Source organism: Hanamia caeni, assembly GCF_003721595.1.
Taxonomy (GTDB): Bacteria; Bacteroidota; Bacteroidia; order Chitinophagales; family Chitinophagaceae; genus Ginsengibacter; species Ginsengibacter caeni.
The window spans coordinates 1-115,343 of the sequence record NZ_RJJR01000007.1; the positions used below are offsets into that span (position 1 = coordinate 1).

Genomic DNA, 115,343 nt, shown 5'->3' on the forward strand with positions numbered 1-115,343 from the left:
GTAGCAAGTGCAGCTGTTGGAACAGGTCTTGGCAACTATAACATAGCATACGCAAATGGTACTTTGACCGTTGGTGTCAAATCAATTACTGTAACGGCCTCTGACAGAACAAAAACGTATGGCGATGCAGTTGTTTTCGCAGGAACTGAATTTAGCATACCTGCCGGGGCGATTGTCAATGGAGATGCAATCAATAGTGTAACTCTGGCTAGTACCGGAGCGGCGGCTACTGCAACTGTAACCACTCCTGGCCCAACATATCCGATTGTAGCAAGTGCAGCTGTTGGAACAGGTCTTGGCAACTATAACATAGCATACGCAAATGGTACTTTGACCGTTGGTGTCAAATCAATTACTGTAACTGCCTCTGACAGAACAAAAACGTATGGCGATGCAGTTGTTTTCGCAGGAACTGAATTTAGCATACCTGCCGGGGCGATTGTCAATGGAGATGCAATCAATAGTGTAACTCTGGCTAGTACCGGAGCGGCGGCTACTGCAACTGTAACCACTCCTGGCCCAACATATCCGATTGTAGCAAGTGCAGCTGTTGGAACAGGTCTTGGCAACTATAACATAGCATACGCAAATGGTACTTTGACCGTTGGTGTCAAATCAGCTTCAGTAACTCCTGACAATGCCAGCAAATATTGTGGTCAATCTGACCCATCCTTTACTGGAACACTTACAGGATTTTTGGAGTCAGATAATGTAACAGCGGCTTATAATAGAACACCTACAATTGAATCAGTTGGCAATTCATATACTATCAATGCTACTTTGAGCCCGGCAGGCGTATTGAGTAATTACAATATCACCTACAATACTGCCAACTTTACTATTAATTCTGTTTCAATCGATGCCAGCAATACCAGCACTGCCATTCAATTGGGAACAGCAAGTAAAACATTGACAGCAACTGTCACAAGTGGTGCCACTCTTGTACCTAATGCTACCGTTACCTTTACCATTACCAATAATTTAAATATTACTCCAATTATAGTGACTGCAATGACTAACGCAAGTGGTGTTGCTAATTATAGTCTTCCAACAGGTTCATTAGCTGTTGGCTTATACCAGGTGATAGCAGTGGCAGGAAGTGGCTGCTCTACCTCTATCGCTTACTTCTCGGTTTATGATCCTAACGCTGGATTTGTAACCGGCGGTGGCTGGATCAATTCACCTAAAGGTGCATATAGCGCTGATCCTACATTGACCGGAAAAGCAAACTTTGGATTTAATGCACAATACAAGAAAGGTAATAATACGCCGGATGGAAATACAGAATTCCAATTCCAGGCTGGTAACCTTAACTTCAAGAGCACAAATTACGGAACAGGCTCATTAGTTATTGCAGGAGCAAAAGCCATCTTCCAGGGAACAGGCACTATAAACGGAACTGGTAATTATAACTTCATGATTTCAGCGATCGATGGAAGTATAAACGGTGGCGGTGGAGTTGACAAATTCCGCATAAAAATCTGGACAAATGCAGATGGCAGCGGAGTGGTTTATGACAATAACAAGGATTCTGCTACTAATGCTGTTCCTGCAACAGTATTGGGTGGCGGATCAATCGTGATCCATAGCACCGGCAACAATAAATCCAGGTTGATGGATACCGTGATATCGAGCTCAAACGTATCAATGATTAACAATCACGGTAATCTCTCAAATAATCTGGAAGGAACCGGCAAGCTATCTATTAAAGTAATGCCAAACCCAACCTCCTACCATTTCACGTTAATATTGAATAGCCTAAGTAAAGAAAATGTAAAATTGACTGTGACTGATATTACAGGAAGAGTAGTGGAACAAAGAACCTCTGTTCCTGCTAATAGTACCTTGCAGATTGGAAGCCAGTATCATCCTGGAACTTACATAGCAGAATTTGTGCAGGGGCATGATAGAGTAACCCTTCGGTTGATTAAAGAAGGAAAATAGATTTCCAAAATTATAAAAAGAGGCTGTCTCCAAAGTTAGGGACAGCCTCTTTTTTATCCGTAGGCAGAATCAGATCTCAATTAGGCATTCTCACAGCGGTTGTTTGAAGAACTATGACATAAATTTTTAATTTAATTTATTTATTATTATAAGCGCAAAAAAACATCATGCAGGAAAATTTATACGATTATGAATTGCAACCAGAGAAAAGGCCCTCTTTCCTCACGTGGCTTTGTATATTAACCTTTATTGGTAGTGGCTGGACAATAATCAGCAGCATCTATACTTACACGTCAGCTTATAAATATGCTGATATGGTAAATGGGCAGCCAAAATTGAGAAGAGACAGCGTTCAATTGAATTCGCCCAAAGTAAAAAGCCAAAATGAAGGAATGCCCGAAAAAATTAAAACTTCATTTTCGAAAATCCTTCAAAAAGACAATCTACGAAAATTAGCGCTTGGGAATCTAGTTGCTTCACTATTTACGTTGTGTGGTGCTATTTTTATGTGGAATCTGCGGAAGACCGGTTTTTATCTTTACATTTTTGGCGTTATCATTTCACTCCTGGTTCCTTTTTATATTTTTGGAAATGATTTGATTGCAGTGGGAGCTACCTCTTTTAATAATTTTTTTGGTTTAATCTTTATAGCGCTTTATGCATTAAATCTGAAATCAATGAGAAATGCGGAGGATAAATTTCCTGGATTTTAATAGAAAATTTTCAAAAAAAATTAGATTTTACATTTATTAAAAATCAGAATATAATAGTACATTTGCACCCACTTATAAAAATATTTCTAGAAAATGTCTTATTTAACTTCAGAAACCAAGGTAAAATACTTTAAAGAATTTGGTGGTGACGAAAAAAATACAGGTTCAATAAAAGCACAAGTGGCTATTTTGACTGAAAAAATTAATCATATTTCCCAGCATTTATCCGGCAATAAAAAAGATTACAGCACCCAGCGGGGCCTGATGCAGATGGTAGGGAAGAGAAAAAGCTTATTGGCTTATTTAAACAAACATGATTTAAACGGTTATCGCGCGTTAATTGAAAAGTTAGGACTCCGTAAATAATTTGTTAAGCATTAATAATATTGTTAGCATTCCCAACTGAAGTAATACGGTTGGGAATGCTTTTTTTTAAAATAATATAAAATGAATACTCCAAATCCCAAAAGTGTAACCTTTGATATCGGAGAGGGCCGGATGGTTACTATTGAAACAGGCAAGTTGGCACGACAGGCCGATGGCGCAGTAACTGTTCAATTAGGTAATTGTATTATACTGGCGACTGTGGTGGCAAACCACGAACCTAAAGAAGGCCAATCGTTTTTTCCATTAACTGTAGATTACCAGGAAAAATTTGCCTCCGCCGGGAGAATCCCCGGTTCATTTTTCAAACGTGAAGCGAGATTAAACGATTATGAAATATTGACTTCAAGGCTTATTGACAGGGCGCTCAGACCTCTATTTCCTGACGATTATTTTTGTGATGTGCAGGTGCTGGTTTCATTGGTTTCAAGTGATCCTGAAATTTTACCGGATGCTATGGCTTGCCTTGCGGCCTCCGCGGCGCTGGCAGTTTCTGATATTCCTATCCAGGAAATTATTTCGGAAGTGAGGGTTGCTAAAATCGAAAACAATTTCGTTGTAAATCCAACCCGCAGCCAGTTGGAAAATGCTGAACTGGAATTCCTGGTGGCAGCCACCGAAAAAAATATTATGATGGTGGAGGGTGAAGGAAAAGAGTGCCAGGAAGAAGATTTAATTAAGGCTATCGAAGTGGCCCACGATGCCATCAAACTCCAGGTAAAGGCCCAACATGAATTGAGAGAAAAAGTGGGCGCTAAGGAAAAGAGAGAATATACAAAACCATACAGAAATGAAGAGCTGAATCAAAAGATAATTGATTTTGCTAAAAATAAAATGCACGATATTTCTTCGTCTGCTACATCAAAGGGGGAAAGACAAGATGCTTTTGATGCATTATTGCAGGAAGTAACCGAGCATCTTGGTGAAGAGTTGCCAGACGAAGATAAACCGTTAATCAAATATTACTTTGGCGAATTGCAATACCATGTCGTTCGTGATATGATTTTATCAAGCGGCAAACGTCTGGATGGACGGGGATTGGAAGATATCCGCCCGCTGACAATGGAAGTAAATATTCTTCCTTCCCCGCATGGATCTGCTCTGTTTACCCGTGGCGAAACACAGTCTTTAACTACGGTTACTCTTGGTACGCCACTGGATGAATTGCTGGTGGAAAGCGCTGCTACCAGTAATTATTCAAAATTTATTTTACATTATAATTTCCCTCCTTTCTCAACCGGTGAAGTTAAAATGATGCGTGGAGTGGGCCGGAGAGAAGTTGGCCACGGAAATCTTGCCATGCGGTCGCTTAAGCAAATAATGCCTGGGAATGATTATCCCTACACAGTGCGGGTAGTAAGCGATATATTAGAAAGTAATGGCTCTTCGTCAATGGCTACAGTTTGTGCGGGTTCCCTCGCCTTGATGGATGCGGGAGTTCCGTTTAAAAAACATGTTGGTGGCATTGCAATGGGATTAATTTCCAAAGAAGATAAATTCGCTGTTCTGTCTGATATTTTGGGTGATGAAGATCATTTGGGAGATATGGATTTTAAAGTAACGGGCACCAGGGATGGAATTTGTGGAGTTCAAATGGATATAAAAGTAGATGGCCTTAGTATGAATGTAATGAGGCAGGCTCTTGAACAGGCTAAAAAGGGAAGAATGCATATCCTAGATGCGATGTATCAATGCATTGCTGAGCATAACCCTGATGTTAAACCACATGCTCCGCGGATGGAAAAACTGATAATTGATTCTGAATTTATAGGTGCTGTTATCGGGCCGGGCGGCAAGATAATCCAGGAAATTCAAAAATCTACCGGTGCTACCATTAATATCACTGAAGTAGGCAAGACCGGCGAGGTTAGCATCTTTTCTGCTAATAAAGAAAGCCTTGACCAGGCTGTAGCATGGGTAAAAAGCATAGTGGCTGTTCCGGAAGTGGGAGATGTTTATGAAGGAACTGTAAAAGGTATCAAAGAGTTTGGCGCCTTTGTTGAATTTTTACCCGGTAAGCAGGGATTATTGCACATCTCGGAAATAATGTGGAAGCGACTGGAAAATATGGACAATGTGTTCCAGGAAGGAGACAAGGTAAAGATCAAACTGATTGGAGTAGACCCCAAAACAGGGAAATTTAAGTTAAGCCGTAAAGCTTTGATGCCTAAACCAGAAAGCAATTCTGCCGGCCAGCAGCGCAGCCATTAAGGTCATTAATTTTCGAACATATTTTATTTTGAAGCTTGTATTTTTACAGGCTTTTTTTATGAAAAGATATATTAAAATTGAAATCGAAATTCTGACAGAGCAAGAAACAGAAATCCTGGTAGCCCTGCTTTCAGAAATAAAATTTTATGCTTTTGAGGAGGGAAACAATTTATTAAATGCCTATATACACGAGGAAGATTTTGATGAGAATCTTATGATGATGGCTTTGCCTGAAAATAGATTTTTTAAAAAATATGTTATTGATGAAGAAAACTGGAATCATCAATGGGAAGAGACAATAACGCCGGTAATCATAAATGATTTTGTGGCCCTTCGCCCGTCGTTTGCCGCGCCTAACAGAAAAGTAAAATATGATATCGTAATTACTCCAAAGATGAGTTTCGGAACCGGGCACCATGCTACAACAAGATTGATGATTGAATTGATGGAAAAAATAGATTTTTATCAAAAATCAGTAATCGATTTTGGGACGGGCACAGGCGTGCTGTCAATTTTAGCGGAAAAATGTGGTGCAGCTAAAATTACGGCAATTGATGTAGATGAGTGGAGCATTATGAATGCAACCGAAAATATTCTCGCCAATAATTGCAAAAATATTTCGTTAAAACTACAGGAAAATCTTACAGCAATTGAACCTGCAGATATATTACTGGCCAATATTAATTTAAATGTATTGACAGAGCATGCAGAGTCGATAATGTTATCTGTGAGGAGAGGCGGTTTTTTCCTTGCTTCGGGATTCTTGCTGAATGATGAAGCTGAAATTGTAAGAGTCTTTACAGATAATGACTTTGTAGTTTTCGACAGGCTTGGTTTGAACGGTTGGCTGGCAATTTTATTTAAAAGGAATAAGGTGTAAGTTTCTGAAATTTAAGAGTTCTGCTGATCAATTTATGTTATATTTGCTATCCCGTGATTTCAATTATATAATCCATTATGAAAGAATTCATTTTAATAATCCTCGCTTACCTAATTGGTTCCACGCCAACTGCTTTGATCGTAAGTAAAAGCTTTTTCAATATTGATATCAGGGATTACGGAAGTGGAAACATGGGAGCGACCAATACTTTCAGGGTATTGGGTCCAAAGTTCGGAACGGTGGTGATGATAGGGGATATGCTGAAAGGAATATTGGCAGTAGCTCTTTATAATTTACTGCCTTACTATCTTACAAATGAATTAGACCGTACTAATCTTATGCTTGGCCTTGGCCTGGCAGCAGTCATTGGCCATATTTATCCCATTTGGGCAGATTTCAGAGGAGGTAAAGGTGTTGCCACTTTGTTTGGAATGGTCTTGGCCATTCAGCCAATTATAGCTATTAACTGTGTCGGCGTATTTCTTATAGTGCTGTATTTAACGAGGTATGTTTCGCTGAGCTCCATATTAGCTGGTGTTGCTTTGCCTATTTGCGTTCTTTGGATATATAATGAGCAGGAAGTTTTTTACCGCGTGTTTGCGGTAGCGGTTGCGGCATTAATTGTGCTCACCCACCAAAAAAACATAAGCCGCCTGATAAAGGGAAATGAAGGACGTGTCCCTATATTAAAACATCGCGATCGCAGAAAATCCCATCGAAAAGAGATTTAAGTTTTCTTTGATTTTACTTTTTTATTTTGCTGAGTCCAAACTCTGGATTTCGTGAAATTCCATTTTTTGGTACATCAATTGTTTAGCTATTACTTAAATTTAATATTTATGAAAAGACTATTAATACTACTAACAAGTTCAGCAATTTTTTTTTCAGCCTGCACTAAGAATTTAATAACCGGAAGAAATCAGCTCTCCTTAATTCCGGAATCTACATTGCAACAGGAAGCCGTATCACAATATCAAACCTTTTTATCGCAAAATCAAGTGGTAAGTAGCTCCAACAACAGGGATGCGGAAATGGTGAAGCGCGTAGGAAAGCGTATAGCCGATGCAATTGGAAAATATTATGCTTCCAAAGGGATGCCCAATGCTTTGGATGGTTATAAATGGGAGTTTAACTTGGTGCAAAGCAAAGAAGTGAATGCATGGTGTATGCCCGGTGGTAAAGTGGTGGTGTATACTGGTCTTTTGCCTATTACACAAAATGAAGCGGGCCTCGCAATCGTTCTCGGTCACGAAATTACTCATGCAGTAGCCCATCACGGCCAGGAAAGAATGAGTGAGGCGCTGGTAGCCCAGGGTGTTCAACTGGGAGGAGATATATTCACACAAAACAACCCAAAAGTTAATAACATATTTAATTCAATTTTTGCTCCGACCGCTCAGATAGGGGTTCTTTTACCCAACTCGCGTCAACAGGAATATGAGGCAGACCATTACGGGTTAATTTTTGCAGCTATGGCCGGTTATAATCCAAGAGAAGCAATTCCTCTGTGGGAAAGAATGGCAAAATTAAACGCGGGTAATACTACTCCCGAAATTTTGAGCGACCACCCGTTGGATAAGAACAGGATTACAAAATTGAAAAAATATATGAACGAAGCATTAAAATATTACCATCCTGTACAGTGATGATTCCATATTAATAAAAAACATAAAGCAAGCAAGCAATAGATTAAAGACAGCTTTTTTGCGACAAACAATTTTTTTTCCGTAAATTTGCACCTGTCTTTATTTGCAAATCTTTAATTTTCCGATATTTCAACCCTTTCGGAAAAAATGCAAGTAATTAAAGACTATTTTTTTAATCTTTAAAATACTGCCTTCATTATGTCCCAAACCATGTTTGAAAAATTGCAATTAGAGGATGAGAAAAATTTATTAATTCAGGGCCTTCCTTCCACTATTGAGAAACAATTTTCAAAACTCTCTTTTTCAAAAAATGTTACCCAGCTTTTGAAAATTCGCAAAATTGATTTTGCGCTTGTATTCGCCTTGAATTCTACGCAACTCGAAAAAATTTTTGCAGAACTATGCCCTGCATTACACAATGATACCAAACTTTGGATTGCGTTTCCTAAACAGGCTTCCAAAATTGTAAGCGATTTGAACAGGGAAGGTTCCTGGGATTTATTAGTTGAAAGTGGCTACGAAACGGGTGAAAAGGTAGTGCTCGATTATGTATGGAGCGCTCAGAGATTTTACAAGTCAGATATTTGTGATAAAGAAAAAACTAAATCTTCTCCTTCAAAGGTGGTGAGAATGAAATCAGATTCAAGGAAGTTCGCGGAAGCAGAAGGTTTTTAGATAAACACGTTAAAAAATAATATACGCCTCATATTGCCAACTATGGGGCGTTTTTTTGTCTCTAACGATTATGGCAGCAGACAAATAAATACTATAAATTTTTGTTTACAACTTTATCGCTTTATTTCATAATAACCAATCCTATCTCGTTTGTCAATTGCATTTCCATGTTTTTGAGCTGAGAATGAGTCTGTATCAATAGCATTTGCCTTTCAGCATTCGATTCTCTTTCAAGCTCGCTGGCATTTATTAAAATTAATTTCTTTATTTTTTTTAATTCGAGGTACCGAAGTGTAGACATAATATCTGTTCTGTAATTTTCTTCCCTTGTGGGAACTGCCATTTCATATTTACTCTCCCAACCATCGCTTACCTCATACGGAAATTCAATAAGGTGCACGACTGCATTGCTCATTGCCAAATCATCTGTATACAGAAAGCTTTTAGAAGTAGGCTCAAGCTTTTCTTCATACCAGATTTTGTAGGTGCTTACAATTTTTTTTAGCATCGGTTCTTCCAAAGTATCTTCTTCAATGATTTCATACAATAAGTAATCGGCAACCCGTTTTTCGGTTTCCCAATCCAAAAGTCCATATTCCAACAGGCATCTTACTAACGACCTTTCGTGATAAATTTCATCATTTAGCAGCTCAAGCGATGGCACATCAGCCTGTGCTAATTCATCAATTTCACCTGCGGGCCTTTGAAAATTTTTATCCTGCTGAAATAGTTTTTTTTCTTCTTTGGATAAATTTTCCCGGATAAATTTATTTACCAGGTTATGCAATCCCGCCTCATCAATTTTCAGAATTTCAGAGGTTTTCCGGATATAATCCTGTTGTTTGGTAAAATCCTCTGTTTTATTGATTTTGGAAATCGATTCTGCAATGCGGTTTACGATTTGAGCTTTTTTGTTGGTATCGTCTCCTGCTTCAGCCAGTGCAAGGTCTAATTGGAATAGAATGAAATCTTTTTTATTTTTTTCGATGAAAGCCGTAAAATTTTCAGCCCCATAGTGGTTGACATAGCTGTCAGGATCTTCATCGTTGGGCAGTAAAGCCAGTTTTACATTCAATCCTTCTTCCAGGGCCAGGTCAAGCCCGCGCAGCGCTGCTTTCACGCCTGCCGCATCGCCGTCATACAAAATGGTAAGATTGGAGGTGTATTTTTTGATAAGCCTCAACTGCTCCGGCGTAAGCGAGGTACCACCGCTTGCTACCACGTTTTCAATTCCGGCCTGGTGCAATGATATTACGTCCGTATAACCTTCAACTAATAAACATTCATCGTTTTTGTCAATCGCCTGCCGTGCAAACCACAGTCCATACAGTATTTTACTTTTTACATAAATATCATTTTCGGGCGTGTTGATATATTTCGGGGCCTTATCATTTTTACGGATAAGCCTTGCGCCAAAGCCACTTATCTTGCCCGTCTGGCTATGGATAGGAAAAATGATGCGGCCGCGGTAATTATCCTGTAAACCGTTATCCCGGCTAACTACTAACCCGGATTTTTGTAAAAGCTCTTTGTTAAACTGCTTTTCTATGGCTGCTTTTGCAAATAAATCGCGCGCATCGGGATTATAGCCCAATTGAAATTTCTTAATAATCCCTTCCCTGAAGCCCCTTTCTTTTAAATAGCCTAATCCTATGTCAATTCCATCTTCAGAATTGAAAAGCCTGTCAGAAAAAAACTGTTGGGCAAAATTGTTGATAATATAAAGACTGTCGGCAGTTTGTTGCTGCGCCTTATATTCAGGGCTTGTTTCCTTCTCCTCTATCTCTACATTGTATTTTGCTGCCAGCCATTTCAGCGCTTCTACATAACTGAGCTTTTCATGCTCCATCAAAAAGGTGATGGTATTGCCGCTCCGGCCACAACCGAAACATTTATAGATTTCTTTTGAAGGTGATACAGTAAACGAGGGTGTTTTTTCGTTGTGAAAAGGGCAGAGGCCAAGATAATTGGTACCCCGTTTCCTGAGCTTCACAAAGGAATTGATAATTTCAATTATATCGATCCTGCTTACAATCTGCTGTATCGTTTCCTGCGGAATCATTAATTAGTTTTTGGGCCTGGCTTCGTGCTGGCCGGCATAAGATAGTTGCATGCAATATTAAAGCGTCCAGATGAGGCAAATCCAGGCAAGAATTAAAGTTAAAATTGTGGTAACAACCATGGTAGCTACAAAATTTTTCATTGAGATAATGTTACTCATAACTTTTAATTTTTTAAAATTTATACGAAGTAAATGAATTTTGGGCTCATTTACTATAGGCATAAATATCCGAATTTATTTTGGATAAAGAAAGCATCTGTTTGTATGTTCATTCTTAAAACGCCAGGGCTAATTAAGTATCTTTGTTAACAATCTAAAAATTGCAATCATGAACAATAAAGAAGTCTATATTCTTTCTGCAGTTCGCACGCCCATAGGCAGTTTCGGAGGAAGCCTTAAAGATATTTCTTCCACAAAATTAGGCGCTGCAGCAATAAAAGGCGCTGTAGAAAGAGCAGGAATAAAGGCACAAGATGTGCAGGAAGTGTATATGGGATGTGTATTGCAGGCCAATCTTGGGCAAGCGCCGGCACGCCAGGCAGCTATTTATGCTGGTCTTTCCGAAAATGTTTGTTGCACCACCGTGAATAAAGTTTGTGCCAGTGGCATGAAGGCAATTATGAATGGCGCCCAAAGCATTTTGTTGGGAGATGCGGATATTGTAGTGGCAGGTGGTATGGAAAATATGAGCAGCGCGCCTTTTTATGCTCCGTCTGTGCGCTGGGGCAACAAATATGGGAACACCTCACTGATTGATGGAATGGCCAAAGATGGATTGACGGATGTCTATAAAGATTATGCGATGGGCAATGCAGCCGAATTGTGTGCGAGGGATTGCCACATTTCGCGTGAAGAGCAGGATGAATTTGCGATTGAAAGTTATAAGCGCAGCCAGGCCGCAGTTAACGGCGGAAAGTTTACTGATGAAATTGTGGGTGTAGAAATTCCACAGCGAAAAGGAGATCCTATAGTTATGTTGAAAGATGAAGAACCCTTCAATGTAAAGTTTGAAAAGATCCCGGAATTGAAATCGCCGTTTGAAAAAGGTGGAAGTGTAACGGCTGCTAATGCAAGCACTATCAACGATGGCGCCGCGGCGGTGGTTTTGATGAGCAGTGACAAAGCGAACAGCCTGGGATTAAAGCCTGTTGCAAAAATTCTCAGCTATGCCGATGCAGAACAGGCGCCGGAATGGTTTACGACCAGCCCCTCATTAGCGCTTTCCAAAGCGATAAAAAAGGCAGGCCTGAAAGTAGAGGATGTTGATTTTTTTGAATTGAACGAAGCCTTTAGCGTGGTGGGTATTGTTAATATCCAAAATATGAAATTAGATGCTGCAAAAGTCAATGTGAATGGTGGAGCTGTAGCTCTTGGCCATCCGTTGGGCGCGAGCGGAGCCAGGATTATTGTAACACTTATCAATGTATTAAAACAGAATGGCGGCAAAATAGGCGCTGCGGGAATATGCAATGGAGGCGGAGGCGCCAGCGCTATGATAATTGGACTGTGCTGAAATCTAATTAAACTTTGAACAGCCTGAAATAAAAAAGATACTTATTTATGGCTTTACTATAGATTATAAATGGATTATAATCCGGCTTTATTTATTTTTCCTTTATTTATTTTTCCATTACTTCAGCCATAGTTTTGCCTATGTCAGCAGGACTGGCTACCACATGCACACCACATTCTGAAAGAATTTTCATTTTAGCTGCGGCTGTATCTTCTGCGCCGCCCACAATCGCACCCGCGTGCCCCATTCTTCTTCCTGCGGGAGCCGTTTGGCCGGCAATAAAACCAACTACGGGTTTGCGGTTGTTTTCTTTTATCCATCGCGCTGCGTCGGCTTCCATGCTTCCGCCGATTTCACCAATCATTACGATTCCTTCAGTTTCATCATCGTTCATAAAAAGCTCAACCGCTTCTTTTGTAGTTGTTCCGATGATAGGATCGCCGCCAATTCCTATTGCTGTTGAAATTCCAAGTCCTGCTTTCGCTACCTGGTCTGCCGCTTCATAAGTAAGTGTTCCGGATTTGGAAACGATTCCAATCTTTCCTTTTTTAAAAATAAATCCGGGCATAATGCCCACCTTGCACTCATCAGCAGTGATTACCCCGGGGCAATTCGGGCCTATTAATCTTGAATCAGAACCTGATAAATAATTTTTTACTTTCACCATATCCTGAACCGGAATGCCTTCTGTGATACACACTATCAATCCGATGCCCGCCTCTGAAGCTTCCATTATTGCATCTGCTGCAAATGCGGGAGGAACAAAAATAATGCTTACATCAGCACCGGTTTTTTTTACCGCCTCTTCCACTGTATTAAATACAGGACGCTCCAGGTGAGTGGTTCCGCCCTTGTTAGGTGTAACTCCGCCCACTACATTTGTTCCATATTCAATCATCTGGCTGGCATGAAATGTTCCCTCTGTTCCGGTAAATCCCTGTACTAAAACTTTTGAATTCCTGTTAACTAAAACTGACATGCAATAAAGATTTTAAAGTTGTGCAAATATATGAAAGTATGATTGAGGTTTAAGATTTGCAAGTGTATCAGCAATATGTTCTTATATAGCGCTGTTTGAGTTTTTATCTTGACTATAATCTTCTACAATAGATTCAATTGCTTAAAAATCCTGTATTGGAATATGGCTTCGCCATACGCTCAAGCCTTCTTTGGTTTTTATCAGGCCGAAGTCCTACTTGTGCTTTTTGCCATAAATACTTTCCAGCTTTTGATGCAGTAAGAATGCGCTATTTTTCAAAGGACTTTTGCATAGCAGTTTAAATTTTCGTGTGTTATTTTCACCTCGTTTTCGGACTGGTTTTCATAAAAGCGTGAAAGTTAACTTTAATGCTTGTTGATATAAGCTTTCAAAAATCCTTTGTTTTGGCTAAGAATATAAATATCATCTCCCTTATTATTTTTGAGACTTACTATTGATCTTCCATCCCCAGGAAGGTACATGCCACTTTGCTTAATAGTTAAGGGTTTAAAATTACCTTTACCATCTCCTTCTAAAACTAATCCATCGAAAGCATCCAGCCTTCCATTAGTCACTTCAGCCCCGTAATCATTGCCGGATAAGATAATATCTGTTTTCCCATCATTATTGAAATCATCCGCAATTATTCCAAAAACGGGAGCTAACTGAGCTGCAGGGAGTAATGGTTTTATTTCAAATTTACCATTCCCAAGATTATGAATATAGCTGGAAGCAAAATAATTCGCACGGGATTTTATGGCGTTCATAAATTGGTTTTTATCAAAAAACTCGTTGATAGTAGCCTCAGCAAAACTTTTATAAGTAGGAAATTTCTTTTTGAATATTGGTAACCGGGCTACTATGTCATACCAGTTTTCGACCGGGTATTCCTTATATACTCCATTTTTATCTTTTAAGAATTTTGTCGTAATACTTTCAAATGTTCCATCATTATCAAAATCATTATAATAATTATGAATCGGGAATTTTTTATTGCCACTAAAAAAGGAATTTTCTCCAAGGTTTCCTGCTAAAAAATCTATTTTGCCATCCTTATCTATATCTATTGCCTTAAGACTGTTCCACCAGCCGAAATTATCCCCGATACCAGACTTGCTAGTTTCATTAACAAAAGTCCCATGCATATTTTTTAAAAACGCTATAGGCATCCATTCACCGGCAATTACCAAATCAGGCCAACCGTCATTGTCATAATCTACACAACTCGCATCTGATATAAGTCCGATATCCTTTACAAAAGGAGCAACCTTTGACGTCACATCAGTAAACTTAACAACACCATTTTTAGTATCATTCCGCAATAGAATACCAGACACCGGTTTCGGATAATTCCAGGGGACTACTCTTTCGCCAATAAACAAATCAGGATCTCCATCTTTATCAAAATCAATGGCACGCACACAGGATTTACTATTATAATTTTTAGGTAATGCTAAACTATCCAAAGAAAAATTTCCCTTTCCATCATTGATGTAAAGCCTGTCCTGGTAAGAAGCGGAGCCAGGTTCTTGCTCGTTACCTCCGCTGGTTATATATAAATCAAAGTCATGATCACCGTCAGCATCAAATAGAAGTATGCCCGCATCGTCCACAAGCTTTAAGGAGGCTTCAACACTATCAAGCAGGCTTCTTTTTTCAAATTTCCCGTTTCGTTTTTGCAGGAAAATTACAGCACTATTGCCTGAGGAGCCCCCAACTATAAAGTCTTCAAGTCCATCGTTGTTGATATCACCCACCGCCATTGCCGGGCCATATTGTGATAATTTGTGGGGTAGCAAAATTTGGCGGCTAAAATCGTTAAAATCTTTTTGCGAATCATGGTAATTTAGTTGAAGTGAATCAGTTATTTCTTTAAACCATGCAGCCGTGTTTAGTGGAAATTTTTTCCAGGAATAGTGTTCTTTTGCTTCAGATTGTTTAATATTTATTTGTTGATCCGCTTTGATGTTAAGGAGCTTTTGCATTTTATTATCAGGCCATATCACTATTAAAGAATCAATCTTAGTTGTATTTCCTAATCCAAAGTAAGTGATGTTTGGGACTGAAGACAGATATCCTCTTACCGGGTTGGTTTCGTAAACCTGTTGTTTATCGTTGTAATAAATTTTTACCCAGGAACCGAAGGCATCTTTATTGGGAGAATCACCCTGTAATGCAACCTTTAAATAATGATGAGAGATATCTTTTTTCTCATTCAGTTTATTTTCATATATCCCTGCTATATCGTCCATGTTATTTATTACAATATCAAGATCTCCATCATTATCAAGATCAACTGCTACTGCTCCATTTGAAAATGAAGGTTGATCAAGGCCCCAATCTTTTGTAACATTTGTAAACGTAATACCTCCATTATTCCGAAAAGCATAATTAGCAATTTTCACAACCGGACACTTTGATAATAATTTCTCTTTTGAATCCGTTCCGTAAAATGAGTTTAAATACACGGTGAAATCATGATCTCTAATATCCTTAGGGAAGCCATTTGTTACAATAATATCTCTGAACCCATCATTATCAAAGTCCGCTACTAATGGTGCCCAACTCCAATCTGTTTCACCAATACCAGCATAGAACCCAACATCAGAAAAAACGGGATGTTCCAGCGAATCTTTTTTCCCTAAACTATTGCCCATGTTCAGTTGCAACATATTTCTTATATACTGATATTGATAATTATATTCCTCATTTAATAAATTAGTTTGATAACTGCCGGCAGTCATGGTTGTTTTTTTTCTGTAATTATCTTCTGAATTCATATCCAGTTCTACCACATCGCTCAATCCATCATTGTTTATATCAACTACATCACACCCCATGGAATTAGTGGCGGTATGTTTAAAATAATCTTTGCATTCGTTGGTAAATGTGCCATTCCCATTATTAATGTATAATATATTTTGTGACAAATAATCATTGGTCACAAATATATCTTTCCATCCATCGAGGTTTATATCACAAACTGTTATACCATGTGCGTATCCTTCTTGTAGAATACCAGCCTCTCTTGAAACATTCGTAAAATAAGGATGTCCTTTTGCAGAATCCCAATCATTTCTATACAACCGGTCTGTATTCGGGTGCTGCCCATTTGTAAAAACATTTCTGAATACATTGGGAATATCGCCCTTAGAAAAAGCATTTATTGCCAGGTAAACATCAAGATCCCCATCATTGTCATAATCAAAAAAAGCAGCTTGAGTTGTATATGAATTATCATTTAATCCGTATTCTTTAGCCATGTCCTTAAAAACAGGTATTCCATTTTTACCCAATCCCTCGTTTATGTATAAAATATTTTCCCTTTTAGTCTGATCGGTTGAAAAAGACTCAGAAATATAAATATCGGGCCAGCCATCGTTATTAATATCTACTACGGAAATCGCTTTTGCCCATTTTCCTTCACCCCTAACTCCCGCAGCATTAGTAATATCTGTGAATCGCATCCCTCCCTTGTTTAAATACAACCTGTTAGAAACCATATTCCCCGCAAAGTAAATGTCAGGCAAACCATCCCTGTTAAAATCACCAATGCCAACTCCACCTCCATTGTAAATATCTTGCCTGTCAATAATATTCATTGAATCGTTCTCAGTTATTTTGTTATTGAAATTAATTCCTGTTTGGGAAGAACTTAGTTGCTGAAACATTCCTGCTGTGTGTTTTTCACAAGAGATAAAAGTAATTGTGGTGAATATGCATGAAAACCATAGTAGTAATCTCTTACAATTCATATATGCTGTTATAAATAAATACATTTCATTTCCGCAAGTTTCCACATTTCACCCACTTGTTCATTTGCAGAATACAATCCTTTTGTATTTGCAAAAGTCTATTAACTTTCTGATCGTTTTATTATTTGCGTATCACTATAATAAGAGTTGTCTAAATAAACGTATTCTTAAATTACCATATAATTCAAAATGATTAAGAAGTAGATTCAGTTGCCTGGTATTTTTCTAAAGTGAAGATATTAAAATATCTTAAACAACTTTTTATTTTGTCCACCTCAACAAAGCTGTCGACAAATTCCAATCCGGCAAGATTTGCGAATTTCTTAACTTGCGCAAATGCAGCAATACCATCAGCTATTAAAAAAAATTATTGATACCGGCAATGACAAAAGCGACCGTACGGGCACGGGTACACGAAGTTTGTTTGGCTATCAAATGAGGTTTGATTTACAAAAAGGATTTCCTCTTATTACCACCAAAAAGCTTCATCTTAAAAGTATCATCTACGAACTTTTATGGTTTTTAAAAGGTGATACGAATGTAAAATACCTTCAGGAAAATGGAGTCCGTATTTGGGATGAATGGGCGGATGAAAATGGAAATCTCGGGCCCGTATATGGCAAACAATGGCGCAGTTGGGAAGGGGCGAACGGGAAAACTGTAGACCAGGTGTCTGATTTAATAAAAGAACTGAAAACAAATCCTGATAGCCGCAGATTAATTATCAGCGCATGGAATGTTGCTGATTTACCGGAAATGAAATTGATGCCCTGCCATTGTTTATTTCAGTTTTACACTTCACTTTCCGATTCTGGAAATAGAAAATTGAGCTGTCAGTTATACCAGAGAAGCGCAGATGTTTTTCTGGGAGTGCCTTTTAATATTGCTTCGTATGCGCTTCTAACCATGATGATTGCACAGGTTTGTGATATGCAGCCCGGAGAATTTGTACATTCTTTTGGCGATGTTCATTTATACAAAAATCATTTTGAACAAGCGCAACTGCAATTGACCCGAAATCCTTTTCCGCTTCCGCAAATGAAACTGAATCCTGCAGTAAAAAATATTTTCGATTTTAAATTTGAAGATTTTGAGTTGGTGAATTATCAATCTCATCCATCTATCAAAGCTCCGGTAGCGGTGTAATTGGTTAATTAGTTAATTGGTTAATTAGTTAATTAGGGAGTTCTGATAAGTATATAATTATTTGTCGTTACGGAGTATTTTACTGGCTTGGATTGAGATCTTTAGTGCTACATTAGAAGGTAGAAAGAATTGCACATAAATTACATGGTTATGGAATTTACTTTAGAAAAGCTCGAAGTTTATAATATCGCTGAAAAATTCTCAGATGATATTTGGGATATTGTTGTTAAGTGGGATTATTTTAAGAAAGATACAATTGGGAAGCAATTAGTAAGAGCTGCAGATTCAATCTCAGCTAATATTGCAGAAGGTTATGGACGCTATTTTTATAAGGAGAGTAAACAATTTTATTTTTATTCGCGCGGCTCCATTCAGGAAACAAAATCCTGGCTCTCAAAATGTATGAGAAGAAAACTTATAGCTACGGAAATCTGTGAACCGTTAATTGAACTTTGTAAAAAATTGCTGTTGATGTTGAATGCCTTTATAAAATTTGTGAGGAATTCTCAAAAAAAAGAGTCGAAAATAATCCCTGCAAAGACTGATAAACCAATTAACCAATAAACCAATTACCTTCTCTTATGCTCTCACACATCGTTGCCGCTTCAGAAAATAATATCATTGGGGTAAAGAATGGTTTGCCCTGGAAATTGTCAGCCGACTTCAAATATTTCAAAAATAAAACATGGGCAATGCCGGTGATCATGGGAAGAAATACTTTCCAGTCCATGGAAAAAGATTTGCCCGGAAGAATCAATATTGTAGTTACCTCGAAGGAAGATTGGAATGCTGAAAATGCATTCGTTGTGCATTCTATTGAGGAAGGCATTTTAAAAGCGAAAGAAAGTGAAGCAAAAGAAATTTTTATTATAGGCGGCGGAAAAATTTTCCGTGAGACCATGAATATCGTTGATAGAATATACCTGACCCGTGTCCATGCTACTATTGAAGGAGATACTTCTTATCCTGAAATTGACAAATCTGTTTGGAAACTCGTTAGCGCTGAAGATCATCCGGCAGATGATAAAAATAATTATCCTTATACTTTTGAGGTTTGGGAAAGAACCGGGAAAACCTAAATCAATAAAATGTATTCTGCTTTTCAGTTAGCCAAAAAATATCTCCACTATTATCTTACCGCGAAAAATGGCAAAGGCCACGGTGTTCATTCGCCTTTCGTTTTCGATTTTATCATTCATGTGTTGAATGATAAACAAAAATATGATTGCTATGAGAATGTCGAATCGCTTCGCAATAATCTTCTTTCAAATAATATAAAGATTGAAGTCGAAGATTTTGGCGCAGGCTCGGCAAGGCTTCCATTTAAAAACCGGGTGGTGAAAGATATTGCCTCTTCTTCCTTAAAAAGCAAAAAATATGCACAACTGCTTTTCCGGATTTCAAAATACTATGGCGCAAAAACGATTTTGGAATTGGGAACGTCCCTCGGAATTACGACCTGCTACCTTGCCTCTGCGAATAGTGATTCTAAAGTTTTCACTTTTGAAGGATCAAAGAACATCGCTAAAATTGCTGAAAACAATTTTGAAAAATTGGGTCTAAAAAATATTGAAATTGTGGTAGGCGATTTCCGGCAAACGATTCCTGAAAATACTGCAAGGCTGCCGGTTATTGATTTGCTTTTTGTTGATGGTAATCATAGGAAAGAAGCCACGCTGGAATATTTTAATTTCTTTCTCAGTAAAGCAACCCCGCCTGACCAAATCAGTAGGGCAGGAAATAATTCGATTTTTATTTTTGACGACATCCACTGGAGCCAGGAAATGGAAGAGGCCTGGAAGGAAATTCAATCCCATGAAGCCGTTACTTTGACGATTGATCTTTTTTTTATTGGCCTCGTTTTTTTTAGTAGTGATTTTAAAGTAAAGCAGCATTTCACCATACGTTTTTAAATTTAAATATTTGGCAATTCAAAAGATTGGCAACCTTTATAGAAAAACCTACTTTTGAATTATGATAATTGGCGTTTTGAAAGAACCACAACACGAAACAAGAGTTTCTCTTTTGCCGGAACATATTGCCCTTTTAAAAAAATTGAATTCCACTGTCCTTGTTGAAAAAAATGCCGGAGAAAATGCATTTGCTTCAGACGAAAAATATACGGAAGCCGGCGCCAGTGTGCTTTCACGCGAAGACGTGCTAACGAGATCGGAAATTATTTTATCTATTCATCTTCCTTCGGAAATTGAAATTCCATCGCTTCAATCAAAAATAATTCTTGGTATTTATCAGCCATTGTACGACCAGGAAATGGTTGAGAAATTTATTACAAAAGAGGTTAAGGTATTTAGTATTGACATGTTGCCGCGAACCACCCGTGCGCAAAGCATGGACGTCTTGAGCAGCCAGGCAAATATTGCCGGGTACAAAGCCGTGCTGGTTGCCGCAAATAAGTATAGCCGCTATTTTCCCATGTTTATGACTGCGGCAGGAAGCATTCATCCAGCAAAGATTTTAATTCTTGGCGCTGGCGTTGCAGGCTTGCAGGCAATTGCAACAGCGCGCAGGCTGGGAGCGGTGGTGGAAGTTTTTGATACACGTCCGGCGGTGAAGGAGGAAGTGATGAGCCTTGGGGCAAAATTTGTTGAGGTAGAGGGCGCGGCAGATGCCAGCAAGGCTGGTGGGTATGCGGTGGATCAAACAGAAGAATTTAAAGAACGGCAAAAGCAAAAGATAGCAGAACACGTATCCAGAGCGGATATAGTGATTACAACGGCTCAAATCTTTGGAAAAAAAGCGCCAATCTTAATAACTAAGGAAATGATTGAGGCCATGAAAAATGGTTCCGTAATTATTGACATTGCTGCCGCTACCGGGGGAAATACTGAAGTTACCGAAAATGATAAAGAGATAAATTATAAGGGTGTTACAATTATTGGTAATTCAAATCTTTCCGCCACCATGCCGTCAGACGCCAGCAAATTGTATGGAAAAAATATTTGTAATTTTTTAGAATTGATTATTGATAAGGAAGGTAAACTGAATTTGAATCTGGAAGATGAATTGGTAAAGGGATGTTTAATTAGCTGAGTAGCCAATGTGCTAATTTGCTAAAGTAAAATATGAAAATGAGAAAATGTGAAAATGGAAAAATGCAACAATGAAAAAAAAGTATTTCCTTTTTTCGGAATCCTGATTTTCTTGTGACCAGAGTCAAAATGAAAATCTTCAATAAATGTTTGTTTATTGTATTTATATAACGGGTTAAAATACGAACTAAGAACTATGAAAGAAATTATTCATTTGCTGCAGCAAAATATCGATATGGTTTACATTGTCGTGCTTATGATATTCCTGGGAATCGAAGTTATTGGCAGGGTGCCCAGCGTATTGCACACGCCTTTAATGAGCGGCGCCAATGCCATACACGGGGTGGTAATTATTGGTGCAATCATCGTAATGGGGAAAGCCGAAAGCGGAAATTATTTAGCGCTCATTTTAGGCTTTCTTGCAGTGGTTTTAGGAACGTTAAACGTGGTGGGAGGATTTGTGGTGACAGATCGGATGTTGGAAATGTTCAGAAAGAAGAAAGTGAAAAGTGAAAAGTGAAAAGTAAAAATAAAAAGTTGAGGACACTAATTTAATAATGCAATAATCGATAAATGGCCTTATCCATACTACCTGTTCTTTATCTCATCGCCTCCATCACCTATATCATAGGCCTTAAAATGTTGTCAAAGCCTTCAACGGCGCGAGCCGGAAATCTTATTGCGGCGGCCGGAATGATCGTTGCCATATTTGCCACTATTTTTTTATACAAATTCAATGGACAAAGTCTCGGAAATTATCCCTGGATTTTTTCGGCAATGATCATCGGATGTATCATTGGCTGGCTGGTGGCAAAAAAAGTGAAGATGACTGCCATGCCGGAGCTTGTAAGTTTTTTTAACGGAATGGGTGGCGCTTGTGCAGCATTGATATCCATCGTGGAATTTGATTATTTGTGGCGGGAAAGCCGGATGGACCATGCTTTATTTTCTGAGGTGGCGCACGGGGGGCATTACCTCGCCATTATTGCGGGCACCATTATCGGAAGTGTTTCCTTTATCGGCAGCATGATCGCCTGGGGAAAGCTTGCAGGCAAATTCAAAGATTTTTCTTTTAAAGGGCAGCACCTTTTTAATTCTATCGTCTTGCTCTTAGTGTTGGCATCGGCCATTTACACCTGGGTTTCTCCGGCAAACCACGCCAATATTTATTTCTTCATTACGGTTGGCCTTGCGATATTATATGGGTTGTTTTTTGTGCTGCCAATCGGCGGTGCTGATATGCCGGTCGTTATTTCGTTATTAAATTCCTTCACGGGCGTTGCTGCCGCATGCGGCGGATTTTTGTATGACAACAAAGCAATGCTCACCGGCGGAATTTTGGTGGGTGCCGCTGGTACGCTGCTTACGATATTGATGTGCCGGGCCATGAACCGCAGTTTATTAAATGTATTGATTGGTTCTTTTGGCGGAAGCGCTAAAGCCGGTCCTATAGCTAACCAGGCTCAGGGAAACATAAAAGAAATTTCTGTGAGCGATGCCGCCATGCTGATGGCCTATGCAAAAAAAGTTATAATAGTTCCGGGATATGGATTGGCAGTAGCGCAGGCGCAGCATACCTGCCATGAACTGGAAAAAGCGTTGGAAGAAAAAGGCGTTGAAGTGAAATATGCAATTCATCCGGTAGCCGGCCGCATGCCTGGCCACATGAATGTATTGCTTGCCGAAGCAGATGTAAATTATGATAAGCTATTGGAAATGGAACTTGCCAATGAAGAATTAAAATCCACAGATGTTGCCTTGATTTTGGGGGCAAATGATGTGGTAAACCCCGCCGCTAAAAATGACCCTTCTTCGCCTATTTATGGAATGCCGATTATCGAAGTAGAACTGGCGAGGCAGGTGATAGTGAATAAGCGCAGCATGAAACCCGGTTATGCAGGTATCGAGAATGAGCTTTTTTATCATCAAAAAACATCCATGCTATTCGGCGATGCAAAAAAGATTTTGCAGGAATTGCTGGCAGAACTGAAAAATATTTAAGTTCTTTTTTGGTAAGAGATACTTTTCCACTTCTAAAAAAAATTAACTGCTAAAATATAAATTCATTCTATTTCTTCGTTTACTGTTAGTAGAAAAATAAAATTTTTATCAAATAAAAAAACTTGTGGCTTTAATGCTTCCCCAATCCCAAATTAATTGATAATGTTTATTGTCTTACAATATTTATCTTAATAAATCGTACGATATTTGCAATAAAATTATTGCTGTTTAATTAAATCAGTTTCTCCTGAAAGAAATTTCTCAAGAGAATATTTTCAAAATCCTGTCTCATCATGAAAGATTTCTCGTATATCACCAGTTCACATCCCGCTTATATCGAAAATTTGTACTCCGATTTTAAAAACAATCCGGATAGCGTAGATGCTGATCTTCGTAAATTTTTTGAAGGATTTGATTTTGCGGTTTCGTCTCATAATGGCAACGGAAAAGCTGCTGCTGTGGCAGAGGTGAGTCCTGTTTCAGTTACAAATCTTCAAAAGGAATTTGGTGTATATCAACTTATACTTTCATATAGGGAAAAAGGCCATCTTATTTCAAAAACCAATCCTATCAGGGAAAGGAAAGATAGAAATGCCAATCTTGGACTTTCATGGTTTGGTTTGGATAATAGCGATTTGCAAACAAAATTTGAGGCCGGCAAATTTGCAGGATTAGGAACTGCTACTTTGCAGGAAATACTTGATCATTTAAAAAAATGTTACACCGGCTCTGTAGGCGTTGAGTTCAGCTCGCTGAATAATCCGAAAAAGATTGAATGGATTATTAATGCTGTTGAAAATACTTTACAACAACCTGTGCCCTTACAGCAAAAAAGAAGAATTCTTGAAAAATTAAACGAAGGGGTAATGTTTGAAAAATTTTTGCAAACTAAATATATAGGGCAAAAAAGATTTTCTCTTGAAGGGGGCGAAAATACAATTTCAGCATTGGATGCCATCATCAATACCGCCGCAGAAAACGAGGTAGAAGAAGTAGTGATAGGAATGGCACATCGCGGCCGCCTGAATGTGCTGGCGAATATTTTAGGCAAAACCTACGAACAGATTTTTACTGAATTTGAAGGCAGCGCACCTACTGATTCTACCATGGGAAGCGGCGATGTAAAATACCATAAAGGATTTAGCAGCGATGTTACTACTCCTGAAGGAAAGTTGGTGCATCTCAAATTAAGCCCTAATCCTTCACATCTTGAAGCAGTGGATCCTGTAGTGCTGGGGTTTGCCAGAAGCAAAGCAGATGTCATTTACAACAGCGATTACGATAAAATCCTGCCTATCCTAATTCACGGCGATTCGTCTTTGCCGGGCCAGGGCATAAATTACGAGGTGTTGCAGATGAGCGGTTTAAAAGGATTTTGCACCGGTGGAACGTTACACTTTGTAATTAATAACCAGGTTGGTTTTACCACCGATTTTGACGATGCACGCAGCTCAGATTATGCCACCTCTATAGCCTCAATTGTAAAAGCGCCGGTGTTCCATGTAAATGGCGATGATGCCGAAATGGTAGTGAAGGTGGCGCAGATAGCCATGATGTACCGGCAGGAATTTAATACAGACATTTTTGTAGATATGGTTTGTTACCGCCGTCATGGGCATAATGAAGGCGATGATCCTAAATTTACCCAGCCGGTTTTATATGCGCTCATCGACAATCATCCTAATCCCAGGGAAACTTACATCAACTGGCTATTAAAAAACGGAGATGAAGCTACAGCAGGTTTGGCAAAAGAAATGGAAGAAAAGTACTGGAAAGATTTGCAGGAAAGGCTTGATGAATTAAAGCAGCATCCGCTGCCTTACAGTTATCAAAAACCGGAAATGTGGTGGCAGAGCCTGCGAAAAGCTACTATTGCTGATTTTGATTCTTCTCCAGTTACAGGGATTTCTAAAGAAAAGCTGGAAAAATTATTTCACGCTATAATGGCTGTACCTGAAGATTTTACTCCTTTAAAAAAAATAAATAAGATACTTCACGAAAAAATCAAGCTATTTGAGGATGAGAAGAAATTTGATTGGGCTACAGGAGAGTTACTTGCTTTCGCCAGCATAGTGGCAGAAGGAAAAGATGTAAGGATGAGCGGACAGGATGTGCGCAGGGGCACTTTCAGCCACCGGCACGCGGTGATAAGGGACGAAAAAACGGATGAGTTTTATAATCGCCTCAGCCGCATTTCCGACAAGCAGGGATTATTAAGAATCTGGAATTCCCTTTTGAGTGAATACGCTGTATTAGGATTCGAATATGGATATGCAATGGCCAATCCGAATAATCTGGTTTTGTGGGAAGCTCAATTTGGTGATTTTGCAAACGGCGCCCAGGTTATTATCGATCAATTTGTGGCAGGCGCTGAACAAAAATGGCATCGGATGAATGGACTGGTAATGCTTTTGCCTCATGGCTACGAGGGTCAGGGCCCCGAACATAGCAGCGGCCGAATTGAACGCTTTCTTCAGATGTGCGCGGAACTTAATATGGTAGTCACCAATATTACCACTGCTTCCAATTATTTCCATGCATTAAGAAGGCAGTTGGCATGGCCATTCAGAAAGCCTTTAATCAATTTTGCCCCAAAAGCTAACCTTCGCCATCCCGGCAGCTATAGCAAGATAGAAGAGTTTACGCAGGCAGGATTTAAGGAAGTTATTGATGATGCCACTGTCAGTGATGTATCATCAATAGGCAAGGTTTTGTTGTGCTCAGGTAAAATATACTTCGATCTTGAAGAAAAAAGAGAAGCAGAAAAGCGGAAAGATTTTGCAATTATAAGAATGGAACAACTTTATCCATTACCGCTAAAACAATTGGAAGCCCTTTATCAAAAATATCATAAAGCCATCTGGTATTGGGTGCAGGAAGAACCATTAAATATGGGCGCCGCATCTTTCCTTAGGATGAATCTGACTTCCATTAATTTCGGAATCATCAGCAGGCAGCCCAGCGCAGCTATTTCTTCAGGCTTTTCAAAAGTTCATAAGGAAGAGCAGAATGAAATATTAAATACTGCCTTTTCAATTTAAAAAATGAAATAAATGCGCTCTTGCCTCACAATGGCGCTCTTTTATTGCAAGTGTTTTATGCTTTCATCTTCATTTTACAGAAAGATAGATAGCGCATTGATTTATAAAAGATGGTTATTTGTTTGTCTGCTGCGCTAATTTTCTTCCAAAGCTTTTTTGTAAACTTCAAGTGCACGTTTTCTGGCAAATTCATGTTTAACGATCTCAGGCAGGTATCCGGGCCTGAAATTTTTAATCCATCGTTTGATGTAGGTGAGTTGTGGATCAAATTTTTTTATTTGTTGGCCAGGATTAAAAATTCTGAAGTAAGGAGCAGCATCGCAGCCGGTGCCGGCGGCCCATTGCCAGTTTCCATTGTTTGAGGAAAGTTCATAATCAAGAAGCAGTTCAGCAAAATAAGCTTCGCCCCATCGCCAGTCAATCAGCAAATGTTTACAAAGAAAACCTGCAACAACCATGCGTACACGATTATGCATCCAGCCTGTTTCATTTAATTGCCGCATTCCCGCATCCACAATCGGGTAACCTGTTTCTCCTTTGCACCACAATAGAAATTCCTTTTCGTCATTCCTCCATTTTAAATCATCATACTTTTTTTTGAAATTTTCATTCACGACATAAGGAAAATGAAATAGAATCATCATAAAGAATTCACGCCAGATTAATTCGTTGAGCCATTTTTCATTCAGCTCACTGGCCAGCTTCGCGAGCCGGCGTACGCTTATTGTTCCAAACCGCAAATACATGCCGGCAAAAGATGTTCCTTCCAATGAAGGAATGTTTCTTGTTTCGTCATAATGCCGGATCAGTTTATCTGCCAGATTAAGCTTTGGAAATTCAATAGTCATTTTTTCAAAGCCAATTTCATGCAAAGAGGGAAAGTGAAACGGTTTCGTTTTAAATAAATTAGAAAGATTTTTTTCTGACGCAAACTGCTGGATATTTTCATGCTTAAATTTATCTTTCCACAATGTTGAGTATGGTGTAAAAATAGTGTAGGGCTCACCGTTAGCTTTCATAACTTCAGATTTTTCATAAATTACCTGGTCTTTGTAACTTTGAAAGGCAATGTTTTTTTGCTCTAAAAAATTTTTCACTTTCAAATCTCGGTCAATCGCATACGGCTCGTAATCGTGATTTGTGAAGATTTGCCTCACCTCAAACTCGTTGCAAATTTGCTCAAAAGCCTGTAGGGGAGTTGAATGGCCAATCCAAAATGATGATTGATGTTTTTTTAATTCGCTGTTTAGTTTTTCCAGTGTTTCATAAATAAACTGTACACGCTTATCTTTTTTATTTTCAAGTTGATGCAGGATGTGCGTATCAAAAATAAATACGGCCAATACCGGTAAATCACTTTGTAACGCATGGTACAATGCGGCATTGTCTTCTAGTCTTAAATCCCTCCGAAACCAACAGATATTTATTTGAGGCTTTCCCATAACTGATCTTTTCTTAGGTTATAATTGGCTCTTTTTGCAAATGCATCAAGTTATTTCTTCTTTTTGATGAAGTTTTCGGTGAAATAATCAGTATGAAACCTGTTCAGTTTTAGCAACAGGTGGATTAAAGTTTCCTGTTCTTTCAGCGAAAGATCGCCTGCCACATTAGGCTTGATTTGTGCAAGGGTTTTATAAATTGTGCCCAACTGGCTTTTGCCTTCTTCTGTAATTTTTAATAAGCTGGCTCTCTGGTCATTAGGATTTTTTACCTGGATTACTAATCCTTTATCCATCAGCCTTTTCAAAATGTCTACTACGGTAGAAAACTCCATTAAAGACTCATTGCTCAGTTCTGATTTGTTGATGTTTTCTACTCTGTCAATCATTTGCAGCAGCCTGAATTCTTCCAGGCTCTTGAATCCAATTTCAGAAAAGGGCTGTTTAGCATAATGTTTTACAAACAGGTTCATTCTTGCAAGCAAATGCCCGATAACGCCCCTGTTGGCTAAATCAGGAATGGTGTCCTTTTCTTCCATTTTATCTACTTGTTCTATGATAAAATCTTCCTGGTCCGAATCGTAAAACGCCGGCTGATTTTCATTAACTAACCAGTTGGCAAAGCTTGGGATGTCGCCATCCTTTTCCAGAGCTCTAAAAGCTTTCCATTTTTGAATCAATAAAATTATACCGTCATAGCAATCATCCATAGCTGCGAAAATTTTTGGGATTTAAAATGCCAAGTTAAGATTTATGGCAAAAACTGTTGTTATCAAAAAGCCGTACCGAAAATCCGATACGGCTTGCTACCATTATTCCCCAAATCATTATAATGGCAGTGTTTAAAAATAGCTCTATGCTATGGCATCAATACCTGGTCTATCACATGAATTACACCATTGGTAGCAACGATATTTGTGGCAACTATATTTGATGGAGTGGGATTGCTTTTCCCTTTAACTGTTGCTCCTGAACTCAGACCTATGGTTACTTTTTCACCATTTAATGTAGTGGCCTGTTGTCCATCTATCAAATCTGATGAAAAAACCCGCGCACCAATCACATGGTAAGTAAGGATACTGCTTAATGTAGCTGCATCCACTGCCTTTACATCATCCACGGTGGCAAAGCCCGCTGCCCTGAAAGCATTATTCGTTGGTGCAAACACAGTAAAAGGCCCATCGCCTGAGAGCGCTCCCTGCAAGTTGGCTTTAACTACGGCAGCCACTAAAAAAGAAAAGCTTGTATCAGCCTGCGCCATTTCAACAATATTTCCAGATGGAGGCATTAATACCTTGCCCAGCACATGTATGACACCGTTTTTTGCCTGGACATCTGCCTGGGTCACCTGGATTCCGTTTACGAAAACACCGTTTGAATTCCTGGTCACATACAAAATATCTCCATTAGCTGCTGTCACAGCCGCATTTGGACCCTCGGGCACCTCAGAAGACAGAATTTTTGAAGGCAATGTGTGGTATAGCAAAATATTCTTCACCTGGTCGGCTGAGATGCTATTTAACACATCGGAAGTAATTCCTGAAGCGGTGAATGCCAAGTTTGTTGGAGCGAAAACAGTGAACGGGCCGGGACCGCTCAATGTTGCACCCAATCCTGATTTTTTTATAGCCGCGTTTAACGTGGAAAAATCAGGGGTAGACATTACAATTCCGTTAATTGTATTGTCTGTTTTAACTTTTGTATCTTTTTTGCATGCGCTAAATAAAAATAATACAGCCAACGCACCAGGCAAGAATGGTTTGCCAAAGAAATTTAGTTTTTGTTTCATAATCTTTTTTTGATTGATTAAATAATTTGAATGCCGATTACGAAACAAAAATAACGATGCCGTTGTAAATTACAAAATTTTTATCACGAAAATGTTATATTATTTTAGAAATTCCTACTTATATCGATTTCCATGGAGAAGATGCCCTGTTTTTATATGCGTGAATGCTGGTGCTAATAAATAAAATTGCTGCGACCGCTATGGCGACAGATTTAATATAGTTTTCGGAATCCCAATTTGCTACGGCGATGGCTACCAGTGCCCAGGCGCCTACCAGTCCGAATTCTCTCATATTCCGTTTCCAGGTGATAATCAGGTTAATAATTCCCGCGGTAATGATCATAATTAATGCCCACACTGTTCCCGAAATACCGAATCCGTTCCAATTCAGTTTAGTAAGCCAGGCGGAAAAATCTGCGATTAATGCCACACTTATCCAGCCGGAGTATATGCAAAATGGCCACCACACGAATGCTATTTTTTTTAAAGGCAAATCATCCAACTCCATTCGCGTAGCATAAATTATCCTGATAAGAGAGACAAGTAATACTATCATAAGCATCACCGAAACTCCTATAAAATCGTAAAGCCATGCGAAAACCCATAATGAATTTGCAACGCATGAGATGATAAACCACCAGCCGATTTGTTTTACCGGCCAATCATCTTCAACTTTTTTAAAAAGGCTTCTTGCCTGATAAATTACAAACGCTAATAAACCCAGGTAAATTAATCCCCAAATAGAAAATGCGTAGCCTGCCGGTGTAAAATAGTTGTGATATCTGTCAGAAACCGTGGCCATAGTGTTACCATTGAAAATTCCGGTGTTGGATAAATAATTAATGATAATTGTAACGATGAAAGCTACAACATTGAGAACCTGCAGAGATTTTTTCATTGTATTTATTTTACGAATTAATGCTTCGCGATGCTAAACAATCATCATTTTTGCAAATAGTAAACCAATAAATAACCGGCATTTTTATTTTAGGCCTGCTAGGCGATAAAAAGTTTCAGAATCTAATTCTTTCACATTACCGGGGGCAATTCCATCAATGGTTAAATTTTCAATACTCAAACGGATTAGCCTGAGACAACGGTGCCTTAGGGCGAGCATCATTTTTCGCACCTGGCGATATTTTCCCTCAGTAAGTGTGATAAGAAGCCACGTATGTGGAAAGGACTCACGAAAATCAACTGCCCATGGATATAAACTAACGGGGTCGGCTACACGAAATAAAGAATCGGGCTTTGCAAGATAGTCCTGCCCGTTTTTAATCTTGATAACTACGCCGCTTTTCAAAAGCTGAAAGGTTTCTTCGTCTACATAATTGCGCACCATTACAAGGTACGTTCTGGTATGTTTTTTTTCTTTTGAAAAAATGAGACGTGTAATCTTTTTATCTGTAGTTAATAATAAAAGCCCTTCCGAATCCTTATCCAGTCTGCCAATGGCATGAGTGCCTTCGGGAAATGAAAAATCAATTTGTGAAAGCAGATTAACTTTGTCGCTGCTGATAAATTGAGAAACCATGTTAGCTGGTTTATTCAAAATGAAGTACCGATGAGGCATTTGTTGATTAAGATGTAAACTAACGTTTCGCGGAAGCCCTTTTTGTTTTATTTGGTGCTACAGGAATCGAAAAACAAAATACTGAGCCTTTGCCTTCCGCACTTTTTACGTTAATTGTTCCCGAATGTCGTTTAATAATTTCTTTTGAAATATAAAGCCCAAGCCCAAGTCCCGGATACGTATTTTCGCCTATCCTCGTAAAGCGATTAAATAATTTTCCCTGTTCAGACAGCGGTATTCCTATTCCAAAATCCTGTACACATAATTTCACTCTGTGATCAATGATTGAGGAACGGATAATCACCCGGTCTGTCGCAGGCGAATATTTAATTGCATTGGACACCAGGTTGATAATTACCTGGCCCAGCCGGTTTTTATCTGCTTCTACCTTCACAGAGCTTGTTAAATTCACCTCCAACTTGTACTTTGTTGTCAATTGAATTACGCTGATAGTTTCACGGACAAGTTCATTAAAATCAATTATTTCAAAATCATAAATGAGCTCGCCTGCATTCGCTCTTGATACGTCCAGTAAGTCGCCTATCAGCCGCGTCAATTTGTTGAGTTGTTTTTCCATTTTTTTAAGCATCCCCAACTCTTCTTTATTTCCTTTCTGTGTCGCATCCATCACCATTATTTCAGTGTAAGCCTTCAGGCTGGTGACAGGCGTTTTAAGCTCGTGGCTTGCCATACTTATAAATTCATCCTTTTTTTGAAGGTTCTTTTTTTGCTCTTCAATATCGGTGGATACGCCAAACCATGCCACCACGTCGCCTTCACTATTTTTAAAGGGCAATGCATTCACCAGGTGCCATCGATAAGCACCATCAGCGGCTCGCAAGCGAATATCAGTTTTAAATGGGACGCCATCTCTTATTGAATCGCCCCATTTAGCTATTGTTTTGGGCAAATCATCAGCATGTATAGCGGGTTTCCAATATTGCTGTCCCGACTCTTCAGGTGAAAAACCTGTGTAATTGTACCACTGCCGGTTAAAATAATCGTATTCTCCCTTAGCGCTTGCTGTCCATACAATTACGGGAATTGTGTCGGCGAGGAATTTAAAATGTTCGCGGCTGGTAAGTAATTCCTGCGTACGTTCTGCTACACGGGCTTCCAGTTCGTTATTTAGCTTTTCTGCATAAGATTTGGCTGCTTCCAGCAGTTTGTTATTTTCTCTTAATTGCTTTTCAATATTTTTTTGGTCAGAAAGGTCAGTAATGATTATACTCAAAGCCACGCCTTCGTCAAGTTCAAGACTTGTGAGTGATAGCAAAACCGGAATACTGGCATTTTCTTTCGATGAAATATTGATTTCTCCTTTGCATTCTTTATTCCATCCATTTTTAAAAAGATTATCGAAAATGGCCATTTCAACTTCTTCTACATAGTCCTTGAAATATGAGCCAATAATCTTCGTCAGCGGCAAATTAACTATTGAGGCGAAGCGTGAATTGCTGTATAAAACAACACCCTTGCGGTTTAGCGTAACCGCACCTTCTCTCATTTTTTCGATAAAAACCCGGTAAGTTTGATCGGCTGTTTTAAGCGTGTAAAGTTGATGCCCTGTAGGACGCTTAACTACCAACGCATCTATTTGCCCTGTTCTGATGGCTTCGATCGTTTCGTTGGATTCATCCAACTGTTGGCAAAGTTCGGCTACCTGCTGTTCAAGTTCTTTGTTTGTTTTTGATACCATCGGTTCATGAATTTATTCCAAGGCCCTTTAGAACTTTTTTCGTATCGGAGAGATCACCAATAAACCTTTTTATGGGGGGTGGCAAGAATTTTAAGAGCATGGGGAGTGCAATTATTTGTTCTTCCGATGCTTTAATCGGCTGCTGGTATACATCAATTATTTCCAATTCATATTGGTTTTCAAAATATTTTTCGCAAATATCTTTTAAATTAGAAATTGCTTTTGCAGAGTTGGGCGATGCTCCGGTAACAAAGAGCTTTAGTGATAATTTATCATCGCCGCTCTTCAATATAATTTTATTCGTTGCTGGCATCCGGGGTGGATTAAAAGTTATTTTTTTACCGGAACAATATTTAAGCCAACAAGTACTTTTTCCTCATTGGACAAATCGCCAATAATTTTTCTGATTGGTACAGGCACCTTCCTGACCAATGTCGGTACGGCAAATATCTGGTCGCCTTCAGCCAACTGCGGTTTTTTTAAGAGGTCTATTACTTCAATCGAATACCGCCCTTCTAAATGCTCACGGCAGTATTTTTTTAAATTATACAAAGCGGTTTCAGATTTTAATGTTTTTCCCGCAATATAGAGCTTCAATTCCCATTTTTGTTCCATCTGCAATCCATCGTTTTTTTTTCAATATAGTAATTTGATTCCGGAGCTCAACTTATTTTTGTTTTTTCCGGAGAGCCTTTTTCGTTAATCCTTCTTCTTTTGTTGGTTAGTAATAGCTGCCTTTTCAATTTCAAATTCTGATGTCAATTCCTGTATTTTGTTTTTAAGAATGGACTTTTTCTGTTCAATTTTTTTACGCTCCCTGTTGATTTGCTGCTTTTTTAAGATGATATCTTTTTTATTTTGCAGTTCCAGGGCTTTTTGTGCGGAACCGACTACCATACCGTCTGGGCCAACAACCAATTGAGCAATTTTAACCCCATTGTCAGTTATTTTAAATTCACGCAGCTCGTTAGAGGATTTCATGCCCCTTGACTTTAAGATATAGAGGCAACGGTTTCGTTCGCCGTTTATTTCTACTTCCTGGATAGAAAGCCATGTGTCTATTAATGAAGATACGTTCTCATCGGTATTCATATTTCCACTTGGACTGGTAGAAAGTGCGGTAAACATTATCGTAATTTGCTCCTGTTGTAAAAAATCCAGCAGGCGAATCAAAATCGACTTTACTTCATTTTGATCACCCACCGTAACAAGATTTGTGATAGGATCAATAATGACAACAGACGGTTTGAATTTTTGTATTTCCTTGTAAAATACTACGAGATGCATTTCCAAACCATAAGTTGTGGGCCGGGAGGCATAGAATTTTAACAATCCCTTTTTCTCCCACGGTGCCAGGTCTAAGTTTATTGACCTCATGTTCCTGATTATCTGTTGTGGGGATTCTTCAAAAGCAAAGTAAAGGCATCGTTCCTTCCTTTGGCAGGCAGCTTTTGCAAAAAGTGCGGCAATACTGGTCTTGCCGGCGCCGGCCGTTCCGGATACCAAAATGCTGCTTCCTTTATAGTAGCCTTCACCGCTGAGCATTTCATCAAGTGTGGGTATTCCTGTGGGCACTTTTTCTTTTGAAACCGGATAGTTTAATCTTAGTGAGGTAACCGGCAAAACAGAAATTCCATCTTCATCAATAAGAAATGGATATTCGTTTGTGCCGTGTACGGATCCGCGGTATTTCAGCACTCTTAATCTCCTGGTCGAAATCTGGTTTTGGATGCGGTGGTCCAATACGATTACACAATCAGATACATATTCTTCAAGACCTTGCCGCGTCAGTTTTCCTTCTCCTTTCTCCCCGGTTATGATCGCCGTTACTCCTTTATCTTTAAGCCACCTGAATAGCCGGCGCAATTCGGCCCTTAATATGCCTTCATTTTCCAGCCCTGTGAAAAGATTTTCAATCGTATCCAGCACAATCCTTTTAGCACCAATACTGTCAATTGCATACGCTAAGCGGATAAAAAGGCCTTCCAAATCATATTCTCCCGTTTCTTCTATTTCGCTGCGGTTTATTTCAATGGTATCTATCCTCAATTTTTTTCCCTTAATCAGGCTATTGAGATCAAAGCCAAGAGAAGCAACATTGGTCGCCAGTTCTGCACTCTTTTCTTCAAAAGCAATGAATACGCCGGGCTCGTTGTACTTAGTAATTCCATTTACAATAAATTCAATTGACATCAGGGTTTTTCCGGTTCCGGCATCTCCACATATTAAAGTTGGCCGTCCAGTGGGCAAACCACCATTTGTAATCTCATCCAACCCCGTAATACCGGTTGGCGATTTTGTTAATACATCCCTGTCAAACTTTGGATTTCTCGCATTTTTCATAAAAATTAAAAACTAATTTAATTAATATTTGATTGGTTGCTTAATAATTTTATGTCAGCTCGCTGAAACTTACTTTTCATTGGCAAACAATTTCTTTACTTCCAGCCAGTTATTTACCCGTTCATATTTTGTATCGTTCAGGTTATGGCATGAAGAAAACATAATAGGCCTGCCCTGAAAAACTGAAAGATTAAAATCATGATCATCAATTAAAACATCGCCCCGTAAAACACTTTTATCTCCACAAAATATTCTTCTTTTCCAGGGGATAAAAGGAAAATGCTTGTCAAGCCACGCATTTTTATGATCCAGCGAATAAGGAAACTCCATAGCCGCCGAAGCTATAAAAATTTCAAACCTGTCGTTCAGTTCTTTGATTACTTCCACACTGTTTTCAATAACCGGCAGCTCTTTAAAAAAATCCTGGTGAAAAGGATATTGCTTTACCATTTGCCTGTTAAGCTCAGGCACAATATTATAAAGTCTGGTGCCGGCGAGTTCTTCTCTTGTATAAAGTTTTCCAAAATCGCGATCATACCATTCTAAAAATCTTCCGACGGCATCTGCAATCACGTCGTCCATATCGATAAAAATTCGCATGCTGATTATTTAATTTTATGTGCTGGCTGAAAATTGGTAAAGATATTTTTTAAATTGAATCGAAACAGAATCATCATCAAAAAATCTTCATTTTTGACACTTATACACATAAGTTGAATAACTTTTATTCTTCAGCGCCTTGGATGGTTTGCTATTTGAGTAATTTACCAAAAAGAAAAATATGGAAACCGTTGATTTTATGACCTTGGTTGAAATGCCCGACCAAACCAGGCTTGAAGTAGTTTACTATTGTAAGGATAATAATTTAAAAGAAGGTGAAAAGAATAAATTCACCCAATTGTATATTCAGCTTCACGATTGTATCTGCACTATGAAAATAGAAAAAGCAATTGTCAAAAATGCGAAAGAAGTGGAAAGACTCGTGCAAAATAAAGTAATTGCTGAAAGAGGACACTTGTGTTAAACTTCCGGCACCGTCAACTTAAAAATGAAAAATAGTAATATTTCTTCTTTTACTATACTAATGTTAAAGTAAAATAAGGGTCTGCATTCCTTTTAATGCCGTTCAAAAATTAGTAAAGTTGTTCTTTTTTCTAAAAAATATTCTATCTTTGCAGCCCAAAAAAATTATTAATGGCAAATCATTCAGCAACAAAGAAAAGTGTAAGAAAAACGACAAAACGAAACGAGCGTAACCGCTACCAGGGCAAAACTACCCGCAATGCAATACGCGACTTTAAGGCTTTGGACAATAAGGCGGCTGCATTGGAAGGTTTGCCTAACCTGGCTTCCAAAATTGACAAGTTAGCTAAAAGAGGCATCATTCATAAAAATAAAGCAGCCAATTTAAAAAGTAAATTGACTAAAAATGTGCTTTCACTGGAAAAATAAAACGGAATTTTGTAATTATATTAAGGAACCTGCCATTGAATTTGGCGGGTTCTTTTTTTATGAAAAACCTGGGAATTCATTTATCTCCTCAAGGGTTGATTTTCTTTTTTCGAATCCCAAACAATATTTTCCGTTGGTGATGATTAAATATTTTGCAGGTATTGAAATATGATACCTGAGAATTTGATCCAAAACTTTTTCTGAAAGCGCCACATTCATTTCTTTACATTCTATAATCATCCAGGGAATCATCTGGCGATTGAATATAACAATATCATAGCGCTTTTTAAGCTCGCCAAGTCTTAATTCCTTTTCAATTGATATTAATGGCGAAGGCACATTTTTGCCTGTTATCAGAAATCCGATGATATTTTGCCGCACCCATTCTTCAGGGGTTAACACCAGCCATTTTTTTCGTATTTGGTCAAAAATTTCGTTGGTGCCATTACGATTCCGCAGCGCAGGTTGTTCTTCAGGAAAGTTTATTTTTATCATGCATACCGTCATTTGCAAATGGTGCGCGTGCCAAAGGGCACAATGTAAATTGTAAAATCGTATTTTTATGCAAAGCAAGGAAAATTATTAAAGATTAAAGAAGTATGAAGACGAAAAAAGAAATAGTTAATAACTGGCTGCCGAGATACACAGGCGAAAAATTAGAAAATTTCGGATCCTATATCCTGCTTACCAATTTTAGCAACTATGTAAAAATGTTTGCGGAAATTCATAAAGTAAAAGTGGTGGAAAAGGCGATGGAGTGCGCTACTGCAGGAGATATCACTATTATTAATTTTGGTATGGGAAGCCCTGGCGCCGCCACCATAATGGATTTATTAAGCGCGATTGAACCAAAAGCAGTATTATTTCTTGGCAAATGCGGAGGGCTTAAGAAAAGAAATAAAATCGGGGATTTAATTTTGCCGATTGCAGCCATCAGGGGAGAGGGTACTTCAAATGATTATTTCCCGCCGGAAGTGCCGGCACTGCCTGCATTTGCTTTGCAAAAAGCCATCTCAACTACCATTCGTGACCATTCTGTAGATTACTGGACAGGCACTGTTTATACTACCAATCGCCGCGTTTGGGAACATGATGAAGTATTGAAATCTTACCTCAGAAAAATCCGTGCGTATGCGGTGGACATGGAAACCGCCACTATTTTTATTGTCGGGTTTTATAATAAAATTCCGACTGGCGCCTTGTTACTCGTGAGCGATTCGCCAATGATTCCGGAAGGTGTAAAAACTATTGAAAGCGATGCCAGTGTTACGGCTCAATTTGTAGAAATGCATTTGACAATTGGTATTGAATCTTTAAAACAACTGATTAATAACGGTCTTACCGTAAGGCATTTAAAATTTTAGCTTTTTTTGCCATTAGCTTTTAAACTGAATTAAAAATTGCCTCTTCTTCAAATAAAAGATTTCAGTGTTGATTTTGTAACCGATTCCGGAGTAACTTCTGCTGTACAAAATATTTCATTCGAAATAAACCGCGGTGAAACCGTAGCTATTGTAGGCGAATCCGGTTCCGGCAAAACCGTCACCTCATTATCCATCCTGAAACTGCTGCCTTCGCCGCCGGCAAGATATAGCAGCGGACAAATACTGTTTTCTCAAGAGGGAAAAAATGAAACCGATATTGTGAAGCTTGATGAAAAAAGCATTCAGAAAATACGGGGTAATCAAATTTCTATGGTCTTCCAGGAGCCAATGACTTCACTAAACCCGGTGAAAACCTGTGGAAAGCAGGTAATGGAAGCAATCCGAACGCATTATAATATTTCTAAAAAAGAAGCACGGAAAAGAACAATCTCTTTATTTGAAAAAGTAAAATTGCCAGACCCCCAATCCATCGTTGATCGTTATCCCCACGAGATAAGTGGCGGACAAAAACAGCGCGTTATGATTGCAATGGCAATTAGTTGCAATCCGTCTCTGCTGATTGCAGATGAGCCCACTACCGCGCTGGATGTAACTGTTCAAAAAACTATTTTGCAATTGATTAAAGACCTGCAAAAGGAACAGAACATGAGTGTGATTTATATCACCCATGATCTTGGCCTGGTATCGGAAATTGCAGATAGAGTTATCGTAATGTATAAAGGAAAAGTTGTGGAGTCAGGGCCGATAAAAGAAATTTTTCTTGATCCTCAAAATCCCTACACAAAAGCATTGCTCGCATGCAGGCCCGATTCATCCGCTAAGGGTAAGCGTTTGCCCGTTGTCGGTGATTTTTTAGAAGATGCCGGTGGTGATGCAAAACCGGAAACAATTTTTTCAAAGGCCCCCCGAAACGATCATTTTGACGCTGCACAAACTATTTTAAGCGTAGAAAACCTGAAAGTTTATTTTCCGGTAAAGAGAAATTTTTTTGGTAAAATCCTCAAAGTATTTAAAGCAGTAGATGATGTCAGTTTTGAAGTAAAAAAAGGTGAAACGGTTGGGCTGGTAGGGGAAAGCGGTTGCGGAAAAACAACATTGGGCAGATCTATTCTTCGGCTTATTGAGCCAACCTCGGGCGCCATTTATTTGAATGATAAAAATATAGGAAATATTCCCGAAGGCCAGTTTAGAAAAATGCGAAAAGATATCCAGATCATTTTCCAGGATCCGTATGGCTCGTTAAATCCACGGCTTACAATCGGCGAAGCCATTAACGAACCCATGAAAATTCACGGAATTTTACCAAATCAAAAACAGAGAAAGGAAAAAATTATTGATCTGCTGGAAAAGGTAGATTTGAAGTCTGAATATTTTAATCGTTATCCTCATGAATTTAGCGGGGGCCAACGTCAAAGAATTTGCATAGCCCGCGCGCTGGGATTGAATCCTGAATTCATTATTTGCGATGAAAGTGTTTCGGCACTGGATGTTAGCGTACAGGCGCAGGTGCTTAATTTGCTAAGCGAGCTGAAAGAAGAATTGGGGTTTTCCAGCGTCTTTATTTCGCACGATCTTGGCGTGGTTCATTATATCAGCGACAGAATAATTGTGATGAATAAAGGAAAAATAGAAGAAGAAGGTGCTGCAGATGCTATTTATTTTAATCCTCAAAAAGAATATACACAAAGATTAATTGCTGCCATTCCAAAAGTCAGACTTTGACTTTAACCGCCCATCTTTCCGAAATAAAATTGAAGATATTTATTGCCTTACTATTATAAAGCAAAAAGGGCAGCGTGTGCTGCCCAAATTCTTAGGTTCTTCAATAATAACTTAAATCTGTAGTTTTTCAAAAACATGAATTCTAATAAATCACAAGTATTGGAGGCATCGTAGGGTATTGTACTAAAAGAGCTTCTTAAAACCGCATTATATACTCCAAAAATGCTGCCAAAAATTTAATTTTTATTAATATATTGGAATGCAACAGGATATATAATCAATAAATTTAAATCCGGTTCCAATAGTTCTCAAGTAAAAACCGGAATTCATGAGCAAATGTAGTAAATCATATCTAAAAAACAGTTTATATTTTCGAAAACTATTATTTTAATTGCATTGATGAAATGATAGCATCAATTTTTTGTTCCAGTTTTCCCTGCGTTGCATCAAATTCGGAAATGACTGAAAGCGGGCTATTTACGCTGAAGTAAAATTTAATTTTAGGTTCGGTGCCACTTGGCCGTGCCGAGATTTTACTACCATCTTCGGTAATAAATTGTAATACATTGCTTTTGGGTAATTCTATTTTTTGCGTATCACCGGATAATAAGTCTTTCTTAACCTGTAGCTGGTAATCTAATACTTCTTTTACGGGGCTACCGGCGATTTCTTTGGGAGGGTTGTCTCTATAGGATTGCATCATTTCTGCAATTTCTTTTGACCCGTTCATACCGGTTTTAGTAATCGAAATTAATTTTTCAAAATAAAACCCGTATTTCACATACAATTCCATCAGTTTTTCAAATAGCGTTCTTCCTTTTTGTTTTTCTACGGCAGCAATTTCGCATATCATGGCGACAGCGCTTACGGCGTCTTTATCGCGCACTTTATCGCCTATCATTAAACCAAAACTTTCCTCGCCACCTACTATATAATTTTCTTCGCCTTCCTTTTCCCTTATCAATTCTGCAATCCATTTAAATCCGGTAAGAACATTATAGCATGTGATATTATTTTTTTCAGCGATTTTGTCAATCATGTCTGTTGTTACGATTGTCTTCACAATCATGTCATTCGGTTCTGCCTTGCCACTAAGTTTCCTGGCTTCTATAATGTAATTAAATACAATCAGGGCGGTTTGATTTCCATTTAATAAAACCCAATTCCCGTGGTTATCTTTTACGCCGACGCCGACTCTGTCTGCGTCCGGGTCAGTCCCCAATAAAATATCTGCGTCAAGTTCTTTCGCTTTTTTAAGGCCGATGCTCATCGTTTCCTTTTCTTCCGGATTAGGATAAACAACAGTCGGAAATGTTCCGTCAGGGGTAGCTTGTTCTTCTACAATATGAACATTGTCAAAGCCGTACGCAGCCAGTGCCTTTGGTACCAGCATAATACCTGTGCCGTGAATCGGTGTATAAACGATTTTAAGGTCATGCTCCTTGATACAGGCATCCGGGTTGATGCTTAAATTTTTCACCATTTCCAGGTAAGCATCGTCCATTTCCTTGCCTATCAAAGTGATGTTTTCAGAATGCCCTTTCCACTTTACATCATCGATGCTTTTAATTTTTTCAACTTCTGTAATTACATTTTTATCGTGAGGGGGCACCAACTGGCCACCGTCTTTCCAGTACGCTTTGTACCCATTGTATTCTTTGGGGTTATGAGAAGCGGTAATAACTAATCCGCCCTGGCATTGCAACCTGCGAATGGCAAAGCTTAATTCAGGTGTAGGTCTTATGGATTCAAATAAATAGACTTTGATTCCGTTTGCTGCGAAAATATCGGCAGCGATTTCTGCAAACTTGCGGCTGCTGTTTCTTACGTCGTGCGCGATGGCTACCTTAACTTCAGGAAAGGATTGTTTTAAATAATTGGCATATCCCTGCGTAGCCATGCCAACTGTAAACTTATTCATCCGGTTGGTTCCTACGCCCATAATTCCTCTTAAGCCCCCGGTACCAAATTCAAGATCTTTATAAAAAGCATCTTCTAACTTTGCGGGATCATTTTTTTGTAATTCCCTGATTTTTTCTTTGGCGATTTCATCATAATCTCCGGAAAGCCATTCCTTGATTCTGTTTTCTGTTTTTGTATCCATGCTTTTATTTTTTTACAATTTAAAGATATTGATTTTGACAATTTAACAATTCTAAAACTCAATCATCTTAATTTTGCCCGATGTATTTATTTAGAAGTTCCGGAAAATTTCTTTCTCTTTTATGCTTTCTTTTTGTTGTGACGGGTATCAGTCCCGCAATTTCACAGGGAACTTTTAACATCGAAGATTTTTCATCAGAGCCTGTCTATTTTCTTAAGCCCGAAAAGCCTTTGATGGTTGATTCGTTCAAAACGTATCCTTATAATAAAAAGAGAATTCAATTGGTGACCGCGGCCAATATAGTTGGTTATGGCGGCGCACTCGTCGGATTAAATGCGTTATGGTATCAAAAATATCCCCGTTCAAAATTTCATTTTTTTGACGATAATAATGAATGGCTGCAAATGGACAAAGTGGGCCATGTGTATAGCGCCTATTCTGAGAGCCGGGCTACCATGGAATTGTGGCGGTGGGCCGGTTTACCCAGGAAAAAAAGTATTTGGATAGGAGGCCTGAGCGGTGTTGCTTATCAATCTGTCATCGAAGTTTTAGACGGATTTTCTTCTGAATATGGATTTAGTGTAGGCGATTTTACTGCTAATATAATAGGTTCTGCAGCATTCATTTCACAGCAGCTCGCATGGAATGATGAACGCATCCAGATTAAATTTTCGTTTCATCGCAAAAATTATGGTAGTCAGCAGCTTAATGACCGGGCAAATGATTTGTATGGAAACACGGAAATTCAAAGATTTATTAAAGATTATAACGGGCAAACTTATTGGCTAAGCGCAAATATTAAATCGTTTTTTCCTGACTCAAAGCTTCCGGAATGGTTAAATCTTTCTATTGGTTACGGCGCTGAGGGCATGTTTGGAGGGATTAAAAACGTGGCTTATAATGATAATGGCGACCTGGTATTCGACAGGCAGGATATTAAACGGTACCGCCAATGGTATCTCTCACCGGATATTGATTTTACAAAAATAAAAACCAACAAAAAGGGAATAAAGATTTTATTATTTGTGCTGAATGCTTTAAAATTCCCTGCACCTGCTTTAGAATTTTCAAACGGAAAATTTAAAGGGCATTGGTTGGTTTTTTGAATTCAGACAGTAAAACGATTAATATTCCTGTTTTATATTTTCTAAATTTTTTCTGAACCAGGTCATTTGCCTCTTTGCATAATGCCGGCTATTTTTTTTAATTTGGTCCACCGCTTTTTCAAGAGAATAATTTCCATCAAAATATTCGAACAATTCTTTGTAACCCACTGTTTGCAAGGAATTCAGATGTTTGTAAGGATATAGCACTTCTGCTTCTTTTAGCAAACCGTTTTCAATCATCACGTCCACACGATTATTGATATTTTTATAAAGTTCTTCGCGGGATAACTGCAGTAAACGAAATTTTATGTTGAATTTTCGTTTTGCTTTTTGTTTCGAATGAAAATTAAGAATAGACGTGCCGGTTGAAAGTTTTACCTCCAACGCACGCAGCATTCGCTGAGGATTTTTTATTTCGCCTTTTGCAAAAAAAACAGGATCCCGGTTTTTTAATTCAGTATAAAGCCAGTCATAGCCGTTTAATAAATATAGTTCATTAATTTCTTTGCGGATATCTTCACGTACTTCCGGAATCGCATCAAGCCCTTCGGCAAAGGCTTTAATATACAAACCGGTTCCACCCACCATTACCGCAGTTTCGTTTTTTTGAAAAATTGTATGTACCGCATTCAATGCATATTCTTCAAAAATTTTTGCATTCACTTCTTCGTGAATGGAATGCGTGTTAATAAAATAGTGATGAATTTTTTTAAGCTGTTCGGCGGAAGGCCTTGCCACGCCGATGTTAAGCTCCCTAAAGCATTGGCGGCTGTCTGCAGAAATTATTTCCGTTTTGTATTCTTCAGCAAGTTGTATTCCGTAATCAGTTTTTCCCACCGCGGTGGGGCCGCAAACAATAATGCAGGTATTTGTAGACATGTAATGGCGGTTTGTAAAGAACCGGCTTTAACTTTTATAAATCGTCGTTTTCGGCATCATCCACTTGTTCTTCCTCCTCTTCTTCGCCATTATCAGTCGCGTCATTGCTTTCTCCTTCCTCGCTGTAGCTATCGGCCAGTACTGCCGTATTCAAATCGTATTTCTCTTCAATCTCTGAAAGCTTTTCATTAATTAATCCCTTGGTTCCATATTGGCTGGGAGCTATTCCCTCGCTTCTGCTGCACACGGGATATTCAGACTTTAGGCCTTCGTCCTTATTGACGTTAATTAATTCAACAAGAAACGTCCAGTATTTATGAAAATCGTAGACATAAATAAATTTTTGATTAGGCTCATGAATTTCATGACTTATAACCGTGTCTTTCATCAATAGCGGTTCGGCCTTATAAGGCTTATCATATTTTTCCAGGGTAATTTCCTTGCCGCGTTGCCAGTGATCGTTGCTTCGGTAAAAGGTAGCATGATGTTTATTGTCAAATTCAAAACACTTTAAAATGCAGTTATGAAGATCTAAAAAAGTCTGCGAATGTTTTATCATCAGATCACGATAAATGCTTTCATCTTCTTCCCAATAAATTCTGAATTTTAAAATTGCCATATCACAAATTTAAGGCTTAGTTTTTAATTAATCAGTTTAGAAACTGCGTAGACAGGCGCTGCGAAAAATGCAATCTTTACTACGGAACAAATCGGAAATAATAGTGGATAAAACTTAACTGACACCCAGATTTTTTGCTACCTTCTTCATGTACGCAAAGGCAGCATTAAATTCGTTTGCTATTTCTCCGTCAAGAATGGCTTCTCTCACTGCATTCTTTATTTCCCCAACAATACGTGACGGGGGAAGATTAAATTCTTTCATGATGATCTCACCCGTTATGGGCGGTTGCCAGTTTCGCAAATGATCTGATTCTTCTACTTCTTTCAATCGTTTTTCTACCATTTCAAAATTGGCAAGATAGCGCTGAACCTTTTGTTTGTTTTTTGAGGTGATGTCTGCTTTACAGAGCGTCATCAAATTCTCGATGTCATCGCCTGCATCAAAAAGCAATCTTCGTATAGCCGAATCCGTTATATTCTCTTTGGTAAGGCTGATAGGCCGCAAATGCAGTTCAACCATTTTCCTTACAAACTTCATTTTTTCATTTAAAGGAAGTTTTAGCTTTGCAAATATTTTCGGAACCATTCTTCCCCCCACCACTTCGTGGCCATGAAAGGTCCAGCCATGGCCTTCTTCAAATTTTTTCGTAGCAGGCTTTGCAATATCATGAAGAATGGCTGCCCACCTAAGCCACAGATCATTCGTGTGCGGTGCAATATTATCCAGCACTTGCAGGGTGTGGTAAAAATTATCCTTATGGCCTTTGCCGTCAATAAATTCTGCGCCAACCAAGGCAACCATTTGCGGAAAAATAATTTCTAAAAGGCCGGATATATACAGCAGGTCAAATCCAACAGACGGTTTGGTTGTCATCACTATCTTATTCATCTCATCAATAATTCTTTCGCCACTTACGATTTTTATCCTTGATGCATTTTCTTTAATTGCCTGGAAAGTTTCCTGCTCTATTGTAAAATGTAATTGCGCAGCAAAGCGAATGGCCCGCATCATTCGCAACGGATCGTCAATGAACGTTTGCGCGGGCGGCAGCGGCGTTCTTATGATTTTATTTTTGATGTCTTCCAGGCCATGTAAAGGGTCGACTATTTCAAGGAAATTATTTCTATGAAGTTTTGCGGCAATTGTGTTCATTGTGAAATCTCTTCTTAGCCTGTCTTCTTCCAATGTGCCGGGTAGTACATCCGGCTTTCTGCTGTTGCGGTTATAGCTTTCCTTCCTGGCTCCTACAAACTCAATTTCAAATGTATTTCCTTTAATAAAAAGCTTTAATTGTGCAGTACCAAAATTTTTGAAGACGCTGAGATTTGGTTTTGGATCAAATTGTAAGGCTGCCAATTGCGCAAGTTGAATACCATCGCCATCGCAAACTATATCCGCGTCTTTTGAATAACGGTTTAAAATTTTATCCCGGACAAATCCGCCAATAATAAATGCAGCCATTGACAATTCCGATGCGGCATCGCTTATTTTTTGGAAGATAAAAATTTCTTCACTGGAGCACCTAATCTTCATCGTGCAAATGTAAACGGATAAATTATGTTCTTAATAAAATGCCCGCAAATATTGGTTTTAGATAAACAAAAATTCATGAGGAAGAACTTCCATCTACCTGCTGTAATTTTTCGAAAGCATGTAATGAAATTAAATTCGAAACTGGTAATTGTATCAAATCAAAATGGCAATTGAATAGATTCGGGCTCAATAAATTTATGATCAACTTCATTCTCCAGAAAGCTCACCGGAGAATCCGGAAAATTAAAAATCGTTTTTTTCTCAAAACCCCAAGGCTCCCAATAGCCGGCCAAAACCTGTGCAAACATGTCCTCGCTCCACGGATTAAAAATTAGTTCAGTAGCCTTTGAAGGTGGATAAGATGCTATTATCACTTTGTTGCTTTTAATCTCAACATTTGTTTGTCCACGATTCTTTAGCAAATAATTTCTGTATAAAAACCGCGCTGCTAATTCTTCAAACTGGATGGGATGCAAAACTCTTTCGCCCGCTTTTCCCAATATCTCTTTTTCTTTTTCTAAAACTGCGCCATTGTCCTGAAGGCATGCAACGATACCAAAACCATTCATACCCAAAGAAAAATTTTGGTTGGTAGGCTCATCTTTGTAATTAAAACCGTCTTTTGAATATTTCACTTTTACTATTGCAATGCTCCACGGTTTTACACCTGTGAATTCCATCGGAACCAAAAGCGATTGCAACATCAGGTGAAACTTAGAAAAGCGCTTTTTAAGCGCAGGCGACAACGTGAAATCTTTTGCTCCCGGCCTTTTTTTTGAACGGCTTCTTTCCAATACAATATCATTATACAATACGCCGTACACAAAGCGTCCCATCCACAAAAAAAGTTTTTCACCGGGAATTTTAGTTACTGCGTCATATCCCGCATCGAAGGCCGCTTTTATTTCTGTTTCAAGATTATCAAAAGCTGTTTTGACACTATCTGAACAAGGCAATTTCAGATCGTCGTAATGAAAAGCTGTAATCTGGTCAAGCATTTTGAATTTCTTTTCACGCAGCGAAAAGCGATCTAAAATCCAGCCAGGAAAAACAGTAATATTTTGTTCCGGGGAAGATAATTCTTCACCCGTCAAAAAGCAGGTGGTGTCTTCAAAATGCAGTGTTTCGAAAGGATTGAAAAGAGAAAGCGGCATCAGCAAATTCTATTAAAAAGTATGGCAAAGTAAAATAGAAATAGGGAATATTTGTCCGTTCACTGTTTAAATTTTGAAATTCAAATTATCTGCACAACTTTTTTGAGAATCTAAAACTAAGTCTATCAATGAAGAAACCTAAAATCAAATCGTATCATTAATTTCCAGTGTATATAATTTGTCTCTAAAAATTTTTTCTTTTTCTAAGCTTACGGGATAATCTGTAAGCACTAAGATATCCCAATCAGAATCTATGCGCTCATCGCCGCGGGCTCTTGAACCATAAAGTATAATCTCGGCATTGTCATCTATTTCATTGACATTCTTTCGTATGAGCCGGCTTATATTGTGGGTTTGAGCATTCATGTATCAAAGTTAACAAAATGAACAGTAGATATTTTTGGATATAATTTTTTAAAAGGATGGAAAAGTGAAAAAGACATGAAAGAGATTAATTAAGCGCGTAGCAAAGTAAAATATAAATAGGGAATATTTGTTCGTTCACTGTGATGACAATTTTTTTAGAGAAGATAAAATTCTTTCCCGCGTTTCTTCATTACTTAGTGTTTCAGGAATAAATTTTCCTCCGATTAATTTTTCATAAAGTTCTATATAACGGTTACGGATAATCGAAATCCATTCTTCACTCATCTCCGGAACTACCTGCCCTTCCTTTCCCATAAAATTATTTTCAATCAACCATTCACGCACAAATTCTTTACTAAGCTGTTTTTGTTTTTCGCCACTTGCCTGCCTTTCCTCAAAACCATCGGCATAAAAGTAGCGTGAGCTGTCAGGCGTATGAATTTCATCAATCAAAATAATTTCATCGCCCAGTTTTCCAAATTCATATTTGGTATCTACCAGGATCAACCCTCTCTTTTTTGCAATTTCCTTACCTCTCGCAAACAATTGCAATGCATATTTTTCCAATTGTGCATAATCTTCTTCGGAAACAATATTTCTTTGAATAATCTGCTCCCTGCTGATATCTTCATCATGGCCTTCTGCGGCTTTTGTTGATGGGGTAATGACAGGTGTTGAAAAAAAATCATTTTCTTTCAGGCCTTCATCCAGCTTTACGCCACACAACACTCTTTCTCCGGCATGATAAGTACGCCAGGCATGGCCGGTAAGATTGCCTCTCACTACCATTTCCACTTTGAAAGGAACACATTTTTTTCCTACCGAAACATTCGGTGCGGGCGTATCAAGCAGCCAGTTGTTGCAAATATCTTTTGTTGCGCTGAGCATATAAGCAGCTATCTGGTTAAGTACCTGGCCTTTGTTGGGAATAGGTTTTGGCAAAATCACATCAAACGCTGAGATGCGGTCGCTGGCAATCATCACCAACAGCTTATCTGCTATAGTGTAAACATCCCGTACTTTTCCCTTGTAAAACTGCGTTTGATCGGGAAATGAAAATGAAGACATAACGTATAAATAAATTCCGTGCAAAAATGCACATATTTTTTTTAATAGAGACTTAGAGAATTTCTCTATATATGACTAAGATAATTTATATTGCATAAGCAGGAATATTCTTATTGATTTCAATTAGCTCACCAAAATTTTATCAATATGAGCAGATTAACCCCAATTTCGTTCCTAATAATATCACTATTATTTTTTTCGCAGGCATGTTTCGCACAACAAACAACTATCAAAGGAACGGTGAGCAATAAGATCACCGGGGAAGGCGTACCCGCCGTATCAATAACTGTAAAAGATGGAGAGGAAGGAACCTATACAGACGAAAAAGGAAACTTTTCTCTTGACACTAAAAAGTCTCCGCCACTAACGTTGATTATTTCTTCTATCGGATATAAGCAGACAGAAGTTGAAGTAAACAATATTTCCACTCCTGTGAATATTTCGCTGGAAACTGCCAGCACCTTGGGCCAGGAGGTGGTGGTGGCTGCCACGAGAACGCCATCAAGAATTATGGAATCGCCGGTAACTATTGAAAGAATCAGCGCCACTGACATTCGTAATTCGGCTCAGCCTTCGTATTATGATATTATTTCAAAATTGAACGGCGTAGATGTGGTAAATTCCTCGCTAACTTTTTCTTCACCCAGTACAAGAGGTTTCAATGGAAGCGGCAGTGTGCGTGTGAACCAGATAGTGGATGGAATGGATAACCAGGCACCTGGATTAAACTTCTCGGTAGGAAATGTGGTAGGACTTACTGAACTCGACGTAGAAAGCGTAGAACTATTGCCTGGAGCGTCTTCCGCACTATATGGTCCGGGGGGAATGAATGGCGCAATACTTATTACCAGTAAAGATCCCTTTAAATACCAGGGGCTGTCATTGCAGGTTAAAACCGGCATGATGAACATTGATAATCCTGATCGGAAAGCCTCGCCTTATTATAACGCGTCGCTAAGGTGGGCAAAAAAAGTGAGCAATAAGTTTGCTTTTAAAGTTGGAACCGAATTCGTGCAGGCTAAAGATTGGGTGGCCAATGATTACAGAGATTATGATCGCGTGGCATTAGTTGGCGGAGTAAAAAAAGGCACAAGGCAAACTGATCCTAATTATGATGGCATTAATGTGTATGGCGATGAAACATCTATTGATATAAAGTCACAGGTCTTAGATAAAATAGCTGAGCAGGCCCCTTTCTATGCACCTTACATTAATGCAATGCCCTCATCGATTTTGGTTTCGAGAACCGGCTACGCTGAAAAAGACATTTTAAATCCAAATACCATAAACTTTAAATTATCTGGTGCTCTGAGTTATAAGTTATCTCCGCGAACGTTTTTAAATGCAGAAGGATATTGGGGTACAGGAAATTCCGTTTATACGGGAATTGATCGGTATTCTTTTTTAGATTTAAAAATAGGACAATATAAAATTGAGTTGGTAAATAAGAATTGGTTTGTGCGGGCATATACTACACAGGAAAATGCTGGTAAATCTTTTGACGCAACTATTACCACCCGCCTGTTCAATGAAGCCTGGAAGTCAAGTAACGACTGGTATCCTCAATATGCTTTTGCTTATTTGAATGCAAAGCTTGCAGGGAAAACTGATATTACTGCTCATGCGGATGCAAGAGCTGTGGCTGATCAAGGCATGCCTGTTCCAGGAACCGCGGCATTTAAACAGATTTTTGACAAAGTAAGAAGTATTCCAATTTCAGACGGAGGTGGTTTGTTTGTTGATAAAACAGATCTGTATAATGTAGAAGGCCAGTACAATTTATCTTCCATCACGTCGAAATTTGCAGATGTTATAATTGGCGCTAATTATAAAAGATATGAGTTGAATTCTGAAGGCACATTGTTTGCAGATTCTACAGGAAAAATTCCTATCAGTGAATACGGAGCTTACCTGGAAGCAACCAAAAGAGTGTTAGATGACAAGTTAAAGATTATTGCTTCTGCCCGCTACGACAAAAATGAAAATTTTGCCGGAAAATTTACACCACGTGTTTCCCTGGTAATTAAAGTCGCAGAGGACAATAATATCAGGGTATCCTACCAGCAGGCATATCGTTTTGCTTCAACCCAACAGCAATACATTAATCTCGTTGTAGAAGGAGGAACTCATTTAATTGGTGGGGTCTCCAGTTTTACAGATTTCTATCATTTGATTTCGAACCCGGTTTACACGGTAGATAATAATTTATTTGCAGGAAATCCACAGGTAAATCCTGTTACTCACTTCAAAGCAGAAAGCGTTAACTCTTTTGAAGCAGGCTATAAAGGGTTATTAATAAATAAAAGGCTGCTTATTGACCTTTATGGATACTATGGAATTTACAATAATTTTCTTTCCCGTGTAATTGTAGCCCAGTCGGTAAATAATGATAAAAGTGTTTTCACCGGTAGTCCCGAACAGATAAAAGCGAATCTTAATAATCTTGCATTGGTATCTACCTATTCGATTCCAATTAATGTGCAGGATAAAGTAAATACTTATGGTTTCGGTATGAGTCTAACCTATGCGCTGCCGCGCAATTTTGTTGTTGGTGGTACAGTTAGCTCAGATAATCTGGACAATGTCCCTGAGAATTTTCAGGCCGACTTTAATGCCCCTAAATATCGGGCAGGCGCAACTTTCAGTAATACAGGTTTCGGTTCTGAAAAAAGGTTTGGTTTTGATTTATCTTATCGTTGGCAGGATAAAATAGATTTCCAGGCCGATTTTGCGAACGGCATAGTTCCTGCGTTCCAGACATTGGATGCACAGATAAGTTATAAGTTTTTTAATCCTAAGGTTTTGCTTAAAATCGGAGCTACTAACCTGCTAAATCAGTATTATCGTAATGGATTCGGAAATCCGGCCATCGGCGGATTGTATTACGTAAGCCTTGGTTATAATGTTTTCTAAGAACTTCCCTGCTCACCTTTTAAATAAAGAAGATGAAAAATATCACATTAAACAGGCGTTATCTTCAAATGAGTTTGGCAGCTATTGCGGGAGTTTTCATTTTTTATTCCTGTAATAAGCCACTGCCGGATGCCACACCTATAGAATATCCACCGGTAAACAACAGTGAAATTTCTATCGGCCAACAAATAAGTACAGATACAAGCTATAGCTTTTTTGCGGCTGCTGCTACCAAGACCGGGCAATTAGCGCAATTAAACAGGGACAGCACAGAATTCACCGTTTTCCTTCCGACAAATAATGCGTTCAGGGTTTCAGGAATCCCTTCTATTGATGCACTCAATACGTTAGATCTGCAAACACTGGGAGCGATTGTCGGCTACTCTATTATTCCCGGCAATCAATACTTAAGCTCAGATATTACAAAAGGCGGTCTTACTCCCTCCATGCCGAATGAACAGTTACCCACAAGCATTACCGTTGGGCAATTACCAATACCAATACCTTTTAAATTAACCACTTTCCCCTCAGTAGTTGGAAATGCTTTTTACGATAACAATATTCCGGTAACCAAGCCGGACATCAAATTGAAAAATGGAGTAATTCATGAAGTGGCAGCGATAGTGGCGCCGCCTTTTCAAACATTAAAAAGCGCTATTTATAGCAATCCAGAGCTTTCATTTTTTAAGGCTGCTATTGAGCGCGCCGACAGTGGACAAACCGGCTTAGGCCGCCTTGATTCATTGTTGAATTACCCGCCAACTAACATGACGGTGCTTGCACCCGATAACGCAGCGTTCCAAACCGTGATTTTTGGATTGGCTTATTCCTATTTATTACAGCAGGGATTGAACCAGGCGATGGCTGCCCAGCAGGCAACGTTGCTTTCCTCTTCGCCAGCCGTTTTCAGTAACCCGGCTTTGTATAGTGTTTTGCCGGCATCGTCTGTTCAGGGAATCCTGGCGTATCATTTCCTGGCTGCTTATAATGCCATTGATACAGCGTACGAGCCCACCATAAGAGTTTTTTCAAATAATTTCCCAACCACTGCTACGCCGTATCTGACTTTGGTAAATAACGCCCTTTCAACACACCCGGGAATAATAGCCCAGGCTACATTTAGCGGCCCATTTGTTAATAATCTCACATTCAATGGGGTGGGCACTTTTCCTCCGGGCGGCGCTCCATTTTCGGGGCCGCCGGCAAAAGCTATCAGCCTTGATAACCACGCCGTAAATGGAGTTTATTATGTGATTGATAAAGTATTATTTCCGCAGTAAAACAAATTTGCAAAGAATTTGTTTATAGTTATCGATTTTTATTTGGGTATAACTTTTGAGGGCTTTTTGGATTATACTGAAGGGGTGCCCATGAAATTATTTCATATTTCTGTTTCATCCTTTCTGATTTTTTACCTTTTAAAATAAGCGAAATGGCAGAGAAAAAAACGCCCGATCAGAAAGAAACCGTAGAAGAGATTAGGCAACCTGTTGCGAGGCCCAGGTGGGTAATTCCTTTAATTTTTGTCGTAATTATTGTTTTTCTTCTTTGGTACTTTTCAAGAAGTTGCGGAGAAACAAAACCTAATACTGGCGAATCGCCGGATACGACTGCTTTCGTAATACACCAACATTTTCCCGCCGGCGTTAATGAAAGGTCTTCGGGATTATTACAATAATATTCGCCTATACATTGAAACGAAAATGCATCACATCGCCGTCCTGCACTATATATTCTTTACCTTCAATCCGTAATTTGCCGTTCTCCCTGGCTGCAGCCTCAGATTTGTATTGAACAAAATCATTGTAAGAAATTACTTCTGCCTTAATAAATCCTTTTTCAAAATCGCTGTGAATTACGCCGGCTGCCTGGGGCGCCTTCCAGCCTTTGTGAATCGTCCAGGCGCGCACTTCCTGCACACCGGCAGTGAAATAAGTGGAAAGATTTAATAATTCGTATGCGGAATGGATAAGCCTGTCCAGCGCCGGTTCTTCCATTTTATATTCATCCATAAACATCTGCTTATCTTCCGGATCTTCAAATTCCGCAATTTGCGCCTCAATAGCATTGGTCATAACGATTACCTGGGCGCCTTCTTCCCGAGCCGCAGCCACCAGCAAATCTGAATATTTATTGCCCGAATGCATGGACGCTTCATCAACATTGGCAACATATAAAACGGGTTTATCCGTTAGAAAAAAATTATCGGCCACAGCCGCCCTCTCTTCTTTAGACAAACCGAGCGATAAGATATTCTTTCCCTTTTCAAGATGCGCTTTGCATTTTTTCAGTACTTCAAATTCGAGTTTTGATTGGGCGTCGCCGGTTTTGGCCATTTTTTCTGCGCGGGCTAATTTTCGCTCTACGCCCTCCAAATCTTTTAGCTGCAATTCGGTCTCGATAATTTCTTTATCACTTATCGGGTTGATAGGGCCTTCTTCGCGCAGCACATTTTCATCTTCAAAACAGCGGATTACATGAATGATGGCATCTACCTCACGGATATTTGCCAAAAATTTATTGCCTAAACCTTCGCCTTTGCTGGCGCCCTTTACCAGTCCGGCTATATCAACAATTTCAATTTGTGTCGGAACAATTTTCTCCGGAAGCACCAACTCGGCCAAAACGTTTAATCTTTTATCCGGCACATTTACCAATCCCACGTTGGGTTCTATGGTGCAGAACCGGTAATTGCTCGCCTGCGCTTTGGCGCTGTTGCTTACCGCATTAAATAAAGTTGATTTTCCTACATTGGGTAATCCTACAATTCCTGCCTGTAATGCCATTTGTACAAAAAGATTGATTTAGGGGGCGCAAAGATAGCATGAAAAGGGCAACCAGTCACCGGCAGTGCGTGTGGATTAATAAAAATGGCTACTCAACAGCAGCCATTTTTACTCAGTGGATAAATTATTCGATAGTGCGCTCTTTTGTTATCACCACTTTATCTTTTGAGCCTCTGCTTACCAGGGCAATGATGATAATTAAAACAATTATTCCGCCAACGACCCACATCCACGGTTGAACGGTGAATGAAGAAGAAGTACTGGTTGTAGTTGTGGTGGAAGAAACCGCACTATCCTGGGCAACCGCTATTCCCGTGAAAAATAACGGTAAAAGCATTGCCATAAATGACAAATAAAAACTTTTGATTTTTTTCATAGCATTATTTTTAAATACGAAAAAATAATAATCAATTAACATGCCATCAAGGATCTTTTAGTTTTTTCCTCGAATAGAAGAAATGTGGACAATGGAGGAAATTCTGAATGAATCCTGTAACTTTTGTGTTGAAAACATCCGTGATCAACGAAACTCAAAGTGGTTTGCCTTGAAAAATCGATTTACACCGTACACCACGCAAAACGATGAGGATGTAGGCTAAAATAAAAATTACACTGAAAAGTCTTTTTACTGCAAAAAAATAGCCGTCTGTTTCAACGGCTATTTTTCAGGAAAAATGAATAAGAATTTTATTGAGCCATTACAGGTGGCACATCGCCCTGGTCGTTCTGCTGGTTCATATTTTTTCTTTTGAAAAGAGACACATCCGTTTTACCGAATCGCCAGCTTAGGTTCACTCTCAACTGTTGCGGATCTCTTTGTCTCCACATATCCTGTGTTGAAGAAATGTTTTTGGAGGAGGTAGATACGGAATGTATCCTGGTAACTCTTGTGTTGAAAATATCATTCATGCTCAGCGAAACAGAAAGCGATTTATCTTTCAAAAAATCCTTTTTAATGGCTGCATCAAAACCCCAAACCGGCAAGGCGTACCCATTGGCATTGGCTAAATTTCCACCGCCCCAATGATTGCCACCGCCACCGCTTCTGCCCGGCGGCAGGATAGTTTTGCTGGTATAATCACCATTAATTTGAATGCTAATATTTGCAGGCAAAGTCCAGGTACTGTTGATTTTTCCAAACCAGCTTAATTTTCCCAACGTGGTAGTAGTGCCGGTGAGGTTGCTGCCGTTTATTTTGGAATTATAAAGATTGACATTTTCCGTAAGTGTCCACCATGGGGCAATCTTATTCATAGAAGTGATTTCCAATCCATACGCTTCCGAGCTGCTGGCATTTACAAAAGAAGAAATAAAAACAGAATCGTTATACGCGGGATTAGGGTTTTTATCCCAATATTGATAACGGGATATTAAATTATCGCTCCTGCGATAATAAGCAGTAGCTATAATACTATTGCCATTTTTAAAATTCAGATCGTAGGATAATTCAAGCAGGTTAGTAAACTCAGGAACCAGTGAAGCATTGCCCACGCTGATGTTCAGCGGATCACTAAAATCATAATAAGGTATCAGTTGCCAGAAATTGGGCCTGTTTATTTTCCTTGAATAATTCAGTTGAATATCCTGTTTGTCATTAATCTTTTGTGTAAGGAACACGCTGGGGAAAAAACTCAGGGGATAAGAGTTACTAAATGTTTTGTTCGAATCTACCAACTCCCCGGAATATTTTGAGCTTTCTATTCTACCACCCAACTGGTAGGTGAAGTTTTTAATCTTCTGCGAAAATGTTACATAACCCGCATACACATTATCGGTGTATTTATACTTAGTGCTCAGTCCCGCAACAGAAACATATTTGCCGGAAGACTCGTCCATAATATAGTTGTTATTGTCGCTGTTTGAGTTTCTGATTGCTGCTCTCAAACCAGCTTCTATTTTGATTTTGTCAGAAACGGGGTTTGAATAATCTGTTTGAACGGTGATATTATCACTGGTACCATTTCCTGTGGTTCTTTGTTTAAATACAGGAGCTGCCGGTGAATTATCCTGGTTAAAATATTCTGTAGTTACATTTTGGTCATTATTGTTTTTGCTATAGTCATAATTCGCATCTGCGGTGATGTATTTATTTGGCTTTGCAAAATTATGTTTGAAGCTTAGTTTGCCGTTGTAATTGTTCCAGACAAAATTATTATCGCTGTTGCTGGTGCCGAATGTATGTTTTGTGAGGCCGTTGAAAAGCGTGTCGCGGGTAATATTTGTTAACTCATTGCCACCAAATTTCCCCTGCCTGATACCACCGCTAAGTGTGAAAGTGTTGCGGTTATCTACAAAATAATCGAATCCTATGTTGCCGCCGGCCATGCGCCCATTGCGGCTTGGGTTACTTTCTTGATGAAGGTTGGCAACCAGGTCGTTGATATTATCGGTTCTATCGGTCTTGTTGGTGCTTTTACCCTTAAACTGAAAGTAGTTTCCGCTGGCAAAAAAATTGACTTTACCTTGTTTAATGTTGATATTTCCACCTGCATTATTTCCGCCTCTTGTATCAACACCAGCCCTGAAATTTCCATTGTATCCGGGTTTTTTATTTTTCTTCATCACAATATTTAATATGCCTGCGCCTCCGCCTGAGGCATCAAATTTGGCAGAAGGGTTTGTAATGATTTCAATACTTTCAATTTCATCAGCAGGGATTTCATCAAGCGTCAAAGTCGTTGGCCTTCCGTCTACAAATATCTGGGGGCTGGCGTTTCTTAAGGTCACATTTCCATCAATATCCACATTTACCGATGGCACATTTCTCATCACGTCAACTGCTGTACCACCTACGCTGGTAAGGCTTTTATCCACGTTAAAAACTTTCCGGTCAATGCTCATTTGCATAAGCGACTTATTAGCAGTCACCACCACATTCGCCAGTTCTTTCGCTTCAGGAAGCAATTTGATATTGCCAAGGTCTTTGTCAATAGCATTCATCATCTGGCTTCTGTCGCCATTCATGTTTAAATTAAAAGAAACCTGGTCGGTATATACTCCATGCCCCACGGCGCTAACGGTTAAGGTATAAGTGCCAAAAAGCTGAAGTTTTTCAATACTGAATTCACCTTTTTTATCTGTAAGTAAAGCGGCAACTATTTTGGAAGTCCGTGCTTTGGTAGCCGTATCCATTTTCGTTTGCGAAAGCTGAACTGACGCAGATTCTATGGGTTTGTTCGTATTACCATCCACAACTTTTCCGTAAAAATGCCCCACATTCATATTTCTGTTTCCGGTGGATGGCCTTGCTGCGGGATTTCCTTGTGGAAATTGAGCCATTACTGCGGAAGAAGTGATTAGTATAAGAAGAGTAAAGTAGTACTTTTTAATTTTCATAATTAAGCGGTTTTAATAAGGGCGCAAATTTCTTTTACTATTATTAAAACAAAATTTTAATTATGTATGAATGGTAGGATAATAATAGCAGACGGCATTAGGGCGTGAGGCCCTAGGCAGGAGGCAAAAAGTGGAAGGCAAAAGGCATAAGGCAGAAGGCTGTTTCCAATTTTCAATTTTCAATTCAACTAACAGACTAACAACTAACTACTAACCACCAACCACTAACCACTAACCCAATCCAGCTTCAGTATGCCTGGCAGGTATTTCTACATCAGCAAAACCTTTACTGATTAGCCGGTTTTTAAAATCTAATTGAACATCATAATCGCCATGAACCAAAAATAATTTTTTGACCATTTTTTTATCCTGGCAGGAAAGCCATTGTGAAAGGTCTTCATAGTCGCCATGAGCGCTCATGCTTTGTATCTCACCTATTTCAGCATGTACTTCATGTGGTTGTCCAAAAATACCCACTTCTTTTGGATGCCGCTTAAGCCTGCCTCCCAGGGAATCAGGTTCGCAATAACCGGTGAGTAAAATTGCATTTCTGCTATTTTCAATGTTGTTGCTGATGTGATGCTTTACTCTTCCCGCTTCAGCCATGCCGCTTGCAGAAATGATAACCATGGGGTCGTTGCGATAATTCAGTGATTTGCTTTCTTCCACAGATTTTACAAACCGCAAACCTTTAAATTGGAAAGGATTATGATCTGATTGTAATAATTTTTGAACGCGGTTATTGAAATACCGGGGATAGCTTTCCATTACCTGTGTGGCTTCAAGGCTCAGCGGGCTGTCCACAAAATACGGCAGATCCGGCAGCCTGTTTTCGTTTTCCAGTTGGTTTAAAGCGTACAAAATTTCCTGCGTGCGGCCTACACTAAAGGCCGGAATTATTAATTTCCCCTTCTTTTGAAGGCAGGTTCTTTCTATCCAATCCAACAGCTTATCCGGGGTGCCATACACATCTTCATGAATTTTATTGCCATAAGTGGATTCAATAATAATGAAATCAGCCTGCGGAAAATCCTGTGGTGATTTCAGGATTACATCCCTGTAGCGGCCAACGTCGCCCGAAAATGTGAGATGAGTTTCTTTATTATTTTCCGTAATCTTTAAATGAACTGTAGCGCTCCCGATAATATGGCCGGCATCAAGATACATGAATTGCACGTTTTCATCAATTTTAAACCATTCGCCATAATCTACTACTTTAAAGCGCTGAATTGCATTTTCTGCATCCTGCATTGTGTAAAGAGGAGAAATATAAGGCTTCCCTTGTGCTGCACGGGTCTTATTTACATATTTTAAATCGTTTTCCTGGATGCCGGCGCTGTCAGCCAGGAGGATGGATGCCAAATCTTTTGTGGCGGGGGTTGCAAATACAGCGCCACGGTAACCGTCTTTCACTAATTTCGGTATCAGGCCACAATGGTCAATGTGCGCATGGGAAAGTATCATATGGTCAATTTCTTCGGGATTAAAACCAAATTCCCTGTTCAGCTTATCCGTTTCTGAGCCCATTCCCTGGTACATACCACAGTCGAGTAAATATTTTTTTCCATTGTTTAAAATCAGCAGATGTTTTGATCCGGTAACAGTTCTTGCAGCGCCATGAAATCCAATTTTCATATAAATACTTTAAGATGAACAGAAAATTAAAGTTAACCACAAAAAATCCGGAATGGCAAATTCTTTCCTCGGACGATATGCTGATATATGGTTTGAAAAGATATCTATAATGCCCAACTGCTAAATAAAAAGCAGAGCTATTTGTCGCTTCACTATAAAAAACCTGGAAAAAATTCCCGGCTGTAAAAACGAAATGATGATATTACTTCTTTATTACAGAAATCACCTTGTTCTTTTGTCCACTTTGAATCCTTATCATGTAAGAACCGGCAGGAACAGTTGAAAGGTTAATTGATTTTTCATTCATTCCTCTTTGTCCGTCGATTTCAAAGTGTTGAACTAAGTTGCCTGTGGAATTGCTTATGCTTACTTTGATTACTTGCGGCTTCTCTAAATTCACTCTTAATTTTGAAACACTTTCTATCGGGTTCGGATAAACCAGCACAGAAAATCCGGTATTTGCAAATTGAACGGTCTTGATGTCACTGTAGGCAAACTGGCCGTTTTTATCCACCATTTTTAAGCGGTAATATACAGAACCCGAGAGGGAAGGATCATTATCATTAAAAGAATAAGATTGCTTTGTATTGTTGGTTGCATTAACCATCGCAACCTGGTTAAAATCCTTTCCATTAGCGCTTCTTTCAATTTCAAAATGGCTGGAATTGGCATCCTGGTTTTCCACAGACCAGGAGAGGGCTGCGGTATTATCTTTAATATCAACAGAAAATGACGACAACTTTACGGGCGTAGGTGTTGCAGTTAATGTTGCACTGGAGATGTCTGTCCCCTGCGTTCCATCTGCATTGTAGCTAAATCCGTTTACGATATCCGTTCTGTAGGTGGCATCGGTTGTTCTTGCGTAATAGAGATTAGAACCATCGGAAGAAGGTGAACCTGTACAATAAAAAAGCGCAAATCCATTAGTGGTGACTCCGCCAAGCGGTAAAGTAATCAATGAAACTGAATTTGGTAAAACTGTCTGATCAGAAAATTCTAATTCCATAACTTCAAACTCTGAGCCAGCGGTCAAGTTAAATGTAAGAATAGGGCTGGTTCCGGTGGTAATTGCATAATTTTTATATCCTCCTTCCGTAATAGGATCATCGATCTGCCAACTAATACTTGATGCCGATGAAGTTACCGTGGGTTTGGCTACTGTTTCTGTTTCGGGTATAGCAATGTTGAATTCTAAAGTTGAAATATTGGATTTCAGGGTAATATCTGATTTGATATAAATCTTTATCCTATTGGCTGCACTTCCTATTCCAATGCTTGCCTGAACAGTTCCCTGGGCCATTGCAAACGAAGAAAACGAAAAGATAAAAAAGAAAGATGCAAATATTTTTTTCATGTTTTATGATTTATGGTAATGATTCGGTTCTTACAATTGTTGAAGAGTTTTCGAGAACTTTGGTATAAATAAAATCTTTATCATTTGCAAGCGCATTGAATTTGATTTTACTGTCCATATTTACATCGGCCGGAGAATAAACAGCTGAAAGAGTCGCGCTTGCGTCGGAATTTAGGCTATTAACATAGATAAAATCCTTGTCATTATTTAAACCGGCAAATCGAACAATCCCATTTATATTAGCATCTCCTCCCCACAAAATATATTTTCCATCAGATGCCACGCCATGGGCATTGTTTCCTCCAAATAAAAAAGAAGAAGCAGTAAAATCAACAAAAGAGGTTACGGATTGTTTTTCAGTTAGCAGGGGAGTTAAAGTGGCCGGGTCCGTACTTATTCCCAAATGGTTGCGGTGCCTCACGGCAACTGTGTAATTCCCATCGGCAATGTTATTAAAAGTAACCGGGCTTTTCCCATCCACATCTACAATATCGCCATCGCATTGTACTAATGCACTTCTTGTTTGAACGATATTATCTCCTGCGACTGTATTTCTTAGTTCTAAAAATACCCAGTCTACAATATTATCGCTTTGTAAAGGCTGGGCATTAAAAACTGTAGCATCAGCGGCTTCAGCAATCGGGTCGTTTATCCTTACAAAAGCAGTATTGTAAGGAGGCTCGCTGTAAGGGTCGGTTAACGGGATAACACCTGCGGCTCTCAGGTTATCTGACATAAGATGAGTGGCTGTATTATAAGGGCCTTGCAACAATACTTTCGCCTTCAACAAACTAAACTTATCAATAGCGGTAATGTTAACAGATGTATTTGTAATTGAAAAGGAAATAGTGTTCGCAACTTTGTCGATTGTTCCTGAAGAAGACCAGTCTGTGCCGTCGAAAATATAAGCCTTAAGATTGTCCTCATTTCCAAACACATCAGCCGTTTCCGCATATTTCGCCCGGGCAGAAAGAGTTCCATTAATGCCATTGCTGGTAATTGTCCAGTTTGATTTTAAATAATCTGAAGTAGAAGGAGGCTTGTTGCTGCAGGCTATGTTGTGGAGTTGCATTCCAACCTTTGCGCCATTATTACTCCCGCTTGTAGTTAAAAACACAGGCCTGTAGAGGCTTCCCGCGCCGACAGGGATTTCATAAGAACTTAAATTAACTGCTATTTGTTTAATTACCTGCCCCGAATTATTCGTCTCAATGAATTTATTATCTGCCATTCCGCTAGCCTGTGCTATATCAGATAATGTAAAAGAATGGCCATCAGTAATGAATTTTCCATTTGAAAATTTGAGTGAACCAGTCAGTGTTAAATCGCTTTGAAGCCAAACATTGTTCACATTATCAATTTCAAGATTAGAAATAGTTTTTCCGTTCATATTTATTGATTGCGAATCTGTTCCTTGTAATAAATATTTTCCGGTTGATGGAAGACCCTTGGCGCTAGTAATATCGTTGGTAACGGTAACCTTTCCTCCTGTTTGTACGACGAAACTAACTGAATCAATTATCAGTTGGGCCTGTGATTCATTTGTGCCAACAGTAAACAAACAAATAATGATAAATAGTATTCTACTCATAAAAGTTAAAAAGAAATCTTTCTGTTGTTTATAGTTTTATAAAATTAGATCAAAGCATCCAAACAACAATCAACAAGATGGGGAATTTATTAATTGCATTTTTCAAAGCTAAATAACCTCTATTTCAGGCAACGAAAATAATGGAAATATTCCTGGGGGCAATTTTGTTTTATTGATCTTTCTTATGCCGTTTGTAATGGCTTCGGTTTTTGTGTATTTCTCAATTTAGCTTACGTTTGTAAAACTTAATTAAAACTCATGGCAGTAGAAATAAAAGTACCTGCGGTAGGCGAAAGTATCAACGAAGTTACCCTTACGAAATGGATAAAAAAGGATGGGGAATGGGTAAACAGAGATGAGGTGATTGCTGAATTGGAAAGTGAAAAAGCGACTTTTGAAATCAACGCCGAACAAGCGGGCATTTTGCATACTGTGGCCAAAGAAGATGAGGATTTGAAAATAGGAGATGTAGTTGCTACCATAGATGAGAAAGCCCAAAAATCTGCGGGCGGCAGCGCCACGCCGAATGTCAAAAATGAGTCGGAAAAAAGCGCAGTAGCTGCTTCTCCTAAATCGTCGCCGGAGAAGGCAGCAGTAGCTAAAGAACCAGAATCAGATAACGGCAAAGGCAAAGAGGAAATAAAGAAATCTGGCACCATCGACATAAAAGTGCCTGTTATCGGAGAAAGCATAAAGGAGGTAACGCTTACAAAATGGGTTAAGAAAGATGGGGAATGGGTAGAAAGAGATGAAGTGATTGCTGAATTGGAAAGTGAAAAAGCATCTTTTGAAATCAATGCCGAACAAGCCGGTATTTTACACACATTGGCAAAAGAAGATGAAGAGATTGAGATAGGGGATGTTGTGGCAACTATAGATATTGGTGGTGAAAAGCCGTCTGCTCAAAATGAAGCTAAAAGCGCCAGCCAAGAAAAAACAAAACCAAAAGAAGAAGAAACAGTTCAAAAAAGCCGCTCAGATAATTTCCCCGCCGAAAAGATTACACCTGAAGAAAATCAACCACGGAAAAGAGAAGATATAAAAACAACGCCGGTGGCTGCTGCCATCCTTGCCGAAAAGAAGATAGATCCTTCAAAAATAAGCGCTACGGGTTTCCATGGAAAAATTACCAAAAACGATGTGTTGAGCGCTTTGCAAAACCCGGGCAGAGCAATTGATAAGGAGCTTTTCAGCAGAACCGAAACTCCAAAAAAAATGAGCAATCTTCGTCGCACTATCAGCCGCAGGCTGGTAGAAGCAAAAAACAACACGGCGATGCTTACGACCTTTAATGAGGCTGATATGGGTGCTATCATGGATTTGCGGGCGAAGTACAAGGAAACATTTAAAAAAACTCATGATGTAAATTTGGGCTTTATGAGCTTTTTCACCAAGGCATGTTGTTTCGCTTTGCAGGAATGGCCTTCCGTGAATGCGAGAATGGAAGGTGATAATTTAATCTATCATGATTTTTGCGATATTTCAATTGCTGTTTCTTCGCCAAAGGGGCTTGTTGTTCCGGTAATAAGGAACGCTGAAAGCCTGAGCATGGCCGAGATTGAGAAGGAAGTAGTAGATCTTGCAGTAAAAGCCCGCGAAAGCAAATTAACAATTGAAGAAATGACTGGAGGAACCTTCACCATCACCAACGGAGGAATTTTTGGTTCAATGATGAGTACGCCAATCATAAATATTCCGCAAAGCGCTATTTTGGGAATGCATAATATCATTCAAAGACCGGTAGCAATCAACGGCCAGGTAGTTATCAGGCCGATGATGTACCTCGCCTTAAGCTATGACCACCGGGTAATTGATGGAAGGGAGTCTGTTAGCTTTTTGGTGAGGATAAAACAAATGCTTGAAAATCCCGAACAGTTGTTATTTGGCAAAGATCCTATTAAGGCGCTTCTTCAGCTATAAGCTTTACGCTAATTTTTAATTTTTATTTCATGAATAAGAGTGAGCAGGCTGTTGAAAAAAGTTATGTTCACAGGTATCTTGATTATGCCCAAACACTGCTTGAAAATTATAACGGCAAAGAACCCTTTCATTTATATCTCAAAAAATACTTTTCTTTAAATAAGAAACATGGCTCTAAAGACAGGCGGATAATTTCATCGCTTTGCTATGATTATTTTCGTTTAGGGGTTAGCGTTAATTCCGAAATGCCTATAACAGAAAAATTGTTGCTGGCGACTTTTCTCGTGGAACATGAACCTTCCAAAATTTTGAAAGAATTGAATCCGTCATGGAATGAAATGATAAAAAATCCTTTGCCTGAAAAAATTTCTTTTTTAAAAGATGTTTTTGATATGCAAAGTGTTTTTCCTTTTAATGATGAGTTGAGTACTAAAATTGACGTTGGGCTTTTTAATCTTTCGTTTTTGATTCAGCCAAGATTATTTCTGCGCGTCAGGCCGGGTAAAAAAGAAATTGTCTTACAAAAATTAAACAAGGCAAATATTTCATTTGAATTTCTATATCCTGGTTGCCTCTCATTTGCTAATAGCGAAAACATAAACCGCGTTTTGCGCTTAGACGATGAAGTGATAGTACAAGATTATAACTCTCAACAGACGCTTGCTATCTTAAAGAAAGAAATAACTGATAAATTTCAAACCGTATCGGTGTGGGACTGTTGTGCAGCCAGCGGTGGCAAATCAATATTAGCCTTTGATTTGCTTAACAACATCATGCTAACGGTAAGCGATACACGAAAAAATATTCTTGAAAATTTAAGGAAGCGTTTTACGAATGCGGGCATCACAAATTATACCTCTTTGCTCATTGATTTGTCTGTTTCATCCAAAGAAAAATTGTTTAATCATTGTTTTGATACCATTATAGCTGATGTGCCGTGTTCGGGATCCGGAACGTGGTCGCGTACGCCAGAGGCGCTTGCCTGGTTCGAAAAGAAAGCAATAACAAATTATGCTTTGCTTCAGCAGAAAATTGTAACCCATTCAATTGAATATTTGAAGGTAGGCGGTTTACTCCTTTATATTACGTGTTCTGTTTTCAGAAAGGAAAATGAAGATAATGTGGATTTTTTCACACAAGATTTATCGCTGGAACTGATTTCAACAAAATACCTGTCCGGATATGAAATGCAGGCGGATACTCTATTTGTTGCATTGTTTCGAAAAAAAAAGAGGTAACTCTCTGTTCAAAATAAAAAAAGCGCCTATTTATTTCTTTACTGCGGAATGAAGAATTTATTGAGCCATCAACTTAAGGCTCTTCTTATTCTTACCATCATTGTATTTTAAAATATAGATACCTTTTTGAAGCAACTGCATTTGATTGAAATGGATAACCTGGATCACTCCTGATTGCACTGAGACTTTTTTTGCAAAATATAATTTTCCTGCAGCATCATATAAACTGAAAGTGGCTACGGATGTAAGTGGTGGATTAACTGCGATGGTAAAATTATTTTTAAAAGGATTTGGAAATATTTTGATAAAATTATTTTGGAGAACAGGAGCGATGTTTCTGATTATTTCTTGATTGGTCAAATCATCAAAAGCCTTTTTAAAATCAGGCAGCCCATACCCAATCCGGTTGTCAGGTGCATTATAAATGCTGCTGCTTTTTTTTACGGCGTCAATTATCTGCATGTTTGTGAAGTCGGGAAAAGCCTGCCACAAACAAGTAACAAGTCCGGCAAGATTGGGCGTGGCAAACGACGTTCCCGAACCTGCTTGAATAGTTCCCGAAGTGGAGGAAATTGCAGTCCCCGAACCTACAGAAGCTGCTGTCGGTTTAACCCGGCCGTCGCTGGAGGGCCCATAGCTGCTGAAAGGCGCAGGAATTCCCAAAGTATCTACGGCGCCTACCGTAATAATGCTATCGGCATCGCCGGGAGTGGTTATATAGTGCCAGCTATCATCGCCTTCATTTCCGGCGGCTGCTAACACGATCATTCCTTTTTTTGCAGCAAGAGTAGCCGCTTTGGCAATCATGCTCGTATGGCCGTTCATGTCTTTGTATGTATAATCGAAAACGGGATTATCAAATGTATTATAACCTAATGAAGTAGAAATGATATCTGCGCCTGCGCTGTCGGCCCTTTCTGCAGCGGCTATCCAATATTGTTCTTCAACAGGAGATTCGGAAGCCACATCTTCGGAACGATACAATAAAAAATTTGCATCCGGACATGAGCCTACCAATTCGCCCGGGATATTTCCTGCAATGATTGAAAAGCACATCATTCCATGATAATTATCTTCATCGACTGAAGCCTCATTGTCAACAAAATCATAAGTATCAATTATCTTATTATTCAGGTTAACACTGTCGAACGCAGGCAGGCTGCGGTAATGATAGAAGCCGGCATCTATGATAGCAATCAGCATTCCCTTTCCGCGAAAACCGTTGTTGTGTAAATATTCGCCATTGTGGATATGGACCTGCGCGTATGAATTTCCGTACGAATAATAATTTCCGGAGACCGGCGGCGAGGCTGGCGATAAAATTCCTTTCGTTTCTTTGCTGAATTTATTTTTTTGCGCCCACTCCGGCGATTGATTTCTTTCCGCAACGTTTGAACGGACCAACCTTTTGACGGGGCTTGTTTTTGCGACAAAAGAAAAAGAATTGATTTTTAGAATGGCCAGTGAATCAGCAGTAGCAATACAAATTTGATTCAACCATTTTGAGCCGTCGAGAACAGTGACATTTTCAACGGAACGAATGCTGTCGATATATGCGGAAACGATGGGCAGATCAGTTTCATCGATTGCGATGTGTTGCTTTGCCCTTCTTTCAATAGCTTTCTCTGATAAGAATTTTGATGGATCGCTGATGGAAAAAGGAGTGCCGGCTTTGTCTGTAAAGCTGACTACATATTTTGTAAACTGAGCAAAAGAATCAAGAGAAAAGAAAATGATTATTACCAGGAAGAGAAATTCTTTTCTCATAAAATAAAAAAAAGGATTTTTTATTAGTTTACTGCAATTCTGAAAAATTAATTATGATCAATAATGCTGAGCCTTTCGCCAAAGCCTTTAAATGTATTGTCTGTTCCCTGGAATTCCCAATGAATAAAATCTTTGTAGATCAAACCCACGCCTTTTGCATACATTTCTACGCTGCTGGTTTTCTCGGCATATTTCGTTCCGGCTACCTCGGGGTTTCCGGTTGAATCAGCTACTTCAAAAACGGTAATTGTATTTTCAAAATCTTTTGAATTGATAGTCATTGGCTGGTTTACATTTTCGTAAGTATAATTCCAGTCTTCCATAAAAGCGGGGTTGGCAAAAACATAATCACGATAGGGATCATAGGCCAGGTAACTATTTCCTTTCCATGAAAAACCGTTTGTAACAGGGCCCATCAATTTGATAAAACGCAGGTTGTCCTGCACATATTCTATGGATTTTGAAGCAGGAAAAGCGGTGAACACATTATCAATTTCCCAGGGCTTGGTTGAATCTGACCTCAAATAACGGTTAATTACAAATCCCGTATTTCCGGGATTATCCGTTGTGCTATCTTCTACGCGGTACTGTGCCTGGTAATGCCTTACGGTAAGCGTTTGATTAAAATTTGTAAACACGGTAGAATCAAGATCGTAAGTAATATATTTTCCAATTTCCAACGGGAAATAATCGCCAACCGGCCAAACAGGCAGCGTTGCCGTTTCCTTTTTGCAGGCAGCTAAAATTAGTAAGACGGAAGCAAAACTGAGGATACGTTTTGTCATACAAGAAAATTAATCTTTGGGAGATGCTTTTGTTTTATTTAATTTCTTTGGATAATTCCACCGCCAATCACATCATTATCTTCGTAAAAAACAGCGCTCTGGCCCGGTGCTATCCCTTTTACCTTTTCATAGAAACGGACTTTCAAGCCGTTTTCGTATGCAGAAAGGTTAGAAAGCGCCCCTTTATCTTTATACCTGATTTTTGTAAGGGCTTCCATTCCGTCAGAAACGCCATCATATTTTACCCAGTTGATTCCTTTAACGGTCAATTCACTTCCTTTCAAATCTTCTTCATCGCCTAAAACGATGGTGTTGGATTCAGGAATAATTTTCGTCACAAAAGCAGGTTTGCCCAAAGCAATATCAAGCCCTTTTCTTTGGCCCACGGTATAGAAAGGGTAGCCTTTGTGCGGCCCAAGAATTTTTCCCGTTTTATCTACAAAAAATCCGCCGGAAACTTTTTCTTCCAGTCCTTCTACTTTTCTTTTTAGGAATCCGCGGTAATCATTGTCGGGAACAAAGCAAATTTCATAGCTTTCATTCTTCTTTGCCAGGTCGGGATAGCCAAAGTCAGTAGCCATTTGCCTGATTTCTGTTTTCCGGTAAGTGCCCAGAGGCAAAAGCGTCCTGCTTAATAAATCCTGTTGCAATCCCCACAATACATAGCTCTGGTCTTTTGTTTCGTCAATTCCTTTTCTTACAAAATACCTTCCGTTTGAATGTTGATGTATTTGCGCGTAATGTCCTGTAGCAATAAAATCGCAACCCAGCGCATCTGCTCTTTTTGACAGCGCCCGCCATTTGATATGCGTATTGCACAAAATACAGGGATTAGGGGTTCGGCCGGCCATATATTCGTCTACAAAATTGTTAACTACAAAATCTCCGAATTCATTACGGATATCAAGAATAAAATGCGGAAATCCATGCTGCACGGCGGCCATCCGCGCATCATTAAAACTGTCGATATTGCAACATCCGGTTTCTTTATTGGTTTTGCCCCCACTGGTGGCATAATCCCAGGTTTTCATAGTAATTCCCACTACTTCAAAACCTTCATTATGAAGCATCAAAGCGGCAACTGTACTGTCGATTCCTCCGCTCATCGCCATTAAAACTTTTCCTTTAGTACTCATCTTTTTTAAATAATTGGCAAAGATACACGATTCGGTTTTCAGGAGTTTTCAATTATATGCTAAAGCCGGCCATCTTGCGATGAACCGGCTTTAATTTTCACGGGAAAACTTTTCAAATTTTACGATGCGTGGCTTTTTTTCATTCCATGATTCATTTTGTGATTTTTCATTCTTTGTTTTCTTAGCTCTTTCATTTTTGCCTGTTGATCCGGAGTAAGAATCGTGTTCATTTTTTCAGATTGTGATTTACGCAATTCTTTCATTTTCTCTTTCTTTTGATCAGAAGTGAGGCTTTGGTCATTCATTATTCCCTCTCTTTGTTGCTTCATATCCTGGTGAAGCGCTTTCATTTGCGACTTCTGATCGGCAGTGAGATTTAACTGGTCTTGCATCTTTCCTTTTTGGAAATGACGGGAAGAATCAGAGCGCATGTGTTGAGAATGAGGAACGTTTCTTTTTACCTGTGCGTTGCCGTTAGCTGCAAAGAATAAACCGGCTATGGCTACGAGAAATAATTTTTTCATGTTGTGTATTTTTAATTGTTTGAACCATAGAACAAACAAAAAGGCCGAAGTTTAACTCCGGCCTGTTAAAAAACATAAAACAAGTTTGCCTTCGATTATTGAACAAACAAAAGCTCCCTGTAACGTGGCAGTTCCCACAATTCATCATCAATCAAAAGCTCAAGTTTATCCACGTGGTACCTGATTACTTCAAAGTGTTTTCTTACTTCATCACAATAACTGATAGCTCTTTCTCTTGATTCCGAAATATTATTGGCCACTTTTCTCGCTTCAATCATTTCTTTAACCCTGGTGCCAATCACATCCACGTGTTCAGAAATTTTTTGCGCAATCTGCAACTGTGAAGAATAGTCTTTCTCAGCAAATCCAAGTTCTTTGAGGCCCTTGATATTTTGTATCAGGATATTTTGATACTTTACTGCAGGTGGCAAAATATAAGTGCTTGCCAACTCTCCCATCATCCGTGCTTCTATCTGGATTTTTTTAATATAGTTTTCCAGTTGAATTTCGTGACGGGCTTCCAGTTCCTTGGTTGTGAAAATATCGAACCGGGAGAACAATTTTTTGGCAGCATCTGAAACAAACGCATCCAAAGCCAACGGAGTGGTTTTAATATTAGACAGCCCTCTCTTTTCAGCTTCCTTAGCCCATGCTTCGCTGTAGCCATCGCCTTCAAACAGTATATTTTTGCTTTCGACAATATACTTTTGAATCGTTTGCATCAAAGCAATTTCTTTTTTCTCCCCCTTTTCAATTATTGAGTCTACTTCAATCTTAAAATCCGTAAGCGCATCTGCAACTATGGTGTTTAGCACAGTCATTGGCCCGGCGCAATTTTCAGAAGATCCCACCGCTCTGAATTCAAACTTATTGCCTGTAAATGCAAACGGAGAAGTCCTGTTTCTATCGGTATTGTCCATCATCAGTTCAGGAATGCTTTTATGAATATCGAGTTTTAACATTGCCTCATCCTGCTCGTCAAAATCATGGCCTACGCGTTTTTCAACTTCATTTAATACATCGCTTAAATATTTGCCGGTGAAGATGGAAATAATTGCCGGCGGCGCTTCATTTGCTCCAAGCCTGTGGTCGTTTCCTGCTGTTGCTATTGACGCTCTCAAAATATCAGCATGGTCGTGAACTGCTTTAATTGTGTTTACAAAAAAAGCAAGAAACATCAAATTGGTTTTTGGCGTTTTGCCCGGCGCCAGCAAATTGACACCTGTATTGGTTGCCATGCTCCAGTTATTATGTTTGCCACTACCATTTATTTTAGCAAATGGTTTTTCATGCAGGAGCACGAGAAGATTATGTCTCCGTGCTACCCGCACCATCAAATCCATTAGCAGCGTATTATGATCTACTGCTATATTCACCTCTTCAAAAATAGGCGCACATTCAAACTGGGCCGGAGCCACCTCATTATGGCGTGTCTTAAGCGGAACGCCTAATTTGTAGGCCTGGTTTTCAAAATCCCTCATAAATGCATATACTCTTTCCGGAATGGCGCCAAAATAATGGTCCTCTAGTTGCTGACCTTTTGCGGGAGCCTGGCCAAAAAGAGTACGCCCCGTCATTATTAAATCAGGGCGTGCATTTGCTAAAGTGGCGTCTACTACAAAATATTCCTGCTCCCATCCAAGCGTGGGCTTAACAGAAGTAATATTTTTATCAAAATACTGGCAAACATCCACCGCCGCCTTTTCCAGCGCTACTGTTGATTTTAAGAGTGGCGTTTTAGCATCTAATGATTCGCCTGTATAGGAAACAAAAATAGTGGGGATGCATAAGGTGCGGCCATTTCCAATTTCAACCACAAATGGAGGTGAAGATGGATCCCATGCGGTATACCCGCGGGCTTCAAAAGTAGCCCTTATTCCTCCGCTCGGGAACGAAGACGCATCAGGCTCCTGTTGAATCAGCGCATTGCCGTCAAACTCCTCAATGGCGGTTCCGTCACTTTTTATGGTGAAAAAAGAATCGTGCTTTTCGGCGGTGGCTCCTGTCAGTGGTTGAAACCAGTGGGTATAATGGGTCACATTTTTTGTTTGTGCCCACCGTTTTAATGCAGAGGCTATCTGGTCGCCCATTTTCCGGTCAATTTTTGTCTGGTTCTTAATGGAAGAAACCAGGCTCTTGTAAGCTTCGTCGCTCAGGTATTCCCGGGCTTTTTTAAGATCGAAAACGTTTTCCGCAAAAAAATTGGTGATTTTTTGCGGTGAATCTACCTCCTGACTTCTCGGCGTGGATAGAATCTCATTTAATGCATTTAAGCGTAATGATTCCATTTTTAAAGTTTTGAGGTGCAAAAAAACAAATTAATTCTGAAAAAGTCCAAATAATTATCCACTTTTTCCTAAAATTTTAAATATAATACCCAAAAAACATACATTTTATTTTTTATAATTGGATTTTGCCTATTTCAATTTAACAGTAAAAGCATAAAAAGAACTAAAATTTATTTCCGAAATGATGCTTTATTTTTTTCTTTTGAGTTGTAACGCTGTCGTCCAGTCAATGTAGCACACCACCGGAATCAGCAGGAAAATAAAGTATATGCTTCTATATCTGACAATAGCACCTATTATAGGCACTACATATCCTCCTATCAAAAGTGCGGAAATACTGAAAAAAAGATTAAAATAAATAATAGGTTGAATTTCCGGCGTTTTTTTATGGAAAAATATGAGCAGCACCAATAAGATTTGTATTAGCAAAATTTCAAGAGCAAAAGGAGCAAAAGCAGTCTCATTTATTTTTGAAAGATAGGGACGGAGAAAGGCCAGGTCAAACGCCTGGGGTGCATTTTTAATAAAACTTCCAAAAGTGGGCTTCAGTGTATCGACTTTTATAGTAGAATTTCCTTGCTTTCCTATTTGAATAAAGCTTTCCTGTCGCTTCGCTACATAGCCCGGAAAATCAATCTTAGGTGAAATCAATCCTGACAAGAAAAAGAACAACAAGCCCAAAAAATAGGTTGCTACAAATATCATTAGCGATTTTTTTGGAAATTTCTCAGCCAGCATCCACGCCATCAGGGCAGGAATAAGAAGAAGGAAAACATAGTTTCTCAGGCAAAAAATCAACAGAAGAAACAGTGAGATAATTACAATTCTTTTAAAAATGTTTCCTCCTTTTTTAAAAAAATATAAATGATATACCACCATTGAAATGGCCAAAAAAATTAAGCCATCCCGGTGTATCATTGCGGAAAAAAACAAAGCGGAAGGGAAAAGAAAAATACACAAAATAAGTGGAATCCCCGATTGGGGAAACACCCGGACAAAAACTTTGTACAGCGCAGCGCAGCCAAAAAAGACAATGAAATTGAAAAATAATGAATTAATCCAAAAATCTTTGAAGCTGAAGAAATCAAATATTGAAACCATCTTTACAATAAGGATAGTCCGCAAATTGTTCCAGAAAGAATGATAATCATCGAATAATCTTGAATATCCGTGTACGTAAGGGTTATGAAAAATTTGGGAGAAATATTCCCGGCCATTGCGTAAAAGCAGGTTGAAATCGTCCGTGCCCATATTGTGAAATGCCACCGTATCGGAAACGGGCAAAATATACAGGTTTACATAACAGCCCGCAATCATCACTAAAATTCGAACGATGAATAATGCAACGAGCAATTGAGGTAATAATCCTGTACTTCGAAAAAAGCGAATGCGCGTAATCAGCCAGCAAAAAAAAACCGCATAAATGATAAAAAGAATATAAAACAAGCAGCGATTATTTAATTGTGGGAAGTTAGTTAAAATAATAGCAATGGATATTTCACAGAAAAAGTGAATAGATTGTAAGTTTGCCATTTTTATTACAATTATGGAAATAACATTTGAAACGGCTGAAAAACTGGGACTTAAAAAAGAGGAATTCGAAAAAATTACTGAGATCCTTGGACGGGTACCCAATTTTACAGAGCTGAGCGCATATTCGGTTATGTGGAGTGAACATTGCAGCTATAAAAATTCTATCAAATGGCTCAAAACCTTACCTAAAGAAGGCTCCAGACTGTTAGTAGCAGCGGGGGAAGAAAATGCCGGGTTAATGGACATAGGTGATGGCCTGGGGGTGGTTTTTAAAATTGAAAGCCATAATCATCCTTCTGCAATTGAGCCATTTCAGGGCGCAGCAACGGGTGTTGGCGGCATTCACCGCGATATTTTTACAATGGGTGCAAGGCCAATCGCTACGTTAAATTCTTTGCGTTTTGGAAATATTGAACATGAAAAAACACAACACTTATTAAGCGGCGTGGTAAGTGGTATCGGGCATTATGGCAATTGTTTCGGTGTTCCAACTGTTGGTGGTGAAATTTATTTTGAAGAATGTTATCACACCAATCCTTTGGTAAACGCGATGAGCGCCGGAGTGGTTCGTTTAGGGGAAACCGTGAGTGCGACTGCTGTTGGCGAGGGAAATCCGGTTTTTATTGCGGGAAGCGCGACAGGAAAAGATGGAATGGGTGGTGCAGCGTTTGCTTCTGCAGACATTACTGAAAACAGTGCGGAAGATTTGCCCGCGGTTCAGGTGGGTGATCCTTTCCAGGAAAAAAAATTGTTGGAAGCTTGTTTGGAAGTAATCCAAACCGGCGCTATTGTTGGAATGCAGGATATGGGAGCAGCAGGAATAATTTGTTCAACGGCTGAAACGAGCGCCAAAGGCGGTGTTGGAATGAATATTCATTTGGAAAAAGTGCCAACACGTCAACAGGGAATGAAAGCATGGGAATTATTGCTGAGTGAGAGCCAGGAAAGAATGCTTTTGACCGTTCAAAAAGGAAGAGAAAAAGAAGTGACTGATATTTTTGAAAAATGGGATCTGCCTTGTCAGCAAATTGGCGAAGTAACCAATGGAGAAATGCTTCGCTTTTATATGAATGACGAATTGGAAGCGGAAATGCCAGCCGAAAGTTTGGTGCTTGGCGGTGGCGCTCCGGTATATACGAGAGAATATAAAGAGCCAAAATATTTTGAAAAAATAAAAGAGTTTGATGCATCCAAAATTCCTGTGCCGACAAATTTAAAAGGGATTGCGGAAAAATTAATTACTCTTCCTTCCATTGCTTCCAAGAAATGGATTTATGAACAATACGATAGCATGGTGGGTGCCGCCAATCTTAATACGAACGCGCCTGCAGACGCTTCAGTTGTTCTGATACACGGAACAAAAAAAGCACTTGCCCTTACCACAGATTGTAACAGTCTTTATGTTTTTGCGAATCCTTTTGTTGGTTGCATGATAGCAGTAAGTGAAGCCGCAAGAAACATTGTCTGTAGCGGTGGCATTCCACTCGGTGTTACCAATTGTTTGAATTTTGGAAATCCTTATGACCCCGAAGTGTATTATCAGTTTGTAGAAAGCATTAAGGGAATGAGTGAAGCTTGTAAAAAATTCGATACGCCGGTTACGGGTGGTAATGTTAGTTTTTATAATCAATCTCCATCCGGCCCCGTTTATCCGACGCCGGTTATTGGAATGGTTGGGCTTTTGGAAGATTATGAAAATAAAATGACATTGGATTTTAAGAATGAAGGCGATGTAATTTATCTACTCGGCAAAAATGTAGAAGACTTCAATTGCTCAGAATATATGCATAAAATTTGCGGCATCGAATATTCTCCTGCGCCTTATTTCAATCTTGAAGAAGAATTTCGTTTACACAAAGCCGTTAGTTCTTTGATCAAAAATAAAATCATTGTTTCCGCGCATGATATTTCTGAAGGCGGATTATTTGTAACGCTTGCTGAAAGCGGATTTAATCGGAATTTGGGATTTGTAGTAAACAAACAAATATCTGCAATTCGTAATGATGCTTATTGGTTTGGAGAAGCGCAGGGAAGAGTAGTTGTTTCTGTAAATCCTGATAAAATTGAAGAGTTTGAAAGTTCATTAGATATTCCTTTTGAAAAATTAGGAACAGTTACATCTGGCCAAATAAAAATTGAAAATGAAGATTGGGGAAATATCATTGAATGGAGAAAAAAATATGATGCGGCGATTGGGAATTATATGAGGGAAAATATATAAGAAATAAATTTTTAGCACCAATACTTTATAATGGATATAACCTCAAACATAGTAGTAACCGGCGCTGCAGGCTTTATTGGAAGTTGTCTTGCAGGTTTTTTAAATAATGCCGGTTATGAGAATTTGATTTTAGTAGATGATTTTTTCAAACATGAAAAAGATATAAATCTTAAGGGAAAAGCTTTTGCAAAAAAGATTGAAAGAGAAGAATTTTTTGATTGGCTGGAAAAAGAAGATCCGGAAATTCATTTCTTTTACCACATCGGCGCACGAACAGATACCACAGAATTTAATTATTCCATTCATGAACATTTGAATGTAGAATATTCTAAAAAAGTTTGGCATTATTGCGCACGAAAAAAAGTGCCGCTTGTATATGCATCTTCCGCTGCAACGTATGGTAGTGGCGAACTTGGTTATAAAGACGATGAAAATATCATTCCTGATTTAAAGCCACTAAATCCATATGGGATTTCAAAAAATGAATTTGATAAGTGGGTCCTTCGACAGGCTCAGGATGACAGTCCGCCGAAATGGGCAGGATTAAAATTTTTTAATGTGTATGGGCCCAACGAATATCACAAGGGCAGGATGGCAAGTGTTATCTTTCATTCTTATAACCAGATCAAACAAAATGGTTTTGTAAAACTATTTAAATCACATAAAAAGGGTTTCAGCCATGGGGAGCAATTGCGGGATTTTGTTTATGTAAAAGACGTTTTAAAAATTTGTTATTGGTTTCTTGAATGCTGGAAAAGCACTCCAGCAACTTTTATTTCCGGAATCTATAATGTGGGCACCGGAAAGGCAAGAACCTTTAATGATTTGGTGAAAGCCACCTTTTCGGCCCTGGATATTGCTCCTCAAATAGAATATATTGATATGCCGGAAGATATTCGCGAAACGTACCAGTATTTTACCGAAGCTGTTATGGATAAAATCCGGCATGCCGGCTATTCGCAGCCCTTTTATTCACTCGAAGAAGGCATAAAAGATTATGTTGGAAATTATCTTTCCCAAAAAAAACATTATTAACCTCGGACCAAAAATAAAAAGCGGATATTTATTGGTTTACTGTCTTCGCACTGGCCAATTTTTTCAAATTTATCCGGATTAAAGAAGCTGTTTTATCGGTTCGGTTTCTTTGTTCCTGAATCAGATTTTTCCACAATTATTATTATAACTTTTGCGGCTAAAATTTTAAATGTAAGTTTGCACGACCTCACGGATTTTTTTTCATTCTTATTTCCGATGGTCAGGTTTTTTGCCGTTCAATAAACAGGATAATTGTTGTATTGGGAGGCATTTTATTTGTTGAATAAATTATAGAATATGGCCAAATATATTTTCGTAACAGGCGGGGTTACTTCTTCTTTAGGAAAAGGAATAATTGCTGCATCGCTCGCTAAACTTTTACAGGCGAGAGGATTGCGTGTCACTATTCAAAAATTTGACCCTTATATCAATGTTGACCCCGGTACGCTTAATCCTTATGAGCATGGCGAATGTTTTGTAACAGAAGATGGAGCAGAGACTGACCTGGATTTGGGCCATTACGAACGTTTCTTAAATATTAATACCAGCCAGGCAAATAACGTTACTACCGGAAGAATTTATCAGACCGTAATAAATCGTGAAAGAGAAGGTGATTACCTCGGCAAAACCGTACAGGTAGTTCCACATATTACTGACGAGATAAAACGAAGAATGCTGTTGCTCGGCGAGAAATTTGAATATGATATCATAATTACCGAGATAGGCGGCACGGTTGGTGATATAGAAAGCCTTCCTTTTATTGAGGCGGTAAGGCAGATCCAATGGGAATTGCCGGAAAGCGACTGCCTGGTGGTGCATCTTACGCTGATTCCTTACCTGAAGGCGGCCAAGGAATTAAAAACCAAGCCCACTCAGCATAGTGTAAAAATGATGAGTGAAAATGGCGTCCATCCGGATATATTGGTTTGCCGTACTGAGCGGCCTTTGGGAGATGAATTAAAAAGAAAGGTGGCGCTTTTTTGTAATGTAAAAGTGGATGCTGTTATAGAAGCTGCGGATGCTTCTACAATTTATGAAGTGCCGATTGCCATGCTTCGCGAAAAATTAGACCTGATTGTTTTAAAAAAATTAAATATTCACAATTATAACGAGCCGGAACTCACCAAATGGAAGGAATTTTTGGATAAGGTGAAACACCCCGCCCACAAGGTTACCATTGGCCTTATTGGAAAATACATTGAATTGCAGGATGCGTACAAATCTATTTTGGAATCATTTATTCATGCCGGCGCTATGAATGATTGCAAAGTGCAGGTGTTAAACGTGCATAGTGAATATATAGATGACCAAAATGTGGAAGAAAAATTATTAGGCCTCGATGGCTTGCTGGTGGCGCCCGGTTTTGGAACGCGGGGCGTAGAAGGAAAAATTATAGCCGTGAAATATGCAAGAGAAAACAACCTTCCCTTTTTTGGAATTTGCCTGGGTATGCAAATGGCGGCGATAGAATTTGCGAGGAATGTTCTCAATATTGCAGATGCGGATTCAACTGAAATGAATCCTGATACCCGAAATCCCGTTATCGATATGATGGAAGAGCAGAAAAAAGTTACCATGAAAGGTGGTACTATGCGGCTGGGTTCTTATCCCTGTATCATAAAAGAAAATACGCTTGCGTATTCAATTTATGGAACGTCAGAAATCCATGAACGCCACCGCCACCGCTGGGAATTTAATAATAAATACCTTAAAGAATTTGAAAATTCAGGGATGATAGCCAGCGGAATAAATCCGGAAAGTGGTCTGGTTGAAATTATGGAGCTAAAAAATCACCCTTTTTTTATTGGTGTACAGTTTCATCCTGAATTAAAAAGTACTGTTGAAAATCCTCACCCTATTTTTGTCCATTTCATAAAAGCAGCCAAAGAATTCACCAAAGTAAACCAGGACAAATCCCTTTTGACAAGAGTAGAAGCCTGAAAACCGACGGCTGATAATTAACATTTTGCCTTCATTATTATTTTAAACATCAAATGCCATAGTTAGGTCTATAAAGTATATTTGTCAAGTTTAAAAAATAAATCAATCATCATGTGGAAGACACTTTTACCTGCAATTTTTTTATTATGTACTACAACCGTTTTTTCCCAAAATAATAAATTAGGTTCAAGCGATCCGGATGCAAAGGTTATTTTGGATAAAGTGAGCGCCACGTTCAAAACCTACAATACGGTGACAGCAAACTTTACCCTTACAATTACAAATTCAGGCAATAAGGTTGAAGGCTCCAAGTCGGGCGTTGTATATATGAAAGGTTCAAAATACCGTGTAAATATTTCAGGCCAGGAAATCTATAGCGATGGTGATAACATCTGGACTTACGATAAATCAGCAAACGAAGTTCAACTAACTAAGTTTGACGCTTCATCCAATACAATCACCCCGCAAAAAATGTTTACTGACTTTTACGATAAAGATTTTCTTTATAAGCTCAATGGTGAAAAAAAAGAAGGTGGTAAACTAATCCAGGAAATTGAATTAACTCCGATTGATAAAACGAAACCGTTTTTTAAAGTGCTGGTATATGTTGACAAAGCGACAAGTAGTATAGTTTCAAGCAAAGTTTTTGAAAAAAATGGCAACCACTATATTTACAAGGTTACCAGCATGAAAACGAATACTTCTTTGCCCGATTCACTTTTTGTATTCGACACAAAAAAATATCCGAAAGCAGAAATTATAGATTTGAGATAAACCGGCGTTTATTATAAAATTTATCCGGGCCATTGATAAGATTCTATCTGCAATCCCGATAGTTGTATTACTCTGTCCACCACGGTTGAGGCGGCTTCTTCAATAGTTTTAGGAATGCTGTAAAAGGAAGGCGACGCCGGGCAGATTATCCCTCCGGCTTGTGTAATAAGTTCCATATTTTTTAAATGAATCAGATTGAAGGGGGTTTCTCTTACTACACAAATAAGTTTTCTTCTTTCTTTTAAAATCACGTCTGCTGCCCGGGAAATTAAATCATTTGATAGTCCCGATGCAATCCTGGCAACGGTTCCCATGCTACAGGGAACAATTATCATGATATTAAAGTTTGCAGAACCTGAAGCAAATGGCGCCATAAAATCATTTTTTTCATAGTACGTAGCCTGGTAATTTTCAAAATTGCTTTCTGCCAATTCAGTCTTCCAGACTATTTTGGCATTATCTGTGATTATAATACTCAGTTCTTTCCATTGCGATTTAATTTTTGCGAGCTTATCTAATAATAATTTTGCATAAATCGATCCACTGGCTCCTGATACGGCAACAATTATTTTATTCATTTTGTTGTTGATTAAGGATTGGAAAAATATTTTTGAAGAATTGAAATAAATTTAGAAAAAGTCCGTTACATGTATATGGAAAAAAGAATTGCAATTTTTAGTGTAGCCTGCTTTTTTCTTTTTTGTTCAGCCAAAGTTAAACCAACTGACAAACAAAAAATAAACTGGCTTACGATTGAAGAAGTAGCTGTGAAATTGAAAAGTGATCCTAAACCGGTACTAATGGATATTTATACGAACTGGTGCTATTGGTGCAAAGTAATGGATAAAAAGACCTACAACAATAAAGAAGTTATTTCATATATAAATCAACATTTTTACGCTGTCAGGTTGAATGCTGAAACAAAGCAGCCCGTAATCTGGAACAATACTACTTATCAATATGATGAAGGAAATAAGGTAAATGATTTTGCTTTATTTGCCACCCAGGGCCAGCTCGCATTTCCCAATACTGTTATTTTTCCACAAACACAGAAAATTCCCGCGGCTATCCCCGGGTTTATGGAACCGAAGGAGATGGAAATAATTTTGAAGTATTTTGGAGAAGGCAATTATAAGACTCAGAATTTCAACGAATATTCAGCAAATTTTAAAGCTAAATGGTGAAAGCCATTCAAAAATATAACGATTACGCAAGTGATCAAACTCGGTTTTTCATAGGATATTGGATTATAACAGGGGTGGATTTCCATCCGGCCCCTTTTTTTTTATTTTTTTATAAAATAAATTAAACCAATGCAACGTTTTATAGTCGAATGCAGTCTAATGAAATAGTAGCATTCAAATTTGAAGCAATCAAAAAAAATAAGCGAAAGCTTTTAATCATATTACAAACTACGCAGGTAGTTTAAACTCGGTTTTTCATAGGATATTGGATTATAACAGGGGTGGATTTCAATCCGGCCCCTTTTTTATTATGCTGATGCAGCAAACCGGCAAATAATATGATTTTTTATTCTGCTCCTTTTGCAATTACTCTTCTTATTTCAACAAGCCTAGCCAGGAGCGGTTCAAGCAAATCAAGCTGAAGCATGTTGGCGCCATCGCTTTTTGCAACGGATGGGTTTGGATGGGTTTCTATAAACAGGCCATCTGCCCCTGTAGCTATGGCCGCTTTGGCAATCGTTCCAATCATTTGTGGGTTTCCCCCGGTAACTCCACTACTCTGGTTTGGCTGTTGCAGGCTGTGTGTGCAATCCATCACTACCGGCACATTATGCTTCTGCATAACCGGGATGTTCCTAAAATCCACCACAAGGTCATTATAGCCAAACGTGTTTCCCCTTTCCGTTAATAATACTTGCTGGTTTCCGGCATTTCGGATTTTTTCTGCGGCAAATTTCATTGATTCGCCATTTACGAATTGCCCTTTCTTGACATTTATCACCTTGCCTGTTTCGGCGGCTGCAATTAAAAGGTCTGTCTGGCGGCAAAGAAAGGCAGGAATTTGTAACATATCTACGTATTTGGCAGCCATTGCAGCTTCCTCATGTGCATGAATGTCAGATACTGTGGGAAGCGAAAAGTGTTTTCCAACTTTGGCAATCATTTGTAGAGCGTCCTCATCGCCAATACCCGTAAAGGATGACGCGCTGGTGCGGTTGGCTTTCCGGTACGATGATTTAAATACATACGGAATTCGTAAGCTTTTACAAACAGTTGAAACTTTTTCAGCTACTTCAAAAATCAATTCCTCACTTTCAACAACACAGGGGCCGGCAATAAGAAAAAAATTGTTGTCATCATAATCCTGCCCTTCGAAAAGTTTTTTTAAATACGCTACCATGTTCTTTTATTTGTTTCAAAGATATTTGAATAAATTTTTTAAGCCCGCTTGTGTTGACGAAATAAGTAAAATAAGTCAACTTTACTTTTTTAAACATTTCGATTAGTGATGCTTTAGATTTCAAAATATGGTACTTATTTATTTAACTCAGAATTCTCCCCGCTGCTCCTATATTTTAAATTTAATTTTCAAACATGAGCTGGGCCTTGCATTCAGGATCTGTGTAGACATAAAAGAATTCGAACAATTTCCCGGCGAAAAAATCAACTATTCGGCAAAAAGGCTCGGCGACGAATTTTATATTAAATCCAATTCAATTTTATTTGAAACAGGAATTAAAAAGCAGGAAATAAAAGTAGAAGATGCAGAAAGCAAAAAAATCTTGTTTCCATGTGTGGAAGATGATTTAGGATTTGACATTTTTTCCTCTGTATTTTTTATGGTGAGCCGCTATGAGGAATATCTTCCATTTCAGGGTGATAAATTTGGCAGATTCAGGCACGAGGATTCTTTGGCTTTTCAAAATAATTTTCTTCGAAAGCCTGTCGTGAATATTTGGATAGAAATATTTAGAAAAAAATTAGCCACAAAATTTCCCACCCTCCAATTTGAGAAAAAGAAATTTGATTGCGTGGTAACTTACGACACCGATGTGGCTTATAAATATAAAGGCAGAAGCTTTGGAAGAAATATTGGTGCTGCGATGAAGGATATTTTTTTTCTTCGTTTCAGAAATTTATTACAAAGAATTCAGACTTTATTGTTTTCAAAAAAAGATCCCTGGGATATATATGACGATCTTCAGCAGCTTTTATATAAAAACCAATTGCCTTCTGTTTTCTTTTTTTTAATGTCAGATAAGTCCCCGTACGACAGAAATTTAAACTATAAAAGTTCGGAAATGGAAAGGTTGGTAAAAAAAATCCAGGGGTTCACGCAACCCGGAATCCATCCTTCTTTTTTTTCCTCAGAGTTGCCTGAAAAAATGGTAAGCGAAAAAGAAAGGCTTGAAAATATTTCCGTTTCAAAAATTACCAAAAGCCGCCAGCATTTTTTGAAATTCAATTTGCCTGATACTTTTAATGCCCTTTGTTCGGCGGGCATTGCTGAGGATTATTCAATGGGATTTCCCGGGATGCCGGGCTTCAGAGCCGGAACATGCACACCATTTTACTTTTATGATTTGAAAAATGAAAAAGTGACTTTTTTGAAAATGATGCCCGTAACCTGCATGGACGCGACATTTGTGTATTATCTTGAAAAATCTCCGGAGAAATCTTTGGTTGATATGCTGAATCTTATGAAGGAAGTTGAAAATGTAAAGGGCACTTTTATACCGATATTTCACAACGATATCATTGGGGAATTTCCGGCCTGGGAAAAAGCACATCGTCAATTGATTAGTCAGATAAAATCTTCTTTAAACAAATCCTAAAATAGTAAATCATATCATGCGGATAATTTTTACCGTAACAAACGATTTGAACTATGATAGCAGGATGATACGCATTTGCAATTCACTCTCCGATGCAGGCTATAATGTAACACTTGTCGGAACGCGCTTTAAAAAGTCGGCGCCTTTGCAGCAACAAAACTATAGACAAAAAAGAATCCGGGTGAATGTGGAAAAAGGATTTGGATTTTATTTTTTTTACAACCTGGAATTATTTTTTTTCCTCTTATTTCAAAAGCCAGACATTTTTTGTTGCATTGATCTTGATACTATTTTGCCTGTTTATTTTGTTTCGATGCTGAAAAGAAAAACAAGAGTATATGATGCGCATGAATATTTTTCGCAACAAAAAGAAATTATTACCCGTCCAAAAATTTATCGGTTTTGGCATTTTATTGAAAAAACTTTTGTTCCAAAATTTAAAAACGGTTATACAGTAAGTGAAGGTATTGCTAATGCTTTCAACGAGAATTACCGTGTGCAATATGCGGTTATCAGGAACATGCCGCTATTGAAAACGTTGCCGGTAAAAGCTTTCGAATCAAAAAATATAATCTATCGTGGTAGTGTAAACGAGGGCAGGGGATTTGAATATTTAATTCCTGCGATGAAGTCTATACCTGCAAAATTGATACTTTGTGGAGATGGTAACTTTTTTGAACAGGCTAAAAAACTGGTTTACAAAAATCAACTCCGGGATAAAATAGAATTCAGGGGACAAATTTTCCCTTCTGAATTAGATGCTGTTACAGTAAATTCTTACCTGGGTCTCAATTTGGTAGAAATGACCGGCCATAATCAATACCTGTCATTGGCAAATAAATTTTTTGATTATATCCAAAATGGCATTCCGCAAATCACAATGAATTTTCCGGAGTATAAAAAAATAAATGGCGAATTTGAAGTCGCCGTTTTAATTGACAATTTAGAACCCGGATCTATCTCCCGGGCTGCAAATTTGCTTTTGCACGACAGGGATTTGTATTTGCGGCTAAAGCGGAACTGCTTAAAAGCGCGCGAAATTTACAACTGGCAAAATGAGCAAAAGAAATTACTTTATTTTTATGAGCAATTGAATAAATGCAGCAGGCAAACAAATAACTAAGATTTTATTTTCACCAATTAAGTAATTGAGCCATCAGTTTTTCGCATCTTCATATCGTGTGCCTTGATGTTCCTTATCCTCCTGATTATGGTGGTGTGTTTGATCTTTTTTATAAAATAAAAACCCTGCATAAGCTGGGAATAAAAATCCAACTGCACTGTTTTGAATATGGCCGTTGCCAACAAGATGAACTAAAAGAATATTGCGAAAATATTTTCTACTATAAACGGAACACATTGATGAATGGAACTCTGTTGAAAATACCATACATCGTAAGTTCGCGGATCAGTTCGAAGCTGCTAAAAAATCTTTTAAAAGATGAATATCCCATATTATTGGAAGGAATCCATTGCACATATTATTTGTATCATGGTGAATTAAATAGCCGTAAAGTGCTGGTGCGCCTGCATAATGTCGAATTTGAATATTACCGGCAACTGGCTAAATCAGCAAATCATTTTTTTAAAAAAATGTACTACGTGTTAGAAAGTAAATTGCTGAAGAAGTATGAAAAATCAATTGCGCAAAAAGCAAGATTGGTTGCCGTAAATCAAAAAGATGTACGTACTTATCAACGGGTGTTTAATGCAACGGACGTCAAATTTCTTCCGGTTTTTTTGCCCTTTAATGGCGTGGCATCACAAACCGGGAAAGGAGATTTTTGTTTGTATCATGGAAATTTATCAGTCGCAGAAAATGAGAAAGTAGTATTGTGGCTTTTACAAAATGTGTTTCTTAATTTGAATGTTCCCTTAATCATTGCAGGGAAAAACCCTTCGCGTCTTCTACAAAATGAAATTCAGAAAAATAAGAATGCTGAATTAATTTCAAATCCTTCTCATAAAAAAATGGAAGAATTAATACGAGATGCGCATATTCATTTACTGCCTTCTTTTAATTCAACAGGGATAAAAATAAAATTATTGCACGCACTTTTTACCGGCAGGTTTATAATTACGAATCATAGTTCTGTGCAGGATACAGGCCTCGAATCTCTGTGCGATAGGGCAGAAGGAGCCCGTGATTATATCGGATTAATTAATCAATTATTTCAGGTATCGTTTACAGAAAAGGAAATTGAGAAAAGAAAAAAAATCCTTTTGCCCATATTTGACAAGGAAAAAAATGCCCGGCAGCTTATGAAGTGGCTATAGATGCGTTGTCATAAACTTTGCCACGTTCGGTTTTGATGGTCCTTGCAGGAAATTTAAGAATAACCGGGTAATCATGTGTGGCCATTATAATGGCGGTGCCATAGTCTTTGCAAATGCTAAAAAGCAGTTGCATTACTTCATCCGACGTTTCAGGATCAAGATTTCCTGTAGGCTCGTCGGCTAATAATAATTTGGGAGAATTTAAAAGTGCACGGGCGATACCAATTCTTTGCTGCTCGCCGCCGCTAAGCTCAAAAGGCATTTTAAACCCTTTGGTTTTAAGACCTACTTTATCCAGCACATCAGCAATTTTTTCATCCATTAGCTTGTCATCTTTCCACCCCGTGGCCCTTAATACGAATTTCAGATTCTGGTTTACATTTCTATCTGTTAATAGCTGGAAATCCTGGAATACAACACCAAGATTTCTTCTGAGAAATGGAATTTTTTTCCAGCCAAGGTCATTAAGATCAAATCCTACCACTTTTCCTTCACCTGCCCTAAAATCAAGATCTCCATACAACGTTTTTAGAAGGCTTGATTTTCCGGTTCCAGTTTTTCCAACGAGATATACGAATTCACCGCGGCTTACCGTAATATTTACATCAGAAAGAATCAGGGAATCGCCCTGGTAAATATCTACATTTTTTAATTCTACAATTGCTTCCGGCATAAATGAATGGTTACCTTTTTTCTCTCACCGCGGTAAAGTTAAAGGCTTAATTATATTTTCTGAAAAACAATTATTATACATCTGTTAAAATACAACCTTTTCTTTATTGTTTTCAAAATAAACTTGCTGACAGTAAGCGCATACATAAGCTTGATATTATCTTTTTTCACACAAACTAAAAAAATAGTTTGTAAACTATAAAATTAGTTTATATTTGGTTTTTAAAATCAAAAATAAGGCGAGCAACATGAAAACATTAACTAAAGCGGAAGAAGAGGTGATGCAGGTGCTATGGCGTATTGGAAAATCATTTTTAAGAGATATTACCAATGCAATGCCCGAGCCGAAGCCACATCAAAATACGGTGGCCACCATTTTAAAAATATTGGTGGAAAAAGAATTTGTAGGAATTGAAGTCATTGGAAGAATGCATCAATATTTTGCCCTGGTCAACAAAAATGTTTATTCAAAAGGAAGGGTAAAATCGTTAGTGAAAAAATATTATGAAGGCTCATTCAGCAATATTGTTTCATCAATGGTAAAAGAAAATAGCCTGAGCATTGAAGAATTGGAAATGCTTGTGAAGAAATTGAAAAAAGGAAAATAGCTGTCAGCCGTAGTCAGCCCCGCAGGTCAGGCTGCAAGTGCTGCTTGTGGTAGAAAAATAAAAAATTAAACCGGTCTGCACTTCGGTGTCGGCCTCAAAACATTTATCATGATAACCCTTGCATGGTATTTATTAAAAGTGATCATCTGTTCCGGCATTTTATGCGGCTATTATTTTTTAGCGCTCAGAAACAAAGTTTTTCATCGCTGGAACCGCTTTTACTTGTTGGCAGCGGTCGTCATTTCTTTGGTTGCCCCGGTGATGAAGATTAATATTTTTCAAAAGAATAACGACGAAGGAACAGTTGTTCAAATGCTGCAAACTATAAGCTATGGCGATGAAGCCGTGATTGAATACAGTAAAAACAGTGGGTTTCAAATGAATACTGAAAATCTTGCTGAAACGGCGTATCTGCTCATTTCTGTAATTTTTTTAATCATCTTTTTTGTTTCGTTATATAAAATAAAACAGATGAAGAAAAAATATCCCGCAACTAAAATTGAAGACATCAGTTTCATTAACACGAATGCAAAAGGAACTCCGTTTTCATTTTTCAAATCCATCTTTTGGAACAATGCGATTGATCTTCATTCCAGGTCCGGACAACAAATTTTTAATCATGAAATAGCGCATGTAAAAGAGAAACATTCTTACGATAAGATTTTTATGAATCTTGTTTTAATCTTTTTCTGGATCAATCCAATCTTTTGGCTGATGCGAAAAGAATTGTACATGATTCATGAATTTATTGCCGACAAAGAAGCCCTGGAAGACAGTGATATCAATGCTTTCGCAGAAATGATATTGCAAACCGTTTATCCGGGACAAAATTTTTCTATTGGCAACCGCTTTTTTTACTCACCCTTAAAAAGAAGAATTATGATGCTCACAAAAAATAAAAATCCGAAAGTAAGCTACTATAGCCGCTTACTCGTTTTGCCATTGGCAGCCATTGTTTTTTTTGCTTTTACATTGAAAGTGAAAAATAACAATGTAAATTTTTATGATGGAAAAACAATTACTGTTGTGATAGATGCGGGGCATGGTGGAGATGACAATGGCGCCCATTCTGCGAGTGGTTTGAAAGAAAAAGATATTACACTTTCAATAGCAAAAAAAATTGCCGCATTGAATACAAACGAACACATAAATATTTTGCTTTCCAGGGATAATGACCAAACTATTCCTGTAAGAGAAAGGGTCCAATTTGCAAAGAATCATAATGCAGACTTGTTTGTTTCCATCCATGTGAATGGAGCAGTAAACGAAGAATTAAGTGGTTTTTCTGTTTTGATTGATAGAAATAATACAAAGAAGAATGAACTACTTGCTTCTGCATTAGTCAATGAAATCAAAGCAACTTATAAAACAAATAACCAGATTAAAATAAGAAACAAAGGACTTGTAGTTGTTGATTCAAACACTTGTCCCGCGGCGGTTGTAGAATGCGGTTATATGACCAATTCAAATGATATTGCATTTATAAGCAAAGATGGCAACCAGGAGAAAATTGCAAAAGATATTCTGACTGCGATTAATAATTACGCTTCCTCATTAGCAGTCAATGTTTCAGAAATTGCTATAAATGATTCAATCCCAACCTCGCAAACGGATTCAATTCCGTTCCCAATTTACTATAAAGGGAAAAAATTGAAACTTACTCAATATCTTGCTAATGATAAAAAAGTAGAAGCGACTAATTACGATGGCTCTACAGAAATTGTCACAAAAGAGGAAGCTTTAAAAAGAGGATTTATTCCACCTCCGTCGCCGCCAGGTTTGCCACCATCTTATTTTAAATCAGATGTACTTTTTGTAATTGATGGTAAAATTTCAACCGACAAAAAAGGAAAAGACTTAGATCCAAATAGTATAGAGAGCGTTAATATTCTTAAAGACAAAGAGGCAACCGATAAGTATGGCGATAAAGGAAAAAACGGAGTGATCGAAATCACTACTAAATTTAATATTCCCGGAAATCCTTTGATAATAATTGATGGCAAAGAATCTTCAAAAGAGGAGTTAAATAAGATTCCTGGTAAAAGAATTGAATCAATAAATGTCCTTAAAGGAGAAAGCGCTATAAAAAAATATGGAGATAAAGGAAAAGATGGTTCTGTAGAAATTGTTACAAAGAAAAAAATCTCTATTTCTTCAGCGAAGGATACGATGCCTGATAAAGTTTTTACCAAAGTAGAACATGAAGCGCAATTCCCGGGAGGCCAACTTGCATGGCTAAAGTATATTTCGGGCGTTATTAAAAAAAACGGAAATGAATTAATAGCTGATAAAAATAGCGAGGGTACCTGTAAAGTAAGATTTATTGTTGATGTAAACGGAAAAGCAATTAATGTTCAGGCGATAACTATGAAAGGAAGTAAATTGGCTGAGGTAGCGGTAAATGCTATGAAAGATGTTCCCAATTGGATTCCGGCCAAACAAAACGGGCATGTTGTAAATTCCTATCTAATACAACCGGTGACTTTTGCGTTGAATGATGAAGTGCTTCCCAAAGGAAGTAATTTATTTGTCGTACCTATTAATAAATCAAAGTAAAAATTTAAATGTCTTCCACCTAAAATAACAACTTATTCCCATCTGCCTCAATCACCAATTCCTTCTTTTCACTTTCTTCCACCCGCCCAATGATTTGAGCATCAATATTAAATCCGGATGCCAGTACAACGATATTTTTGGCAAAATCTTCATCTGTATAAATTTCCATCCGGCAGCCCATGTTAAACACCTGGTACATTTCACGGTTATCAGCCTTGCTGGCTTCCTGGATCTTTTTGAAAATTTCCGGCGGCGCAAATAAATTGTCTTTTATTACGCGTACATTTTCAGGAATGTATTTTAAACATTTTGTTTGTCCGCCACCACTGCAATGGATGAGGCCGAAAACTTTGTCAAAATCGTTTTCCAATATTTTTTTAAGTAAGGGCGCAAACGTGCGGGTAGGAGAGAGTATCGCCGGGATATCTTTAATCCTGTTTTTACCGATGTAAACTACATCGCCGGGTAAATTATTATCGAAGCTTTCCTTATAGTTTTCTGCATAGAACTTTTCAAGAATATCATGTCGCGCTGAAGTCAGGCCGTTACTTCCAATACCACTGTTGTAATTTTTTTCATAACTCGCTTTTCCAAAAGAAGCAAGGCCTACAATTACATTTCCGGCTTTTATCTTTTCATTCGAAATAATTTTTGATTTTGGCCAACGGGCCGCCATTGTTCCGTTCACGGCAATTGTTCGTACCACATCGCCCACATCTGCAGTTTCTCCGCCGAGATAATGAATGTTGATGCCGAAAGTTTTTACCAGCTCAAAAAATTCCTGCGAACCGTTGATAATTTGTTCCAACACTTCTCCCGGAATAAGATTTTTGTTTCTATCAATTGTGGAATTAAAAATGATATTATCGTATATCCCCACGCATAGTAAATCATCAAGATTCATTACGATGGCATCCTGTGCAATACCTTTCCATACTGAAATATCTCCTGTTTCTTTCCAATATAAATAGGCCAGGATGCTTTTGGTGCCTGCGCCATCGGCATGCATGAGGTTGATGAATTCATTATTATTACCGAGGTAATCGGGATAAATCTTGCAGAATGAATTGGCAAATAATCCATGGTCCAGGTTTTTGACAGCGGCATGCACTTCCTCTTTTTGAGCCGAAACACCACGTTGGGAATATAAAGACATTATTCGTTTATTTGTTTATTCGGTTAATTGGTGGTTACTGGTTAATAGTTAGTAGTTGGTGCGCTCTCTCACTTTCACACGCTCTCAACCTCTCACCCTTTTACCTCTACTGGCCGTAAAAGTAAGATGGCACACCGAATATTCCATCTTCAAATTATTTATTTATCCTTTAACTTGCGAATCTCTTATGAAAGTGCACAGAGATATAAACAATTTACCTGCTTTTAAAAACGCCGCAGTTACTATTGGTACTTTTGATGGGGTGCATACCGGCCACCTGCAGGTAATTCACCAGCTAAAAAAAGAGGCTGAAATTAATAATGGTGAATCTGTTATCATCACTTTTGATCCGCATCCCAGGATGGTGCTCAGCCGAAATCAAAACCGCCCGTCCATTCAATTGCTGACCACGCTTTCTGAAAAAACAGAACTTATTGCCAGGGAAAACGTTGATCATTTGGTGGTCGTTCCCTTTACGCTTGAATTTTCAAATCAAACCGCTGAAGAATATATTTCAGATTTTTTGGTAAAAAAATTTAACCCCACGACGATTATAATAGGATACGATCATCGCTTTGGAAATAACCGCACCGGCGATTACAGGCTGTTAGAAAAATACCAGAAAGAGTTTAACTATGTAGTAAAAGAAATTCCTGAACATGTTTTGAACCACATTACTATCAGCTCTACCAAAATTCGTACTTCCCTGCAGAAGGGCGATTTGGAAACGGCCAAAGAATGCCTTGGGTATGATTATTTTTTTGAAGGAGAAGTAGTGGACGGAAATAAGCTGGGCCGCACAATTGGGTATCCAACCGCAAACCTGGAAATTAAAAACAAGAATAAGCTGATACCCGAAAATGGAATATATGCTGTTACGCTTGAGATAGGCGGTTATACGCAAAACGACGGCAGCGCATTTGCGCCTCAGTCCTCACATAAGGGCATGATGAGTATTGGGGTAAGGCCCACCATTGAAGACAACAGGCGCACCATCGAAGTCAATATTTTCGATTTCAGCAATGACATCTATGGAAAAATTGTGCGTGTGTATGTAAAATATTTTTTAAGAAACGAAGAGAAATTTGCCACCATGGAGCAATTAAAAAACCAGATTTATCGCGATGAAATTAAATCGCGCAACTTGCTTAAATAATTATTCTTCTTCCTGACGGTAAACCAATAAATAATCAATTTTAATATTCTGAGTCTTCTCAGGAAGATTATAAACTATCAAATCTGTAAGCCCATTTTTGAAAAGAAGAGAATATAACTCTTAGCTGATGATTTTCCGCATTTCGAAAATTCGCATTAAAAGCTGATTTTATGCGCATTACATTAAAAATCTTAATATAATCTGATTAATTTTTAATTATTTTATAAAATAATGCAGCGAAAGGAATGTTAAAGTTGTCCTACGAGGTATTAACCGGTTTTATGGAGCCTTTAAGCCTTTATTAACAATCTCAGGTTTCAGAAACACCAACGTTGCAACTTTAATTTTAATATATACACATGAGAAAATTTCTAGCACTCTTTGCAGTGCTGATGCTCAGCGGAGCATTGGCATTTGCCCAGGAAAAGACCATTTCCGGAAAAGTATCAGACCAAAATGGTAACCCAGTCCCATTCGCTACGGTAGTTATTCAAGGCACCAACACAGGTGTGGCTTCCGATGCAAATGGGAAATTTATTTTAAAGACCAACCCAGGCAATAAGCTGACAATTTCTGCCACTGGCATGAAAACAACTGAAGTCACAGTGGGCGCCGGCAATTTTTTAGATGTTCAGATGCAAACCGACCAGGTGGCCTTACAGGAAGTGGTGGTTACCGGCGCATTTGGAATCAAAAAAGACGAGCGAACTACCTCTAACAGCTACCAGGTGATAAGCCAGGAGCAATTAGACGTAATTCCTCATTCCAACATAACTGATGCACTCGCGGGAAAAGTTGCGGGAGTGCAATTCCGGGGCCAGTCTCCTATGAAATTGAATACTGCCGGGGAAGGGTTTATGCGTATTCGCGGTGGTCAGTCTCTTAACGATGTGGGGCCCATATTTGTTGTAGACGGTACCGTGGTTAATTCGTTTGATATCAACCCGGATGACATAGCATCAGTGACCGTACTAAAAGGGGCCAACGCAACAGCGCTTTTTGGTGGTACAGCGTCCAACGGAGCCATCGTGATGACTACCAAAAAAGGGGTACAAAAGGGTGTGGGAATTCAGGTAAACCAAAGCGTAACTTTTGATAAGGTTTATATCCTTCCTCAATATCAAAACCTGTATGCCGGCGGCGCCTCCGCTAACCTGATTACCTTCCATTGGCAGGATGGTATGCCCGAAGGTTGGAAAGCATTAGATGGAAAGGGATACCCCGATTATACAGATGATGCAAGCTGGGGACCGAAAATGGAAGGACAGGAATATATTCCATGGTATGCCTGGTTTCCCGGAACAAAATATTCGTTCAAAACAGCAAAACTTACTCCTCAGCCTGATAATGTTCGCGATTTTTATAACACAGGAGTTACTACTAACTCTAATATCGCTTTCAGTAAAGGCGGAGATAATTACAATTTCCGCCTGTCATATTCTAATCAGAGTATTAAGGGTATGTTACCAAATTCTAATTCTTCAAAAAACAATTTTTTTACCAGCGTTTCTTATGATTTAAATCCTCATTTTAATGCCGGTGCTAATCTTACTTTTAATACACAGAATATTAATGGGGAATTTAATGATGACTATAGTAATTTTTCCAGTGGCTCGTTCAACCAATGGTTTCACCGCGATTTGGATATGGGAATTGAAAGAGAATTTAAAAATTTCCTTTCTCCAATAGGAACCCTGGCCAGTTGGAATTTTACCAGCAATCCAAATTCATACGATCCGGCTGATCCGGCAAGTTTTTGGCCCGGTAACTTTTGGTATAATCCGTTCTCCTATTTCGACAATGTTGATTATACGCGCTATAGAAACAGGTTATTCGGGGATATACACCTAACCTATAAACTAAACAATAATTTCAATATACGGGCCACAGTTCGCAAGAACCAGTTAACAACCAGGAATTCATATATTACGAAGTCAATTGTTGAACACAGCGCCAATCAAACCGGTGTCCTGGCATCCTATCAACCTGAGGAAACAGACTACCAGGAATACAACTATGAATTGCTTGCCAATTATCAACAAAAGTTTGGTGATTTTGATGTGTCAGTGCTTGGTGGTGCCAATAAAAACACTACCAATTATATGAGCATGGTAATGGCCACCCAACAAGGTTTGAACATTGATGATTTATATGCAATTACCAATTCCAAGGCGCAACCGTCGTTGTCGAACCTTCGCGAAAAATCAGAAACAAATTCACTATTTGCTTCTGGTGATTTTGGCTACAATAAAATAGTCAATCTTAACCTGACTGTTAGAAACGACTGGTATTCTACATTGCCTGCCGATCATAATAGCTTACTTTCTCCTTCAGCGGGCGTATCATTTGTATTTAGTGAATTAACTGGCCCGGGCATTTCCTGGTTGAGTTTTGGAAAGGTTTTCGGAAGCTGGGGTAAGAAGCCTCTTGCTTTGGGAATCTATCAAAATAACCTGGCCTATAACCTTAACCAGTTTTCATGGAACGGGAACTTTCTTATAGAAACGCCTAATAGTTTGCCCGATCCAAATTTGAAAGGTTCTTTAATTACAACGTATGAAGCAGGTTTAGATTTAAGGTTTATTAATAACCGTTATGGGTTGAAAGCTACTTTTTATCATGAGCTTAATGATAAAGCGCCAATTTCTGTAACCATTGACGGAATCAGCGGATTTACTTCGAAAGTAGTAAACGCTGCCAGCATTGAAAGGACAGGGCTTGAGTTTGAAGTGAATGTCAATCCAATAGCTTCCAGGAATTTTTCCTGGAATATTAATGCAACATTCTCTTATTTATTACATAATAAAGTGTTGAATTTATTCGGCGACCAGCAGCGCATTCCAATGTCCGGACAGGTTACTTTTGCCAGCGCTTATTTTGCGTTACAAGCTTACCAGGAAAAAGGTAAAGATTGGGGGCAATTGATTGGTGGAGGAGCAAAAAGAGACTCAGCAACTGGCCTGTACCTGTATAAAGTAACAAAAGATGCTAATGGAAATCCAACAAGGGCAACTAACATCCTGGATCCTGAAAAGCATTGGGGATCAATAGTGCCAAAGGTGAATGGAGGACTTATAAATAGCCTCACCTACAAAGATTTCGTTTTCAATTTCAGTATAGACTACCAGGTGGGAGGTAAATATTTCTCTCTTGATGAAAACTGGGGTGAATATTCCGGATTACTTGCTACAACCGCTGCTACAAACGACAAAGGTAAAAATGTGAGAGATGCAGTGGCAGACGGAGGCGGGGTTCATGTGAAAGGAATTGACGCTGCTGATGGCAAACCCGTCGATTTTTACATGAGTGCGCAGAGATACTTTCATAGTTTTCTGCAAGCTTCTGCAGAAAGATACATACATGATCTTACTTATGTTAAGTTGAGAGAAATTAGCCTTGGATATCAATTGCCTGTTAAGAAGTGGGGAGCCAACTGGCTAAATGGTGCTGTCGTTTCTGTTATTGCACGCAATCCTTGGTTGATTTATAATAAGAACAAAAATTTTGATCCTTCAGAAGTTTCCGTAACTGCCGGATCTAATGCACAATATCCCGGCACACGCTCACTTGGATTTGAACTGAAACTTAATTTTTAAGAGACTAAATTGAAAATATTATGAAAAATAAAATAAATTTTAAATACCTTTTTGTTGTTTGCTTACTGGTTTGGGTAGGCATGGGCTGCCAAAAGCAACTGGGCGATTTTGGAAATATCAATCTTGACCCGGGCAAACCAACCACTCCTGTGCCATCAGCGTTGTTGACAAATGTGACTTCCGGATTAGGCAACTGGATATTTGATGGTAATTTTTACCGGAATACTTCTGTGCCCGCTATGTATGCGCAATACTTTTCCCAAACACAATACACGGAGGAATCCCAATATTTGCCTGTGAATTATGACTGGACAATGTATTACGCCGGTAGAAGCACAAATACAAGTGATAATTACGGCATAGCGCGGGCCAATTTGATGGATCTTCAGACTATCATTAATTATAATTCAGATGATGCTACTAAAGAAGTAGCGGCAAAATTCGGCTCAAATGCAAACCAGATAGCAGTGGCCCGTATACTGAAGGCGTACTTATTCTGGATGATCACAGATGAATACGGAGATATTCCCTATACCGGAACCTTGCAAGGCGATCCTAATTTGCCCTATACCCCCCAGCAGGATGTGTATGCGGATTTATTAAAAGAGTTGAAAGAGGCTTCAACACAATTTGATGAGGGAGACATGCCCCAGGGCGATCTTTTATATTCCGGAAATAAGGCGGGCTGGGTGAAATTTGCGAATTCATTACGCCTCCTGATATCTCTCAGAATGTCAGTGGTAGATCCGAATACTGGAAAAACTGAATTCAACGACGCTTTAAACGCCGGTGTAATTGAAGATAATGCTGAAAATGCTGAATTAGATTATCCCGGTGGGTCCTTTCCTAATCCTTTTTATGAATACTATAATGTAATTCAAAGAAAAGACATTTCTCCGTCAGAGTTTTTTGTAAACAAATTAAAGTCAATGGGCGATGCCCGTCTTAAAATGTTTGCTTCCACAGAACTCGGTTTTCCTTACGGATTATCCCGTGATGATGCCACCAATTGGGCAGATAGTCATCCCGGATGGGCATTTGTAATGAGCTCTGATTATTACAATAATGATCAGTCCCCGATGTTTCTTGTTACAGCAGCGCATATTTGGTTAGCCAGGGCTGAGGCAGCCTCCTATGGCTGGACCTCAGAAGACGTGGCCACGGATTATTCCAAAGGGATAGAAGCTTCCTGGAAACAGTGGGATGTGTATACTGATGCTTCCTTTAACAGTTACATGGCAAAGCCTGAAGTTTCATTGGCTGGTGGATCCGCAGATCAAATCAAACAAAAAATAATTCTGCAGAGATACATTGCATTTTATCCTGACGGTAAGCAGGCCTGGGCTATCTGGAGAAAAACAGGCCTTCCTGAATTAACTCCGGCTCCCGGAACGTCTACGGGTATACCTCAGAGATACCCCTATGGGTCAGATGAAATAAGTTTGAATCCAACAAATGAAAAAGCTGCTGCTGCAAAGTATACAAAAGACGGAGAAGATAATTCGATGTTTGCCAAATTGTGGTGGGCAAAATAAAAATTAGCCAAATTTGTTTAACGATTGTTGCCGGGGCTGCCTCAAAAAGGCAGCCCCTTCGTTTTAAATGCCGAAGAGTTTTTTGATATAATATAATCTTAGGGCAGATTTTTGAGTTCAAGTCAGATTTTTTTTGGTGAATCTTCAGAATCAAAGCAGCAGATTTCGGGATTACCTTGTCATAACATTTTATTAATATTTGTTTATTAATATCATTTTGTTTTTTTAGGTGTTTTTACATTGCAAACTTTTAATTAAACTTTTCGTATGAAAAATATTTTTCTATTATTTATTGGGCTTATTTTCAGCGGACTGGTAGCTAATGCACAAACTCGCGTTGTGGAAGGGCATGTTACTTCTGCCGATGGAAGCCCCTTAATCGGGATCACTGTACAAGTGAAAGGTTCTGGCATAGCAACAGCAACTGATACAAAAGGGGATTTTAGATTAACTGTGAGTCCGGATGCCACACTTGTTTTCACCGGGATAGGTTTTGAAGAACAAAATGTCAAAATTGGGGATCGTACCAGCATTAATGTAACCTTACAAACGGATTCCAGAAGGTTGAATGAAGTAGTGGTGACAGCATTAGGCGTAAAACGGAATCGAAATGATTTGGGATATGCTGCTCAGACTATTAATGCTGATGCAATAGAAAAAGCCGGGCAAACAGATGCTATCAAGGCGCTTTCAGGTAAAATTGCCGGCGTGCAGATTACATCGTCCACCGGAACACCCGGCGGATCGGCCTATATCCAGCTTAGAGGCGCCAATTCAATCACCGGTGATAATCAGCCATTATTTGTAATCGATGGCGTTCCTATAGATAATGGCCAAAATTATTCCGGCGACCCTTCAGACGGTACAAATAATGTTTTGTTTGGAGCAACAAATACCAATCGGGGCGCCGATGTTAACCCTGATGATATAGAAAGCATCACGGTCCTTAAAGGTCCTGCTGCTGCCGCACTATATGGCATTGGTGCAGCTAATGGTGCTATAATCATCACGACTAAAAGCGGCAAAGCCGGTAAAATTCAGGTAGATTTTAGCTCTACCGTTAATTTTGACAAGGTTAACAGGTATCCTGGATTACAGAATCAATGGATAAAAGGTTCCGGCGGTGCCATTGGTGCCTACCCTTCCTCCAACAGGTATTCCTGGGGAGCCAGGGCGGATACATTATTATGGACAGGCGTTCCTGACGATTTTGACGTCCACGGCACATTGGTTGGAAAGTCCGATTCAAAAGGAAAAATTCCCTTTGTTCCTTATGATAACATGAAGAGTTTTTTCAGAACTGCGCCATCTTATACCAACTCCATTTCTTTTTCCGGGGGAAATGATCTTGCAACTTACAGAGTAGGTTATACTAACCTATACCAAAAATCAATTGTTCCGACTCAATACTTTGAACGGAACTCTGTGAGCTTTGCCGGCTCTTTGAATCTCTCCGAAAAAATTAAAGTTTCTACCAATCTAAACTATACCAGGAGCAATAGTACGCAACCTCAAAACGGAAGTAATACCTCAGGGATCATGCTTGGGCTAACCAGAACGCCTATTGATTTTGACAATTCAAACGGAGCTACAGATGCCACAGACCCAAAAGCGTATCTGTTTCCTATTGGCAGTCAATATGCCGGACTTCAGAGATCTTATAGATTCAATGGCGAGTTAGGAATTTATGATAATCCCTATTGGACGCTCAATAAAACGCCATATACCACAGATCTGAACAGGTTAATTGGTAACATTCAGTTGGATTATAACATAGGTGCCGGATTTAGCGCTCTTTACCGGTTAGGAACCGACACTTACCAGGATAACCGTAAACAATATTATGATATAGGATCCAGTGCGTACTCAGATGGCCGGATTTTTTATGACAGGTATACTTATAACAGCTTAAATTCAGACCTCATTCTGGCCTATTCGAGAGAGTTGTCGGGGAACCTTAAATTTGATGGTAAAATTGGAAACAACCTTTACGCAAACAATTTAAATGAAATATATACCCAGGGTGATGGACTTGTTGCTTCCGATTATAACAATATGGATAATGCAACAGTAGTAAAATCTTCAAATTTTGTTACGCCATACAGGAGAGCTTCGGCTTATTTTGATCTGAATTTTAACTATGCATCTGTTTTATTCCTTGAAGTAACCGGAAGAAACGACTGGTCATCCACGCTGCCGCGGAATAAAAATTCTTTCTTCTACCCATCAGCAAACTTAAGTTTTGTATTTACAAAATTGGGAGGCTTGCAGGATGGAAATGTGCTCAGTTTTGGTAAACTCCGGCTCTCGGCTGCACAGGTAGGAAAAGATGCACCCGCATTTGCTTTGAACGGGTATTACACAAAATTAAATTTTGCTGATGGTTATACTTCAGGGATAACCTATCCCAATGATGGAGTGCCCGGTTTTGGAAGGGTAACTACGCTGGGCAACCCTGACTTGAAACCGGAAAAAACTACTTCTTATGAGGCAGGGTTGGATTTAAAATTTTTCCAAAACAGGTTAGGTCTGGATGTAACCGGTTATTATTCAAAAGGGCAGGATCTTATTGTTAGTGCGCCCCTTGCCTCAAGCACCGGCTATCTTTCTCAGGTAATTAACTCTGGTTCAATTGAAACAAAAGGCGTAGAGTTGCAATTAACCGGAACACCGATACAGTCCGGAGACTTCAGGTGGGATGCTTTTATAAATTTCAGCCACTATAAAAATAAAATATTGAAGTTAGCCGATGGCGTGTCACAAATTACCTTGAACGGGTTTACGGGAACCACAATTGCACAGATTGCAGGATATGGTGCGGCATCCATTTTTGGTTTTGGATATGAGCGTGACAAAAACGGGAATATAGTTGTCGAAGACAGGCCAGGCGATGCGCAATACTATCCAATAGCGCCTGCGGTTCAGGAATTCCTTGGCAATACGAATCCCAAATTCCTTCTGGGATTTGGAAATACATTTAGTTTCAAGGGATTCTCATTATATGCTTTGCTTGACTGGAAACATGGAGGAAAAATGTGGAACGGCACCAGGGGCTCGTTGACTGCCATAGGCACATCGGATAATACAAATAACAGGGGAGATATGCACCTGTTTAAAGGTGTATTGGGACATCTGAATGACGCAGGCGAGCTGGTGCACGATGATGGCAGTGGAAACGAAGTAGCGGGCGCTGGGGCTGTCAATACGAATGCTGTCCCCTTGAGTGAAGATTGGTATTTGGGAAATGGCGGTGGATTTGGTAATTTGAATGAAGCATTTATTGAGGATGCTTCTTATATTAAATTAAGAGAAGCCAGTCTCTCTTACGATATTTCATCACTAATCACTAAAAAGCGATTCATAAAAGGTGCATCTTTGGGTGCATTTGTCAGGAATGTAATTGTATGGACTCCCTATAAAGGAATTGATCCTGAAACAAGCCTTACCGGCGCCACCAGCGCACAAGGGATAGATTATTTTAACATGCCCGGCACCATGTCAATGGGACTGACCCTGAAAATAAAGTTATAATTATTCAACCAGGTAATTTATTGGCAAATTAAAAAAAAACAACAATGAAATATTTTAATCGTAAACTATATATTGCATCGCTCTTACTAGCGGTTGTTATTATCTCCTCATGTACCAAGAAGTTTTTTTATGACGGTATAAATGATGATCCTACGCAACTTAAAGATCCTACGCCCTCATTAATGCTTGCACCCATTATACTTGCTTCGGGGTATGAATATGGAGGCGATGAATCCAGGTTTCCTTCCATTTTTATGCAGCAGGTAACCGGTGATGCCAATCAATCATTTTCAGCAGGCATTTATAACATTTCGCCTGATGACGTTGATAATATGTGGAGCTTTGGGTTTTATTCTGGTTTAATGAATAACGACTATGATTTAATCAAAATATCAGCTTCCCTGAATCAACATTATTATCATGCTGTGGGCCAAATTTTAATGGCAAATTTCTTACAGAGAGCAACAGATCTCTGGGGAGACATTCCATATACCGAGGCTTTCAAAGGAAATGAGAGCAAAAATGCAGCATTCGATTCCCAGGAATCTATTTACCAGCAGATATTTACTTTACTAAATTCCAGTATTGCCGAAATTGACGGTGGCGATGATGGCGCTTCGGTACCCGGCAGCGACGATTACATTTATTCCGGGGATATGGCTGAGTGGCAAAAGCTGGCGCACGCCTTAAAGGCCCGCTGTTTTATTCATCTGGTAAAAGTGAACGCTGCTTATTATGATTCTGCAATTAATGAAATCCCTAAAGCTTTCACAAGCAATGCTGATAACGCTATCGTGCCTTTTAGCGGATCTAGCGTAAACTCCTCAAATCCAACCTTTCAATTTGATGATCAAAGAGGAGATATTACTTATGATGGCTATTTGCAAACCTTATTAAAAAATGCGGGTGATCCAAGGTTTGGAGTTTATTATAATCCAGCCAAGCCTAAATTGCTCGGCAACTTTTATGGTGCTGCAAACTCCCCGGTTCCATTAATGACTTATTATGAGTTAAAGTTTATTGAGGCAGAAGCTCAATTTCAAAAAGGGAATAAAGACGCTGCAGCGGCAGCATATAATGCCGCCGTGGAAGCCAATTTAAATTATACAGTAGGCAATAGTGGCTATGCTTCAAAGGTTGCAAAAACGGCATCAAACATTACCCTTAGTGATATAATGATTCAGAAATATATCTCTTTATTTTTAAGGCCAGAGTCGTGGACTGACTGGAGGAGAACCGGTCTACCCAATTTAACTGCTGCAAGTGGAAACGTCACCGGGGGAGTAATTCCCAGAGCTCTCGTTTATCCGAGCGGCGAAATAAAGTACAATAGTAAGACACCTACAGGAAGGACACTTACCAGTAAACTTTGGTGGGATAAATAATAATAACATTTGCAAAGCGTTTATATTTATTCAGGAAGTATGTCTCAAGGCCCATTGATGGGTTGAAAAGTGTCAAATTAGTTTCTTAACTCCGGAAGGCTATCCAAAAATAGTCTTCCGGTTTTATATATTGAATTGACGATTCGTTAAGATATACACACTGTAGCCCTTAACTCACATTCAAATTTTTTTAATGTATACTAAGACTCAAAGCAGCAAATTTAGTGGTTACCTTGTCCAAAGATTTTTATTAATATTTACTTATTAACATTGTTTTGTTCTTTTAGAATTCTCTTCTACATTGCAAACTTTTAATCAAACTTTTCGTATGAGAAACATTTATCTATTATTTATTCTATTAATTTTTAGTGGATTAGCAGCTAATGCGCAAACTCACGTTATAGAGGGGCATGTTACTTCTTCTGATGGAAGCCCGCTTATCGGCATCACGGTACAAGTGAAGGGTTCTGGCATAGCAACCGCCACTGATTCAAAAGGGGATTTTAAATTAAATGTAAATCCAAACGCCACGCTTGTTTTTACAGGGATAGGTTTTGAAGAACAGAGCTTAGATGTAGGAAACCGTTCTGAGGTTAATGTCTCTATGGTTTCCAGCACACAAAAATTGAGTGAAGTTGTGGTTACCGGTTACAGCACTTCAACTAAAGAAGCCTTCACAGGATCTGCCAAGGTGGTTTCCGGTGAGCAGTTGAACAAAAAGGACGTTTCGAATATCTCTCAGGCGCTGGCAGGGGAGGTGGCGGGTGTACGTGTAGTTAATACGTCGGGCCAGCCCGGTACTTCTGCTACGATCCGCATCCGCGGAATCGGCTCCGTCAACGGAAACAGGGATCCTTTATATGTTGTCAACGGCGTTGCTTACAGTGGAACCTTGGAATCAATTAACCCCTCTGACATTGCTTCCATCACAGTACTTAAAGATGCCGCTGCCACAGCAATTTATGGTGTTGATGGTTCTAATGGTGTAATTGTAATTACCACCAAAAATGGCAGAAGCAAAGAATCTTTTATTGAAGTAGATGCTAAATACGGAACGAACCGATCTATATTACCCCGGTATGATGTACTTACTTCGCCTGAGGAATTTATTGGTTTTGCCTGGGAAGGATTGTATAACCAGGGTGTTACGCGGGGAAGTTCTGATCCGGTAAACTACGCAAACGTGAGGCTTTTTTCATCTGCCGGCATTAGTCCGAATAATAATATTTGGAAAGTAACAAACGGGGCTGAATTGATCGATCCAGTTACTAGAACAGTAAAGCCAGGAGTAAGCCGGAAGTATACTCCTGAAAGATGGGAGGATTATGCTTTTCAGCCATCAAACCGCTCAGAAATTACCGTAAAAATGGGAGGCGGGGATTCGAAAACAAATTATTACTCCTCTTTCGGATATTTAAAAGACAATGGGTATTCAATTAATTCTGATTTTAAACGTTTTACAGCCCGCCTAAATCTGAATCACCAGGTGAAATCCTGGCTAAAAACCGATGTGAATATTAATTATTCAAACGGTACTACCAACAATAATGGCCAGGAAAGCAATTCCAATAGTGTTTTCTGGTTTGTAGATAACATTCCACCGATTTATCCACTATTTAAAAGAGATGCAGATGGCAATAAAGTCCCTGACCCGATTTTTGGCGGTTATCAATATGATTATGGAAATACAGGAAGAAAGTTTGGTTCTTTAACCAATGCGATTGCTGACGCCCATTATAACACATTACTTACCAAAATAAATGAATTGTCTGGCAATACTTCAATAACCATCAATTTTACAAAAGATTTGTCTTTGCAAAACCGGCTGGGCGTACAATATTATAACCAGGATTATTGGGAACTGACAAATAAATTTTACGGATCTGCTGCCGGTCAGAATGGAAGCATCTTTCAGCAAAAAGATGAGCTGCTTAATTTAAACCTTCTGAATATGCTGAGATATGCTCATCGTTTTAATGAACACAATGTAGAAGTATTGGCTGCGCACGAGGCTACAAATTTCAAATTGACTGAGTCGAGCGCGTCTGGATATAATTTAGTAAGTAATAATAGTTTGGAACTGGATAATGCTATCGTAAAAAATCCAACATCTTCTTCTTATGCCAACACAAATACGCTGGAAAGTTATTTTGCACAGCTAAATTATGATTATAATAACACCTATTATTTGTCTGCTACTGTAAGAAGAGATGGCTCATCCCGCTTTATCGCAGGTAATGCATGGGGAACATTTGGAGCCGTGGGCCTGGGTTGGGAATTGACAAGGATGAATTTTATGCAGAATCAGAATGTGGTGGATTATCTTAAATTAAAGGCGAGCTATGGTGTGATAGGCGACCAGAGTGGATTAGGATATTATCCTGGTTATGACCATATAGATATTGGTAATTTGAATGACAATCCTTCCTTTGGAGTTCCTGTACCGGGAAATCCTAATCTTACATGGGAAACATCAAAAATGGCGCAGGCAGGCGTGGAGTTCAGGCTTGGTAATTATCTGACTGGGTCTGTTGATTACTACGTTAAAAATACCGATAATTTAATTTTTGAACGGAGAATCGGGCCTTCCAACGGATATGCCCTGATAACAGTAAATGATGGCCAGTTAAGAAACCAGGGTATTGAATTTGACCTTACCGCCCACCTCATTAAAAAAGCGAACTTTTTCCTGGATTTAGGTGTTAACGGAGAGCATTTTTCAAATGAAATTACAACTATGCCCATCGACCCTTCAACCGGTAAGCCAAAAATTGTTGATAATCAATCGCCCTATGGTTGGTCAAAGGGACATTCAATTTATGACTTTTATATCCGGAATTTCGTTGGAGTTGACCCTACTGATGGAACAAGTACCTGGACAGTATATTATCACGATGACAATAATAATAAAGCATATGATGCCGGGGAAGGTGTTTCAGATCTCAACGCTTATTATGGATCAAACCCTGAGAAAAAAGGAACGTTATTGCAGGGGATAACAAAAGTTTATTCAGAGGCTACTCAATACTATATCGGAAAATCAGCAATTCCAAAAATCAGAGGCGCTTTCAATCTGAATACCGGCTTCAAAGGATTAAACTTAAGCGTACAGATGTTGTATAGTGTTGGCGGGTACTCTTATGACTATGCCTATGCTACTTTAATGAATAATGGCCTTGTGGGAGGTAACAACTGGAGCACAGATATTAGAAAAAGATGGCAAAAAGCAGGAGATAAAACTGATGTTCCAAGGATTTCCAATAATGCGGATGCAAATGTGAGTTCATTGTCATCACGATTTATTACAGAGGCAAACTACATGGTATTAAATAATATTCGTCTTAGCTATGCAATACCGCAAAAACTTTTGCAAAATCAAAATGTTGCAAAGCAAATAAATGTTTTCGTATCCGGCGATAATCTATGGTTACACTCTGCGAGAAATGGATTCAATCCTTCAACAGCGGAAAGCGGTGCTTCCGACATGTACCGTTATTCTCCATTGTCAACAATCTCTGTCGGACTCAATGCTAAATTCTAAATTTCAAAAAAAATAATATGAAATTAAAATATATAGTACCGTTCTTAATTATAGGTGCGGAAATCGTTTCAGGTTGTAAAAAGGATTTTCTTAAAACAGAGCCAACCGCTTTTGTTACACCGGAGCAATTAAAGGGAGCATTAGAGCAGGACCCAAAATTGTTGAACGGAAGTATTTCCGGCTTGTACTCCACAATGTATACAACAGGTGTTGGAGGAACAGATGGCCATGATGATTTTGGTCAAAAAGGAATTGATATTTATTCAGATATGCTGTCATCAGATATGGTATTGGGCGCATTAAATTATAATTGGTACGCTTCAATAGCACGGCTTACGGCTACTGTTGATTTCACTACGAATCCCGATTATATTCCATGGAGGTATTATTATAGGCAGGTTTTTGGGGCTAATACAATAATAGATATTTTGGGTGGTACGGATGCGGTTCCTGAAACAGTACCTCTTAAGCAAACGATGGGGCAGGCCAAAGCGATGCGTGCTTACGGCTATTTTTATTTGTCTCAATTGTATGCTAAGGATTATGGAGATGGAAGTGCCAAAATTTTACCTATTTATACAACCTCAGATAAAGAAAAAGCAAATCAACCAAAAAGTACCGCAAAAGAAGTTTGGGATTTAATGATTTCTGATCTGCAGACTGCTATTACTTATTTAGATGGATTTCAAAGAACCAGCAAAGACCAGATTGATCAAAACGTTGCAAAAGGTTTGTTAGCTTATGTATTGGCAGCAAGAGGCACACAGGAAGATTGGACTGAAGTGGCTACTCTTTGCGAAGACATTAAAAATGCTTATCCAAAAACAACGCCTGTTGAGCTTGTCTATAATGGCACAAACCTGAATGAGGCGGGATTTAACAACGTGGCTACACCAAGCTGGATGTGGGGTGTTGATTTGACCCTCGCACAAGGCCTTGATCTTGTTTCATGGTGGGGACAGGTAGATTTATTTACTTATAGCTATGCCTGGGCAGGAGATCCCAAAACGATAGATGAAGGATTGTACGGTAAAATCCGGACTGATGATATCAGAAAAGGACAGTTCGATCCTCCAAATGGTGGCGCGGAAGCAGATTATGCTGATGATGGATATGTATCGGGTGACTTCGATTATATGCCCATCAATAAGTTCTATGATCCGGGACGTATTCCCGGAGGGCAACGCCAGGTTATTACAGACTATTTATATATGAGGGCTGATGAATTTTATTTAATGTATGCAGAAGCTGAGGCTTATTTGGGACATGATGATGTGGCCAGGCAGGCACTTTCTTCTTACCTCTCAGATAGAATTACTGACGTGTCATATATCGATAAGCTATCCGGTCAACAACTAAAAGATGAAATTAATCTACAGACCCGCATCGAATTGTGGGGTGAGGGGAAATCCTATCTTATTATGAAAAGAGATAAGGCAACTATCACAAGGGGGCCGAATCATTTATTTTTTGATGGCGATTCGTTCCAGTACAACGATCCCAAATTAACGTTCCTTATTCCACAAGCTGAGGAATTAAATAACCCGAATTTGAACAAATAAATCAGTAAGCTGTTGAACTAAATTAAATAGCTTAAATTAAATAAATAGGCCAGGCGATCAGCCCGGCCTATATTTTTAAATGGAGAAATCGACTCACAAATGAATATTATGCTACCCAGGTTGGTATCATTTATTCTAACAGCAAACGAAAAAATAATTGAAGATTTTTTATTTTGATGAGCTATCTCAAAATCAACTCACAAATGAATGTTATCAAACAAAATTAGTATCCCTTCATTAGTTCCAGTAAACGAAAGAATAACTGAAGATTTTGTTTTGCAAGCTATTTCTTTGAAGCGTCTAACAGACAGACCACTTTCACTTTCAATTTAAATCTTCAAACGAGTATTGGTAATAGTCCCTGAATATTAAGTCATCAACGCATTAAATTGAATGCAGCTATTATTTCAAGTACAAGGAATCCATATTTTCTCCGCAATGCAGCATGCCTGACTTATAGGTTGGATCTTTTTTGCCTAAATATGGATTATTAATTTCTGAAGTATTGCTTAACCAGTTAGCTGGTTTATCGTCCCCAAAAGCCATGGGACAATTTTGCCAATATAATTTATCTCCTTCATAGCCGATAGTTTTTAAAAACGGATATAAATTTTCAGACACCATGCTAAAATCATGACGCATCTCCGTGATGTCGCTTTCCTCCAGAATCGGTTTGGCATTGGCTTTTATATCACTCAGGTTTTGTTGAACTGCTATAAATATTGAAGAATCTTTTTGCTGAAGAGCACCCAAATTCAGACTATCTGCTATATCTATAAAATCAGCAGTTTGCTTCTTTATATCCGCAGTATCTGCCTCAACAAATGCATTTTTCATCGCCATATAAGAATTGATAAATGTTGAAATCTGCTGGTCAAATTCGGATGAATGCTTTTTTGATGCACTGGTAGCAGATTTTGAAGTACCGGTTTTACTTCCATTATTAAAAAATAAAAACCATACCGCTAATCCAGCAAGAATAATAATAACAGCTATCAAAATCTTTTTCATTTCTGATTTTTTAATATAAATTATCAGGTAAGTTTTTCTAACCCCTGTTTAATTCTTTTGAATCCTTCTTCAATATTTTCCATACTATTGGCAAAAGATATCCTGATGTATCCTGGCTGGCCAAAGGCGTCACCGGAAACGGTGGAAACATGCGCATGGTTCAGAAGATACATACATAAATCCCCTGCATTACTTATAATTTCACCTTCATAGCTTTTCCCAAGATAATAGCTGATATCCGGGAAAACATAGAATGCACCCTGGGGATCTGTGCATTTCACATTTGGCATTTCTTGTAACAATTCAATTACGCGTTGTTTACGTCGTGTAAATTGTTTTACCATTTCAAGTGACGCATTTAACGGAGCTTCCAGGGCTGTAATTGCAGCACGTTGGGTGATAGAATTGGTGCCGCTTGTAAATTGCCCCTGGATTTTTTCATTAGCTTTCGCCACTTCCACCGACGATGCCGTATATCCCAATCTCCAACCTGTCATAGCAAAACCTTTACTTAATCCATTAATAAGTATAACTCTATCTTTTAAATTCGGAAATTGGCCGATACTTTCATATTGCCCTTCAGTATGGGAATAATTAATGTATTCATATATTTCATCACTGATAATAAAAATGTCCGGGTATTTTTCGAAAACCTGGGCCAGGCCTTTCAATTCCTCTTTTGAATAAACAGAGCCGGTCGGATTGCAAGGAGATGAATAAATAAATAATTTGGACTTGGGAGTAATGGCTTTTTCAAGCTGGTCCGGCGTTATTTTCCAATCGTTTTCGGGTGTTGAATTAATGAATACAATTTTCGCGCGGCACAGCTTTGCTATTTCTGAATAGGAAACCCAATAAGGAGTTGGGATAATAATTTCATCATCATCGTCCAAAATGCTCATCATCGTATTTGCAATACATTGCTTTGCACCGGTGCTCACTACTATTTGATTTGGTTTGTAATCAAGGCCATTGTCCCTTTTTAGTTTTTTACAAACAGCTTCTTTTAATTCCGCATAGCCTGACACCGGTGTATAATGGCTGTAGTTTTCATCAATGGCTTTTTTAGCGGCTTCTTTGATATGATTTGGCGTATTGAAGTCGGGTTCGCCAAGACTAAGATTAATTACATTGATTCCATTGGCTTTTAATTCCCGTGCCAAAGCCGACATTTTAATAGTTTCTGATTCGCTGAATCTTGAAAGGTTTGAAGAAAGTTGCATTGTTTAAAATTTTTTTAAAACCGGCGCAAAAATACATCATTGATGACAGCCCTGAAAATGAATCATGAAATTGAATTAAAAAAGTTAAATCTCATTGATTTCAAAAGACGCATAACGCGGTTTCTTTTTATTGACTTTGGTATGTGAAATAAAAAAAGAAGAACACATCGTTCTTCCATTTTTTATAAGGTCTGTATTTCAGATTTAATGAATCGTCGTAGACTCTTTGGCTACAAAATCGCCGGTTTTTTCAATGTCCTCTTTATATTTTTCCTGTATGGATGAAGGCTCTTTTGTGCCATCTATATAAAGCTCGCCCTTCGCTACTGAGACTGAGAAAGAATTTTTTTGAATGAGATTATCGTCTTCCAAAACATCAATAAATTTCTGAACTTCTGCTGCATCTGGCCCAGGCCCTTTTGTGTCTGCAGCAACGAGCGTCCATTGATCTTTTTTATGTACCTCTTCCATGGCAGAAACCTTGTTCATATTATTGAGTGTCTGAATCTTTTGTTCTCTTTCCATATTTATTTTATCCTGAAAATTGTTTGCAAGAGTAGGGGCGATCACAAGTGATACGATACTCATAAGCTTAATAAGAATATTCATGCTTGGGCCGGAAGTATCTTTAAAAGGATCTCCAACTGTATCTCCCGTAACAGAAGCCTTATGAGGCTCAGAGCCTTTGTAATGTGTTTCATTATTTATCAGTGCACCCTTTTCAAAAGATTTTTTTGCATTGTCCCACGCGCCACCGGCGTTATTTTGAAATATTCCCATCAATACGCCGCTTACTGTTGCGCCGGCTAAAAATCCTCCTAAAACTTCAGGGCCAAAGATAAATCCAATAATTACCGGAGAAAGCAAAGCAATCGCACCTGGCAACATCATTTTTCTGATAGAAGCGTTGGTCGAAATCGCTACACATTTATCATATTCGGGTTTGCCTTTTCCTTCCATGATTCCAGGGATAGTACGGAATTGCCTGCGCACTTCTTCTACCATTGCCATGGCTGCTTCACCCACCGCACGGATAGCAAGGGAAGAGAAAATAAACGGAATCATTGCACCGACAAACAATCCAGCCAACACATCAGCGCGATAAATATCAATGCCATCAATTTTTGCAATTCCAACAAACGCCGCGAATAAGGCAAGTGAGGTTAAAGCCGCAGATGCGATAGCAAATCCCTTTCCGGTAGCAGCAGTCGTATTTCCTACGGCATCAAGAATATCTGTTTTTTCACGTACTTCTTTAGGTAGCTCACACATTTCAGCAATTCCGCCGGCATTGTCTGCGATGGGCCCAAAAGCATCAATGGCAAGCTGCATGGCAGTGGTAGCCATCATACCTGCTGAGGCAATGGCAACGCCATATAAACCTGCACAATAATAAGAGGTATAAATTCCTGCGGCTAAAACAAGAATTGGAAATAGAGTGCTTTCCATTCCCACTGCAATACCGCCAATGATATTGGTGGCGTGGCCTGTAGAAGATTGACGAACGATTGTCAATACCGGCCTTTTGCCCATGGCCGTGTAAAACTCGGTTATAAAACTGATAAGCGTACCTACAATTAAACCAACTATGATAGCGCCAAAAACGCCGTATTTTGTAAATTCATAATTCCTCAAAACCATCGTATCCGGCATGAGCCACATGACAAGAAAATAAGAAGCAATTGCTGTTATAATTATTGTTCCCCAGTTTCCGAGGTTTAGCGCCTTTTGTACAACTGAGGTATAGAGCCCGGCTTTATCGGAAATTTTTACGAAAAATGTTCCAAGGATAGAAAATATAATTCCCATGGAAGCTAATAACATGGGTAATAAAATAGGGGACATGCCACCAAAAGCATCGGTAGAAATAGTTTCCCTTCCCAATACCATGGTAGCCAAAATAGTAGCCACATAAGATCCGAAAAGATCGGCACCCATGCCGGCAACATCTCCGACATTATCGCCTACGTTATCTGCGATGGTAGCAGGATTCCTCGGATCATCTTCCGGAATGCCAGCCTCTACTTTACCCACAAGATCAGCGCCCACGTCTGCGGCTTTAGTATAAATTCCTCCTCCTACACGGGCAAACATTGCAATACTTTCCGCACCAAGGCTAAATCCGGTAAGGATTTCAATAGTTTTCTCCATTTCAAAACTATTGGCAGCGGCATGTGGAGCAAAAATGAACTTTAAAATAATAAATAAACCGCCAAGACCTAAAACGGCCAAGCCGGTAACGCCCATACCCATTACACTTCCTCCTGTAAAGGACACTTTTAAAGCTTTTGAAAGACTGCTTCGTGCCGCTTGAGTTGTTCTTACATTAGCTTTGGTAGCTACCTTCATGCCGATAAAACCCGCCAGTGCGCTGAAAAAACCACCACAAATAAATGACACGGCGATACTCCAGTGGCTGTTGGCACTACTATATCCCATAATACCCAGCAGAATGGCAGCAATTATAACAAAATATGAGAGGATTTTCCATTCCGATTTTAAGAAAGCCATAGCGCCGTCAGCTATATAGGTGCTTATTTCTTTCATTCTTTCATTTCCTGCGTCCTGCTTCTCCACCCAGGCGAATTTCAAAAAGGTATAAATCAAACCGACAATTCCCATTGCAGGTATTACATAAATAAGATTATCCATAAAGTAAATTACTTATTTTTTAGGGCTGCAAAAATAGGGTAAAATGGCAATATTAAAAATGTTTGAGGAAAGTGTTTTCACGATATTTTCAGTGCTTTCTGAATAAAATGCATTTTTCCATCTTCTTACCTGTTAATTAGAATTATTTCATTTCTTATTATTCTTTTTAAACTGAAGCAATATGTAAAAGGAATAGATTTGTTGCTTATATTTCGTTTTGATTACAATGAGGGATCGCAAATATTTTTTCCTGCTAATTCTTGTACTGATAATTATTACCGTTTCTTTTGTTCTGGTTTCTATGTGGGGTTTTTATTTTTATTATTCAGATAAAAATGATCCGCCAGTGGTAAGGCGTGAAATAAAAGCGGCGCCTCATAAAAATGCAGTTAATGATTCGCTTAAATATGATATCAGCTCTTTAAACGAATATTCGCTGTCTGATAATTCTGATTTCGAAACAGATACTCCAGGCGATTCAATTTTGATTGCAAAAATTTTAGAATATCGAACCTTAAGAAGTGAAATCGAAGAAATTTTAAGAAAAAAACGTTCAGAAAAAGGAACGTCGCAGGCCAGCCAGCAAATATTAGAATTACAAAAAGATGCAGAAGAATTGAAGAATAAAAACGACACAATAATTCAAGAGAATGAGAGATTAAAGAATTTAGTAACCGAATTGCTGAACAAAAAAGACGCGATGAAAAGTGAGCCAGGCGCGCCATCAGTATCAAAGAAAATTGAGCATTCAACAAATAAATTACCCGTTTTGGTTTCTCATTTGAGGTTTACAGCTTATGATGCTGACAAAAAGCAGTCGGTTACCAATGTGGCTACAGATGCGGAAAGATTAACCGGTTCTTTCGAGGTGAATATTATGCCTTATAATACTAACAATTCTATATACGTAGTTGTAATTCAGCCAAACGGAAGAGTTTTACAAGCTTCCGGCTCCCAGAAAAAAACTTTTATCAGCGAAAGCGGGAAAAAATTGTATTCCGCAGTTATTCATTTTGATAATAAAAAAGATAATGGCTTGCGTGTATCTTTTTCCATAGACGTTCCTAATCTTCAAAAAGGGAAATATGTAATGCAGCTATATCACCAGGGCTTGATGATCGGCAGGCTTACGCGAACATTATTCTAGACTTCGCTACAGTAAACCGGTAAATATTTGCAATTCGTATTTTACCTGTCGGGTGTGCATTTCCTTTTGGCACAAATTTTATTGCTTTATAAGAACATTAAAAAATTCAATTATCAATAATCTAAACCTTACAAACTATGAGCAACGTAAAGAATCTCTACAACGAAGATGCCGTAAAGAAAATTAAGGATTTTGTAGACGATATAAAGTTTTGCATGTTTTGCACCAGCGTAACAGATATGCCTTTTAGAACAAGGCCGATGTCAACATTAGAGGTAGATGAAGAAGGAAATCTTTGGTTTTTTTCCGCTAAATCAAGTGATAAAAATGACGAGATAAAAGATAATGATACAGTCCAATTAATTTATTCAAAAAATTCTGATGTCCATTTTCTTACAATTACCGGCAAAGCCACAATTGTCCAGGATCAAGCGAAAAAAGATGAATTGTGGAATCCTATCGTCAAGGCTTATTTCCCGCAAGGAAAAGATGATCCTAATCTCAGTTTGGTAAAGATTAAACCTGAAGCTGCCCACTATTGGGATACTATCAATGGCAAAATGATCACCTGGTTTAAAATGGCGGCTTCTGCGGTTACAGGTAATCAAAACAACGTGGGTGTAGAAGGAAAATTAAAAGTTTAAGTCATTCATTCGTGTTTCTTTAAAATGAATTTTTCAGCCAATGTGCCCTTTATTGGATGTCTTTCGGCATCCAATATGGCTATTGATGAGTCTGAAATTATTTTAAAATAGGATTGGTGAGAAGGAAAAGAAACCGTGATTATTTTATGGTCAATTTTCCAAACTCCGGTATCAGAGAAAGATGCTTCCCTGTCCAGGTACTCAAGGTTTTCGATAAAAATGGAATCGTCTTTAAAATAAATTGTGGTTTTAATACCCGGACAATCAGCACAAGGAGTTATTCCCACATATTTTCCTGAAGGATTTTCTCCTTTCTTTTTAATTTGATTTCTTGTTTCATTTACTCCATTGTGTGAATTATTATTACACGAAATCAATAAGAAAAATACTGGTAGAGACAATCCCCAAAAACAACTGCGGAATATCTTCATAAAACGAATTTAGCCGAAAATAAAAAAGTAACTCATTTGTGCTTTTACTTTTCTATAACCGGAAAATGTTTTATCGGCCCTGCTTCCAGGTTCTTGTTCTTCTGAAGCCCTGGTGGCTTGCCGGCTTACGATTGATGATGGTGCTGGCTACAGTAGGCGTTTGAATAAATTGTAATTTACTGGCATAAGGGTGATCTTCTACGATGGGTATAGTCTTTTCAATGAGCTTGTGAATGTCGCGCAGATAGGCTCTTTCTTCAATGTCACAAAATGAAAGTGCACATCCTGAATTACCGGCTCTGCCCGTGCGACCAATCCTGTGAACATAAGTTTCGGGAATATTAGGCAATTCAAAATTAATAACATGGCTCAAGTCATCGACATCTATTCCTCTTGCGGCTATGTCGGTGGCAACAAGTACCCTGATTTTGCCATCTTTAAAATTATTTAGCGCACGCTGCCTTGCATTTTGAGTTTTATTGCCATGAATGGCATCACTTTTAATATTGGCCTTATGAAGCGCGCGTGCTATTTTATCAGCACCGAATTTAGTGCGTGTAAAAACCAGCGCGTTCTGAATGGTATTGTTTTTTAAAAGATGGATGAGGAGTTCCCGTTTGTCATTTTTTTCAACAAGAAAAATCTTTTGATCCACATTTTCGGCTGTGGATGAAACAGGAGTAACTTCCACTTTTACAGGGCTGGTTAATATGGTGGCCGATAGCCTCGTGATTTCGGGTGGCATCGTAGCAGAAAAAAACAGGGTTTGTCTTTGTTCTGGCAGAATAGAAATAATTTTCCTTACATCATGGATAAAGCCCATGTCAAGCATCCTGTCTGCCTCATCCAGCACAAACATTTTAATGCTTTTAAGGGAAATAAATTTTTGCGCGATGAGATCCAATAATCTGCCTGGTGTGGCTATTAGCACATCTACGCCACGTTTAAGGCGGGTGGTTTGGTGAAACTGCGAAACGCCTCCATAAATAACAGCATGCCGTATTCCGGTATGCTTTCCATAGGCCTCAAAACTTTCATCAATCTGTATGGCCAATTCGCGCGTAGGCGTTAGTATGAGCGTCTGAATCTGATCGTGATTGCCATTTTCTTTTTGCTGCAAATACAGGTTTTGTAAAATGGGAATGGCGAAGGCTGCTGTCTTGCCGGTGCCTGTTTGGGCACATCCTAATAAATCTTTTCCGCGAAGAATATGGGGTATGGATTGTTCCTGTATAGGTGTCGGATTGGTATACCCTTCCGTTTCAAGCGCCTTCAAAATGGGCGCAATTAAATGTAATTCTTTAAATAACAACTTTATTGTTTTAATATTAAACTGATAACTTTTCTGAAATTGATTTCTGAAAGCTTGTTTTCATGTACGCTCAACAACCTATGACTTGATGAGCTTTGTGGTAAAGAGGATCCAGTCTGCTAAGTAGGAGAATAATTCTGCAAATATAGTTTTTTTTATGTTAAATGCTATAACGCGGATGGTAAAGTTTAATTTTAACGAAAAAAAATAATATTGAATTACAAAGAAAATGAATTCCATTTTAAATTGTTCATAACCAACCCAGACGATGAAATCAAAAAAGAGACTTTCAAAAAGAGTGGTAATTGATGTAAGACGCCCGGCTGAATTTGCTAAAGGCCATGCCGGTAGCAGCATTAATATTCCTTTAGACGAAATACCTGGCAGGCTGGAGGAGGTAAAAAAAATGACGCAGCCACCCGTATTGGTTTGTGGTGGCGGCACACGGCACGTGAAAGCGTTTGAATTATTGAAAGAAAATGGAATTGACAGTCAAAAAGGTGGAAGCTGGAAAGATATTCACTGAACGATTCAGACC

The 115,343-nt window shown here is 38.7% G+C and carries 90 protein-coding genes (1 of these 90 running past the window's edge); 47 read left to right on the forward strand and 43 right to left on the reverse strand.

Features of this window, described 5'->3' with window-relative positions; all coding sequences use genetic code 11:
* The 8 genes from EFY79_RS09420 to EFY79_RS09455 form a co-directional block, all read left to right on the forward strand.
* Nucleotides 1-1,944: MBG domain-containing protein (locus EFY79_RS09420; RefSeq protein WP_148041893.1), on the forward strand; the 1,944-nt coding region annotated here is incomplete at its 5' end.
* Nucleotides 1,945-2,111: 167 nt separating this feature from the next.
* Complete coding sequence (locus tag EFY79_RS09425; RefSeq protein WP_123120457.1) at nucleotides 2,112-2,657, forward strand: hypothetical protein; 546 nt, start codon at nucleotides 2,112-2,114, stop codon at nucleotides 2,655-2,657.
* Between the two features lie 93 nt (nucleotides 2,658-2,750).
* Nucleotides 2,751-3,023 carry a 30S ribosomal protein S15 gene (gene rpsO / locus EFY79_RS09430; protein WP_123120458.1) on the forward strand — a complete coding sequence of 91 codons (273 nt, stop codon included), beginning with the start codon at nucleotides 2,751-2,753 and terminating at the stop codon, nucleotides 3,021-3,023.
* Nucleotides 3,024-3,104: 81 nt separating this feature from the next.
* Entirely contained in the window at nucleotides 3,105-5,252 is a 2,148-nt protein-coding gene (pnp, locus tag EFY79_RS09435) for a polyribonucleotide nucleotidyltransferase (RefSeq protein WP_123120459.1), read from the forward strand.
* Between the two features lie 58 nt (nucleotides 5,253-5,310).
* Nucleotides 5,311-6,132, forward strand: a complete 822-nt coding sequence (gene prmA, locus EFY79_RS09440; RefSeq protein WP_148041894.1) for a 50S ribosomal protein L11 methyltransferase — start codon at nucleotides 5,311-5,313, stop codon at nucleotides 6,130-6,132.
* Between the two features lie 77 nt (nucleotides 6,133-6,209).
* Complete coding sequence (gene plsY, locus EFY79_RS09445) at nucleotides 6,210-6,863, forward strand: glycerol-3-phosphate 1-O-acyltransferase PlsY (protein ID WP_123120461.1); 654 nt, start codon at nucleotides 6,210-6,212, stop codon at nucleotides 6,861-6,863.
* A 108-nt stretch (nucleotides 6,864-6,971) separates the two neighbouring features.
* Complete coding sequence (locus EFY79_RS09450; RefSeq protein ID WP_123120462.1) at nucleotides 6,972-7,778, forward strand: M48 family metallopeptidase; 807 nt, start codon at nucleotides 6,972-6,974, stop codon at nucleotides 7,776-7,778.
* A gap of 198 nt (nucleotides 7,779-7,976) precedes the next feature.
* A complete protein-coding gene (locus EFY79_RS09455) occupies nucleotides 7,977-8,453 on the forward strand; it encodes a hypothetical protein (protein ID WP_123120463.1) in 477 nt (158 codons plus the stop codon).
* A 121-nt stretch (nucleotides 8,454-8,574) separates the two neighbouring features.
* On the opposite strand, the gene dnaG is transcribed toward EFY79_RS09455, so the two are convergent.
* Nucleotides 8,575-10,515 carry a DNA primase gene (gene dnaG, locus EFY79_RS09460; RefSeq protein ID WP_123120464.1) on the reverse strand — a complete coding sequence of 647 codons (1,941 nt, stop codon included), beginning with the start codon at nucleotides 10,513-10,515 and terminating at the stop codon, nucleotides 8,575-8,577.
* A 328-nt stretch (nucleotides 10,516-10,843) separates the two neighbouring features.
* Here dnaG and EFY79_RS09465 point away from each other — a divergent pair, with 328 nt between their 5' ends.
* The gene (locus EFY79_RS09465) at nucleotides 10,844-12,028 is read left to right on the forward strand and encodes an acetyl-CoA C-acyltransferase (protein WP_123120465.1); all 1,185 of its coding nucleotides are present in this window, start codon (nucleotides 10,844-10,846) and stop codon (nucleotides 12,026-12,028) included.
* A 106-nt stretch (nucleotides 12,029-12,134) separates the two neighbouring features.
* Here the strand turns inward: EFY79_RS09465 and sucD are convergent, their stop codons facing one another.
* Nucleotides 12,135-13,007 carry a succinate--CoA ligase subunit alpha gene (sucD, locus tag EFY79_RS09470; RefSeq protein ID WP_123120466.1) on the reverse strand — a complete coding sequence of 291 codons (873 nt, stop codon included), beginning with the start codon at nucleotides 13,005-13,007 and terminating at the stop codon, nucleotides 12,135-12,137.
* Between the two features lie 365 nt (nucleotides 13,008-13,372).
* The gene (locus EFY79_RS09475; RefSeq protein WP_158605188.1) at nucleotides 13,373-16,678 is read right to left on the reverse strand and encodes a VCBS repeat-containing protein; all 3,306 of its coding nucleotides are present in this window, start codon (nucleotides 16,676-16,678) and stop codon (nucleotides 13,373-13,375) included.
* A 420-nt stretch (nucleotides 16,679-17,098) separates the two neighbouring features.
* Here EFY79_RS09475 and EFY79_RS09480 point away from each other — a divergent pair, with 420 nt between their 5' ends.
* The 8 genes from EFY79_RS09480 to EFY79_RS09515 all read left to right on the forward strand — a co-directional run bounded on the left by EFY79_RS09480 (nucleotide 17,099) and on the right by EFY79_RS09515 (nucleotide 26,000).
* Complete coding sequence (locus tag EFY79_RS09480) at nucleotides 17,099-17,908, forward strand: thymidylate synthase (RefSeq protein WP_123120468.1); 810 nt, start codon at nucleotides 17,099-17,101, stop codon at nucleotides 17,906-17,908.
* 150 nt (nucleotides 17,909-18,058) lie between these two features.
* Nucleotides 18,059-18,472, forward strand: a complete 414-nt coding sequence (locus EFY79_RS09485) for a four helix bundle protein (RefSeq protein ID WP_123120636.1) — start codon at nucleotides 18,059-18,061, stop codon at nucleotides 18,470-18,472.
* 17 nt (nucleotides 18,473-18,489) lie between these two features.
* The gene (locus tag EFY79_RS09490) at nucleotides 18,490-18,987 is read left to right on the forward strand and encodes a dihydrofolate reductase (RefSeq protein ID WP_123120469.1); all 498 of its coding nucleotides are present in this window, start codon (nucleotides 18,490-18,492) and stop codon (nucleotides 18,985-18,987) included.
* A gap of 9 nt (nucleotides 18,988-18,996) precedes the next feature.
* Complete coding sequence (locus tag EFY79_RS09495) at nucleotides 18,997-19,821, forward strand: O-methyltransferase (RefSeq protein ID WP_123120470.1); 825 nt, start codon at nucleotides 18,997-18,999, stop codon at nucleotides 19,819-19,821.
* A 61-nt stretch (nucleotides 19,822-19,882) separates the two neighbouring features.
* Nucleotides 19,883-20,959, forward strand: a complete 1,077-nt coding sequence (locus tag EFY79_RS09500) for a Re/Si-specific NAD(P)(+) transhydrogenase subunit alpha (RefSeq protein ID WP_123120471.1) — start codon at nucleotides 19,883-19,885, stop codon at nucleotides 20,957-20,959.
* Between the two features lie 195 nt (nucleotides 20,960-21,154).
* A complete protein-coding gene (locus EFY79_RS09505; protein ID WP_123120472.1) occupies nucleotides 21,155-21,478 on the forward strand; it encodes an NAD(P) transhydrogenase subunit alpha in 324 nt (107 codons plus the stop codon).
* 53 nt (nucleotides 21,479-21,531) lie between these two features.
* On the forward strand, nucleotides 21,532-22,959 hold the full coding sequence (locus tag EFY79_RS09510; RefSeq protein ID WP_123120473.1) for an NAD(P)(+) transhydrogenase (Re/Si-specific) subunit beta: 1,428 nt from the start codon (nucleotides 21,532-21,534) through the stop codon (nucleotides 22,957-22,959).
* Between the two features lie 293 nt (nucleotides 22,960-23,252).
* Nucleotides 23,253-26,000, forward strand: a complete 2,748-nt coding sequence (locus EFY79_RS09515) for a 2-oxoglutarate dehydrogenase E1 component (protein ID WP_123120474.1) — start codon at nucleotides 23,253-23,255, stop codon at nucleotides 25,998-26,000.
* 134 nt (nucleotides 26,001-26,134) lie between these two features.
* Here EFY79_RS09515 and EFY79_RS09520 read toward each other — a convergent pair whose 3' ends face one another.
* The 10 genes from EFY79_RS09520 to EFY79_RS09565 form a co-directional block, all read right to left on the reverse strand.
* The gene (locus tag EFY79_RS09520) at nucleotides 26,135-27,442 is read right to left on the reverse strand and encodes a cryptochrome/photolyase family protein (protein WP_123120475.1); all 1,308 of its coding nucleotides are present in this window, start codon (nucleotides 27,440-27,442) and stop codon (nucleotides 26,135-26,137) included.
* 50 nt (nucleotides 27,443-27,492) lie between these two features.
* A complete protein-coding gene (locus EFY79_RS09525) occupies nucleotides 27,493-28,149 on the reverse strand; it encodes a MarR family winged helix-turn-helix transcriptional regulator (RefSeq protein ID WP_123120476.1) in 657 nt (218 codons plus the stop codon).
* A gap of 149 nt (nucleotides 28,150-28,298) precedes the next feature.
* On the reverse strand, nucleotides 28,299-29,228 hold the full coding sequence (locus EFY79_RS09530) for a fasciclin domain-containing protein (protein WP_148041896.1): 930 nt from the start codon (nucleotides 29,226-29,228) through the stop codon (nucleotides 28,299-28,301).
* A 118-nt stretch (nucleotides 29,229-29,346) separates the two neighbouring features.
* The gene (locus EFY79_RS09535; protein WP_123120478.1) at nucleotides 29,347-30,126 is read right to left on the reverse strand and encodes a tryptophan-rich sensory protein; all 780 of its coding nucleotides are present in this window, start codon (nucleotides 30,124-30,126) and stop codon (nucleotides 29,347-29,349) included.
* Between the two features lie 84 nt (nucleotides 30,127-30,210).
* Nucleotides 30,211-30,801: a pseudouridine synthase gene (locus tag EFY79_RS09540; RefSeq protein WP_123120479.1), complete on the reverse strand. Its 591-nt coding sequence runs from the start codon at nucleotides 30,799-30,801 to the stop codon at nucleotides 30,211-30,213.
* Between the two features lie 19 nt (nucleotides 30,802-30,820).
* Nucleotides 30,821-32,500: an ATP-binding protein gene (locus EFY79_RS09545; protein WP_123120480.1), complete on the reverse strand. Its 1,680-nt coding sequence runs from the start codon at nucleotides 32,498-32,500 to the stop codon at nucleotides 30,821-30,823.
* 4 nt (nucleotides 32,501-32,504) lie between these two features.
* Nucleotides 32,505-32,813: a circadian clock KaiB family protein gene (locus EFY79_RS09550; RefSeq protein ID WP_123120481.1), complete on the reverse strand. Its 309-nt coding sequence runs from the start codon at nucleotides 32,811-32,813 to the stop codon at nucleotides 32,505-32,507.
* Between the two features lie 17 nt (nucleotides 32,814-32,830).
* Nucleotides 32,831-33,115, reverse strand: a complete 285-nt coding sequence (locus EFY79_RS09555; protein ID WP_123120482.1) for a circadian clock KaiB family protein — start codon at nucleotides 33,113-33,115, stop codon at nucleotides 32,831-32,833.
* Between the two features lie 84 nt (nucleotides 33,116-33,199).
* The gene (gene kaiC / locus EFY79_RS09560; protein ID WP_123120483.1) at nucleotides 33,200-34,843 is read right to left on the reverse strand and encodes a circadian clock protein KaiC; all 1,644 of its coding nucleotides are present in this window, start codon (nucleotides 34,841-34,843) and stop codon (nucleotides 33,200-33,202) included.
* A 69-nt stretch (nucleotides 34,844-34,912) separates the two neighbouring features.
* Nucleotides 34,913-35,443 (reverse strand): 5' nucleotidase, NT5C type, encoded by a 531-nt coding sequence (locus EFY79_RS09565; protein WP_123120484.1) that lies wholly within the window; start codon nucleotides 35,441-35,443, stop codon nucleotides 34,913-34,915.
* Nucleotides 35,444-35,624: 181 nt separating this feature from the next.
* Here EFY79_RS09565 and EFY79_RS09570 point away from each other — a divergent pair, with 181 nt between their 5' ends.
* Together EFY79_RS09570 and rpsT are read left to right on the forward strand one after the other, a co-directional pair.
* Nucleotides 35,625-35,867 carry a hypothetical protein gene (locus EFY79_RS09570; protein WP_123120485.1) on the forward strand — a complete coding sequence of 81 codons (243 nt, stop codon included), beginning with the start codon at nucleotides 35,625-35,627 and terminating at the stop codon, nucleotides 35,865-35,867.
* A 170-nt stretch (nucleotides 35,868-36,037) separates the two neighbouring features.
* On the forward strand, nucleotides 36,038-36,295 hold the full coding sequence (gene rpsT / locus EFY79_RS09575) for a 30S ribosomal protein S20 (RefSeq protein ID WP_123120486.1): 258 nt from the start codon (nucleotides 36,038-36,040) through the stop codon (nucleotides 36,293-36,295).
* A gap of 57 nt (nucleotides 36,296-36,352) precedes the next feature.
* On the opposite strand, the gene EFY79_RS09580 is transcribed toward rpsT, so the two are convergent.
* A complete protein-coding gene (locus tag EFY79_RS09580) occupies nucleotides 36,353-36,790 on the reverse strand; it encodes a type I restriction enzyme HsdR N-terminal domain-containing protein (protein WP_123120487.1) in 438 nt (145 codons plus the stop codon).
* A gap of 104 nt (nucleotides 36,791-36,894) precedes the next feature.
* On the opposite strand from EFY79_RS09580, the gene EFY79_RS09585 reads away from it, so the two are divergent.
* Entirely contained in the window at nucleotides 36,895-37,659 is a 765-nt protein-coding gene (locus tag EFY79_RS09585) for an AMP nucleosidase (protein ID WP_123120488.1), read from the forward strand.
* Between the two features lie 36 nt (nucleotides 37,660-37,695).
* The gene (locus tag EFY79_RS09590) at nucleotides 37,696-39,402 is read left to right on the forward strand and encodes an ABC transporter ATP-binding protein (protein WP_123120489.1); all 1,707 of its coding nucleotides are present in this window, start codon (nucleotides 37,696-37,698) and stop codon (nucleotides 39,400-39,402) included.
* Between the two features lie 382 nt (nucleotides 39,403-39,784).
* On the opposite strand, the gene EFY79_RS09595 is transcribed toward EFY79_RS09590, so the two are convergent.
* Nucleotides 39,785-41,506, reverse strand: coding sequence for a phospho-sugar mutase (locus tag EFY79_RS09595; RefSeq protein ID WP_123120490.1), 1,722 nt, complete (start codon nucleotides 41,504-41,506; stop codon nucleotides 39,785-39,787).
* Nucleotides 41,507-41,586: 80 nt separating this feature from the next.
* Here EFY79_RS09595 and EFY79_RS09600 point away from each other — a divergent pair, with 80 nt between their 5' ends.
* The gene (locus EFY79_RS09600) at nucleotides 41,587-42,612 is read left to right on the forward strand and encodes a DUF2279 domain-containing protein (protein ID WP_123120491.1); all 1,026 of its coding nucleotides are present in this window, start codon (nucleotides 41,587-41,589) and stop codon (nucleotides 42,610-42,612) included.
* 18 nt (nucleotides 42,613-42,630) lie between these two features.
* On the opposite strand, the gene miaA is transcribed toward EFY79_RS09600, so the two are convergent.
* From miaA to EFY79_RS09630, 6 genes are all read right to left on the reverse strand, one after another.
* Entirely contained in the window at nucleotides 42,631-43,491 is an 861-nt protein-coding gene (miaA, locus tag EFY79_RS09605; RefSeq protein WP_199727501.1) for a tRNA (adenosine(37)-N6)-dimethylallyltransferase MiaA, read from the reverse strand.
* A gap of 34 nt (nucleotides 43,492-43,525) precedes the next feature.
* Nucleotides 43,526-44,110 carry an IS1096 element passenger TnpR family protein gene (locus EFY79_RS09610; RefSeq protein WP_123120492.1) on the reverse strand — a complete coding sequence of 195 codons (585 nt, stop codon included), beginning with the start codon at nucleotides 44,108-44,110 and terminating at the stop codon, nucleotides 43,526-43,528.
* A gap of 114 nt (nucleotides 44,111-44,224) precedes the next feature.
* Nucleotides 44,225-45,646, reverse strand: coding sequence for a CCA tRNA nucleotidyltransferase (locus tag EFY79_RS09615; RefSeq protein WP_123120493.1), 1,422 nt, complete (start codon nucleotides 45,644-45,646; stop codon nucleotides 44,225-44,227).
* Nucleotides 45,647-45,804: 158 nt separating this feature from the next.
* Nucleotides 45,805-46,800: a hypothetical protein gene (locus tag EFY79_RS09620; RefSeq protein ID WP_123120494.1), complete on the reverse strand. Its 996-nt coding sequence runs from the start codon at nucleotides 46,798-46,800 to the stop codon at nucleotides 45,805-45,807.
* 144 nt (nucleotides 46,801-46,944) lie between these two features.
* Nucleotides 46,945-47,166, reverse strand: a complete 222-nt coding sequence (locus EFY79_RS09625) for a nucleotidyltransferase domain-containing protein (RefSeq protein WP_123120495.1) — start codon at nucleotides 47,164-47,166, stop codon at nucleotides 46,945-46,947.
* Nucleotides 47,167-47,301: 135 nt separating this feature from the next.
* Nucleotides 47,302-48,234 carry a phosphoribosylaminoimidazolesuccinocarboxamide synthase gene (locus EFY79_RS09630; protein ID WP_123120496.1) on the reverse strand — a complete coding sequence of 311 codons (933 nt, stop codon included), beginning with the start codon at nucleotides 48,232-48,234 and terminating at the stop codon, nucleotides 47,302-47,304.
* 147 nt (nucleotides 48,235-48,381) lie between these two features.
* Between EFY79_RS09630 and EFY79_RS09635 the strand changes: the two genes are divergently transcribed.
* From EFY79_RS09635 to EFY79_RS09645, 3 genes are all read left to right on the forward strand, one after another.
* Nucleotides 48,382-51,147, forward strand: a complete 2,766-nt coding sequence (locus tag EFY79_RS09635) for a TonB-dependent receptor (RefSeq protein WP_123120497.1) — start codon at nucleotides 48,382-48,384, stop codon at nucleotides 51,145-51,147.
* Nucleotides 51,148-51,179: 32 nt separating this feature from the next.
* Nucleotides 51,180-52,427, forward strand: coding sequence for a fasciclin domain-containing protein (locus EFY79_RS09640; protein ID WP_123120498.1), 1,248 nt, complete (start codon nucleotides 51,180-51,182; stop codon nucleotides 52,425-52,427).
* A gap of 152 nt (nucleotides 52,428-52,579) precedes the next feature.
* On the forward strand, nucleotides 52,580-52,825 hold the full coding sequence (locus EFY79_RS09645; RefSeq protein WP_123120499.1) for a hypothetical protein: 246 nt from the start codon (nucleotides 52,580-52,582) through the stop codon (nucleotides 52,823-52,825).
* 7 nt (nucleotides 52,826-52,832) lie between these two features.
* On the opposite strand, the gene ychF is transcribed toward EFY79_RS09645, so the two are convergent.
* The 6 genes from ychF to EFY79_RS09675 form a co-directional block, all read right to left on the reverse strand.
* Nucleotides 52,833-53,933 (reverse strand): redox-regulated ATPase YchF, encoded by a 1,101-nt coding sequence (ychF, locus tag EFY79_RS09650; protein WP_123120500.1) that lies wholly within the window; start codon nucleotides 53,931-53,933, stop codon nucleotides 52,833-52,835.
* A 124-nt stretch (nucleotides 53,934-54,057) separates the two neighbouring features.
* A complete protein-coding gene (locus EFY79_RS09655) occupies nucleotides 54,058-54,309 on the reverse strand; it encodes a hypothetical protein (protein WP_148041897.1) in 252 nt (83 codons plus the stop codon).
* Between the two features lie 311 nt (nucleotides 54,310-54,620).
* On the reverse strand, nucleotides 54,621-57,269 hold the full coding sequence (locus EFY79_RS09660; protein WP_123120502.1) for an outer membrane beta-barrel family protein: 2,649 nt from the start codon (nucleotides 57,267-57,269) through the stop codon (nucleotides 54,621-54,623).
* Nucleotides 57,270-57,500: 231 nt separating this feature from the next.
* A complete protein-coding gene (locus tag EFY79_RS09665; RefSeq protein ID WP_123120503.1) occupies nucleotides 57,501-58,904 on the reverse strand; it encodes an MBL fold metallo-hydrolase in 1,404 nt (467 codons plus the stop codon).
* A 202-nt stretch (nucleotides 58,905-59,106) separates the two neighbouring features.
* Nucleotides 59,107-60,258 carry a T9SS type A sorting domain-containing protein gene (locus EFY79_RS09670; RefSeq protein WP_123120504.1) on the reverse strand — a complete coding sequence of 384 codons (1,152 nt, stop codon included), beginning with the start codon at nucleotides 60,256-60,258 and terminating at the stop codon, nucleotides 59,107-59,109.
* Between the two features lie 10 nt (nucleotides 60,259-60,268).
* Nucleotides 60,269-61,849 (reverse strand): hypothetical protein, encoded by a 1,581-nt coding sequence (locus EFY79_RS09675; protein ID WP_148041898.1) that lies wholly within the window; start codon nucleotides 61,847-61,849, stop codon nucleotides 60,269-60,271.
* 258 nt (nucleotides 61,850-62,107) lie between these two features.
* On the opposite strand from EFY79_RS09675, the gene odhB reads away from it, so the two are divergent.
* Together odhB and EFY79_RS09685 are read left to right on the forward strand one after the other, a co-directional pair.
* Nucleotides 62,108-63,769: a 2-oxoglutarate dehydrogenase complex dihydrolipoyllysine-residue succinyltransferase gene (odhB, locus tag EFY79_RS09680; RefSeq protein WP_123120506.1), complete on the forward strand. Its 1,662-nt coding sequence runs from the start codon at nucleotides 62,108-62,110 to the stop codon at nucleotides 63,767-63,769.
* 29 nt (nucleotides 63,770-63,798) lie between these two features.
* Nucleotides 63,799-65,007 carry an RsmB/NOP family class I SAM-dependent RNA methyltransferase gene (locus EFY79_RS09685; protein WP_123120507.1) on the forward strand — a complete coding sequence of 403 codons (1,209 nt, stop codon included), beginning with the start codon at nucleotides 63,799-63,801 and terminating at the stop codon, nucleotides 65,005-65,007.
* Between the two features lie 57 nt (nucleotides 65,008-65,064).
* On the opposite strand, the gene EFY79_RS09690 is transcribed toward EFY79_RS09685, so the two are convergent.
* The 6 genes from EFY79_RS09690 to EFY79_RS09715 form a co-directional block, all read right to left on the reverse strand.
* Entirely contained in the window at nucleotides 65,065-66,774 is a 1,710-nt protein-coding gene (locus tag EFY79_RS09690; RefSeq protein ID WP_123120508.1) for a S8 family peptidase, read from the reverse strand.
* A 47-nt stretch (nucleotides 66,775-66,821) separates the two neighbouring features.
* Nucleotides 66,822-67,559 (reverse strand): hypothetical protein, encoded by a 738-nt coding sequence (locus EFY79_RS09695; RefSeq protein WP_123120509.1) that lies wholly within the window; start codon nucleotides 67,557-67,559, stop codon nucleotides 66,822-66,824.
* Nucleotides 67,560-67,597: 38 nt separating this feature from the next.
* Entirely contained in the window at nucleotides 67,598-68,695 is a 1,098-nt protein-coding gene (gene mnmA, locus EFY79_RS09700) for a tRNA 2-thiouridine(34) synthase MnmA (RefSeq protein ID WP_123120510.1), read from the reverse strand.
* A gap of 119 nt (nucleotides 68,696-68,814) precedes the next feature.
* Nucleotides 68,815-69,219 carry a hypothetical protein gene (locus EFY79_RS09705; protein ID WP_123120511.1) on the reverse strand — a complete coding sequence of 135 codons (405 nt, stop codon included), beginning with the start codon at nucleotides 69,217-69,219 and terminating at the stop codon, nucleotides 68,815-68,817.
* A 95-nt stretch (nucleotides 69,220-69,314) separates the two neighbouring features.
* Nucleotides 69,315-71,507, reverse strand: coding sequence for a glutamine synthetase III family protein (locus EFY79_RS09710; RefSeq protein ID WP_123120512.1), 2,193 nt, complete (start codon nucleotides 71,505-71,507; stop codon nucleotides 69,315-69,317).
* 189 nt (nucleotides 71,508-71,696) lie between these two features.
* Nucleotides 71,697-73,040 (reverse strand): hypothetical protein, encoded by a 1,344-nt coding sequence (locus EFY79_RS09715; protein ID WP_158605189.1) that lies wholly within the window; start codon nucleotides 73,038-73,040, stop codon nucleotides 71,697-71,699.
* Nucleotides 73,041-73,053: 13 nt separating this feature from the next.
* Between EFY79_RS09715 and purL the strand changes: the two genes are divergently transcribed.
* From purL to EFY79_RS09735, 4 genes are all read left to right on the forward strand, one after another.
* Nucleotides 73,054-75,261 carry a phosphoribosylformylglycinamidine synthase subunit PurL gene (gene purL / locus EFY79_RS09720; RefSeq protein WP_123120514.1) on the forward strand — a complete coding sequence of 736 codons (2,208 nt, stop codon included), beginning with the start codon at nucleotides 73,054-73,056 and terminating at the stop codon, nucleotides 75,259-75,261.
* A 30-nt stretch (nucleotides 75,262-75,291) separates the two neighbouring features.
* The gene (gene rfaD / locus EFY79_RS09725; RefSeq protein ID WP_123120515.1) at nucleotides 75,292-76,296 is read left to right on the forward strand and encodes an ADP-glyceromanno-heptose 6-epimerase; all 1,005 of its coding nucleotides are present in this window, start codon (nucleotides 75,292-75,294) and stop codon (nucleotides 76,294-76,296) included.
* A gap of 297 nt (nucleotides 76,297-76,593) precedes the next feature.
* On the forward strand, nucleotides 76,594-78,237 hold the full coding sequence (locus tag EFY79_RS09730; RefSeq protein ID WP_123120516.1) for a CTP synthase: 1,644 nt from the start codon (nucleotides 76,594-76,596) through the stop codon (nucleotides 78,235-78,237).
* Nucleotides 78,238-78,348: 111 nt separating this feature from the next.
* A complete protein-coding gene (locus tag EFY79_RS09735) occupies nucleotides 78,349-79,011 on the forward strand; it encodes a LolA family protein (RefSeq protein WP_123120517.1) in 663 nt (220 codons plus the stop codon).
* 20 nt (nucleotides 79,012-79,031) lie between these two features.
* Here the strand turns inward: EFY79_RS09735 and EFY79_RS09740 are convergent, their stop codons facing one another.
* On the reverse strand, nucleotides 79,032-79,589 hold the full coding sequence (locus tag EFY79_RS09740) for a UbiX family flavin prenyltransferase (RefSeq protein WP_123120518.1): 558 nt from the start codon (nucleotides 79,587-79,589) through the stop codon (nucleotides 79,032-79,034).
* A 75-nt stretch (nucleotides 79,590-79,664) separates the two neighbouring features.
* On the opposite strand from EFY79_RS09740, the gene EFY79_RS09745 reads away from it, so the two are divergent.
* Entirely contained in the window at nucleotides 79,665-80,195 is a 531-nt protein-coding gene (locus tag EFY79_RS09745) for a thioredoxin family protein (protein WP_158605190.1), read from the forward strand.
* 346 nt (nucleotides 80,196-80,541) lie between these two features.
* On the opposite strand, the gene kdsA is transcribed toward EFY79_RS09745, so the two are convergent.
* Nucleotides 80,542-81,375: a 3-deoxy-8-phosphooctulonate synthase gene (gene kdsA, locus EFY79_RS09750; RefSeq protein ID WP_123120520.1), complete on the reverse strand. Its 834-nt coding sequence runs from the start codon at nucleotides 81,373-81,375 to the stop codon at nucleotides 80,542-80,544.
* Between the two features lie 127 nt (nucleotides 81,376-81,502).
* On the opposite strand from kdsA, the gene EFY79_RS09755 reads away from it, so the two are divergent.
* The 3 genes from EFY79_RS09755 (at nucleotide 81,503) to EFY79_RS09765 (ending at nucleotide 85,087) form a co-directional block, all read left to right on the forward strand.
* Entirely contained in the window at nucleotides 81,503-82,810 is a 1,308-nt protein-coding gene (locus EFY79_RS09755) for a polysaccharide deacetylase family protein (RefSeq protein WP_123120521.1), read from the forward strand.
* A gap of 16 nt (nucleotides 82,811-82,826) precedes the next feature.
* A complete protein-coding gene (locus tag EFY79_RS09760) occupies nucleotides 82,827-83,933 on the forward strand; it encodes a glycosyltransferase (protein WP_233577969.1) in 1,107 nt (368 codons plus the stop codon).
* Between the two features lie 239 nt (nucleotides 83,934-84,172).
* Nucleotides 84,173-85,087, forward strand: coding sequence for a glycosyltransferase (locus tag EFY79_RS09765; protein WP_233577970.1), 915 nt, complete (start codon nucleotides 84,173-84,175; stop codon nucleotides 85,085-85,087).
* Here EFY79_RS09765 and EFY79_RS09770 read toward each other — a convergent pair.
* A complete protein-coding gene (locus EFY79_RS09770) occupies nucleotides 85,071-85,760 on the reverse strand; it encodes a cell division ATP-binding protein FtsE (protein ID WP_123120524.1) in 690 nt (229 codons plus the stop codon). The genes EFY79_RS09765 and EFY79_RS09770 overlap by 17 nt on opposite strands.
* Nucleotides 85,761-86,007: 247 nt before the next feature.
* On the opposite strand from EFY79_RS09770, the gene EFY79_RS09775 reads away from it, so the two are divergent.
* Together EFY79_RS09775 and EFY79_RS09780 are read left to right on the forward strand one after the other, a co-directional pair.
* Nucleotides 86,008-86,367 (forward strand): BlaI/MecI/CopY family transcriptional regulator, encoded by a 360-nt coding sequence (locus EFY79_RS09775; RefSeq protein ID WP_123120638.1) that lies wholly within the window; start codon nucleotides 86,008-86,010, stop codon nucleotides 86,365-86,367.
* Between the two features lie 108 nt (nucleotides 86,368-86,475).
* A complete protein-coding gene (locus EFY79_RS09780) occupies nucleotides 86,476-88,923 on the forward strand; it encodes an N-acetylmuramoyl-L-alanine amidase (protein WP_123120525.1) in 2,448 nt (815 codons plus the stop codon).
* Between the two features lie 19 nt (nucleotides 88,924-88,942).
* Here EFY79_RS09780 and EFY79_RS09785 read toward each other — a convergent pair whose 3' ends face one another.
* On the reverse strand, nucleotides 88,943-90,079 hold the full coding sequence (locus EFY79_RS09785) for an AIR synthase related protein (protein WP_123120526.1): 1,137 nt from the start codon (nucleotides 90,077-90,079) through the stop codon (nucleotides 88,943-88,945).
* Nucleotides 90,080-90,266: 187 nt separating this feature from the next.
* Here EFY79_RS09785 and EFY79_RS09790 point away from each other — a divergent pair, with 187 nt between their 5' ends.
* The 7 genes from EFY79_RS09790 (at nucleotide 90,267) to EFY79_RS09820 (ending at nucleotide 106,385) form a co-directional block, all read left to right on the forward strand.
* Complete coding sequence (locus tag EFY79_RS09790) at nucleotides 90,267-91,235, forward strand: bifunctional riboflavin kinase/FAD synthetase (RefSeq protein WP_123120527.1); 969 nt, start codon at nucleotides 90,267-90,269, stop codon at nucleotides 91,233-91,235.
* 359 nt (nucleotides 91,236-91,594) lie between these two features.
* Nucleotides 91,595-94,831, forward strand: coding sequence for a SusC/RagA family TonB-linked outer membrane protein (locus EFY79_RS09795; RefSeq protein ID WP_123120528.1), 3,237 nt, complete (start codon nucleotides 91,595-91,597; stop codon nucleotides 94,829-94,831).
* A 20-nt stretch (nucleotides 94,832-94,851) separates the two neighbouring features.
* Nucleotides 94,852-96,366 (forward strand): SusD/RagB family nutrient-binding outer membrane lipoprotein, encoded by a 1,515-nt coding sequence (locus EFY79_RS09800; RefSeq protein WP_123120529.1) that lies wholly within the window; start codon nucleotides 94,852-94,854, stop codon nucleotides 96,364-96,366.
* Nucleotides 96,367-96,633: 267 nt separating this feature from the next.
* Nucleotides 96,634-99,897, forward strand: a complete 3,264-nt coding sequence (locus EFY79_RS09805; protein ID WP_123120530.1) for a SusC/RagA family TonB-linked outer membrane protein — start codon at nucleotides 96,634-96,636, stop codon at nucleotides 99,895-99,897.
* A 44-nt stretch (nucleotides 99,898-99,941) separates the two neighbouring features.
* On the forward strand, nucleotides 99,942-101,282 hold the full coding sequence (locus tag EFY79_RS09810; protein ID WP_123120531.1) for a SusD/RagB family nutrient-binding outer membrane lipoprotein: 1,341 nt from the start codon (nucleotides 99,942-99,944) through the stop codon (nucleotides 101,280-101,282).
* A gap of 328 nt (nucleotides 101,283-101,610) precedes the next feature.
* Nucleotides 101,611-104,823, forward strand: a complete 3,213-nt coding sequence (locus tag EFY79_RS09815; protein ID WP_123120532.1) for a SusC/RagA family TonB-linked outer membrane protein — start codon at nucleotides 101,611-101,613, stop codon at nucleotides 104,821-104,823.
* Nucleotides 104,824-104,840: 17 nt separating this feature from the next.
* Entirely contained in the window at nucleotides 104,841-106,385 is a 1,545-nt protein-coding gene (locus tag EFY79_RS09820; RefSeq protein WP_123120533.1) for a RagB/SusD family nutrient uptake outer membrane protein, read from the forward strand.
* A 402-nt stretch (nucleotides 106,386-106,787) separates the two neighbouring features.
* Here the strand turns inward: EFY79_RS09820 and EFY79_RS09825 are convergent, their stop codons facing one another.
* The 3 genes from EFY79_RS09825 to EFY79_RS09835 form a co-directional block, all read right to left on the reverse strand.
* Nucleotides 106,788-107,396 carry a DUF3347 domain-containing protein gene (locus EFY79_RS09825; protein WP_123120534.1) on the reverse strand — a complete coding sequence of 203 codons (609 nt, stop codon included), beginning with the start codon at nucleotides 107,394-107,396 and terminating at the stop codon, nucleotides 106,788-106,790.
* Between the two features lie 23 nt (nucleotides 107,397-107,419).
* Entirely contained in the window at nucleotides 107,420-108,619 is a 1,200-nt protein-coding gene (locus EFY79_RS09830; protein ID WP_123120535.1) for a pyridoxal phosphate-dependent aminotransferase, read from the reverse strand.
* 204 nt (nucleotides 108,620-108,823) lie between these two features.
* The gene (locus tag EFY79_RS09835) at nucleotides 108,824-111,271 is read right to left on the reverse strand and encodes a sodium-translocating pyrophosphatase (RefSeq protein ID WP_233577971.1); all 2,448 of its coding nucleotides are present in this window, start codon (nucleotides 111,269-111,271) and stop codon (nucleotides 108,824-108,826) included.
* 226 nt (nucleotides 111,272-111,497) lie between these two features.
* Here EFY79_RS09835 and EFY79_RS09840 point away from each other — a divergent pair, with 226 nt between their 5' ends.
* Together EFY79_RS09840 and EFY79_RS09845 are read left to right on the forward strand one after the other, a co-directional pair.
* Nucleotides 111,498-112,418, forward strand: coding sequence for a hypothetical protein (locus EFY79_RS09840; protein ID WP_123120536.1), 921 nt, complete (start codon nucleotides 111,498-111,500; stop codon nucleotides 112,416-112,418).
* Nucleotides 112,419-112,555: 137 nt separating this feature from the next.
* Nucleotides 112,556-113,062, forward strand: coding sequence for a pyridoxamine 5'-phosphate oxidase family protein (locus EFY79_RS09845; RefSeq protein WP_123120537.1), 507 nt, complete (start codon nucleotides 112,556-112,558; stop codon nucleotides 113,060-113,062).
* 5 nt (nucleotides 113,063-113,067) lie between these two features.
* On the opposite strand, the gene EFY79_RS09850 is transcribed toward EFY79_RS09845, so the two are convergent.
* Together EFY79_RS09850 and EFY79_RS09855 are read right to left on the reverse strand one after the other, a co-directional pair.
* Nucleotides 113,068-113,493: a copper resistance protein NlpE gene (locus tag EFY79_RS09850; protein WP_123120538.1), complete on the reverse strand. Its 426-nt coding sequence runs from the start codon at nucleotides 113,491-113,493 to the stop codon at nucleotides 113,068-113,070.
* Between the two features lie 70 nt (nucleotides 113,494-113,563).
* Nucleotides 113,564-114,805, reverse strand: a complete 1,242-nt coding sequence (locus tag EFY79_RS09855; protein ID WP_123120539.1) for a DEAD/DEAH box helicase — start codon at nucleotides 114,803-114,805, stop codon at nucleotides 113,564-113,566.
* Between the two features lie 268 nt (nucleotides 114,806-115,073).
* Here EFY79_RS09855 and EFY79_RS09860 point away from each other — a divergent pair, with 268 nt between their 5' ends.
* Nucleotides 115,074-115,331, forward strand: coding sequence for a rhodanese-like domain-containing protein (locus EFY79_RS09860; RefSeq protein ID WP_123120540.1), 258 nt, complete (start codon nucleotides 115,074-115,076; stop codon nucleotides 115,329-115,331).
* Nucleotides 115,332-115,336: 5 nt separating this feature from the next.
* Here the strand turns inward: EFY79_RS09860 and EFY79_RS09865 are convergent, their stop codons facing one another.
* Nucleotides 115,337-115,343, reverse strand: partial view of an alpha-amylase family glycosyl hydrolase gene (locus EFY79_RS09865; protein ID WP_123120541.1) — the 3' end only. It continues 1,286 nt past the right edge of the window; 7 of the gene's 1,293 nt are visible here — the last part of the coding sequence; its start codon lies beyond the right edge, outside the window; the stop codon is at nucleotides 115,337-115,339.

Excerpts from the sequence above, each read along its gene's own strand:
- EFY79_RS09425 (WP_123120457.1), top strand. The coding sequence starts at position 2,112 with ATGCAGGAAAATTTATACGATTATGAATTGCAACCAGAGAAAAGGCCC.
- rpsO (WP_123120458.1), top strand. The coding sequence starts at position 2,751 with ATGTCTTATTTAACTTCAGAAACCAAGGTAAAATACTTTAAAGAATTT.
- pnp (WP_123120459.1), top strand. The coding sequence starts at position 3,105 with ATGAATACTCCAAATCCCAAAAGTGTAACCTTTGATATCGGAGAGGGC.
- prmA (WP_148041894.1), top strand. The coding sequence starts at position 5,311 with ATGAAAAGATATATTAAAATTGAAATCGAAATTCTGACAGAGCAAGAA.
- plsY (WP_123120461.1), top strand. The coding sequence starts at position 6,210 with ATGAAAGAATTCATTTTAATAATCCTCGCTTACCTAATTGGTTCCACG.
- EFY79_RS09450 (WP_123120462.1), top strand. The coding sequence starts at position 6,972 with ATGAAAAGACTATTAATACTACTAACAAGTTCAGCAATTTTTTTTTCA.
- EFY79_RS09455 (WP_123120463.1), top strand. The coding sequence starts at position 7,977 with ATGTCCCAAACCATGTTTGAAAAATTGCAATTAGAGGATGAGAAAAAT.
- dnaG (WP_123120464.1), bottom strand. The coding sequence starts at position 10,515 with ATGATTCCGCAGGAAACGATACAGCAGATTGTAAGCAGGATCGATATA.
- EFY79_RS09465 (WP_123120465.1), top strand. The coding sequence starts at position 10,844 with ATGAACAATAAAGAAGTCTATATTCTTTCTGCAGTTCGCACGCCCATA.
- sucD (WP_123120466.1), bottom strand. The coding sequence starts at position 13,007 with ATGTCAGTTTTAGTTAACAGGAATTCAAAAGTTTTAGTACAGGGATTT.
- EFY79_RS09475 (WP_158605188.1), bottom strand. The coding sequence starts at position 16,678 with ATGTTTCAGCAACTAAGTTCTTCCCAAACAGGAATTAATTTCAATAAC.
- EFY79_RS09480 (WP_123120468.1), top strand. The coding sequence starts at position 17,099 with ATGCAGCAATACCATCAGCTATTAAAAAAAATTATTGATACCGGCAAT.
- EFY79_RS09485 (WP_123120636.1), top strand. The coding sequence starts at position 18,059 with ATGGAATTTACTTTAGAAAAGCTCGAAGTTTATAATATCGCTGAAAAA.
- EFY79_RS09490 (WP_123120469.1), top strand. The coding sequence starts at position 18,490 with ATGCTCTCACACATCGTTGCCGCTTCAGAAAATAATATCATTGGGGTA.
- EFY79_RS09495 (WP_123120470.1), top strand. The coding sequence starts at position 18,997 with ATGTATTCTGCTTTTCAGTTAGCCAAAAAATATCTCCACTATTATCTT.
- EFY79_RS09500 (WP_123120471.1), top strand. The coding sequence starts at position 19,883 with ATGATAATTGGCGTTTTGAAAGAACCACAACACGAAACAAGAGTTTCT.
- EFY79_RS09505 (WP_123120472.1), top strand. The coding sequence starts at position 21,155 with ATGAAAGAAATTATTCATTTGCTGCAGCAAAATATCGATATGGTTTAC.
- EFY79_RS09510 (WP_123120473.1), top strand. The coding sequence starts at position 21,532 with ATGGCCTTATCCATACTACCTGTTCTTTATCTCATCGCCTCCATCACC.
- EFY79_RS09515 (WP_123120474.1), top strand. The coding sequence starts at position 23,253 with ATGAAAGATTTCTCGTATATCACCAGTTCACATCCCGCTTATATCGAA.
- EFY79_RS09520 (WP_123120475.1), bottom strand. The coding sequence starts at position 27,442 with ATGGGAAAGCCTCAAATAAATATCTGTTGGTTTCGGAGGGATTTAAGA.
- EFY79_RS09525 (WP_123120476.1), bottom strand. The coding sequence starts at position 28,149 with ATGGATGATTGCTATGACGGTATAATTTTATTGATTCAAAAATGGAAA.
- EFY79_RS09530 (WP_148041896.1), bottom strand. The coding sequence starts at position 29,228 with ATGAAACAAAAACTAAATTTCTTTGGCAAACCATTCTTGCCTGGTGCG.
- EFY79_RS09535 (WP_123120478.1), bottom strand. The coding sequence starts at position 30,126 with ATGAAAAAATCTCTGCAGGTTCTCAATGTTGTAGCTTTCATCGTTACA.
- EFY79_RS09540 (WP_123120479.1), bottom strand. The coding sequence starts at position 30,801 with ATGCCTCATCGGTACTTCATTTTGAATAAACCAGCTAACATGGTTTCT.
- EFY79_RS09545 (WP_123120480.1), bottom strand. The coding sequence starts at position 32,500 with ATGGTATCAAAAACAAACAAAGAACTTGAACAGCAGGTAGCCGAACTT.
- EFY79_RS09550 (WP_123120481.1), bottom strand. The coding sequence starts at position 32,813 with ATGCCAGCAACGAATAAAATTATATTGAAGAGCGGCGATGATAAATTA.
- EFY79_RS09555 (WP_123120482.1), bottom strand. The coding sequence starts at position 33,115 with ATGGAACAAAAATGGGAATTGAAGCTCTATATTGCGGGAAAAACATTA.
- kaiC (WP_123120483.1), bottom strand. The coding sequence starts at position 34,843 with ATGAAAAATGCGAGAAATCCAAAGTTTGACAGGGATGTATTAACAAAA.
- EFY79_RS09565 (WP_123120484.1), bottom strand. The coding sequence starts at position 35,443 with ATGCGAATTTTTATCGATATGGACGACGTGATTGCAGATGCCGTCGGA.
- EFY79_RS09570 (WP_123120485.1), top strand. The coding sequence starts at position 35,625 with ATGGAAACCGTTGATTTTATGACCTTGGTTGAAATGCCCGACCAAACC.
- rpsT (WP_123120486.1), top strand. The coding sequence starts at position 36,038 with ATGGCAAATCATTCAGCAACAAAGAAAAGTGTAAGAAAAACGACAAAA.
- EFY79_RS09580 (WP_123120487.1), bottom strand. The coding sequence starts at position 36,790 with ATGATAAAAATAAACTTTCCTGAAGAACAACCTGCGCTGCGGAATCGT.
- EFY79_RS09585 (WP_123120488.1), top strand. The coding sequence starts at position 36,895 with ATGAAGACGAAAAAAGAAATAGTTAATAACTGGCTGCCGAGATACACA.
- EFY79_RS09595 (WP_123120490.1), bottom strand. The coding sequence starts at position 41,506 with ATGGATACAAAAACAGAAAACAGAATCAAGGAATGGCTTTCCGGAGAT.
- EFY79_RS09600 (WP_123120491.1), top strand. The coding sequence starts at position 41,587 with ATGTATTTATTTAGAAGTTCCGGAAAATTTCTTTCTCTTTTATGCTTT.
- miaA (WP_199727501.1), bottom strand. The coding sequence starts at position 43,491 with ATGTCTACAAATACCTGCATTATTGTTTGCGGCCCCACCGCGGTGGGA.
- EFY79_RS09610 (WP_123120492.1), bottom strand. The coding sequence starts at position 44,110 with ATGGCAATTTTAAAATTCAGAATTTATTGGGAAGAAGATGAAAGCATT.
- EFY79_RS09615 (WP_123120493.1), bottom strand. The coding sequence starts at position 45,646 with ATGAAGATTAGGTGCTCCAGTGAAGAAATTTTTATCTTCCAAAAAATA.
- EFY79_RS09620 (WP_123120494.1), bottom strand. The coding sequence starts at position 46,800 with ATGCCGCTTTCTCTTTTCAATCCTTTCGAAACACTGCATTTTGAAGAC.
- EFY79_RS09625 (WP_123120495.1), bottom strand. The coding sequence starts at position 47,166 with ATGAATGCTCAAACCCACAATATAAGCCGGCTCATACGAAAGAATGTC.
- EFY79_RS09630 (WP_123120496.1), bottom strand. The coding sequence starts at position 48,234 with ATGTCTTCATTTTCATTTCCCGATCAAACGCAGTTTTACAAGGGAAAA.
- EFY79_RS09635 (WP_123120497.1), top strand. The coding sequence starts at position 48,382 with ATGAGCAGATTAACCCCAATTTCGTTCCTAATAATATCACTATTATTT.
- EFY79_RS09640 (WP_123120498.1), top strand. The coding sequence starts at position 51,180 with ATGAAAAATATCACATTAAACAGGCGTTATCTTCAAATGAGTTTGGCA.
- EFY79_RS09645 (WP_123120499.1), top strand. The coding sequence starts at position 52,580 with ATGGCAGAGAAAAAAACGCCCGATCAGAAAGAAACCGTAGAAGAGATT.
- ychF (WP_123120500.1), bottom strand. The coding sequence starts at position 53,933 with ATGGCATTACAGGCAGGAATTGTAGGATTACCCAATGTAGGAAAATCA.
- EFY79_RS09655 (WP_148041897.1), bottom strand. The coding sequence starts at position 54,309 with ATGAAAAAAATCAAAAGTTTTTATTTGTCATTTATGGCAATGCTTTTA.
- EFY79_RS09660 (WP_123120502.1), bottom strand. The coding sequence starts at position 57,269 with ATGAAAATTAAAAAGTACTACTTTACTCTTCTTATACTAATCACTTCT.
- EFY79_RS09665 (WP_123120503.1), bottom strand. The coding sequence starts at position 58,904 with ATGAAAATTGGATTTCATGGCGCTGCAAGAACTGTTACCGGATCAAAA.
- EFY79_RS09670 (WP_123120504.1), bottom strand. The coding sequence starts at position 60,258 with ATGAAAAAAATATTTGCATCTTTCTTTTTTATCTTTTCGTTTTCTTCG.
- EFY79_RS09675 (WP_148041898.1), bottom strand. The coding sequence starts at position 61,849 with ATGAGTAGAATACTATTTATCATTATTTGTTTGTTTACTGTTGGCACA.
- odhB (WP_123120506.1), top strand. The coding sequence starts at position 62,108 with ATGGCAGTAGAAATAAAAGTACCTGCGGTAGGCGAAAGTATCAACGAA.
- EFY79_RS09685 (WP_123120507.1), top strand. The coding sequence starts at position 63,799 with ATGAATAAGAGTGAGCAGGCTGTTGAAAAAAGTTATGTTCACAGGTAT.
- EFY79_RS09690 (WP_123120508.1), bottom strand. The coding sequence starts at position 66,774 with ATGAGAAAAGAATTTCTCTTCCTGGTAATAATCATTTTCTTTTCTCTT.
- EFY79_RS09695 (WP_123120509.1), bottom strand. The coding sequence starts at position 67,559 with ATGACAAAACGTATCCTCAGTTTTGCTTCCGTCTTACTAATTTTAGCT.
- mnmA (WP_123120510.1), bottom strand. The coding sequence starts at position 68,695 with ATGAGTACTAAAGGAAAAGTTTTAATGGCGATGAGCGGAGGAATCGAC.
- EFY79_RS09705 (WP_123120511.1), bottom strand. The coding sequence starts at position 69,219 with ATGAAAAAATTATTTCTCGTAGCCATAGCCGGTTTATTCTTTGCAGCT.
- EFY79_RS09710 (WP_123120512.1), bottom strand. The coding sequence starts at position 71,507 with ATGGAATCATTACGCTTAAATGCATTAAATGAGATTCTATCCACGCCG.
- EFY79_RS09715 (WP_158605189.1), bottom strand. The coding sequence starts at position 73,040 with ATGGCAAACTTACAATCTATTCACTTTTTCTGTGAAATATCCATTGCT.
- purL (WP_123120514.1), top strand. The coding sequence starts at position 73,054 with ATGGAAATAACATTTGAAACGGCTGAAAAACTGGGACTTAAAAAAGAG.
- rfaD (WP_123120515.1), top strand. The coding sequence starts at position 75,292 with ATGGATATAACCTCAAACATAGTAGTAACCGGCGCTGCAGGCTTTATT.
- EFY79_RS09730 (WP_123120516.1), top strand. The coding sequence starts at position 76,594 with ATGGCCAAATATATTTTCGTAACAGGCGGGGTTACTTCTTCTTTAGGA.
- EFY79_RS09735 (WP_123120517.1), top strand. The coding sequence starts at position 78,349 with ATGTGGAAGACACTTTTACCTGCAATTTTTTTATTATGTACTACAACC.
- EFY79_RS09740 (WP_123120518.1), bottom strand. The coding sequence starts at position 79,589 with ATGAATAAAATAATTGTTGCCGTATCAGGAGCCAGTGGATCGATTTAT.
- EFY79_RS09745 (WP_158605190.1), top strand. The coding sequence starts at position 79,665 with ATGGAAAAAAGAATTGCAATTTTTAGTGTAGCCTGCTTTTTTCTTTTT.
- kdsA (WP_123120520.1), bottom strand. The coding sequence starts at position 81,375 with ATGGTAGCGTATTTAAAAAAACTTTTCGAAGGGCAGGATTATGATGAC.
- EFY79_RS09755 (WP_123120521.1), top strand. The coding sequence starts at position 81,503 with ATGGTACTTATTTATTTAACTCAGAATTCTCCCCGCTGCTCCTATATT.
- EFY79_RS09760 (WP_233577969.1), top strand. The coding sequence starts at position 82,827 with ATGCGGATAATTTTTACCGTAACAAACGATTTGAACTATGATAGCAGG.
- EFY79_RS09765 (WP_233577970.1), top strand. The coding sequence starts at position 84,173 with ATGAATGGAACTCTGTTGAAAATACCATACATCGTAAGTTCGCGGATC.
- EFY79_RS09770 (WP_123120524.1), bottom strand. The coding sequence starts at position 85,760 with ATGCCGGAAGCAATTGTAGAATTAAAAAATGTAGATATTTACCAGGGC.
- EFY79_RS09775 (WP_123120638.1), top strand. The coding sequence starts at position 86,008 with ATGAAAACATTAACTAAAGCGGAAGAAGAGGTGATGCAGGTGCTATGG.
- EFY79_RS09780 (WP_123120525.1), top strand. The coding sequence starts at position 86,476 with ATGATAACCCTTGCATGGTATTTATTAAAAGTGATCATCTGTTCCGGC.
- EFY79_RS09785 (WP_123120526.1), bottom strand. The coding sequence starts at position 90,079 with ATGTCTTTATATTCCCAACGTGGTGTTTCGGCTCAAAAAGAGGAAGTG.
- EFY79_RS09790 (WP_123120527.1), top strand. The coding sequence starts at position 90,267 with ATGAAAGTGCACAGAGATATAAACAATTTACCTGCTTTTAAAAACGCC.
- EFY79_RS09795 (WP_123120528.1), top strand. The coding sequence starts at position 91,595 with ATGAGAAAATTTCTAGCACTCTTTGCAGTGCTGATGCTCAGCGGAGCA.
- EFY79_RS09800 (WP_123120529.1), top strand. The coding sequence starts at position 94,852 with ATGAAAAATAAAATAAATTTTAAATACCTTTTTGTTGTTTGCTTACTG.
- EFY79_RS09805 (WP_123120530.1), top strand. The coding sequence starts at position 96,634 with ATGAAAAATATTTTTCTATTATTTATTGGGCTTATTTTCAGCGGACTG.
- EFY79_RS09810 (WP_123120531.1), top strand. The coding sequence starts at position 99,942 with ATGAAATATTTTAATCGTAAACTATATATTGCATCGCTCTTACTAGCG.
- EFY79_RS09815 (WP_123120532.1), top strand. The coding sequence starts at position 101,611 with ATGAGAAACATTTATCTATTATTTATTCTATTAATTTTTAGTGGATTA.
- EFY79_RS09820 (WP_123120533.1), top strand. The coding sequence starts at position 104,841 with ATGAAATTAAAATATATAGTACCGTTCTTAATTATAGGTGCGGAAATC.
- EFY79_RS09825 (WP_123120534.1), bottom strand. The coding sequence starts at position 107,396 with ATGAAAAAGATTTTGATAGCTGTTATTATTATTCTTGCTGGATTAGCG.
- EFY79_RS09830 (WP_123120535.1), bottom strand. The coding sequence starts at position 108,619 with ATGCAACTTTCTTCAAACCTTTCAAGATTCAGCGAATCAGAAACTATT.
- EFY79_RS09835 (WP_233577971.1), bottom strand. The coding sequence starts at position 111,271 with ATGGATAATCTTATTTATGTAATACCTGCAATGGGAATTGTCGGTTTG.
- EFY79_RS09840 (WP_123120536.1), top strand. The coding sequence starts at position 111,498 with ATGAGGGATCGCAAATATTTTTTCCTGCTAATTCTTGTACTGATAATT.
- EFY79_RS09845 (WP_123120537.1), top strand. The coding sequence starts at position 112,556 with ATGAGCAACGTAAAGAATCTCTACAACGAAGATGCCGTAAAGAAAATT.
- EFY79_RS09850 (WP_123120538.1), bottom strand. The coding sequence starts at position 113,493 with ATGAAGATATTCCGCAGTTGTTTTTGGGGATTGTCTCTACCAGTATTT.
- EFY79_RS09860 (WP_123120540.1), top strand. The coding sequence starts at position 115,074 with ATGAAATCAAAAAAGAGACTTTCAAAAAGAGTGGTAATTGATGTAAGA.